General features: G+C 72.3%; 109 protein-coding genes and 1 pseudogene (2 of these 110 running past the window's edge). 59 read left to right on the top strand and 51 right to left on the bottom strand.

Annotation, left to right across the window (positions count from 1 at the left end):
• The 3 genes from OHA91_RS06550 to OHA91_RS06540 all read left to right on the top strand — a co-directional run.
• Positions 1–1,249, top strand: the 3' portion of a protein-coding gene (locus OHA91_RS06550) for an AfsR/SARP family transcriptional regulator (protein ID WP_328741093.1). Its footprint begins 1,865 nt before the window's first position; the window shows 1,249 of its 3,114 coding nt (coding positions 1,866–3,114); the start codon falls outside the window, past its left edge; its stop codon occupies positions 1,247–1,249.
• A gap of 130 nt (positions 1,250–1,379) precedes the next feature.
• Complete coding sequence (locus OHA91_RS06545; RefSeq protein WP_266493951.1) at positions 1,380–1,832, top strand: hypothetical protein; 453 nt, start codon at positions 1,380–1,382, stop codon at positions 1,830–1,832.
• A gap of 103 nt (positions 1,833–1,935) precedes the next feature.
• Positions 1,936–2,316: a hypothetical protein gene (locus OHA91_RS06540; protein ID WP_031146929.1), complete on the top strand. Its 381-nt coding sequence runs from the start codon at positions 1,936–1,938 to the stop codon at positions 2,314–2,316.
• A gap of 151 nt (positions 2,317–2,467) precedes the next feature.
• Here OHA91_RS06540 and OHA91_RS06535 read toward each other — a convergent pair whose 3' ends face one another.
• Positions 2,468–3,664, bottom strand: a complete 1,197-nt coding sequence (locus OHA91_RS06535) for an acyl-CoA dehydrogenase family protein (RefSeq protein WP_078959092.1) — start codon at positions 3,662–3,664, stop codon at positions 2,468–2,470.
• Positions 3,665–3,868: 204 nt separating this feature from the next.
• Between OHA91_RS06535 and OHA91_RS06530 the strand changes: the two genes are divergently transcribed.
• Both OHA91_RS06530 and OHA91_RS06525 read left to right on the top strand, forming a co-directional pair.
• Positions 3,869–5,665: a CoA transferase gene (locus tag OHA91_RS06530; RefSeq protein ID WP_328738807.1), complete on the top strand. Its 1,797-nt coding sequence runs from the start codon at positions 3,869–3,871 to the stop codon at positions 5,663–5,665.
• Positions 5,662–7,320 carry an AMP-binding protein gene (locus OHA91_RS06525; RefSeq protein WP_266493958.1) on the top strand — a complete coding sequence of 553 codons (1,659 nt, stop codon included), beginning with the start codon at positions 5,662–5,664 and terminating at the stop codon, positions 7,318–7,320. The genes OHA91_RS06530 and OHA91_RS06525 overlap by 4 nt, the downstream gene beginning before the upstream one ends.
• 89 nt (positions 7,321–7,409) lie before the next feature.
• Here OHA91_RS06525 and OHA91_RS06520 read toward each other — a convergent pair whose 3' ends face one another.
• The 3 genes from OHA91_RS06520 to OHA91_RS06510 are packed head-to-tail and all read right to left on the bottom strand — an operon-like array spanning position 7,410 to position 9,675.
• A complete protein-coding gene (locus OHA91_RS06520; RefSeq protein ID WP_266493960.1) occupies positions 7,410–8,216 on the bottom strand; it encodes a metal ABC transporter substrate-binding protein in 807 nt (268 codons plus the stop codon).
• Positions 8,174–9,043, bottom strand: coding sequence for a metal ABC transporter permease (locus OHA91_RS06515; RefSeq protein WP_031146938.1), 870 nt, complete (start codon positions 9,041–9,043; stop codon positions 8,174–8,176). The genes OHA91_RS06520 and OHA91_RS06515 overlap by 43 nt, the downstream gene beginning before the upstream one ends.
• Positions 9,040–9,675: a metal ABC transporter ATP-binding protein gene (locus OHA91_RS06510; RefSeq protein ID WP_266493963.1), complete on the bottom strand. Its 636-nt coding sequence runs from the start codon at positions 9,673–9,675 to the stop codon at positions 9,040–9,042. Before OHA91_RS06510 ends, OHA91_RS06515 begins: the two co-directional genes overlap by 4 nt.
• 283 nt (positions 9,676–9,958) lie before the next feature.
• Here OHA91_RS06510 and OHA91_RS06505 point away from each other — a divergent pair, with 283 nt between their 5' ends.
• Positions 9,959–11,371: a tyrosinase family protein gene (locus OHA91_RS06505; protein WP_328738806.1), complete on the top strand. Its 1,413-nt coding sequence runs from the start codon at positions 9,959–9,961 to the stop codon at positions 11,369–11,371.
• 47 nt (positions 11,372–11,418) lie between these two features.
• Positions 11,419–12,195, top strand: a complete 777-nt coding sequence (locus tag OHA91_RS06500) for a DUF2182 domain-containing protein (protein WP_328738805.1) — start codon at positions 11,419–11,421, stop codon at positions 12,193–12,195.
• A gap of 59 nt (positions 12,196–12,254) precedes the next feature.
• Here OHA91_RS06500 and OHA91_RS06495 read toward each other — a convergent pair whose 3' ends face one another.
• Positions 12,255–12,671 (bottom strand): VOC family protein, encoded by a 417-nt coding sequence (locus tag OHA91_RS06495; protein ID WP_031146946.1) that lies wholly within the window; start codon positions 12,669–12,671, stop codon positions 12,255–12,257.
• Between the two features lie 240 nt (positions 12,672–12,911).
• Here OHA91_RS06495 and OHA91_RS06490 point away from each other — a divergent pair, with 240 nt between their 5' ends.
• Together OHA91_RS06490 and OHA91_RS06485 are read left to right on the top strand one after the other, a co-directional pair.
• The gene (locus OHA91_RS06490) at positions 12,912–13,331 is read left to right on the top strand and encodes a TOBE domain-containing protein (RefSeq protein WP_031146949.1); all 420 of its coding nucleotides are present in this window, start codon (positions 12,912–12,914) and stop codon (positions 13,329–13,331) included.
• A 286-nt stretch (positions 13,332–13,617) separates the two neighbouring features.
• Positions 13,618–14,070: an iron chaperone gene (locus tag OHA91_RS06485; protein WP_031146951.1), complete on the top strand. Its 453-nt coding sequence runs from the start codon at positions 13,618–13,620 to the stop codon at positions 14,068–14,070.
• Between the two features lie 55 nt (positions 14,071–14,125).
• Here OHA91_RS06485 and OHA91_RS06480 read toward each other — a convergent pair whose 3' ends face one another.
• From OHA91_RS06480 to OHA91_RS06465, 4 genes are all read right to left on the bottom strand, one after another.
• Positions 14,126–14,446: a VOC family protein gene (locus OHA91_RS06480; protein WP_031146953.1), complete on the bottom strand. Its 321-nt coding sequence runs from the start codon at positions 14,444–14,446 to the stop codon at positions 14,126–14,128.
• Positions 14,425–14,982, bottom strand: a complete 558-nt coding sequence (locus tag OHA91_RS06475) for a hypothetical protein (RefSeq protein WP_158714709.1) — start codon at positions 14,980–14,982, stop codon at positions 14,425–14,427. Before OHA91_RS06475 ends, OHA91_RS06480 begins: the two co-directional genes overlap by 22 nt.
• A 443-nt stretch (positions 14,983–15,425) precedes the next feature.
• Positions 15,426–15,884, bottom strand: coding sequence for a GNAT family N-acetyltransferase (locus tag OHA91_RS06470; RefSeq protein WP_031146955.1), 459 nt, complete (start codon positions 15,882–15,884; stop codon positions 15,426–15,428).
• Positions 15,885–16,065: 181 nt separating this feature from the next.
• Positions 16,066–16,482, bottom strand: a complete 417-nt coding sequence (locus tag OHA91_RS06465) for a VOC family protein (RefSeq protein WP_328738804.1) — start codon at positions 16,480–16,482, stop codon at positions 16,066–16,068.
• 191 nt (positions 16,483–16,673) lie between these two features.
• On the opposite strand from OHA91_RS06465, the gene OHA91_RS06460 reads away from it, so the two are divergent.
• From OHA91_RS06460 to OHA91_RS06450, 3 genes are all read left to right on the top strand, one after another.
• Entirely contained in the window at positions 16,674–17,336 is a 663-nt protein-coding gene (locus OHA91_RS06460) for a DUF4232 domain-containing protein (RefSeq protein ID WP_158714710.1), read from the top strand.
• Positions 17,337–17,448: 112 nt separating this feature from the next.
• Positions 17,449–17,724, top strand: a complete 276-nt coding sequence (locus OHA91_RS06455) for an isoamylase early set domain-containing protein (RefSeq protein ID WP_031146961.1) — start codon at positions 17,449–17,451, stop codon at positions 17,722–17,724.
• A gap of 233 nt (positions 17,725–17,957) precedes the next feature.
• The gene (locus OHA91_RS06450) at positions 17,958–18,545 is read left to right on the top strand and encodes a DUF5133 domain-containing protein (protein WP_266493986.1); all 588 of its coding nucleotides are present in this window, start codon (positions 17,958–17,960) and stop codon (positions 18,543–18,545) included.
• Here OHA91_RS06450 and OHA91_RS06445 read toward each other — a convergent pair.
• Positions 18,512–19,543 (bottom strand): nucleoside hydrolase, encoded by a 1,032-nt coding sequence (locus OHA91_RS06445; protein WP_328738803.1) that lies wholly within the window; start codon positions 19,541–19,543, stop codon positions 18,512–18,514. The two genes, OHA91_RS06450 and OHA91_RS06445, sit on opposite strands and share 34 nt — an antisense overlap.
• A gap of 203 nt (positions 19,544–19,746) precedes the next feature.
• On the opposite strand from OHA91_RS06445, the gene OHA91_RS06440 reads away from it, so the two are divergent.
• Positions 19,747–20,526 carry a VOC family protein gene (locus tag OHA91_RS06440; RefSeq protein ID WP_037631568.1) on the top strand — a complete coding sequence of 260 codons (780 nt, stop codon included), beginning with the start codon at positions 19,747–19,749 and terminating at the stop codon, positions 20,524–20,526.
• 16 nt (positions 20,527–20,542) lie between these two features.
• Here the strand turns inward: OHA91_RS06440 and OHA91_RS06435 are convergent, their stop codons facing one another.
• Positions 20,543–20,965 carry a methyltransferase gene (locus tag OHA91_RS06435; protein WP_051892699.1) on the bottom strand — a complete coding sequence of 141 codons (423 nt, stop codon included), beginning with the start codon at positions 20,963–20,965 and terminating at the stop codon, positions 20,543–20,545.
• Between the two features lie 485 nt (positions 20,966–21,450).
• Between OHA91_RS06435 and OHA91_RS06430 the strand changes: the two genes are divergently transcribed.
• A complete protein-coding gene (locus OHA91_RS06430; protein WP_328738802.1) occupies positions 21,451–22,449 on the top strand; it encodes an ATP-binding cassette domain-containing protein in 999 nt (332 codons plus the stop codon).
• Positions 22,446–23,261 (top strand): ABC transporter permease, encoded by an 816-nt coding sequence (locus OHA91_RS06425; protein WP_031146971.1) that lies wholly within the window; start codon positions 22,446–22,448, stop codon positions 23,259–23,261. Before OHA91_RS06430 ends, OHA91_RS06425 begins: the two co-directional genes overlap by 4 nt.
• 41 nt (positions 23,262–23,302) lie before the next feature.
• On the opposite strand, the gene OHA91_RS06420 is transcribed toward OHA91_RS06425, so the two are convergent.
• The 6 genes from OHA91_RS06420 to OHA91_RS06395 all read right to left on the bottom strand — a co-directional run bounded on the left by OHA91_RS06420 (position 23,303) and on the right by OHA91_RS06395 (position 28,741).
• Positions 23,303–24,100, bottom strand: a complete 798-nt coding sequence (locus tag OHA91_RS06420; protein ID WP_031146973.1) for a VOC family protein — start codon at positions 24,098–24,100, stop codon at positions 23,303–23,305.
• Between the two features lie 23 nt (positions 24,101–24,123).
• On the bottom strand, positions 24,124–24,873 hold the full coding sequence (locus OHA91_RS06415; protein ID WP_158714711.1) for a hypothetical protein: 750 nt from the start codon (positions 24,871–24,873) through the stop codon (positions 24,124–24,126).
• Positions 24,874–25,042: 169 nt separating this feature from the next.
• Positions 25,043–26,056 (bottom strand): Gfo/Idh/MocA family protein, encoded by a 1,014-nt coding sequence (locus OHA91_RS06410; protein WP_245240007.1) that lies wholly within the window; start codon positions 26,054–26,056, stop codon positions 25,043–25,045.
• Positions 26,053–27,162, bottom strand: a complete 1,110-nt coding sequence (locus tag OHA91_RS06405) for a DegT/DnrJ/EryC1/StrS family aminotransferase (protein ID WP_031146979.1) — start codon at positions 27,160–27,162, stop codon at positions 26,053–26,055. Before OHA91_RS06405 ends, OHA91_RS06410 begins: the two co-directional genes overlap by 4 nt.
• Before the next feature lie 49 nt (positions 27,163–27,211).
• The gene (locus OHA91_RS06400; RefSeq protein ID WP_031146981.1) at positions 27,212–27,922 is read right to left on the bottom strand and encodes a class I SAM-dependent methyltransferase; all 711 of its coding nucleotides are present in this window, start codon (positions 27,920–27,922) and stop codon (positions 27,212–27,214) included.
• A gap of 39 nt (positions 27,923–27,961) precedes the next feature.
• Positions 27,962–28,741 (bottom strand): cyclase family protein, encoded by a 780-nt coding sequence (locus OHA91_RS06395; protein WP_031146983.1) that lies wholly within the window; start codon positions 28,739–28,741, stop codon positions 27,962–27,964.
• 188 nt (positions 28,742–28,929) lie between these two features.
• On the opposite strand from OHA91_RS06395, the gene OHA91_RS06390 reads away from it, so the two are divergent.
• The 3 genes from OHA91_RS06390 (at position 28,930) to OHA91_RS06380 (ending at position 30,701) form a co-directional block, all read left to right on the top strand.
• The gene (locus tag OHA91_RS06390) at positions 28,930–29,367 is read left to right on the top strand and encodes a nuclear transport factor 2 family protein (RefSeq protein WP_031146985.1); all 438 of its coding nucleotides are present in this window, start codon (positions 28,930–28,932) and stop codon (positions 29,365–29,367) included.
• Positions 29,368–29,425: 58 nt separating this feature from the next.
• Positions 29,426–30,373 carry an NAD-dependent epimerase/dehydratase family protein gene (locus tag OHA91_RS06385; RefSeq protein ID WP_328738800.1) on the top strand — a complete coding sequence of 316 codons (948 nt, stop codon included), beginning with the start codon at positions 29,426–29,428 and terminating at the stop codon, positions 30,371–30,373.
• Positions 30,374–30,443: 70 nt separating this feature from the next.
• Entirely contained in the window at positions 30,444–30,701 is a 258-nt protein-coding gene (locus tag OHA91_RS06380) for a phosphopantetheine-binding protein (RefSeq protein ID WP_031146990.1), read from the top strand.
• Between the two features lie 23 nt (positions 30,702–30,724).
• Here OHA91_RS06380 and OHA91_RS06375 read toward each other — a convergent pair whose 3' ends face one another.
• Complete coding sequence (locus OHA91_RS06375) at positions 30,725–31,444, bottom strand: class I SAM-dependent methyltransferase (RefSeq protein ID WP_031146991.1); 720 nt, start codon at positions 31,442–31,444, stop codon at positions 30,725–30,727.
• Between the two features lie 235 nt (positions 31,445–31,679).
• On the opposite strand from OHA91_RS06375, the gene OHA91_RS06370 reads away from it, so the two are divergent.
• The 4 genes from OHA91_RS06370 to OHA91_RS06355 all read left to right on the top strand — a co-directional run bounded on the left by OHA91_RS06370 (position 31,680) and on the right by OHA91_RS06355 (position 37,221).
• Positions 31,680–32,876 (top strand): aromatic ring-hydroxylating oxygenase subunit alpha, encoded by a 1,197-nt coding sequence (locus OHA91_RS06370; RefSeq protein ID WP_051892704.1) that lies wholly within the window; start codon positions 31,680–31,682, stop codon positions 32,874–32,876.
• A gap of 86 nt (positions 32,877–32,962) precedes the next feature.
• Entirely contained in the window at positions 32,963–34,180 is a 1,218-nt protein-coding gene (locus OHA91_RS06365) for a class I SAM-dependent methyltransferase (protein WP_031146993.1), read from the top strand.
• A gap of 51 nt (positions 34,181–34,231) precedes the next feature.
• The gene (locus tag OHA91_RS06360) at positions 34,232–35,605 is read left to right on the top strand and encodes an activator-dependent family glycosyltransferase (RefSeq protein ID WP_328738798.1); all 1,374 of its coding nucleotides are present in this window, start codon (positions 34,232–34,234) and stop codon (positions 35,603–35,605) included.
• Entirely contained in the window at positions 35,602–37,221 is a 1,620-nt protein-coding gene (locus OHA91_RS06355; protein WP_031146996.1) for an FAD-binding oxidoreductase, read from the top strand. The genes OHA91_RS06360 and OHA91_RS06355 overlap by 4 nt, the downstream gene beginning before the upstream one ends.
• Positions 37,222–37,260: 39 nt before the next feature.
• Here OHA91_RS06355 and OHA91_RS06350 read toward each other — a convergent pair whose 3' ends face one another.
• Positions 37,261–38,379 carry a nucleotide disphospho-sugar-binding domain-containing protein gene (locus tag OHA91_RS06350; RefSeq protein WP_328738797.1) on the bottom strand — a complete coding sequence of 373 codons (1,119 nt, stop codon included), beginning with the start codon at positions 38,377–38,379 and terminating at the stop codon, positions 37,261–37,263.
• A 160-nt stretch (positions 38,380–38,539) separates the two neighbouring features.
• Between OHA91_RS06350 and OHA91_RS06345 the strand changes: the two genes are divergently transcribed.
• The 4 genes from OHA91_RS06345 (at position 38,540) to OHA91_RS06330 (ending at position 42,579) form a co-directional block, all read left to right on the top strand.
• Positions 38,540–39,310, top strand: coding sequence for an NAD-dependent epimerase/dehydratase family protein (locus tag OHA91_RS06345; protein ID WP_031147000.1), 771 nt, complete (start codon positions 38,540–38,542; stop codon positions 39,308–39,310).
• Positions 39,307–40,512 (top strand): acyl-CoA dehydrogenase family protein, encoded by a 1,206-nt coding sequence (locus tag OHA91_RS06340; protein ID WP_031147003.1) that lies wholly within the window; start codon positions 39,307–39,309, stop codon positions 40,510–40,512. The genes OHA91_RS06345 and OHA91_RS06340 overlap by 4 nt, the downstream gene beginning before the upstream one ends.
• Positions 40,509–41,615 (top strand): methyltransferase, encoded by a 1,107-nt coding sequence (locus OHA91_RS06335; RefSeq protein ID WP_245240010.1) that lies wholly within the window; start codon positions 40,509–40,511, stop codon positions 41,613–41,615. Before OHA91_RS06340 ends, OHA91_RS06335 begins: the two co-directional genes overlap by 4 nt.
• Positions 41,616–41,685: 70 nt before the next feature.
• Positions 41,686–42,579: an alpha/beta fold hydrolase gene (locus OHA91_RS06330; RefSeq protein ID WP_031147007.1), complete on the top strand. Its 894-nt coding sequence runs from the start codon at positions 41,686–41,688 to the stop codon at positions 42,577–42,579.
• Positions 42,580–42,592: 13 nt separating this feature from the next.
• Here the strand turns inward: OHA91_RS06330 and OHA91_RS06325 are convergent, their stop codons facing one another.
• Positions 42,593–43,213 (bottom strand): mycothiol-dependent nitroreductase Rv2466c family protein, encoded by a 621-nt coding sequence (locus tag OHA91_RS06325; RefSeq protein WP_031147009.1) that lies wholly within the window; start codon positions 43,211–43,213, stop codon positions 42,593–42,595.
• 27 nt (positions 43,214–43,240) lie between these two features.
• Positions 43,241–43,675 (bottom strand): ester cyclase, encoded by a 435-nt coding sequence (locus OHA91_RS06320; protein ID WP_031147011.1) that lies wholly within the window; start codon positions 43,673–43,675, stop codon positions 43,241–43,243.
• 248 nt (positions 43,676–43,923) lie between these two features.
• Between OHA91_RS06320 and OHA91_RS06315 the strand changes: the two genes are divergently transcribed.
• The 11 genes from OHA91_RS06315 (at position 43,924) to OHA91_RS39835 (ending at position 54,331) form a co-directional block, all read left to right on the top strand.
• Positions 43,924–44,274: an antibiotic biosynthesis monooxygenase family protein gene (locus OHA91_RS06315; RefSeq protein WP_031147013.1), complete on the top strand. Its 351-nt coding sequence runs from the start codon at positions 43,924–43,926 to the stop codon at positions 44,272–44,274.
• Complete coding sequence (locus OHA91_RS06310) at positions 44,274–45,554, top strand: beta-ketoacyl-[acyl-carrier-protein] synthase family protein (protein WP_266494033.1); 1,281 nt, start codon at positions 44,274–44,276, stop codon at positions 45,552–45,554. Before OHA91_RS06315 ends, OHA91_RS06310 begins: the two co-directional genes overlap by 1 nt.
• Entirely contained in the window at positions 45,551–46,771 is a 1,221-nt protein-coding gene (locus tag OHA91_RS06305; RefSeq protein WP_031147017.1) for a ketosynthase chain-length factor, read from the top strand. The genes OHA91_RS06310 and OHA91_RS06305 overlap by 4 nt, the downstream gene beginning before the upstream one ends.
• 8 nt (positions 46,772–46,779) lie before the next feature.
• Positions 46,780–47,565, top strand: a complete 786-nt coding sequence (locus tag OHA91_RS06300; protein WP_031147019.1) for an SDR family NAD(P)-dependent oxidoreductase — start codon at positions 46,780–46,782, stop codon at positions 47,563–47,565.
• A gap of 30 nt (positions 47,566–47,595) precedes the next feature.
• A complete protein-coding gene (locus OHA91_RS06295) occupies positions 47,596–48,549 on the top strand; it encodes an aromatase/cyclase (protein ID WP_031147021.1) in 954 nt (317 codons plus the stop codon).
• Positions 48,549–49,865 carry an activator-dependent family glycosyltransferase gene (locus tag OHA91_RS06290; protein ID WP_031147023.1) on the top strand — a complete coding sequence of 439 codons (1,317 nt, stop codon included), beginning with the start codon at positions 48,549–48,551 and terminating at the stop codon, positions 49,863–49,865. Before OHA91_RS06295 ends, OHA91_RS06290 begins: the two co-directional genes overlap by 1 nt.
• Entirely contained in the window at positions 49,858–50,649 is a 792-nt protein-coding gene (locus OHA91_RS06285) for an SDR family NAD(P)-dependent oxidoreductase (protein WP_051892705.1), read from the top strand. Before OHA91_RS06290 ends, OHA91_RS06285 begins: the two co-directional genes overlap by 8 nt.
• A 64-nt stretch (positions 50,650–50,713) precedes the next feature.
• Entirely contained in the window at positions 50,714–52,000 is a 1,287-nt protein-coding gene (locus tag OHA91_RS06280) for a cytochrome P450 family protein (protein WP_328738795.1), read from the top strand.
• Between the two features lie 201 nt (positions 52,001–52,201).
• Positions 52,202–53,086: an ABC transporter ATP-binding protein gene (locus OHA91_RS06275; RefSeq protein WP_245240025.1), complete on the top strand. Its 885-nt coding sequence runs from the start codon at positions 52,202–52,204 to the stop codon at positions 53,084–53,086.
• Entirely contained in the window at positions 53,083–53,937 is an 855-nt protein-coding gene (locus OHA91_RS06270; RefSeq protein WP_030957368.1) for an ABC transporter permease, read from the top strand. The genes OHA91_RS06275 and OHA91_RS06270 overlap by 4 nt, the downstream gene beginning before the upstream one ends.
• The gene (locus OHA91_RS39835) at positions 53,930–54,331 is read left to right on the top strand and encodes a helix-turn-helix transcriptional regulator (protein WP_031147032.1); all 402 of its coding nucleotides are present in this window, start codon (positions 53,930–53,932) and stop codon (positions 54,329–54,331) included. The genes OHA91_RS06270 and OHA91_RS39835 overlap by 8 nt, the downstream gene beginning before the upstream one ends.
• Positions 54,332–54,395: 64 nt before the next feature.
• Here the strand turns inward: OHA91_RS39835 and OHA91_RS06260 are convergent, their stop codons facing one another.
• Positions 54,396–55,682 (bottom strand): activator-dependent family glycosyltransferase, encoded by a 1,287-nt coding sequence (locus tag OHA91_RS06260; protein ID WP_031147034.1) that lies wholly within the window; start codon positions 55,680–55,682, stop codon positions 54,396–54,398.
• Between the two features lie 167 nt (positions 55,683–55,849).
• On the opposite strand from OHA91_RS06260, the gene rdmE reads away from it, so the two are divergent.
• From rdmE to OHA91_RS06230, 6 genes are all read left to right on the top strand, one after another.
• Positions 55,850–57,457, top strand: a complete 1,608-nt coding sequence (rdmE, locus tag OHA91_RS06255) for an aklavinone 12-hydroxylase RdmE (protein ID WP_031147036.1) — start codon at positions 55,850–55,852, stop codon at positions 57,455–57,457.
• Positions 57,458–57,505: 48 nt separating this feature from the next.
• Positions 57,506–58,300 carry a phytanoyl-CoA dioxygenase family protein gene (locus OHA91_RS06250; RefSeq protein ID WP_266494050.1) on the top strand — a complete coding sequence of 265 codons (795 nt, stop codon included), beginning with the start codon at positions 57,506–57,508 and terminating at the stop codon, positions 58,298–58,300.
• Between the two features lie 24 nt (positions 58,301–58,324).
• Positions 58,325–59,488 (top strand): cytochrome P450 family protein, encoded by a 1,164-nt coding sequence (locus OHA91_RS06245; protein WP_051892707.1) that lies wholly within the window; start codon positions 58,325–58,327, stop codon positions 59,486–59,488.
• Between the two features lie 27 nt (positions 59,489–59,515).
• Positions 59,516–60,799, top strand: a complete 1,284-nt coding sequence (locus OHA91_RS06240; protein WP_266494055.1) for an activator-dependent family glycosyltransferase — start codon at positions 59,516–59,518, stop codon at positions 60,797–60,799.
• Between the two features lie 77 nt (positions 60,800–60,876).
• Positions 60,877–61,686 (top strand): FkbM family methyltransferase, encoded by an 810-nt coding sequence (locus tag OHA91_RS06235; RefSeq protein ID WP_031147044.1) that lies wholly within the window; start codon positions 60,877–60,879, stop codon positions 61,684–61,686.
• Between the two features lie 21 nt (positions 61,687–61,707).
• Entirely contained in the window at positions 61,708–62,952 is a 1,245-nt protein-coding gene (locus OHA91_RS06230; RefSeq protein ID WP_328738794.1) for a DUF418 domain-containing protein, read from the top strand.
• Here OHA91_RS06230 and OHA91_RS06225 read toward each other — a convergent pair.
• On the bottom strand, positions 62,930–63,790 hold the full coding sequence (locus tag OHA91_RS06225; RefSeq protein ID WP_031147048.1) for a class I SAM-dependent methyltransferase: 861 nt from the start codon (positions 63,788–63,790) through the stop codon (positions 62,930–62,932). The two genes, OHA91_RS06230 and OHA91_RS06225, sit on opposite strands and share 23 nt — an antisense overlap.
• Positions 63,791–64,084: 294 nt before the next feature.
• On the opposite strand from OHA91_RS06225, the gene OHA91_RS06220 reads away from it, so the two are divergent.
• Positions 64,085–64,693: a dTDP-4-dehydrorhamnose 3,5-epimerase family protein gene (locus OHA91_RS06220; RefSeq protein WP_158714712.1), complete on the top strand. Its 609-nt coding sequence runs from the start codon at positions 64,085–64,087 to the stop codon at positions 64,691–64,693.
• 84 nt (positions 64,694–64,777) lie between these two features.
• Here the strand turns inward: OHA91_RS06220 and OHA91_RS06215 are convergent, their stop codons facing one another.
• Entirely contained in the window at positions 64,778–66,250 is a 1,473-nt protein-coding gene (locus OHA91_RS06215) for an NDP-hexose 2,3-dehydratase family protein (RefSeq protein ID WP_266494063.1), read from the bottom strand.
• A gap of 749 nt (positions 66,251–66,999) precedes the next feature.
• Here OHA91_RS06215 and OHA91_RS06210 point away from each other — a divergent pair.
• The gene (locus OHA91_RS06210; protein ID WP_051892710.1) at positions 67,000–68,940 is read left to right on the top strand and encodes an AfsR/SARP family transcriptional regulator; all 1,941 of its coding nucleotides are present in this window, start codon (positions 67,000–67,002) and stop codon (positions 68,938–68,940) included.
• Positions 68,941–69,002: 62 nt separating this feature from the next.
• Here OHA91_RS06210 and OHA91_RS06205 read toward each other — a convergent pair whose 3' ends face one another.
• From OHA91_RS06205 to OHA91_RS06195, 3 genes are all read right to left on the bottom strand, one after another.
• On the bottom strand, positions 69,003–70,148 hold the full coding sequence (locus OHA91_RS06205; RefSeq protein ID WP_031147057.1) for an ABC transporter substrate-binding protein: 1,146 nt from the start codon (positions 70,146–70,148) through the stop codon (positions 69,003–69,005).
• 142 nt (positions 70,149–70,290) lie between these two features.
• A complete protein-coding gene (locus OHA91_RS06200) occupies positions 70,291–73,137 on the bottom strand; it encodes a SpoIIE family protein phosphatase (RefSeq protein WP_078959095.1) in 2,847 nt (948 codons plus the stop codon).
• A gap of 89 nt (positions 73,138–73,226) precedes the next feature.
• Complete coding sequence (locus OHA91_RS06195; RefSeq protein ID WP_031147062.1) at positions 73,227–74,204, bottom strand: helix-turn-helix transcriptional regulator; 978 nt, start codon at positions 74,202–74,204, stop codon at positions 73,227–73,229.
• Positions 74,205–74,266: 62 nt separating this feature from the next.
• Here OHA91_RS06195 and OHA91_RS06190 point away from each other — a divergent pair, with 62 nt between their 5' ends.
• Positions 74,267–75,454, top strand: coding sequence for an epoxide hydrolase family protein (locus OHA91_RS06190; protein WP_031147064.1), 1,188 nt, complete (start codon positions 74,267–74,269; stop codon positions 75,452–75,454).
• 7 nt (positions 75,455–75,461) lie between these two features.
• On the opposite strand, the gene OHA91_RS06185 is transcribed toward OHA91_RS06190, so the two are convergent.
• Together OHA91_RS06185 and OHA91_RS06180 are read right to left on the bottom strand one after the other, a co-directional pair.
• Positions 75,462–76,370, bottom strand: coding sequence for a phage repressor protein (locus tag OHA91_RS06185; protein ID WP_051892711.1), 909 nt, complete (start codon positions 76,368–76,370; stop codon positions 75,462–75,464).
• The gene (locus OHA91_RS06180; RefSeq protein WP_031147068.1) at positions 76,367–76,996 is read right to left on the bottom strand and encodes a GNAT family N-acetyltransferase; all 630 of its coding nucleotides are present in this window, start codon (positions 76,994–76,996) and stop codon (positions 76,367–76,369) included. Before OHA91_RS06180 ends, OHA91_RS06185 begins: the two co-directional genes overlap by 4 nt.
• Before the next feature lie 97 nt (positions 76,997–77,093).
• Between OHA91_RS06180 and OHA91_RS06175 the strand changes: the two genes are divergently transcribed.
• Complete coding sequence (locus tag OHA91_RS06175) at positions 77,094–78,164, top strand: alpha/beta hydrolase family protein (RefSeq protein WP_245240011.1); 1,071 nt, start codon at positions 77,094–77,096, stop codon at positions 78,162–78,164.
• Positions 78,165–78,232: 68 nt separating this feature from the next.
• Here the strand turns inward: OHA91_RS06175 and OHA91_RS06170 are convergent, their stop codons facing one another.
• Positions 78,233–78,628 carry a hypothetical protein gene (locus tag OHA91_RS06170; RefSeq protein WP_031147071.1) on the bottom strand — a complete coding sequence of 132 codons (396 nt, stop codon included), beginning with the start codon at positions 78,626–78,628 and terminating at the stop codon, positions 78,233–78,235.
• 162 nt (positions 78,629–78,790) lie between these two features.
• Positions 78,791–79,696 (bottom strand): NADP-dependent oxidoreductase, encoded by a 906-nt coding sequence (locus tag OHA91_RS06165; RefSeq protein ID WP_031147072.1) that lies wholly within the window; start codon positions 79,694–79,696, stop codon positions 78,791–78,793.
• Positions 79,697–79,891: 195 nt separating this feature from the next.
• On the opposite strand from OHA91_RS06165, the gene OHA91_RS06160 reads away from it, so the two are divergent.
• On the top strand, positions 79,892–80,899 hold the full coding sequence (locus OHA91_RS06160) for a helix-turn-helix domain-containing protein (protein ID WP_328738791.1): 1,008 nt from the start codon (positions 79,892–79,894) through the stop codon (positions 80,897–80,899).
• 38 nt (positions 80,900–80,937) lie between these two features.
• Here the strand turns inward: OHA91_RS06160 and OHA91_RS06155 are convergent, their stop codons facing one another.
• Positions 80,938–82,371 carry a pre-peptidase C-terminal domain-containing protein gene (locus tag OHA91_RS06155; protein ID WP_328738790.1) on the bottom strand — a complete coding sequence of 478 codons (1,434 nt, stop codon included), beginning with the start codon at positions 82,369–82,371 and terminating at the stop codon, positions 80,938–80,940.
• A 358-nt stretch (positions 82,372–82,729) separates the two neighbouring features.
• Between OHA91_RS06155 and OHA91_RS06150 the strand changes: the two genes are divergently transcribed.
• From OHA91_RS06150 to OHA91_RS06125, 6 genes are all read left to right on the top strand, one after another.
• Entirely contained in the window at positions 82,730–83,683 is a 954-nt protein-coding gene (locus OHA91_RS06150; RefSeq protein ID WP_031147080.1) for an ABC transporter substrate-binding protein, read from the top strand.
• A 2-nt stretch (positions 83,684–83,685) separates the two neighbouring features.
• Positions 83,686–84,648 carry an amino acid ABC transporter permease gene (locus tag OHA91_RS06145; protein WP_031147082.1) on the top strand — a complete coding sequence of 321 codons (963 nt, stop codon included), beginning with the start codon at positions 83,686–83,688 and terminating at the stop codon, positions 84,646–84,648.
• Between the two features lie 8 nt (positions 84,649–84,656).
• Positions 84,657–85,409, top strand: coding sequence for an amino acid ABC transporter ATP-binding protein (locus tag OHA91_RS06140; RefSeq protein ID WP_031147084.1), 753 nt, complete (start codon positions 84,657–84,659; stop codon positions 85,407–85,409).
• Entirely contained in the window at positions 85,406–86,620 is a 1,215-nt protein-coding gene (locus tag OHA91_RS06135) for a M20 family metallopeptidase (protein WP_031147086.1), read from the top strand. Before OHA91_RS06140 ends, OHA91_RS06135 begins: the two co-directional genes overlap by 4 nt.
• A 169-nt stretch (positions 86,621–86,789) precedes the next feature.
• Positions 86,790–88,079, top strand: a complete 1,290-nt coding sequence (locus OHA91_RS06130; protein ID WP_328738789.1) for a cyanophycinase — start codon at positions 86,790–86,792, stop codon at positions 88,077–88,079.
• Positions 88,080–88,217: 138 nt separating this feature from the next.
• The gene (locus tag OHA91_RS06125) at positions 88,218–89,087 is read left to right on the top strand and encodes a MurR/RpiR family transcriptional regulator (RefSeq protein WP_031147090.1); all 870 of its coding nucleotides are present in this window, start codon (positions 88,218–88,220) and stop codon (positions 89,085–89,087) included.
• Between the two features lie 1,109 nt (positions 89,088–90,196).
• Here the strand turns inward: OHA91_RS06125 and OHA91_RS06120 are convergent.
• The 6 genes from OHA91_RS06120 to OHA91_RS06095 all read right to left on the bottom strand — a co-directional run bounded on the left by OHA91_RS06120 (position 90,197) and on the right by OHA91_RS06095 (position 94,813).
• Positions 90,197–91,153: a sigma-70 family RNA polymerase sigma factor gene (locus tag OHA91_RS06120; RefSeq protein WP_031147093.1), complete on the bottom strand. Its 957-nt coding sequence runs from the start codon at positions 91,151–91,153 to the stop codon at positions 90,197–90,199.
• Positions 91,154–91,225: 72 nt separating this feature from the next.
• The gene (locus OHA91_RS06115; RefSeq protein WP_328738788.1) at positions 91,226–92,260 is read right to left on the bottom strand and encodes a hypothetical protein; all 1,035 of its coding nucleotides are present in this window, start codon (positions 92,258–92,260) and stop codon (positions 91,226–91,228) included.
• A gap of 23 nt (positions 92,261–92,283) precedes the next feature.
• Positions 92,284–92,493 carry a hypothetical protein gene (locus tag OHA91_RS06110; protein WP_328738787.1) on the bottom strand — a complete coding sequence of 70 codons (210 nt, stop codon included), beginning with the start codon at positions 92,491–92,493 and terminating at the stop codon, positions 92,284–92,286.
• Positions 92,494–92,529: 36 nt separating this feature from the next.
• Positions 92,530–93,735 (bottom strand): NAD(P)/FAD-dependent oxidoreductase, encoded by a 1,206-nt coding sequence (locus OHA91_RS06105; protein ID WP_328738786.1) that lies wholly within the window; start codon positions 93,733–93,735, stop codon positions 92,530–92,532.
• A 542-nt stretch (positions 93,736–94,277) separates the two neighbouring features.
• Positions 94,278–94,487, bottom strand: a complete 210-nt coding sequence (locus OHA91_RS06100; protein ID WP_266494101.1) for a hypothetical protein — start codon at positions 94,485–94,487, stop codon at positions 94,278–94,280.
• Positions 94,488–94,492: 5 nt separating this feature from the next.
• Positions 94,493–94,813, bottom strand: a complete 321-nt coding sequence (locus OHA91_RS06095; RefSeq protein WP_328738784.1) for a hypothetical protein — start codon at positions 94,811–94,813, stop codon at positions 94,493–94,495.
• A gap of 204 nt (positions 94,814–95,017) precedes the next feature.
• Between OHA91_RS06095 and OHA91_RS06090 the strand changes: the two are divergent.
• A pseudogene (locus OHA91_RS06090) lies at positions 95,018–95,490 on the top strand (cation:proton antiporter domain-containing protein); the annotation flags it as partial.
• A gap of 245 nt (positions 95,491–95,735) precedes the next feature.
• Here OHA91_RS06090 and OHA91_RS06085 read toward each other — a convergent pair.
• From OHA91_RS06085 to OHA91_RS06065, 5 genes are all read right to left on the bottom strand, one after another.
• Positions 95,736–96,818: an SPFH domain-containing protein gene (locus OHA91_RS06085; RefSeq protein WP_051892716.1), complete on the bottom strand. Its 1,083-nt coding sequence runs from the start codon at positions 96,816–96,818 to the stop codon at positions 95,736–95,738.
• A gap of 3 nt (positions 96,819–96,821) precedes the next feature.
• Positions 96,822–97,253, bottom strand: coding sequence for an NfeD family protein (locus OHA91_RS06080; RefSeq protein ID WP_031147106.1), 432 nt, complete (start codon positions 97,251–97,253; stop codon positions 96,822–96,824).
• Positions 97,254–97,537: 284 nt separating this feature from the next.
• Complete coding sequence (locus OHA91_RS06075; RefSeq protein ID WP_051892718.1) at positions 97,538–97,924, bottom strand: ATP-binding protein; 387 nt, start codon at positions 97,922–97,924, stop codon at positions 97,538–97,540.
• A gap of 149 nt (positions 97,925–98,073) precedes the next feature.
• A complete protein-coding gene (locus tag OHA91_RS06070) occupies positions 98,074–98,247 on the bottom strand; it encodes a hypothetical protein (protein WP_158714714.1) in 174 nt (57 codons plus the stop codon).
• Positions 98,248–98,969: 722 nt separating this feature from the next.
• The gene (locus tag OHA91_RS06065; RefSeq protein ID WP_328738783.1) at positions 98,970–100,385 is read right to left on the bottom strand and encodes a glycosyltransferase family 87 protein; all 1,416 of its coding nucleotides are present in this window, start codon (positions 100,383–100,385) and stop codon (positions 98,970–98,972) included.
• Between the two features lie 113 nt (positions 100,386–100,498).
• Here OHA91_RS06065 and OHA91_RS06060 point away from each other — a divergent pair, with 113 nt between their 5' ends.
• Positions 100,499–101,659, top strand: a complete 1,161-nt coding sequence (locus tag OHA91_RS06060) for a molybdopterin-dependent oxidoreductase (RefSeq protein WP_328738782.1) — start codon at positions 100,499–100,501, stop codon at positions 101,657–101,659.
• 490 nt (positions 101,660–102,149) lie between these two features.
• Here OHA91_RS06060 and OHA91_RS06055 read toward each other — a convergent pair whose 3' ends face one another.
• Genes OHA91_RS06055 through OHA91_RS06045 form a run of 3 tightly spaced genes read right to left on the bottom strand, consistent with a single transcriptional unit; the run spans position 102,150 to position 104,346 of the window.
• Positions 102,150–103,001, bottom strand: a complete 852-nt coding sequence (locus tag OHA91_RS06055) for a methyltransferase domain-containing protein (RefSeq protein ID WP_328738781.1) — start codon at positions 102,999–103,001, stop codon at positions 102,150–102,152.
• Positions 102,998–103,654, bottom strand: a complete 657-nt coding sequence (locus OHA91_RS06050) for a TIGR04282 family arsenosugar biosynthesis glycosyltransferase (RefSeq protein WP_037631572.1) — start codon at positions 103,652–103,654, stop codon at positions 102,998–103,000. Before OHA91_RS06050 ends, OHA91_RS06055 begins: the two co-directional genes overlap by 4 nt.
• Positions 103,651–104,346, bottom strand: coding sequence for a glycosyltransferase family 2 protein (locus OHA91_RS06045; protein ID WP_031147116.1), 696 nt, complete (start codon positions 104,344–104,346; stop codon positions 103,651–103,653). Before OHA91_RS06045 ends, OHA91_RS06050 begins: the two co-directional genes overlap by 4 nt.
• Positions 104,347–104,461: 115 nt before the next feature.
• Here OHA91_RS06045 and OHA91_RS06040 point away from each other — a divergent pair, with 115 nt between their 5' ends.
• The gene (locus OHA91_RS06040) at positions 104,462–105,199 is read left to right on the top strand and encodes a response regulator transcription factor (RefSeq protein WP_266494116.1); all 738 of its coding nucleotides are present in this window, start codon (positions 104,462–104,464) and stop codon (positions 105,197–105,199) included.
• Positions 105,196–106,308, top strand: a complete 1,113-nt coding sequence (locus OHA91_RS06035) for a sensor histidine kinase (protein ID WP_266494118.1) — start codon at positions 105,196–105,198, stop codon at positions 106,306–106,308. The genes OHA91_RS06040 and OHA91_RS06035 overlap by 4 nt, the downstream gene beginning before the upstream one ends.
• 312 nt (positions 106,309–106,620) lie before the next feature.
• Here the strand turns inward: OHA91_RS06035 and OHA91_RS06030 are convergent, their stop codons facing one another.
• The 3 genes from OHA91_RS06030 to OHA91_RS06015 form a co-directional block, all read right to left on the bottom strand.
• The gene (locus OHA91_RS06030) at positions 106,621–107,682 is read right to left on the bottom strand and encodes an NAD-dependent epimerase/dehydratase family protein (protein WP_266494121.1); all 1,062 of its coding nucleotides are present in this window, start codon (positions 107,680–107,682) and stop codon (positions 106,621–106,623) included.
• 514 nt (positions 107,683–108,196) lie between these two features.
• The gene (locus tag OHA91_RS06020; protein WP_266496976.1) at positions 108,197–108,394 is read right to left on the bottom strand and encodes a hypothetical protein; all 198 of its coding nucleotides are present in this window, start codon (positions 108,392–108,394) and stop codon (positions 108,197–108,199) included.
• The gene (locus OHA91_RS06015; protein WP_031147128.1) at positions 108,394–108,792 is read right to left on the bottom strand and encodes a carboxymuconolactone decarboxylase family protein; all 399 of its coding nucleotides are present in this window, start codon (positions 108,790–108,792) and stop codon (positions 108,394–108,396) included. The genes OHA91_RS06020 and OHA91_RS06015 overlap by 1 nt, the downstream gene beginning before the upstream one ends.
• A 318-nt stretch (positions 108,793–109,110) precedes the next feature.
• Here OHA91_RS06015 and OHA91_RS06010 point away from each other — a divergent pair, with 318 nt between their 5' ends.
• Positions 109,111–110,124, top strand: coding sequence for a PucR family transcriptional regulator (locus OHA91_RS06010; RefSeq protein WP_266496850.1), 1,014 nt, complete (start codon positions 109,111–109,113; stop codon positions 110,122–110,124).
• Between the two features lie 175 nt (positions 110,125–110,299).
• Here OHA91_RS06010 and OHA91_RS06005 read toward each other — a convergent pair whose 3' ends face one another.
• Together OHA91_RS06005 and nhaA are read right to left on the bottom strand one after the other, a co-directional pair.
• Entirely contained in the window at positions 110,300–110,488 is a 189-nt protein-coding gene (locus OHA91_RS06005) for a hypothetical protein (protein WP_245240012.1), read from the bottom strand.
• Between the two features lie 91 nt (positions 110,489–110,579).
• Positions 110,580–111,628, bottom strand: partial view of a Na+/H+ antiporter NhaA gene (nhaA, locus tag OHA91_RS06000; RefSeq protein ID WP_328738780.1) — the 3' portion only. It continues 253 nt past the right edge of the window; only the last 1,049 of its 1,302 coding nucleotides appear in the window; its start codon lies beyond the right edge, outside the window; the stop codon is at positions 110,580–110,582.

The raw sequence follows: 111,628 nt of genomic DNA, 5'->3' as shown, positions 1-111,628 counted from the left end.
GTCCCCGGAGGAACGGGAGACGGCGGTCCGCAGACTGGTCGACCGCTGGCTGGCCATGGCCCGCATCGCGGCGGCCCACGGCCCGGGCGGCGCTTCACGGCTCCTCCCCGTCACCGCTACGGGCGGGCCGACACGGGTAGCGGGCGAGCCGGTCCCGCCGACGGAGGCGTCGGCCCACCTGGCGGACGAGCCAGCCGCGTGGTTCGCCGCCGAGCAGCCGTGTCTGCTGGCCGCCGTCATCCACTGCGCGGACCACGGAATGTTCGACGCCGCCCGCGAACTCGCCGCCACCCTCATGGCCGCATCCGTGGCCCTCTACAACCAGTTCGACGCCTGGTCCCGTTCCCACGACGTGGCCCTGGCGGCGGTACGCCGGGGCGGGGACGTCGAGGGCGAGGCCTGGCTGCTGAACGGTCTGGGCCAACTCCGCCTGGAGCAGGACCGCTTCGACGAGGCGTACGCGTTCTTCGCCCTGGCGCTGCGTCTGTTCGAGGAGCGGTCCGTACGCACGGGCTGCGCGGGCGCGCGGGCCGGCATGGGCGCGGCCCGCCGCGAACAGGCCCGCTTCGACGAGGCGCTGGCCCTGCTGACCTCGGCGCTGGAACAGTACCGGGAGCCGGAGGACATCGCGTCCATGGCCCATGTGCTGTACGGCATCGGGTTCGTCCACCGGGAGCAGGGCCGCGACGACGAGGCGTGGGAGGCGATCTCCCGCGCCCACCGCCTGTACGTCACCGCCCGGGACCGGCACGGCGAGGCCCTAGCCCTGCGCTCACTGGGCCTGTGCCACCGGGCGCGGGGTGACCTGGCGGGTGCGGAGGCCCTGCTGCGGCAGTCCCTCGCCATCTTCGAGGAGACGGACGACTCCTACGGCGTCATGTACGCGAGCCTGTCGCTGGCCAAGGTCGAGTTCCGGCAGGGCCGGACGACCGAGCCCCGGCAGCGGCTCGACCGGTGTCTGGAGATCACCCGCAAGCGTCAGGACGTGTTCGGCGAAGCCCTCGTCCTGCGCACCTTGGGCGAGTGGCACCTCGCCGCGTCCGACTGGGACACGGCGACCGAGACCCTGCGACAGTCCCTCGTACTGTGGGACAAGCTGCAACTGCCGCTGTGGCGCGCGCGCACCCTGCGGGACCTGGCCCACGCCGCACTCGCCCAGGGCCGGACCGCAACGGCGCGCGAGTTCGAGCAGGAGGCGCACGAGGTCTTCCGCCGGCTCGGCACCCGCGAAGCGCTCCCGGGGCCCTGAGGCAGCCACCGTGGGACGAGGCACTCGGTCCGGCACGCCGCCACTCATACGAGAGGCGGCCACCCCCCGTCGCCGGTGTGCACGGGCCGGTACCCGCCGCCCGCGACCACTGCCGGAAGAGGCTTCCACCATGACGAACACGTCACCGCGCACGCTCCGAGGGCTGACCACGGCCCTCCTCGTCGCCGCCGCGGCGCTGGCCGTTCCCGCGACCGCGACCGCGTCGGCGACCGGGCAGCCGACGGCGACCCTGCGGCCCGCCGTGGCCGATGCCGCGGCGATGGACTTCACGGAGGTCCACGTGTGGGCGACCGGAGTCAACGTCCGCAACGCCGACTCGGGAATCCCCTTCGAAACGTGCAAGACCTTTCCCTCCCGGCAGAACTGCCACGCCGTGGCGACAGTGTCCCGGACCACCGTGACCGCCTACTGCCAGAAGCAGGGAGAGCTCATCAGCGACTCGGGTTACAGCAGCCGGTGGTGGACGTACGTGAAGTCACCGAGCGGACCGTGGGGCTGGGTCAACAACGTGTACATCACGGGGGACGAGCACCTGGCGCACGTCAGCGACTGCACGTTCTGACAGAAGACACCCGTGAAGGCGGCCCCGCGGCACGGTCATACGGACGTACCGGCCCTTCCGTCGTAGAGCCGGACAGCAAGCGTTGATGACAGAGGGGAAGACAATGGCGAAGCGATCCACGAGGTTTGCGGCGACAGGGCTCGCGCTCGGCGCGGCCCTCTCCCTGCTCGGCACCGCCGGGGCCGCCGAGGCCGCACCTTCCGGCACCAGCGGCTACGCGGCGACGGTGCAGGCCCACAGCAATCTGCGTGACGCCCCCAGGACCAACAGCCGGATCTGGGGCACCACGACGAAGGTGACCGAGGCCGGCGTCGCGTGCTACACCCGCGGTCAACGCGTCACCGCGGGCGGATACACCACGGACGTCTGGTACTTCGGCACCGTCATCGACTACGACATCGGCCACATCTACAGCAACGTGTGGATGTGGGGCGGCAACGTCAACGTGGGCGCCGACCCGGCCCCCGGCATCCCCGGCTGCTGACCGACCCACCCCGTCAGGTCCCCGCGCGATCCACGCCCCGAGGCCTCCGTCCTGTACGGACGCCCGGGGCGCGGCCGTGTCCGCGACGAGGCACTGCACTCCGTGTCCGCGCTTGCGCTCCGCGGGCCCGGCGAGTTCCGGAAGAGACGGCCTAGCCGGCGCGGCCGTAGGTGCGCAGTACGCGGCGGGCCACCGCGGTGATGTGGAGTTCGTCCGGGCCGTCGAGGATGCGGGCGGCGCGGCCGGTGCGGAAGAGGGCCGGGAGCGGGGTGTCCGGGCCGAGGCCGGCGGCGCCGTGGATCTGGATCGCGGAGTCGGCGACCTGCTGGAGCATGCGCGCGGCGGCGACCTTGGCCAGCCCCACCTCCGTACGCGCGTCCCGACCGGAGGCGATGAGCGCCACCGCCTCCCGGACGAGGGGCCGGGTGGTGCGCAGCGCGAGCAGGGCGTCGAAGACGTGCGCCTGCACCAGTTGCTGGTCGGCGAGCGGCCCGCGGGACCCGTCGTGCGTGGCGGCCCGTTCGCACATCAGGTCGAAGGCCCGCTGCGCCTGGCCGAGCCAGCGCAGGCAGCGCAGCGTACGGCCGAGCTGAAGCCGCTCCCCGGCGATCGCCAGGGCCTCGCCGGGCTCGCCGAGGAGGTGGTCGGCCGGCACCCGCACCCCGTCCAGGGCGATCTCGTACTGGCCCGGGGCGCCCAGCACGGGGAGTTCGCGCACCACGCGGAAGCCGGCCGAGCCGGTGGGCACGAGCAGCAGCGACAGCCCCTCCCGGTCTCCGGCGGCCCCGGAGGTCCGGGCCATGACGGTCACCAGGTCGGCGCCGGCGGCGCCCGAGGTGAACCACTTGCGGCCGGTGACCAGCCAGCCCCCGTCCGGGTGCCGTTCGGCGCGGGTGGCGGTCCGGAACGGGTCGGTGCCTGGCACCCCCGGCTCGGTCATGGCGTAGCAGGTGCGCACCTCTCCGGCGACCAGCCGCTTCAGGTACGCCTCGCGGACCTCGGGCCGCCCGAACCGCGCCAGCATCGTCACGTCGAGCAGCGGGGCGGATCCCAGCGCGGCGGGACCGTGGTCACTGGCCCCCTCCGCCTCGGCGAGCTCGGCGTAGGCGCCGAAGGACAGTCCGCCGCCGCCCAGTGCGGCGGGGAGCGGCAGGGCCCACAGCCCCTCGGCCCGGGCCTCGGCGCGCAGCGCGGCCAGGGCCTCGGCGGCCTCGGGACCGCCCCCGTCCAGTACGGACTCCCGGGGGAACACCCGGCCCCGGACGAACCGGGCGACCCGCTCCCCCCAAGCGGCTGCCTCCGGCTCCCGTCGTGCGGATCCGGCGCCGTCCGTACGGGGATCTTCCACTGTGTGCCTCCTCCTGCCCGGGAACTTCCGGGACTCGTGCGGACTTCCGGAAAGTTTCGGGAGCCCGGCGCGAACTCGCGGGAACTCGCACGAACGGCCGACCGACTGTCTGTTCGTGGAACTGGTCGGGCGCGGACGCTCCCGGGTTCCCGAATTCCGCAAGACCCGGGCCGCGGCCACCGCCGCGGCCAGGAGAGGAGAGGCATGGCGTCACCAGCAACCACGCAGACGGTCCGGCCGCTCGACACACTGCGCTTCGACACCTCGGGGCCGCCGCAGATCACGAGCGTCGTCGCCGATCACCTGCGGCTGCTCGGCGCACGGACGGACCGCCCCGGCCCGGCCGGTCACGGGGACGCGCCCGCCGCCGGCACCACGCTCACGGGCGCCGGCTTCGAACCGGCGCACGCCACCGCCGGCTGGGCGCACCCCGCGAGCGGACTCGCCGACGAGGCCACGGTGCAGGCCGCCACCGGCATGATGGCCGTGCACGGGCGGCGGGACGGCACCCCGCGCGGACTGGCCGTCGACTACGCCGCCACGGCCGCCGCCGTCCTCACGGTGCAGGGACTGCTCGCGAACCTGGTGGGCCAGGCCCGCGGCGGCGCCGCCGCCCAGGTCACCACCGGCGCGGACCGGGCCGGGCTGCTCGCCGTGTCCCAGTACCTCGCGGCCGCCGGCGCCGACGAGGGCGAGGCGGCCGAAATCGCCGCCGGCGGACCGCCGTTCACCTCCGCCGACGGGATCCTCTTCGAACTGGAGACGCTCGACCCGGGAGCCTGGGCCGCCTTCTGGAAGGCGCTGGAAGCACCGCAGGAAGCCCTCCGGACCGGCTGGCGGCCCTTCCAGTTCCGCTACGCCACCGCCTGCGCCCCCCTCCCGCCGGCCCTCCACACCACCGCGCGGTCCCACGGCTGGGACCGGATCCGCCTGGCCGCGGCCGCCTCCGGTGCCGAGGTGTGCGCGCTGCGCTCCCTCGCGGACCGGGCGGCGGAACACGACGGCGCCGCACCCTGGTTCCTGACCCCGGCGCCGCGCGGGGCACCGGCCGGCGCCCCGGGCCGCCCGTCGATCCCGGCGGCCGGCCGGCCGCTCGCCGGGCTGACCGTGCTGGAGGCCGGCCGCCGCATCCAGGCGCCGCTCGCCGCGCACCTGCTCGGCCTGCTCGGCGCCGACGTGATCCGCATCGAACCGCCGGGCGGCGACCCGCTGCGCGGCATGCCCCCCGCCTGTTCCGGGATCTCCGCCCGCTGGCTCGCCCTCAACCGCGGCAAGCGGGCCGTCGAGATCGACATCAAGGCGGAGGCGGACCGCGACCGGCTGCGGGAGATGGCGGCGCACGCCGACGTCTTCCTGCACAACTGGGCGCCGGGCAAGGCCGCCGCCCTCGGCCTCGACGCCGACGACCTCGCACGGGTCAACCCCGCGCTCGTCCACGCGTACACCAGCGGCTGGGCCGGCCGGCTCGACGACGCCCCCATGGGCACGGACTTCATGGTCCAGGCGCGTACGGGGGTCGGCGAGGCCGCCCGGCCCGAGGGCGAGACCCCCGCGCCCTCGCTGATGACCCTCCTCGACGTCCTCGGTGGACTGCTGGGAGCCGAAGCCGTTCTCGCCGGGCTGATGCTGCGCGAACGCACCGGCCGCGGCGTACGGGTCGACTCCTCCCTGCTCGGCGCGGCCGACACCCTCACCGGCCCCGCCCTGCGCCGGGCGGCCCGCGGGGAGAACCCCCGCCGCCCGGCCGGATTCCGCCACCCGCTGGCCACGGCCGACGGCTGGGTCGCCCCCGCCGACGCCGATGCCCGCGCCGCGGCCGGCCACGACCTGCGCGGCCTGCCCACGGGAGAGGCACTGTCCCAGCTGCGCGAGCACGGCCTGACCGCGGCCGCCGTCACCACCGAACTGTCCGACCTGCACCACGACCCGCGCTTCGCCGGCTCGATCGGCCGCGACGCGCACGGCGCCCCCGCAGTCCCCGACCCCTGGAGCTTCGTATGACCGCCGACAGGCTCGTACTGCGTGACCTGCTGCCCCCCGAACTCCGCCGTTCCTGGGTGGTCGACGGCACCTGCCCCGACCTCGACCTCTACAGCCTCTTCCGTGCCCGCCAGATCGCCGACCTGCACCGCACCGCCGTCATCGACGCCAAGGGCAAGCTCTGCTACACCGCCCTCGACCGCAAGGTCCGATGTCTGGCCACCGGCCTGAGGGACCTCGGGATCGGGCCGGGCGACGTGGTCGGCGTCCAACTGCCCGACGGCCGGAACGCCGTCATCGCCGACCTGGCGCTGGCCGCCCTCGGCGCGGTCTCGCTGCCCTTCCCCGTCGGCCGGGGCGTCCTGGAGGCCGAGTGCCTGCTGCGCCGCTCCGAGGCCGTCGCCGTCATCGCGGCGACCGAGCACCGCGCGTTCCGGCACGCGGCCGATCTGCGCACCCTGGCCGGGGCACTGCCACGCCTGCGCCACGTCATCGCCGCCGGGCGGCCGGGCACCATCCCTGACGGAACGATTCCGCTGGCGGAACTGCTGCGCCGCGACCCCGGCGGGTTCGTGCCCGCCCGCCCCGACCCCGACAGTGCCGCACGCATCCTCGTCTCCTCCGGCTCCGAGGCCGAGCCCAAGATGATCGCGTACTCCCACAACGCGCTGGCCGGCGGCCGCGGCAACTTCCTGGCCTCTCTCATCCCCGACGGGACCCCGCCGCGCTGTCTCTTCCTCGTCCCGCTGGCCTCCGCCTTCGGGTCCAACGGCACCGCGGTCACCCTCGCCCGGCACGGAGGCACCCTCGTGCTGCTCGACCACTTCACCGCGGACGCCGCGCTCGCCGCCGTGCGCGAACACCGGCCGACGCACGTCCTCGGCGTACCCACCATGGTCCGCATGATGCTCGAACGCCTCGACGGGACGGGCGAGGAGCTGCCGTCGCCCACCGCCCTGGTTCTCGGCGGGGCGCCGCTCGACGAGACCACGGCGGCCGCGGCGGCGCAGGCCTTCGGCTGCTCCGTGGTCAATCTCTACGGCTCCGCCGACGGGGTCAACTGCCATACGGGGCTCGGCAGTACGGTGCCGCCCACCGACGGCTCCGGCGTCGTCGCCGGCCACCCCGACCCCCGGGTCGCCGAGATCCGCATCGCCGACCCCGACACGCACCAGCCGCTCCCCGACGGCGCCGTCGGCGAGATCATCTCGCGCGGCCCGATGACGCCGCTGTGCTACGTCGGCGCCCCCGAGCTGGACGCCCGCTACCGCACGCCCGACGGCTGGGTCCGCACCGGCGACCTCGGCTACCTCGACGCCGAGAGCGTCCTGCACGTCGTCGGCCGCCTCAAGGACATCGTCATCCGCGGCGGAGCCAACATCAGCCCGGCCGAGGTGGAACGCGAACTCACCGCGCACCCCCAGGTCCGCGACGTGGCCTGCGTCGGAGTCCCCGACCCGCTGATGGGGGAGCGGCTCGCGGCCTGCGTCGTGGCCCGGGGGGCGCAGGCCCCCACCCTCGCCTCCCTCGGCGAACACCTGACGGGGCGCGGCCTGGAGCGGCGCAAGCACCCCGAGCAGCTCCTCGTCGTCGCGGAACTGCCCCTGACGGCGGCCGGCAAACCGGACCGCGCCGCCCTGCGCAAGCGCCTGACGGAGAGCAGCGCCCTGGTATAGACGGGCAGACGGGCCGTTGCCCGACCCGGGCGGCGGCCCGGAGAGGGCCCGGCGGGCGTCCCGCCGGGCCCTCTCCCGCCCCCCGAGGGTCAGGGGGTGCCCATGGCCTTCTTCAGCTCCGCCGCCGCGTTGCGGTAGACGGGCAGCAGATCGAGGTCGTCCCCCGGGTAGTTGACGATCTTCACCTGCTTGGCGCCGGAGTCCGGCAGGACCGCTCCGGTCGACATGTGTGCGTTGTCCAGCACCAGTGAGGGCTTCTTCGCGGCGAGCTCGGCGAGCTGCGCCGGGGTCACGGCCTCCGGCCCGTACGTACCCACCGTGGTGGCGCCGGCGAGCTTCGCCGACCACGCGGTGAAGACCTGGGTCACGACGGACGGGCTGCGGCCGCCGGGCCAGGCGGCCTGCAGGTCCTTGTTCAGCTTCGTGTACTCGGCGTCGAAGCCGGTCTTCCACTGCGCGGCGGCGTCCGCCGTGCCGAACAGCCCTGCCAGGCGGCCGACTTCGGCCGACACCTTGGCGGGGTCGTTGTCCAGCTCCACTTCGACGAGCTTCGCCTTGGACCCCGCGGCCTCCTTGATCTTCGCGGCGTACGGCTCGAAGGGCGCGTACAGCACGAAGTCGGCCTTGGCCACGGCGGCGAGGTCCGAGGGCTTGGGGTCGTAGTCGGGGGCGTGGTGGACGGACTGCGGCACGATGACCTTGATGTCCTCGGCGCCGGCGGCCTTCGCGAAGGCGCCCTCCCAGGTGGTCGTGACCACGACGGACGGCTTGCCGGTGCGCGGCTGCTCCTGGCCCTCGCCGGAGGTGGACGAGGCGTCGTTCCCGCAGCCGGCGGTCAGGAAGAGGGCCGCGCTCAGTGCGAGGACGGCAGGGATACGGACGCGGGTGCGCGCCATGAGCTGATTCTCCGTTCAGGTATGAAATGCACCGCGAGGACCAGCGCCCCCGCGGTCAGGACGAGGACCGGGCCGGGTGGCCAGTCCAGCCACAGGGCCAGCAGGAACCCCGTCAGGTTCACCGCGACGCCGATGCCGACCGCCCACAGGGTGATCGACTTCAGCGAGCTGCCCAGGCGGCGCGCGGCGAGCGCGGGCAGCAGGGTCAGCGCGTCGACGAGCAGCGCGCCGGTGAGTTTGATGGCCCCGGCGACCGCGACGGCGACCAGGACCAGGAGTGCGGCCGTCAGCGCCCGCACCGGGACACCGGAGCACTGGGCGAGCTCGCGGTCGTACAGCAGCAGCCCGATCTCGCGCCGCCGCCACCAGAACAGGCCGGGCACGGCGACGGCGAGGACCCCGAGGACGACGAGGTCGGGCGTGCCGACGGACAGGATCGACCCCCACAGCAGGGCGAAGGCGCCGGAGGCGTTGACGCCCGACACGGCCAGCAGCAGCAGCGCCGCCGCGATGGCCAGGCTCATCAGTAGCCCCATCGCCCCCGACAGGCCGTCGGGGGTGCGGGCGAGAGGCGCCACGCCCGCGCCGGCCAGCGCACACGCCACCAGCGCGCACAGCATGGGGTCGAGCCCGGTGAGCAGGCCCACGGCGATGCCCAGCAGGGCCACGTGCATCATCGCGAACCGGACCGGCATGATGTCGAGCCCGACGATGACGACGCCGATGACCGGCAGCCCGACCGCCGCCAGCAGCAGCGCCGCTCCCGCCCGCTGCACGGGCAGCAGCTGGAGGAGTTCGCCGAGGTCGGCGGTGGCCAGGGTGGTCACCGGACCTCCCGCAGCCGGCCCGCGGCCATCTCCAGTACGCGGTCGCACCGCTCCGCCAGGGTCCGGTCGTGCGTCACCACGATCAGGGTCACCGGCAGCGAGGTGAGGACGTCCGCGGCCTCCGCCTGCCCGTCGAAGTCGAGGGCGGCCGTCGGCTCGTCCGCCAGGAGCAGCTCGGCTCCCGCGGCCACGCATCCGATCGCCCGGGCCAGGTACATGCGCTGCAACTGGCCTCCGGAGAGGGTGTGCAGGGGCCGCCCGGTCAGCGCGCCCACCCCGAGCCGGTCCGCGGCCTCGGCCGCTTCCGTCGGGGCGTTGCTGCCGGCCAGCAGCTCGGTGCCGAGCAGCGGGAAGCGCCCGGCGGCCGGCTTCTGCGGGATCCAGGCACAGGCCCGGCGCCGCCACGCCCACTCGGCGGGGGAGCGGCCCTCCCGGCCGCCGACCAGGATCGAGCCCGCCGTCTGGCGGTGCAGGCCGAGGACGGCACGCAGGAGGGTGGATTTGCCCGAGCCGTTGGTACCGGTCAGCGCCACGCGCTCACCAGCGGCGATCTCCAGGTCCACGTCGGCGACGGCCTCCACCCGGCCGTGCCGGCAGACGACCCCCCGCATGCGCACGTCCAGTCCGCCCATCACACGCCTCTCGATCGTCCTCGCCCCGCGCGGGACGGCGCGGCTCCGCCTCCCACGTTCCAGTAGTCGGACGCGGGGCGTCCGGGGTTCCCGCCGATCTGCAACGGAATGCGCGGGTGCAGGCGCGGGCGCAGGCGCGGGAAGGGATCCGGGGGCTCGGGGATGCCCCCCTTTGGGCCTGCTGTCCGCGCGCCGGTTCGATCGCTGCATGCCTTTTCGGTAAGTTCCACCCGATTCCTGACGGAAGGCGGACTCGATGGGCAGCCCTGAGCAGGTGGCGCACGTGCGCAGGAACGTATGGACCCTCCCGGCCGGCGACCTGACACTCGCCCACTATGCGGCGGCCGTGGCCGAGATGAAGGCGCGGGACCCCGACGACCCCACCGGCTGGACCTACCAGGCGGCCGTCCACGGGACGGGCACGACGCCCCCGAGGCCGCTGTGGAACGGCTGCAAGCACGGCTCCTGGTACTTCCTCGCCTGGCACCGCATGTACCTCTGGTACTTCGAGCGGATCGTCCGTGCGACCGTCGTCCAGCTGGGCGGCCCGGCCGACTGGGCGCTGCCGTTCTGGGACTACGACGCCGACCGGGAGCAGGCCCGGATCCCGCCGGCCTTCCGCGACGAGGAGGGCGGCGCCAACCCGCTGTTCGCCGAGCGGGCGAACCTGATCAACGAGGGCGAACCCCTGCCCTTCGAGATCACCTCCCCGGCCTACGCGATGGGGCGCACCCAGTTCGTCGGCGAAGCCGAGTTCGGCGGGGGCATCACGCCGAACGGCAGCACCTTCTGGAACCGCAAGGGTGCTCTGGAAGACACGCCGCACAACGCCGTGCACAGCCACATCGGCCGCTTGATGGGCAGGACCACCACGGCCGCGCTGGATCCGGTCTTCTGGCTCCACCACGCGAACATCGACCGCCTGTGGTCCCTGTGGTCGAGCAGTACCGGGCACAGCAACCCGGACGACCCGCGCTGGATCACCCAGGAGTACAAGTTCTTCGACGCGGACGGGAGCCAGCAGAGCCTGGCGGCGTCCGACATCCTCGACACGGCCGGCCAACTCGGCTACACCTACGAGTCGCCCGTGCCGATCTCCCCACCGGTTCCGCTGCCGCCCTCCGCGACGAGGTTCCCCGTGCCCGAATCGACGAGCGGACCGAGCGCCTCGGCGCCGCCCCCGCCCCGACGCCGTGAGATGGCCGGCTCGTCGGAACAGCCCCTGCGCCTCGTCGGCCGCGCCGAGAGCATCGCCGTACCGATCGACCGGCGCACCACCAGGCCGCTGGGCGAGGCACTCGGCGTCGACGAACCCGAGGCCGACCGGCACGTCTACCTCAACGTCGAGGACATCGAGGGCGACACCAACCCCGACAAGGTCTACGGCATCTACGTGAACCTGCCCGAAGGGTCTTCCCGCGAACAGGCGGAGGGCCACCGGGTCGGCAACCTGTCGTTCTTCGGCATCGAGCGGGCCCAGGACCCCCGGGGCGACGAGCACCCGCACGGCCTGCGGGTGAGCGTCGAGATCACCCCGCTCGTGCGCAGGCTCCAGGCGGAAGGTGCCTGGGACGAAGCCCGGTTGAGCGTCACGTTCCGTCCGCTCGGAGCGGTGGCGGCGGCGGAGGAGGCTGCGGGCGAGGCGGACGAGGACCCTCCGGTCGAGATCGGGCGCGTCAGCCTCAGCTACTCCTGATGGTCCTGGCGGGCGGGGCGCGGGCGCGGTCCCCACGGACGGCGTCCGTGCCCCGACGGCCGTGGGCGCGTGTCACCTTCCCCTACGAACTGGTGGCCCTCGCCGCCTGGATCGCCGTGATCGCGCTGACCGTGACCGGGGCGGTGCACGGCGCCCACCCCGCGGGCCCCGCCCCCGCCGGTGAGTCGCCCCACCACCACGTGAGCCCGGCGCAGACGGCCCACGGCACATCCGGCTTCGGTGGCACCGCAGGCTTCGGCGGCCTCGCGACGTGGGCGCTGATGTGCGTCGCGATGATGGTGCCCGCCGCGCTCCCGGCGCTCGCGCACGTGGGAACGAACAGCCTGCGCCGGCGCCGGCAGCGCGCGATGGCCGGCTTCGCCGCCGTCTACCTGGCGGTGTGGACCGGCTACGGCGCACTGCTCGCCGCGTCGGCCCCGCTGTGGTCGCGGCTGCCGGGCGACGCCGTACTGGCCTGCGCGCTCGCACTGGCCGCCGCCTGGCAGTCGACGGTCCACAAGCGGCGCGCCCTGCGCGACTGCCACCGCTCCTCGCCGCTGCCGCAGAGCGGCCCGCGCGCCATGACGGGCACCGTCCGCTTCGGGCTGCGCCACGGAGGCGCCTGCCTGCGGTCGTGCTGGGCGCTGATGGCGGTGATGGCCGCGGCAGGCGGAGGTACGGGCATGCTCGCCTGGATGGCGCTGCTCACCGGGATCGTCACGGCGGAGCGGTTCACCCGCAGGCCGGGCCGCACCACGCGACTCGCCGCCGTGGCCCTCGCGGCGGCCGCCCTGGCGGCCGCCCTCGCACCTGCTCTGACCTGACCGGCCGGGCGTCGTACCGGGCTGTCGCCACCCCGTACGACCTCGCTCTGCACCAGCCTTCAGGAGGGCACGTCCTGGAGGTTCAGCTGCCAGGACACCCCGAAGCGGTCGTTCACCCAGCCGAAGCGGGCGCTGAAGCCGTACGAGCCCACCGGCATGAGCTCCTTGCCCCCGTCGGCGAGGGCCGCGTAGAGGCGGTCCAGCTCGGCGGCGGAATCGCACTCCACGAAGAGCGAGACCGCCGGGGTGAAGCCGAACTCGTGCTTGACGTAGCTGTCGATGCACATGAACCGCTGGCCGGCGAGCGAGAACGTGGCACGGAGCACGGTGCCCTCCTCGCCCGGGCCGTCGGGACCGTAGCGGGTGATGTCGACGACCTCGGAGTCGTCGAACAGGGAGGCGTAGAAGGTCAGCGCCTCCTCCGCCCGGCCCTCGAACATCAGGAACGTGGTGATCTTCTGCGGTGCCGAGGCCATCGAGCCGGTCCTCCGGGTGACGGGGCGGGAGCTTCCGGGCCGAGGCTAGAACACGCAACCGACAATCCGGCGAAGGCGGCCATCGCGACGCGCGTTCGCGGCAGGGGCGGCCAGCCAGGAGGGTGGTTCCGGTTGGCGGATGAGAGGTGCCCGGAGCGAACCCGGACGAACCCTCCTACTGTCGATCACGCACGGTCTGTTCGGCCCGTGCACCGTGTTCACACAAGAGGTCGAACCTTCATGAGTCTCAGCATCCGCAACCAGATCGCAGGCACCGTCACCGCCGTCACCGCCGGCGAGGCCATGGCGGCGGTCAAGGTCCGTCTGGAAGGGGGCCAGGACATCACGGCGGCCATCACCGCCGACGCCGTCAAGGACCTCGGCATCACCACGGGCTCCGCGGTCACGGCACTGGTCAAGGCCACCGAGGTGGCCCTGGCCACGGGCCCGGTCGAGAACATCTCCATCCGCAACCAGCTCGGCGGCACGGTCGTCGACGTGGCCGCCGGCCCGGCCATGGCGGCGGTACGCGTGGACGTGAACGGCGGCGGCCTCACCGCGGCCGTGACCGCCGACGCGGTCGAGGCGCTGGGCCTGGCCGCCGGCTCGCCCGTCGTGGCCCTGATCAAGTCGACCGAGATCTCCCTCGCCACCGCCTGATCCGCCTTCAGATGTCCGGCGCCCGCGCCGAACCACACGTGGGGGACCGTGCTGACGTAGCGCGCCCCGCACCGGTCCGACGGGACCACCAGCTGCAGGTGTGCGGGGTGCGCTTGCGGAATGTGTCAGTCAGATAAGCCGGCAAGTGCGTCGGATTCCAGGAATTCATCTGGCAACTGCGGTACTTGTCAGTAGCTTCAGGGATTTCCCGATGCCGATGCCGGTGGGGCGGGATAGGGTCCCCCCAAGTCCCGCACATGCGAGGTCCTCTAGGGGGAGATCAGCCATGAGCAGCACGGAAAGCGCCAAGCACGAGGGATTCACGGCCGAGGAGCGGGCCGCGATGAAGGACCACGCCCAGGAACTCAAGACGGCGGCGCGGCGCAGCTCGCGCGCGGACAAGGCGGCGGCGGCCGAGCAGGACGTGCTCGCGAAGATCGCCGAGATGCAGGACTCGGACCGGATCATGGCCGAGCGCGTGCACGCCGTCATCACGGCCAGTGCGCCGTCCCTCGCGCCGAAGCTCTGGTACGGGATGCCGTCCTACGCCCTGGACGGGAAGGTCGTCGTCTTCTTCCAGAGCGCGGAGAAGTTCAAGGCCCGTTACGCCACCCTCGGGTTCAGCGACGTTGCGAAGCTCGACGAGGGCACGATGTGGGCGGCCGGGTTCGCCCTGACCGAGGTGACGCCCGAGGCGGAGGAGAGGATCGCCGCGCTCGTGAAGCAGGCGGTGGGCTGAGGCGGGCCGCGGGGGCCGGCCCCGGCCCCCGCGGGGAGCGCGTTCGCCGCGCCGCTCAGGAGCCGGTCGTGGTGCCGCCCGGCTCCTGGACGGTCAGGACGACCGTCCGGCCGTCCGGGTCGGTCAGGGTGTGGCGGCCGGCGGGTCGACCCCCTGCGCGGTGCGCCGCGACCGTCAGCCCGAGGCGCACGTACCCGGTCGCCGGGCGGCGCGTGGCCGGGTACAGCTCCAGGACGCCGCCGTCGGCGAGGGTCGCGGCGTAGTGGTCCGGCCCGGTGCCGTGCCTCTCCGGTACGAGGTCGAGCCCGAGGCCGGCGTAGAAGCCTCGGCACTCCTCCAGCCGGGCCGTGTAGATCACGAGCAGGTCGATGCCCACATCCGTTCCTTCCCCTGCGGCCGGCCGGTGGCCTCCGTGCGAGGCGACCGGCGCGTCCGCCGGGTACTCCGGTAGTGGTCGTCCCGGACGACCACCACGAACCGTACAGCTGGGCCTGCCCCCGGGCCGGGCGAAGTACCGGATGCGCAGGCGGGCGGGCCCCGCCGCTCGCCGTCCGCGGCCGGTACCTGCGCGGTCGTAGAACTCGCCAGGTCGCAGGGCCGTGGTCGAGGGCTACTGCGGTCCGGTTCCGGGCGGGCGGGGCGTATCGGGGGACTCACGAACAGCGGTACGGGCGAGGCGAGGTGGTGCAGGCTCTCCAGCGCGACGACCGACCCCGGCGAATGGGCCACCACCACGGCCGGCCCGTCCCCGACCGCCTCGGCGACCCGGGCGCGGATGCGGCCGTCGAAGCTCGTGCCGTGCGCGTCGGGCTCCTTGCGCGCCAGATAGCGGGCCACCTGACTGAGGTGGCTGACCATCACCTCGGGAGTGACGTAACGGGCCGCGGCTCCCCAGGGCTTGAGGGAGAGCACGGTCGTCGCGACGTTGAGGGCCCTGCGGTCGACCGCCAGGCTGCCCTGTTCCTGGGGCCTCGATTCGGCCTGCGCCGGGCGTCTTCCAGGATCCTGCGGTCGTCCTCGCCGGTGTTCTCCTCGGACAGCCCCTCCACCCAGGCGACCAGCGGCCCGGCGAAGATCTCCGACTCCGCGTCACCGACGGTGTCCGGGGCGTCGCCGCCGTGCGCCTGCGCCCGCCCGAAGAGGTCGGTGTAGTGGACTAAGACGTGACGGTCCGGCGGCCCGTCCGAGAACAGCGCGCGGGCGGCGGCGGAGTGCCCGGCCTCCCGCATGCCGGCGGCCAGCGCCCCGGTCCAGGCGGTGAGTTCCCGGACGGGGTCGCGAGGACCGCCGATCCCGTGGACGAACACCAGACGCGACTGCCTCGACCGCCTCCCCGTGGCAAGCGCAGTGTCCAGTCAGGGGCGGGCCGGGGGCATGTCGTAGGTGACCCACAGGGTGCGCGTGGCCACCTGGTCGTACTTGGCCCGCGCGCGGTGGTTGTCGTCCGCGGTGATCCAGCGGACCACGCTCCAGCCCCGTTCGGCCGCGAGCTCGCGCAGCGCGCCGAGCAGCAGGTCCGCGGCGCCCGAGCCGCGGTGCTCCGGGGCCACGAACAGGTCGTCGAGGAAGCAGCCGACCGTCGCGGACAGGGGCCGGGCGAACGGACGGTAGTGCGCCAGGCCGAGGAGCCGGCCCGTGGTGTCCTCGGCCACCAGCGCGCCGACCTCGTGGCCGGGGTCGTTCACCCACGACCACACCGTGGCGGCCGCCTCCTCGGTCTGCTCCACCTCGTAGAAGTCGGCATAGCCGCGGTACAGGGCGCGCCACTGCGCGAAGTCCCCGGGGCGTACGGCGCGCACGGTGATGTCGGACATGGGGCTGGACTCCTGTGATCGAAGGCGGGGCGGGGCGGTCGCCCGTGCTCCCGCACGTGCGGAGCATCGATCATGCTGGAGTCCGGCCGGCGAGGCAGGTGCCGCGGTGTCGAAACGGGGACGGCCGCAGCTCCACCGTGGAGGTGGCGCGGGAGCGCCCGCCCCGTTCGACGGCGCCGGGTCAGCCCTCCGACGTGCTGATGTTGACGAGCCAGGTGATGCCGAAGCGGTCCGTGCACATGCCGAAGACGTCGCCCCACATCTGCTTCTCCAGCGGCACCGAGACCGTGCCGCTGCCGGAGAGCGCGTCCCAGTAGCCGCGCAGCTCGGCGGTGTCCTCCCCGCTGACGCTCACCGAGATGTTGTTGCCCGGGCTGTGCTGCGTACCCGGGGGGTTGTCGGCGCCCATGAGGGTGAAGCCGCTCGCGGTCTCCAGCATGCCGTGCATGATCCGGTCGGCGGCGTCGCCGGCCTCCTCCCCGCCGAAGTCGCCGTACGTGTTCAGCGCCAGGGTGCCGCCGAAGACCTCCTTGTAGAACTCCATGGCCTGCCGGGCGTCGCCGTCGAAGCTGATGTACGGGTTGAGGCGAGAAGGCATGGAACATTCCCTTCCTGATGGTCTGGTGCGATGTCAGGTTAGGCGAGGCGTGGGCGGCGCGCCGGGAACCGTGGTGGACTCGGCAACGGCCCGTCACCAAGCTGTGAAGCTTCGGCGGGATCCTGGTGCCAGGCCGCCGGAACCGGACCGGCCCTGCCCCGCGCGTGTCGCGCCTCATCTGGGGGAACACCATGAGCACCGTACGCAGAACCGCCGTCGCCCTCGCCGCCCTGTCCGCACTGGCGCTGACCGCTTGCGGGCCCACCGGGGACGACACGGCGGGCGGGACCGGCACGCCGTCCGCGGGCACGCCGACCGCCGGCTCGTCCCCGTCCGGATCCGCCGCGCCGTCGAAGTCCGCGACACCGACGGCGAAGCCGGCCAAGCCGACGAAGTCCGCCGGATCCCCCGGCTCCAAGGCACCGACCGACCCCGACTTCGACGTCTTCCCGTGCAGCACCCACGACGTGACGTTCACCGCGAGCCTGGCGGAGCCCACGACCAGCAGTTACCTGCTGAAGATCACCAACAAGGGAACGAAGGCGTGCAAGGTGCTCGGGCACCCGGTCGTGACCTTCGGCGCCCTCGACGGGCAGGCCACGGAACGGGGCACGGCCCCCGGCATCGAGGACGCGATCAGGCTCGCCCCGGGCAAGTCCGCCTACGCCGGCCTCATGGGCGGTGCCGTCGACGGCACCGGCAAGACCGTCGACTCGATCGCGATGACCATGAACACCGAGTCCGACCTGGTGCAGACACCGCTCAAGGCGTCGACCCCCGGCCTGTACGTCTCCTCCACCAAGAACTCCGTGACCCCGTGGGTGGACAACGCCGAGGACGCCCTGAGCCTGTAGCCCCGACGGGTGACCCTGACCGCGCTGCGGCGGGTCGCGGGTGGGCGCCGCGGGGGGCCGTCAGGATGACTCCGGAAGAGTGGGGCCGTCCATGACGCAGAAGGAGCACTTCATGCTGGAAAGACAGCGTCGCAAGAACACCACCGCCGTCACCTTCGTGCTGCCCGGGGGCGACCCGCCCGGCCCCGTCAGCGTCGTGGGGACGTTCAACGGCTGGCAGCCCGGCGCCCACGTACTCGAACCCCGTCCCGACGGCATGCGGGCGGTGACGGTCGCGCTGCCCGCCAAGTCCACGCACGCCTTCCGCTACCTCGCGGCCGGGGACTACTGGTTCAACGACGCGGGCGCCGACGGGCACGACGGCCCCAACAGCCGTCTGGACACGTGACGTCCGCCCGCTGAACCGCTGAACCGCTCAGCCGAACGCTCCGCACCGGCACCCGCCGCTGCGGAGCGTTCGCGCGTCACGAGCGGTGCGGAGCGCCGCGCAACGTCAACCCACGGCTCCGGGGTTCCCCACATCGGGCGATCCGCTCGCCGGCGCCCGCGTGGGTGCGCCGACCGCCCGTCCGGAGGTGCTACACAGCGGCATCCACCCGGACAGACCCGAGGAGCGGACGGATGATTCAGAGCCCGGCGGCCCGCGGCCGCACGGAAGGCGGCGCCGCCGTGACCGACGGGGAGGCCGGCGCGGACGGCCTAACGGACCGGGCCGCGCTCGCCGGCGCGACCGGGATGGTGATGGCCCTGGTGCCCTGCACCGCCGAGAGCGCCCGGCGCGTCCTCGGCAACGCGGCCCAGGCCGCGGGCGTCACGCTCCCGCTCATGGCGCGCACGGTCATCGCGACCCGCACCGCCCCCGGGGACGCCGACCCGGACTGCGAGCGGGCCCTGCGCGCGGAGATCGGGCACGCCCGGACCCCCTACCCCCCTGCTCCGCCCGCCTCCGGGACGCTCCTGCCGTCCCCGCACGTGCTGCGCCGGCACCTGAACCACCTGCGGGCCGTGCGCCGCCGTACGCTGGCCTCGCCGGGCGACCCGGCGCTGCGCGCCGCGATGGAGGACGCCGCGTACACGCTGTGCGTCCTGATGGGCCAGCGCAACGCCCACAGCGCGCTGCTCGCCGCCGAGGAACTGGTGGCAGCCCACCGGCTTCCCCCGTCCGAGGGGCCCGATCAGGTGCGGCCCTCCGCGGGCGGCGCCGACTGACCCGTACCGGAGCCGCCCAGTGCCGCCACGGCCGCCAGCAGCCGGTCCCAGAACAGGTCGGCCCGCAGCCCGACGGCGACCCGGGCGTTCGCCGACCGCCCCAGGGTGCCGTGCAGGTCCACCACGGTCGCCCCGCGCGTGTGCCTGCCGTGGAGTTCCACGGCCACGTGCGCGTCCACGCAGGTGACCATCCCGGGGTCGATGACCCGGGCCACCGCGACCGGGTCGTGCACCGGGGGAGCGCGAAACCCCCACAGCTGCCGGTAGGTGCCCGCGAAGAAGTCCAGCAGCTCGGCGCAGATCCGCCCGAGGTCCGTGTCCAGCGCCTCGAAGCGGGCGACGACCTCGGGCGTCGCGAGGGCCTGGTGGGTGACGTTGAGCCCGCACATGGTCACCGGTACGCCGCTGCGGAAGACGATGTCCGCGGCCTCCGGGTCGGTGTGGATGTTGAACTCGGCGGCCGGGGTCCGGTTCCCCCGGTCCGTGGACCCGCCCATCAGCACGATCTCCCTGATCCGGCCAGCCAGCTCGGGATACCGGGTCAGCAGCAGGGCGATGTTCGTCAGGGGCGCCGTCGGCACCAGCGTGACCGGCTCCGGATGCCCGGCCAGGATCCGCCGCAGCAGCTCCACCGCGTGCTCGGGCTCGGCCGCCAGGGACGGCTCGGGGAAGCGGGGGCCGTCCAGTCCCGACACTCCGTGGACGTCCTCGGCGACCCGCAGCGGTTCCACCAGCGGTGCCGCGCACCCGGCGGCGACCGGGACGCCGGTGATGCCGGCGACGGTGCACACCCGCAGGGCGTTCAGGGTGGTCTTCTCCAGGGTCTGGTTGCCCGCCACCGTGGTGACGGCCAGCAGGTCGACCCCCGGGTCGCCCGCCGCGAGCAGGATCGCGAGGGCGTCGTCATGCCCAGGATCGCAGTCGATGACGATCGGAACGGGAGCAGGAGCAGGAGCAGGAACAGGGACGGGAGCAGGAACGGGAACGGGAACGCTCAAGGCCGGACACCTCTCCTCGGTCCGCCGCCGCCGCGGCGCGGGCCACCTGGTCCAGTGTGCGCACCGGAGGGCCGGCGCACAGTGCTTCCGTCGGCCGACGCGGCGCGGATGGTCCGTTTCGTCCGTTTGTGTTAGGAGTGGGGCGGACGGGGCAGCCGCCCTGCGGCGGGACCGGATGCCGGGCGGCGATCGGAGGCGGTGCGATGACCACGAACAGCCGTGACGTGTTCGGCGTGCCCTGCTGGGTCAACCTCACGGCTCCGGGCCTCGCCGAGGCGGAGGAGTTCTACGCGGGGGTGCTGGGCTGGACGTTCCGGGCCACCCGGCTCGGCGAGAACTTCCGAGCGGCCCTGCTGGACGGCCGGCCCGTCGCCTCGGTCGGCGCACTCGCCCCGAGGCTCGGCGTGCCGACCGCGTGGACGCCGTACTTCGCCGTCGACGACGCGGAGGTGACCGCCGCCCGGGTCCGTGAGCGGGGCGCGACGATGGCGGTCGGACCGCTCGCCTTCGCCACCGGGAGGGCCGCGCTGGCCGCCGACCCGTCCGGGGCGGTCTTCGGCTTCTGGGAGGGCGAGGTCGTCCAGGAGTGGCACGCCGGGCAGGAGGACGCCGCGTCCTGGGTGGAGCTCCGCACCCGCGACGCGTTCGCCGCCGCGGTGTTCTACGGGGAGGTCCTCGACTGGGCCTGCGAGCGGCCCGGATGCTGCGACGTGGCCTACGAGCACGACCACGTCGTGGTGCGCCGCGGCAGCCAGACCGTCGCGCGGATCGACGCCGGAGCCGTGGAGAACGCCCCCGACCCGCAGGTCCGGCCCCGCTGGCACGTCCACTTCGCCGTGGCCGACCTGGACGGGGCGATCGACCGGGCGGTCCGGCACGGGGGCGCCGCCGTGACACCCGTACGGTCCTCCCCGACGGACCGCCGGGTCACCCTGCGCGACCGGAGCGGTGCCCTGTTCACCATCAGCGAGGGCGCCGTCTGAGCGGTCCCCGGAGGCGTCAGCGGGCGGGTGCCAGCTCCCACAGGCGGTGGTCCCAGCCGATGTCGCGGCGCGAGGCGACGCGGAGCCCGGCCAGTGCGGCGATGCGCTCGAAGTCCCGCTCCGTGCGCACGCCCGAGCCGAACGCCGCCTTCAGCCGCAGGTGGTGCAGGGCGGCCTCGGTGTCCAGCTCGATGCCGTCCGCCCCCTCGACCTGCTCGACCAGCAGCAGCGCGCCGCCCGCGGGCACCGCGGCGGCGTTCTCGCGGAGCGCGAGCACCGCGTCCTCGTCGGGGAGCTGCTCCAGCAGCCGGCACAGCAGGACGGTGCGGTCGCCCGCCGGGACCGGCCCGCTGGTGGGCACCAGCTGCACCCGGTCGAGCACCGCGGAGTCCAGCACCCGGTCGGCGACCGTGCGCAGCGCCGACGGCAGCGCGGCCACGCGGACCCGCAGGGTGGGGAAGGCCGCGGCGAGGGTGCCCGGTGCGCACCCCCGGGGCGATCCACGGGGCCTCGTCCTCCACGGCCTCCCGCGCGGACGCGCCCAGACGCTCGTCCGCGGCCAGGGCCACGGCGAGCGGGGCCCCGGACGCGGTACGGAAGCCGGCCCGGCCGGTGCGCAGCGTCTCGTGCAGACCGGACAGCGAGAGGTCCAGCGCGGCTTGCGCCCCGCGCAGGTCGTACTCCTCCAACGAGTGGTCGTCCTCGACGAGTTCCTCGCCGACCGGGGTCAGCCGGTAGCCGTCCGGGCCGGCCGGGAAGACCTCCCACTCGACGAGGTGGGCGAGGAGCGCGGTCAGTGTCCGCGGGTCGGCGCCGCACCGGCCCGCGCCGCCCGGGCCGTCCGCCCGGCCGGACAATGTCAATGGTGTGCGTCACAGTTGAGGGAAGTGGCAGCAGCACGTACTCCCGTCCGGGGTGATCTCCATGCAGTACGCGATCCGGGCCGAAGGCCTGGCGAAGCGGTTCAAGCAGACCCGTGCACTGGCCGGCGTGGACCTCCAGGTGCCCGCCGGCAGCGTCCTCGGCCTGCTCGGACCCAACGGCGCGGGCAAGACGACCGCCGTCCGCATCTTCGCCACCCTCCTCCAGCCGGACGACGGCCGCGCGGAGGTCGCCGGGTACGACGTGGTCCGGCAGGCGGGCCGGGTCCGTTCGGCGATCGGGCTCACCGGCCAGTACGCCGCGGTCGACGAGAACCTGACCGGCACGGAGAACCTGCTGATGATCGGGCGGCTGCTCGGCATGCCGCGCGGCGCGGCCCGGGCCCGGGCCGCCGAACTGCTCGACCGCTTCCAACTGGTCGAGGCGGCGGGACGGGCCACCAAGACGTACTCCGGCGGCATGCGGCGGCGTCTCGACCTCGCGGCGAGCCTGGTGGGGCGGCCGCAGATCCTCTTCCTGGACGAGCCGACCACCGGGCTCGACCCGCACAGCCGCGGCGAGGTGTGGGGCATGCTGCGCGGCCTCGTCGCCGAGGGGGTCACGGTGCTGCTGACCACGCAGTACCTGGACGAGGCGGACCGGCTGGCCGACAGCATCGTCGTGATCGACAAGGGCACGGTCATCGCCGACGGCACGCCCGACGAGCTGAAGGCGCAGGTCGGCGGCCAGGTGCTGCAGCTGCGGCCGGCCCGGGCCGCGGACCTCGCCCCGGCGCACGCCCTGCTCGCCGAGGCCGCGGGCCCCCTGGCCGAGATCGACGGCGAGGAGATCACCGTGCCGGTGAAGGACCCGGAGCTCATGCCGAGCGTGGTCCGTCGGCTGGACCACGCGGGCATCGCCGTGGCCGAGCTGACCCTGCGGCGCTCGTCGCTCGACGAGGTGTTCATGGTCCTGACCGGCCACCGGGCGCAGCCGCAGACGCCGGCGGCCGACGGTGACGGTGACGACGAGCAGTACGCGACCGCCGGGAGCCTGTCATGACCACCGCCTCCGCACCCGTGACCGGCACCCTGGGCGGCAGCGGCCGGGTACGCCCTCTGGCGGCGCTGCGGCAGACCGCGACGCTCGCCTGGCGCAGCCTGGTCTCCGTCAAGCACAACCCGCTGGAGCTCGTCGACTACAGCATCTCGCCGATCATGTTCGTCTTCCTGTTCACCTTCGTCTTCGGCGGACAGATGGCCGGATCCCCGCAGGCGTACCTCCAGTACGCGCTCGCCGGGATCATCGTCCAGAACACGCTCTTCATGAGCATGTACACGGCCATGGCGCTGAACACCGACCTCACCAAGGGCGTCTTCGACCGCCTCCGCAGCCTGCCCATCGCCCGCTCGGCGCCGCTCCTCGGGCGCATCACGGCCGACCTGGCCAAACAGCTCTGGGCGATGCTCCTGATGATCGCCCTGGGCACCCTGCTGGGCTTCGAGATCACCGGCGGCGTCGCCGGCTTGGTCGGCGGACTGCTGCTGCTCCTGGTGTTCGCCGCGGCCGTCTCGTGGACGGCCGTGCTGATCGGGATGCTGGCCGGCGACGCGGAGAAGGTGCAGGTCTTCGCCTTCACGCTGATCTTCCCGATCACCTTCACGAGCAGCGCGTTCGTGATGGTCGACACGATGCCCGGCTGGCTCCAGGCCTGGGTGGAGGTCAATCCCGTCACCCAGCTGTCGGACGCCTTCCGCGGACTGCTGCTCGGCACCCCCGCCGGCGAGCCGATCATGTGGTCCCTGATCTGGGCCGCGGGCATCGCGATCGTCTTCGTCCCGCTCGCGATGCGGGCATACCGCTCCCGGGTCTGACCTCTCCCGGTCCGGCCTTCGCGGGGCCGCCGGGATCCGGGTCAGTCCGGCGACGGAGCCAGCACCACGAAGTCGGCGCCCGCCGGGTCGAGGCAGACGGCCAGCCGTCCGACGCCCTCGGCGTCCTCCGGCCCCATCTGCACGCTGCCGCCGTTCCCGGTGACCGCGGCGACCGCCGCGTCGCAGTCGGTTACGGCGAAGACGGGGTGCCAGTACGGCCGCCCGCCCGCCGGGGCGAGGTGCTCGGCGGGCAGCTCCATCACGCCGCCGTGCATGCGCTCCGCAGGCTGTCCGGCGGGCGTGACCAGGGCGTACGTCCCTCCGCCGCCCGGCAGCTCCATGTCGCTGAACCACCAGCCGAAGACCCCGCCGTAGAAGTCCTTGGCCGCCGCCGCGTCGCTCGTGTACAGCTCCGTCCACGACAGCGACCCCGGCTCGTCGACCAGCTCGACGCCCTTGCTGGTCCCCGGCTGCCAGACGGCGAACTGGCCCCCCAGCGGGTCGCTGTACTGGGCCATCCGCCCCCACTCGTCGAGGTCCCTCGGCGGCACCCGCACCGTGCCCCCGCCGCGCTCGACGGCCTCGGTGACGGCATCCGCGTCGGGCACGCTGTAGTAGATCATCCAGGCCGGGCGGGCACCCTCCTCGGTGAGCTTGCCGAGCCCGGCGACGATCTTCCCGTCCTTCCGGAACATCCCGCCCTCCATGTCCTCCCCCTCGCCCATGGACTCGTAGTCCCAGCCGAGGACGGCGCCGTAGAACGCCGCCGCGGCGGGCACGTCGGGAGCGCCGAGGTCGATCCAGCAGGGGGCGCCCGCGGCGAAGTCAGTGGTGATCATGGTGGTCCCTTTCGCGCGGTGCGCTACTGGAGCTTGGACAGGTCGACCGAGTCCGCGGGCGCGGGCGGCTTGGGCCGGACCGGCTCGTCGAAGGCGGAGAAGGTGGCCTCCACACGTTCGCCGGAGGCCTTGGCGCCCTGGATGCGCAGGAGGTACGGCTCGTCCTGCGTGGACACCTGGTAAGTGCCGGTGTCCCCGCCGCGCTTGCCGGTGACCGTGATGGCCGGACGGCCGTCGACGGCGCTGCGCGCGCCCTTCTTCAGCTGCTCGTTCGCCGGCTTCGAGGAGAACTCCGACTTGAAGTAGTCGAGATCGCAGAACTGGGCGAAATCACGCAGCATGATGTTGTCCGTGGTGCCGTGCAGGTAGCGGCCGTCGATCAGCGCGATCGCGTCCTCGGCCGCGGCGGCCGGTACCTGGGCCCGCAGCAGCGCGTCGTCGAGCTTCATCCACACGTCGTTGCCGCGTTTGATCACGTCGGCCCTGCCGGAGCCGCCGGGCGGCCTGACGGTGCCGACGCAGTTGCCCGCCTCGTCGAAGCGGATGTCCAGCGCGGTGGTGCCCGACCCCTCGGTCACCTTGGCCACCATGCGCATGGACGTGACCTCCGACATGGCCTTGCGCGAGGCGTCGGCGATGGCCTGCGCGCTCTTGTCGGCCATCCCGTTGTCGTCGGCCAGGGCCGTGCCCGTGCCAACGCCCGCGAACACGATCAGAAAGACGGTTCCCGCGGCCGCGCTGCGGACCACGGCTGCTGCCCGGGGTGCGGACATCGGGCGTCACCTCCCTCGGACCGCCACCGGGTGGCGCCAGGTGACACCCTGCCTCCGGTGCGGCCGGTCACCGGATCAGCGTAGGTCCGCGCCGCGGACACCGCAGCCCGGGCACCCGCCGCCGCCGGGCGCCGGTGCGCGGCCCCGCCCCCGGCGCCGTTGTGCCGCCTCAGCCGCCGACGATCCTGGCGACCTTGCGGACGTCCTCGACCAGCCTGGCCTGCAGGAGCGACTCCGCTTCGCCGACCGGTCCGTCCCCGCCGGCCAGGACGGCGGCCGTGAACGCGGCCAGCGCGTTGCGCACCTGGTCGTCCGCGGGCATCGCCAGCTCGGTCAGCCGGTCCTGCTGCTGGAGCCGGACCACGGGCTTGAGCACCTCCGGCGGGGTGTACGCCCGCTCCACCGAGATCCGTCCCGCGCCGCCCCACAGCGCGTAGCGCGACCGGTAGGAGTGGCGGAAGCCGAACTCCAGCTGCGCCGCGACGCCGTCGGGGGCGCACAGCAGCGCCGTGCCCGCCACGTCCACGCCGGTCGCGTCGTCCACCCGCAGGGTGGCCGCCAGCACCTCCGGCTCACCGGACAGGTACATCTGCGCCGTGCGCAGCGGATAGACGCCGACGTCCAGCAGCGCGCCGCCGCCGAGCGAGGGGGCGTACCGGAACCCCGTGGGGTCCAGCGGCGGTACGCCGAAGGAACCGGAGAGCACCTCCAGCCCGCCGATGGCGCCCGACTCTACGAGCGAGCGGACCCCGGCGTGCTGGGAGTGGTGCAGGAACATGAAGTTCTCGGCGAGGATCCGGCGGTGCCGCCGAGCCAGCTCCATCAGCTCGGCGGCCTCCGCGTGGGTCGTGCACAGCGGCTTCTCGCACAGCACGTGCTTGCCGGCGAGCAACGCCTCGGCCACCTGCTCGAAGTGGAGCGCGGGCGGGAGCGGGACGTACACCGCGTCGATGTCGTCCCGCTCCAGCAGCGTCCGGTAGCCCTTGACCCCGGCGCACCCGAACCGGGCCGCCGCCCGCTGCGCCTTCGCGGCGTCCCGGCTGGCCACCGCGACGAGCTCGGCCGACTCGGCCGCCGCGATGGCCGGCAGCATCCGGCGCAGCGCGATGTCCGCGCAGCCGAGCACACCCATGCGGACCCGGCGGCCGCCGTCCCCGTCCCGCCCGGTGGGGACAGGGCTCACAGCGAGGCCAGTACGTCGTGGAGCGCGCCGATCACCTTGTCCTGCACCGCCGGGTCCAGCGAGGGGTACATGGGCAGCGAGAAGATCTCCTCGGCCGCCGACTCGGTGACGGGCAGGGACCCCTTGGCGTATCCGAGGTGGGCGAAGCCCGTCATGGTGTGGACCGGCCACGGGTAGCTGATGTTCAGCTGGATGTCGTAGGCCTTCAGCGCCTCGATGATCGCGTCGCGCCGCGGATGGCGGACCACGTAGACGTAGTGGACGTGGTCGTTGCCCGGCGCCGTCGACGGCAGGACCAGACCGGTGCCGGCGAGGCCCTCGGCGTACCGGCGGGCCACCGCGCGCCGGCCCTCGACGTAGGCGTCGAGCCGGCGCAGCTTGCGGCGCAGGATCTCCGCGTGCAGCTCGTCCAGGCGGCTGTTGTGCCCAGGGGTCTGGACGACGTAGTACCGCTCCTCCATGCCGTAGTACCGCAGCCGCCGCAGCGCGGCGTCCACGGCCGGGTCCGAGGTGATGACGGCGCCGCCGTCGCCGTAGGCCCCGAGCACCTTGGTGGGATAGAAGGAGAACCCGGCCGCGGCCCCCCAGGTGCCGGCGAGGCGTCCGCCCCGGCGGGCGCCGTGGGCCTGCGCGCAGTCCTCGAAGACCACCAGGCCGTGCTCGTCCGCCACGGCCTGGAGCGCGGTCATGTCCACGCACTGGCCGTACAGATGGACCGGCAGCAGACACCTGGTGCGCTCGGTGACGGCCGCGGACACCTGCTCGACGTCCATCAGATAGGTGTCGGGGTGGACGTCGACGAAGACGGGCGTCGCCCCCACGGAGTCGATGGCCACCACCGTGGGCGCGGCGGTGTTCGAGACCGTGATCACCTCGTCGCCGGGGCCCACGCCGATCGCCTGGAGGCCCAGCTTGATCGCGTTGGTGCCGTTGTCGACACCCACCGCGTGCCCGACCCCGTGGTAGGCGGCGAACTCCTCCTCGAAGCCGCGCCCGCTGGCGCCGAGCACGAGCTGCCCCGACCGCAGCACGGTCTCGACGGCGTCGTGGATGTCCTCCCGCTCGTTCTCGTACTCGCGCAGGTAGTCCCATACGTAAGTGGTCATGGCTGAGTCACTGTCTCCGCTCGTCTCCGGCACGTGCCTGGCTGGGGTCCTACTGCCGTACACCGACGAACAGACCGCGGCCGGTCGGGTCGCCGGGGAGGTACTCGACGGTGCACCCCGCGTCGGCGAACGCCGCGAGGTACTCGTCCTTGGTGAAGAGGGTGAGGACGTCGACCTCGGTGAACTCCCGGATGCCGGAGCTGTCGCCGACCAGGAACCGCACCTCCATCCGGGTCGCGCGGCCCTGGAGGGTCGAGTGCGAGATCCGCGCCACCGTGCGGCCGTTCTCCCGGCCGAGGTCGCCCGCGACGTAGCCCTCGACATGGTTCTCAGGGAACCACCACGGCTCGATGACGAGCACCCCGCCGGGGCGTACGTGCCGGGCCATCGACCGCACCGCGTCACGCATGTCGGCGACGGTGCCGAGGTAGCCGATGGCGCAGAACATGCACACGACCGCGTCGAAGGTGCGGCCGAGGCCGAAGGCGCGCATGTCGCCGGGGTGGACCGTCACCGCCGGCAGCCGCCGGTGGGCCAGCTCCCGCATCGGGGCGGCGATCTCCAGACCCTCGGTGTGCTTGAACAGCGTTCCGAAGGTCTCCAGATGGGCTCCCGTCCCGCAGGCCACGTCGAGCAGGGAGTCCGCCTCCGGGCACCGCGCCCGTACGAGGTCCGTGACGTGGGCCGCCTCGGCCGGCCAGTCCTTGCCCCGGCTGCGGTAGAAGATCTCGTAGACCTCCGCCAGCTCCTGTCCGTACATCTCTCTCCAGTCGGTGTCGGGTCGGGGTCGGTGCCGGGCTCACTCGTCGACCATGGCGACCGCCCTGGTCCAGCCGGCGCCCGCGCCCGCGATCTTCACGGGGAAGCAGACGACGGTGAACCCGTACGGGGCGGGCAGGGCGTCGAGGTTCGCCAGACGCTCGATCTGGCAGTACTCCCGGTCGCGGCCGGCGAAGTGGGCCGGCCACAGCACCGAACGGTCACCGGTGCGCCGGTAGCGCTCGATGATGTCGGTGAAGGGGGCGTCCAGGCTGAACGCGTCCGTCCCGATCACCCGCACCCCCAGGTCCAGCAGCAGGTGCACGGCCGGCCCGTCCAGCCCGGCGAACTCGGTGAAGTACTCCGGGGTGCCCGCCCGCGCCGAGGCCCCGGTGCGCAGCAGGACGATGTCCATCGGCGCCGGGGTGCGGCCGATCCGCTCGAACTCCTTCTCCAGCCGCGCGGCCCCGACGACACCGGTCGCCGCGTCGGTGAGGTCGAGCACGATCCCGGGCCTGCAGAACCAGTCCAGCGGCATCCGGTCGATGTGCCGGGGCACTCCGTCGCCGTACCCGGCCCTGGAGCCGTAGTGCGACGGCGCGTCGACGTGCGTGCCGGTGTGCGAGGTCAGGGTGATCCGGTCGAGCGAGAGGAACTCCCCGTCGGGCAGTTCCTCCGGGGAGAACTCCAGCCCGAAGTGCGTACGCATCTCCGCGCTCATGTGCTCCGCACCCTGACGGGGCGTCAACACCTCGTGCACCACCGGATCCGGCTCGTACGCCGTGGCGTCCACCGCCGACGACAGGTCGATCAACCGCACACGGACCTCCTACGCATCGAACCGCTCGCACCGACGAGCAGATCGTGCTCGGTGCCGACGGAGAAGCGCTCAAGCCTCACTCGGCTCCCGCGCGTCACGTTCGAGCCGATGTCGAAGGGCGTCGTGAATCGTTCGCGGGTGCGCCCGTTCGCCCCGAACGGGACCAGCGTGAGGAGGACGCGGTGGCAATGCGGACGGGAACCTCGTCGTCGTTCGATTCCCTCTATGCCGAAGTGCAACAGTTCTACGCCGATCACATGCACCTGCTCGACGCCGGGGACGGCGAGGGCTGGGCGCGGACCTTCACCGAGGACGGATCGTTCGCGCCGCCCTCGCTGCCCGAGCCCGTCGTCGGCCGGGCCGCCCTGGCCGAGGGGGTCGACAAGGCCGCCGCGGCGCTGGCCGAGGCCGGCGAGGTGCACCGGCACCTGCTCGGCATGGTGTCGGTCCGGCCGGGCGAGGACGGCTCCCTGAGCGTCCGTTCGTACGCGCAGATCATCGCCACGGCCCGGGGCGGCAGCCCCCGGCTGCACCTGATGTGCGTGTGCGACGACGTGCTCGTCCGGGTCGACGGCGAACTGAAGGTGCGCGAACGCCGCGTCACCCGTGACGACCGGCGCCCGTGACCGCGGCGCCGCCGGGACCCGCCATGACCACGGGAAACATCGAGGAAGGGAGGACGCGGTGGTGACCGCAGACGAGGTCGGCAGGGCGACCGGGCGCCGTACGGTCGCCGTACTGGGCGCGACCGGCACCATCGGACGGCAGGTGGCCGCGGCGTTCACGCGCGCGGGACACGAGGTGCTCGGCGTGGCCCGGCACCCCGCGCCGCACACCGCCCGGCATCCCTTCGTCCCGCTGGACGTGGCGGAGGCGGATCCCCGGGACATCGCCGACCTACTCGCCGAACGGAACGTGGACGTCGTCGTCAACGCGACGGGCGGATGGGTGGTGACCGAGGAGGCCATGCACCACGCCCACGTGCGGCTGGTGGAGCGGATGCTCGCCGGCGTCGCGAAGCTGCCCACCCGCCCCCGCGTCGTCCACGTCGGCAGCATCCACGAGTACGGATTCGTGTCCCCGGACCCCGACGGCATCGACGAGTCGGTGCCGCCGGAGCCGACCACCCCGTACGCCCGGACGAAACTGGCCGGGTCGCAGGCCGTACTGGAGGCGGCCCGGACCGGGGACGTCGACGGGGTCGTGCTGCGCCCGGTCAACGTGTGCGGTCCGCACCCGTCGGAGGCGAGCTTCCTGGGCACCGTGCTGAACCGACTGCGCGCACTGACGCCGGGGGAGCGGCTGGAGCTGGTCATCGCGGACGCGGCACGCGACTACGTCGACGTGCGCGACGTCGCCTCGGCGGTCCTGGTGGCCGCGGACGCGGCCGCCTCCGGCACCGTGTTCAACATCGGACGCGGTGAGGCGCCCACCATGCGCGAACTGGTCACCACCCTGGTCGAGGCGGCGGGATTCCCGCCCGGCACGGTCAAGGAGACCGGCGGGGCGGTGGAGAGCAAGGGCGGCGGCTGGACCAAGGCCGACATCCGGCGCGCGGAACGGGTACTGGGCTGGCGCCCGGCCATCGGGCTGCGCGCCTCCCTGCACGACATGTGGAAGGCGGCGGGCTGAGCCCCGGCCGCCACCCCGGGCGCCCGTCGGCGGGCGCCCGATTCCCCACGAGCGGAGAGAGGTACGAGTGATGAGCGAACTGACCCTGCCGGTACTGGTCGAGATCTTCCGGGAGTGCGCGGGCGAGGCGGACGGCGCCGATCTGGACGGCGAGGACGTCGGTGACGTCGAGCTGAACGTCCTCGGCTACGACTCGCTCGCCCTGCTGGAGGCGATCAGCCAGGTCGAGCGGAGGTACTCCATCGGCATGCCGGACGCGGAGACCCGCATCAAGACGCTGAACCAGTTCCTCGAGCAGGCCAACGAACAACTGGTGCAGCGGTCCTGAACCCCGCCGCCCCGTCCGCCGGATCAGCCGGCGGACGGGACGCCGACGAAGAGCCCGCGGCCGGCGGGCGCGACGGGGACGTAGTCGACGCGGAAACCGGCGGCCCCGAACGCCGCCTCGTACCGCTCCCGTGAGAACAGGCCGATCAGGTGCGTCTCGTGGAAGTGCCGGACGCCCGACGCCCCGTCCGCGACGAGATAGTGCACGTTCATCCGGGAAGCGTCCCCCTCCCGTACGGAGTGGGAGACCCGGGACACGGTCCGCCCCCCGACGGTCGCCGTGGCCCCGGCGACATGGCCGTGCAGGTACGTCTCGGGGAACCACCACGGGTCGACGGCCAGCACCCCGTCGGGCGCCAGGTGCCGCGCGAACCGGCGCAGCGCGCCGACCAGCGCGTCCTGCGTCAGCAGGTAGCCGATCGAGCCGAACATGCACGTGATGACGTCATAGGTGCGGCCCAGTTCGAAGTCCCGCATGTCGCCCACGTGCACGGGCACGTGCGGCAGCGCCGCCTGCGCGAAGCGGGCCATCGGCTCGGACAGCTCCAGCCCGGCCACCTCGTCGAACAGCTCGTCGAAGCGGCGCAGATGGGCCCCGGTGCCGCAGGCCACGTCGAGCAGGCTCGCCGCGTCCGGCTTGTGCGCCCGCACCTGCCGTTCCACTTCGGCCGCCTCCTCGAGGTAGTCCTTGCCGCGGCTGCGGTGGATGAGCTCGTAGATCTCGGCCAGTTCGGCTCCGTACACGGCGACCTCGTTCGACGGGCACCCGGCGGCGACAGCGCGACGGGTACGGCGGAAGGGACAGGGGTCCGGCGGGACCGATGGTCGGGCCGGCCGCTAGAGGAACGCCGGAGACCGGCTGGACGCACGGGCCCCCGGGGCCGCTCGCGGGGCCGGGCCCCGCTGTCGAGCAGGGTTCGAATCCCCCCTGCCAGGGTCGGGGCACCACGGACCCGCGGCACAGGTTGGAGTCCCCACCGTGAGCACAGGAACGAGCACAGACCGGACCGCCGACGCGCGCGCCGGCTCCCCGTCGGCAGAGGTCGCCGAGCTGCTGGACGTACTGCGCGGCTACCTGGACCTGGCACCCCAGCTCAGTCTGCCGCCCCGCGCGTTCACCTCGCCCGAGCTCTACGAGCTCGAACGCACCCGCGTCTTCGGACGCTCCTGGGTGCTCGTCGCGCACCGCGACGAACTCGCCGAGCCGAACAGCTACGTCTCGGTCGACATCGCGGGCGAGCAGATCCTGGTCACCCGCGACGCGGACGGCGCGCTCCACGGGATGTCACCGATCTGCCGGCACCGGATGATGCCGCTCGTCGAACCCGGCGCCACCGGACGGGCCGACTCCTTCACCTGTCCGTACCACCTGTGGCGGTACGGGCTCGACGGCCGCCTCATCGGCGCCACCCACATGCGGCGGAACCCGGACTTCGACCCGAAGGACTGCAGACTCCCCGCCTTCGCCGTCGAGGAGTGGCACGGCTTCGTGTACGTGAACCTCGACGCGGCCGCGGCCCCCCTCGCCCCCGAACTGAAGCGGATCTCCGGCGACCTGACCAACTACCGGCTCGACGAGATGGCGCAGCTCGGCTCCTGGAGCGAGGAGTGGGCGTGCAACTGGAAGGTCGCCGTCGAGAACGCCCACGAGAACTACCACGTCATGGGCTTCCACCCGGAGACCCTCCAGCAGTCGACGCCCGGCGGGTCCGACACGGACGTGCGGGTCGACTCCCCGTGGGCGCTGCGCCTGCTCGTCCCGTTCACCGAGCCGCAGGAGGCCTACGCCCTGCCGCTGACGGACACGGAGAAGGCCCACCTGTACGGCATCTTCGTCTTCCCCGCGGCGAGCCTGGCCGCGGCGGGCGAGATGGTCATCTGGCTCAGCCTCATCCCGCAGACGATCGACCGGACGCTGGTCCGCGGCGGCATCCTCGTGCCGCGCGCCGCGCTGGAGGGCGCCGACCTCGACGAGATGCGCCGGCAGGCCGAGACGTACGCGGGAATGATCAACAGCGAGGACCGCAACGGCCTGGAGGCCGTCCAGCGCGCGGTGGGGTCCCGCTTCGCCGCACGCGGCCACCTGAGCCCCAAGGAACCCGGCGTCGTGGCCTTCTACCAGAACCTGGCACGGGCCCTGCTGCGCGCCGACGACGACTGGCCGGGAGGCCTGTGAGCCCGCCCGCCGGGCCCGTCCGCCCGCGCACGCCGGGACGATTCGCCCCTTTGCCCATCCGCCACTCAAGGAAGAGGACACCCATCGTGCTCAGTTGTCGGATCTGCGGCGGTCGGCTGCACGAGTTCATCGACTTCGGACAGCAACCGCTCTCCAGCGGGCTCCTCGAGCCCGAATACCTCGGCGACGAGTTCTTCTTCCGGCTGGCCGTCGGCGTCTGCGGCGACTGCACCATGGTCCAGCTCACGGAGGAGGTGCCGCGCCACCTGATGTTCAACAGCCACTACCCGTACCTGTCGTCCGGATCCTCCGTCATGCGCGGGCACTTCGAGGAGACCGCCCGGCACTTCCTGGCGACCGAACTCACCGGGAAGGACGCCTTCCTCGTCGAACTGGGCTGCAACGACGGCGTCATGCTCCGCGCCCTGGCCGAGGCCGGGGTCCGCCACCTCGGCGTCGAACCCTCGCAGAGCGTGGCCGACATCGCGCGCCGCCAGGGCATCCGCGTCGCCACCGAGTTCTTCCAGGAGTCGACGGCCGCCGACATCCGCAAGGAGGAGGGCCACGCCCAGGTCATCTTCGCGGCCAACACCATCTGCCACATCCCCTACCTGGACTCCATCTTCCGGGGAGTGGACGAGCTGCTCGCACCGGACGGGGTGTTCGTCTTCGAGGACCCCTATCTCGCCGACATCGTCGACCTCGCCTCCTTCGACCAGATCTACGACGAGCACTACTACTTCTTCTCCGTCTCCTCCGTGAGCGCCATGGTCGAGCGGTTCGGCTTCGAACTGGTCGACGTGGAACGGCTCTCCGTGCACGGCGGCGAGGTCCGCTACACCATCGCCCGCGCCGGACGGCGCACCCCCGCGCCCGCGGTCGCCGAGCTGCTGGGGCAGGAACGCGCGCGCGGGCTGTCGGAGCTCGCCACCCTCCAGGGCTTCGTGGCCCGTGTGGAGCGGGCCCGGGACGAGCTGGTCGCGCTGCTGCGCAGGCTGCGCGACGAAGGCCGCACGGTCGTCGGGTACGGGGCCACGGCCAAGAGCGCCACCGTCGCCAACTACTGCGGCATCGGGCCCGACCTGATCTCCTTCATCTCCGACACCACCCCGAACAAGCAGGGACGGCTGACACCGGGCTCGCACATCCCGGTGCGGTCCCGGGCCGACTTCGAGAACCCCTACCCCGACTACGCCCTGCTGTTCGCCTGGAACCACGCCGAGGAGATCATCGCCAAGGAACAGCAGTTCCGGGCCTCGGGCGGCAAGTGGATCCGCTACGTGCCGGACGTCCGCGTGCTGTGAGCGCGCCCGCGCCCACAGCACGCGAACACGCCGGCCGAGGAAGGGTGCCCGATGCGGGTCCTGTTCACCACACACACAGCGAAGTCCCATCTGTTCGCACAGGTCTCGCTGGCCTGGGCACTGCGGGCGGCCGGCCACGAGGTCCACATGGCCGGCCAGCCCGACCTCGCCGACGACATCACCCGCACCGGCCTGACCGCCGTGACGGCCGGAGCCGCGCTCGACCTGGCGGCCCAGATGGAGTCGTACGAACATAACGAGCACGACGGGTCCGGCGACGGCACGGTGCAGGACCCGGGAGCCTGGGAGGGGACCGGCGGCGCGGACGACTACCGGGCGATCGCCGAGCGGTACGAGTACTGGACGGACATGACCGAGATCCGTCCACAGAAGCTGTCGTACGAGTACATGCACGGCGTCTTCACCGCCATGACCACCCAGGTGTTCCAGCAGTACTCCGCACCCGCGATGATCGACGACCTGGTGCGCCACGCCCGGTGGTGGCGGCCGGACCTGGTCGTCTGGGACCCGCTGACCTTCGCGGGTCCCGTCGCGGCCCGGGCCGTCGGCGCGGCCCACGTCCGGCTCCTGTTCGGCCTGGACCTCATCGGGCGGATGCGCCGCCCCTACCTCGACGCGCTGCGCCGGCTGCCGCCGGCGCAGCGCGAGGACCCCATGGAGGAGTGGCTGGGCGACACCGTGCGGCGCTACGGCGGGGAGTTCGGCGAGGACCTCGTCGTCGGGCAGCGCACCATCGACCCCCTCCCGCCCGCCCTGCGCTTCCTGGACGGGCCGGACCGCGTACCCATGCGCTGCGCGCCCCACAACGGCAGCTCCGTCCTCCCGGACTGGCTGCGCGAGCCGCAGGAGCGCAGGCGCGTCTGCCTCACGCTCGGCGTCTCGCACCGTGAGCTGCTCGGCGCCGACCGGCTCCCGCTCGGGGAGGTGCTCGCGGCCCTCGCCGGTGTCGACGCCGAGGTGGTGGCCACCCTGAACGCGGCCCAGCTCGCGTCCGTCACCGAAGTTCCGGACAACGTCCGCGTCGTGGACTTCGTACCCCTGGAGACCCTGCTCCCCAGCTGCTCCGCAGTGATCCACCACGGGGGAGCGGGCACCTTCAACACCGCGCTGAGCTGCGGAGTGCCCCAGCTGATCCTGCCCGACGGGGTGTGGGACACCGACCACAAGGCCCGCCTGCTGGAGGAGCGCGGAGCCGGGATCCGGGTCGCGCAGCCCGAGAAGGCCGACGCCGCAACGCTGCACGGCATGATCACGCGGCTGCTGGAGGAGCCCTCCTTCGGCCGGGCGGCCGCCCGGCTGCGCGACGAGTCGAGGGACATGCCCGCGCCCAGCGCCGTCGTACCCGTCCTCGAAGAGCTCGCCGCCGGGCGACGACCGCACCAACGACAGGGAGAGTGGCAGTGAAGGACCTATCGCGCCGCGGATTCATCGCGGGCGGCGTCGCGGCCGGAGGCGCCGCGGCGCTGACCGCCGCCGGCACGGGAACGGCCGCGGCGGACACGACGGCCGCCGGCTGCTTCCCGGCGCCCCCGGCCAAGGACATCCGCCCGGGCGACCCCCGCTACGCGGAGCTGACGGCCAGGGGTTACAACGGGCGGTTCTCCGGCCGCCCGGAGTCCGTACGCCTCGTCCACCGCGCCGACCAGGTGGTCGCCGCCGTGGACGACGCCCTGCGCACCGGCCGGCGGATCGCCGTCCGCAGCGGCGGACACTGCTTCGAGGGCTTCGTCGACGACCCGGCCGTCCAGGTCGTCGTCGACGTCTCCGAGATGAAGTCCGTCCACTACGACCCCCGCCACAAGGCCTTCGCCATCGAGTCCGGCGCGACGCTCGGTGAGGTCTACCGCACCCTCTACCTCGGCTGGGGAGTGACCGTCCCGGCGGGCGCCTGCCCCGGCGTCGGCGCCGGGGGCCACATCGCGGGCGGCGGGTACGGGGGGCTGTCGCGCCACCACGGCTTCGTCGCCGACCACCTGTACGGCGTCGAGGTCGTCGTGGCCGACCGCCCCGGCCGGGCCCGCCTGGTCACCGCCACCCGTGACCCCGCCGACCCCCACCACGACCTGTGGTGGGCCCACACCGGCGGCGGAGGCGGCAACTTCGGCGTCGTCACCCGCTATCTGATGCGCTCTCCCGGCGCGCGCGGCGACGACCCGACGACCCTGCTGCCCAAGCCCCCGGCGACGATCCGCTCCGTCACCATCGGCTGGTCGTGGGCGGACATGACCGAGGCGGCCTTCGTACGGATCCTGCGCAACCACGGCACCTGGCACGAGCGGGAGTCCGCCGCGGACTCCCGCTACGCACCCCTCAGCGCCTGGCTGATCCTCAACCACCGGGCGAACGGGCGGTTCACCCTCGTGGCCAACGTGGACGGCTCACTGCCGCACGGCGCGCAGCTGCTCGACGAGTACGTCGCGGCGATCACCGCCGGCACCGGAGTGCGCCACGAGGCCGAACAGGCCACCGCGCTGTGGATGAAGTCCACCCTGACCACCGACCCCTACGCCGGCGGCGGGTACCCCTTCAAGTCCAAGGCCGCGCTCCTGCGCAAGGCCTGGACGGAGACCCAGATCCGGACCCTGCACCGCTGTCTGACCAGCTCCGGCGGCGAGCACCAGGGCTCGGCCGTGTACCTGTCCACCCTAGGCGGCAGGATCAACACGGTCCCGGCGTCCGCGACGGCGATCCCGCACCGCGACAGCCTCTTCAGCGCCTCCTACGAGACCTCCTGGTGGCCCGGGATCTCCGGCGACGAGCAACTGGCCTGGGTGCGCGAGCTCTACCGGGACCTGTACGCGGACACCGGAGGCGTCCCCGTGCCCGACGCCGCGAACGGCGGGGCCTACATCAACTACCCGGACGTCGACCTCGCCGACCCCCGGTGGAACACCTCCGGCGTGCCCTGGCACACCTTCTACTACCGGGACAACTACCCCCGGCTCCAGCAGGTCAAGGCCCGCTGGGACCCGGCGGACGTGTTCCGCCACGCGCTGTCCGTCCGGCCGCCGGGCCGCTGACGCGCCGGCGGCGCCCGCGGCCAGCGCTCCCGCGGCCCCTCAGACGAGGGACTCCAGGCGCCCGACGAGCGCGGCGGGGGACGGCATCGCCGCCGCCTCGTCGCGTACCTCGGCCGCGGCCGCCCGCATCCCCTCGTCCTCCAGCAGGGCCCGGAACTCCGCCGTGCCGACGACTCCCGCCGACGTCCCGATCGCGATGCCCCGCTCGACGACCGCGCGCTCGTTGTCCTTCTGGTCCGGGCTGAGCGGCATCACGCACTGGGGCACGCCCAGGGCCACCGCGACCGCCGACGTACCCGACCCGCCGTGGTGGATCAGCCCGTGACAGGTCCGCAGCAGCGGACCCAGGGCGAGCCAGTCCACCGTCCTCACGTTCGGCGGCAGTTCGCCCAGCAGCGACGGATCACCGCCGCCGAGGGTGACGACGAACTCCGCGTCCGTGCCGGCCGCCGAGGCGACGAGCGGCGCCAGCACGGCGAGCCCGCCCCACAGGCCGGCGATCGACCCGAGCGTGACGGCGATCCTGGGCCGTCGCGGCGGCTCCAGGAGCCAGCCGGGCAGCTCGCCGTTGCCGTTGAAGGGCACGTACCGGAACGGGACGTCGTCCTCCGCCCGCACCCGCTCCGGAAGGAGCTCCAGCAGGCTCGGCGGTATCGAGTTGAGCCGGAAGCCGGGCGCCGGCACCGGTGCGACGTCGTGCCGCACGTAGTGCTCCTTCATGTGATCGCGCATCAGGCCGGCGATGAGCGGCGCGCTGTCGGCCGGACCGGTGACCACCGACACGGCGGGCACGCCGAGCGCCCCCGCCACCAGCGGTCCTGCGCCCTGGAGCGGCGAGTGGACGATCAGGTCCGGCGACCAGCCGCGGGCGACCTCCAGCAGCCGGTCCACGGTGACGCCCGAGACCCTGGCGAAGAGCGCGGCGACGAACTCGTCCCCGCCGTCGACGCTGAAGTCGATCTCCTCGGGCCGGAACACCGTCGCATAGTCGAGCCCGGGGGTCACATCGACGACGTGGACGCCCGCCGCGGCCACCGCGCCGACGTCACCGCCCTGGGCGAACAGCACGTCGTGACCTGCCGCGGTCAGCGCGTGCGCCAGGGGCACCGACGGGAAGATGTGCCCCAGCCCTGGGGAGTTGACGAACAGTACGCGCATGGGGACTCCTCGCCTCATGAAAGGGGTGGGGTGCTGGTGCCACGCTCCCCCCGCGTCCTTGAAGGCTCACGGAGCCTTGTTGAACACGCCCTTCGAGCGTCTTTCGACACCCGGCTGCCAGGGTCGGTGCCCCCAGCGAGCCGAAGGACTGCCTTGTCAGATGGAGATCATCGGGAACGGGTTCCTCGCACGACATCTCGCACCGCTCTCGGCCGGGCATCCCGGAGTGACGGTGCTGGCCGCGGGCGTGCCCACGCATCCGCTGCCCGACGCCGAGCACCGGCGTGAGGCCGCCCTCGTCGAAGACGCGATCCGGCACTGCCTGCGCAGGGACCGGATGCTCGTCTTCTTCTCCACCGTCAGCATGTACGGCGGTCCGGGAGGCCCCGGCGACGAGGACGGCCCGCAGGTCGCCTCCACCCGCTACGGGCAGCACAAGCTCGACCTCGAACGGCTGGTCAAGGCCTCCGGGGTGCGCCACCTCGTCCTGCGGCTCGGCTACGTACTGGGCCCGGACGAACCCGGCTTCCGCCTTCTGACGGCGCTCGTCACCCAGGTCCTGGCCGGCCGGGTGCGCGTCCAGCGCGGAGCCCGCCGGGACATGATCCACGTGGCCGACTTCACCACCGTGGTGGACGCCCTGCTCCGTACCGGGGTGTGCGACGAGACCGTGAACGTCGCGTCCGGGGACTGCGTCGAGGTCGCCGACGTCGTGCGCCACCTCGAACAGCGCCTCGGGGTCACGGCCCACTGGCAGGTCACCGACGACAGCATCGAGCACTGCCCCTCGGTACGGAAACTGCGGCGGCTGGTGCCCGGGCTCGAACGGCTGGGATTCGGGCCGGGATACCACCGGTCCGCCATCGACCGATATCTGGCGGCGACGCGTCCCGCGGACGTCATCCGGAGGGAAAGGACGGAAACGCCATGACGGCGGGAGACCTGACCGAACCGCGCACACCCGAGGGCCACGCACTGCTGGAGGTACTCGACCGGCACCTGCCGGACCTCGCGGCCGGCGCCGCGGAGCACGACCGCAACGCCGCCTTCCCGCTGGACGCGGTCCGCCGCATGGGCGCCGACGGCGTCCTCGGCGCGACCGTGCCACGGGAGTTCGGCGGACTGGGCGTCACCAGCGTCCACGACGTGTGCCTCGCCGTGAAGCGCATCGCCGAGGCCGACGCCGCCGTCGCCCTGTCGCTGCACATGCAGTTCAGCCGTGGGATCACCATGTCGTACGAGCGCGAGCACGCAGCCGGCACGGGGCGCGCCCTGGCCGAGCGGCTGCTCCGGCTCATGGGCACCGAACGGGCCCTGATCAGCGGCGCCCTCAAGGACGCCGGCGTCACCACCGAGCTGGTGCCCGCGGACGACGGCGGCTGGCGGCTCACCGGCCGCAAGATCCTGGTCAGCATGGCCCCGTTCGCCACCCACCTCGTCGTCGCGGCGCAGACCCGCCCCGCCTCGGGGCCCGCACGGATCGCCTCCGCGTTCCTGCCCGCCGACACCCCCGGCCTGAAGGCGCCGGACACCTGGGACGGCATGGGCATGCGGGCCTCCGCCAGCACCGAGGTCGTCTTCGAGGACTGCCCCGTCCCCGCGGCCGACGTCTTCCTGCGCGGACCGGTCGGCGTACGCAACGACGCCGCGATGGCGGGCCAGACCGTCAGCTCCATCGGACTGCTCGGCGTGTACGCCGGGATCGCGCAGGCGGCACGCGACTTCGCCGTCGCCGGCATCGCCCGGCGCGGCGGACAGCCGGCGGCCGCCGTCCGCACCCTGGTGGCGGAGCTCGACGTGAAGCTGTACACGCTCCGCACGGCGCTCGCGGCGGCCCTGACCAACGCCGACCACCACGCGCACCGCACGACGGTCGACCCCGACGAGCGCGGTCGGCTGATGATGGCGCCCTTCCAGTACGCGAAGCTCGTCGTCAACCGCACCGCGGCCGACATCGTCGAGGACAGCATGACCCTCATGGGCGGGGCGTCCTTCACCACGAGCCACCCCCTGTCGCGCCACTACCGCGACGTCCGCGCCGGCTGGTTCATGCAGCCCTTCACCTACGCCGACGCCGTCGACCACCTGAGCGCGCACGCGCTCGGCACCGACCTGGAGGGCAGCACGTCGTGAGCGGTACGAGGAACGGGACCGGCGGCGGCGCCGACCGGGAGCAGAGGCCGGCGGACGACGGGCCCGTGGAGGAACGGCCCGTCGACGCCCTCGTGCGGATGTCGAACCTGGTGACCCCCATGGCCCTGCGGGTCGCGGCCACCCTGCGCCTGGTGGACCACCTGCGCCGGGGCGTCACCAGCCCCGAGGCCCTCGCCCGGGCGACCGGAGCGGACGCCGACGCCCTGTCGCGGCTCATGCGGCACCTGGCCGCCGCCGGCGTGCTGGAGGAGACCGCACCGGGCCGCTACGCGCCGACCCGCCTCGGCGACCTGCTCGCCGAGGACGACCCGTCACGGCAGCGCTCCTGGCTCGACCTGGACCAGGCCGTCGGCCGCGCGGACCTGACCTTCCTCGACCTGCGCGAGGCCGTCCGCACCGGGCGGCCGCAGTACGAGGACCGCTACGGCAAACCGTTCTGGACGGACCTGTCGGAGGACGCGGAACTCGGAGCGTCCTTCGACACCCTGATGACGACCCGGGAGGACGCCGCCTTCGCCGCGCCCGTCTGCGCGTACGACTGGAGCCGGGCCCGGCACGTGCTCGACGTGGGCGGCGCACCGGGCGGACTGCTCAGCGCGATCGTGCGGGCCGCGCCCGGCGCGCGCGGCACCCTGCTGGACCTGCCGGGAGCGGCGCAGCGGACGCGCGAGCGCATCGCCGCGGCCGGTCTGGACGACCGCATCGACGTCGTCGCCGGCGACTTCTTCGACGAACTGCCCGTCTCCGCCGACGCCGTCGTGCTGTCGTTCGTCCTCCTCAACTGGTCGGACGCGGACGCCCTGCGGATCCTGGCGCGCTGCCGCGACGCCCTGCGGCCCGGAGGCCGGATCGTCCTGCTGGAGCGGGCCGAGGCGCCGTCCGGCGGCACGCGGACCTCCGACCTGTACTTCAGCGTGCTCGACATGCGCATGCTCGTGTTCCTCGGAGGCCGCGTCCGCACCGACCGCGAATGGGCCGCCCTGGCCGACGCCGCGGGTCTGCGCATCGTCTCCAGGTCCGGGCCGCTGGTCTCGCCGAGCGTGCCCCTGGACTCCTGCCTGTGGGAGCTGGCCCCGCACTGAGCCCGTACCCGACCACCAGCACCGCCCATCCACGGAACCAGGGGTTCCAGGAGCCGAGAGGGATACCGAAGTGGCAGAACGTATCGTCACGTCGAAGGACGTGCAGCTGTGGAGCGAGGACTTCGGCGACCCCGCCGACCCCACCGTGCTGCTGGTGACGGGCGGGAACCTCACCGCGATGAGCTGGCCCACCGAGTTCGTCGAACGGCTCGTCGCCGACGGGCTGCACGTGATCCGCTACGACCACTGGGGGGTGGGCCGCTCCACCGGCTGGGACCCGGCCGAGCGCCCGTACAGCTACCTCCGGCTGGCCGCCGACGCCGTCGCGGTGCTCGACGGCTGGGACGTCGAACGGGCCCACTTCGTCGGCATGTCGATGGGCACGGTCCTGTGCCAGCTGGTCGCGCTCGACCACCCGGGGAGGATGCTCAGCATGTCGATGATGCTCGGCGGCGCACTCGACGTGGACTTCCCCGGCAACATCCGCCGCGCCTTCGCCGGCGAGCCGTCCGCCGACGGACTGCCCCTGCCCCAGGAACGCTTCCTCGAGGCGCTCGCCGTCATGAACGAGGAAGTGGACGGCCCGGAGGCGGAACTGGAGCGGCGGGTGCGCCGGTGGAAGCTGTTCTCCGGAGACGAGACCGCCTTCGACGAGGCCGACTTCCGGCGGTGGGAACAGCAGGCCATCGACCACTCCGGCGCCCTCACCGAGCCCCAGGTGCACTACGCGGTGCAGCCGCCGCCCCGGGAGCGCGCGCCCGAGCTGCGCGACGTACGGGTCCCCACCCTGGTGATCCAGGCCATGCAGGACCCGATCGCGCCCCCGCCCCACGGACGCCACCTCGCCGGTCTGATCCCGGGCGCGGAACTGGTCGAGATCGAGGGCATGGGCCACGCGCTGCCGCGCTCGGTGCACCCGCCGCTCGCCGAGGCCGTGCTGAAGCACGTGCGCCGGGTCGGATGACCGGCCGTCCGCCTCAGTCGGCGAGCTCGAACCGGGGCTCCTCGGTCCGGGTGCGCTTGACCTCGTAGAAGCCCGGAACACCGGCCATCAGCAGCAGACCGTCCCACAACCGGCCGGCCGTCTCCCCCGTGGGCGCGGGGGAGACGACCGGACCGAAGAAGCCGACCCGTTCGCCGCCCGGCCGGACGACCGACACCACCGGGGTGCCGATGTCGCCGCCGGCCAGCGCGACGGCCTGCGCGTGCGAGGACCGGACGGCCCCGTCGTACTCCGTGGAACCGGCGACTTCCGCGATCTCCTCCGGCAGCCCGGCATCGGCCAGGGCCCCCGCCAGGTTCCCCCAGTCGCCCTGGAGGTGGAAGCGGTTGCCCATCGCCGTGAAGAGGTCACCGAGCGCCTGCTGGCCGAACCGCTCCTCGACCGCGGCGCAGACCCGCACCGGCGCCCACATGTAGTCCTCCCACTCGCCCTCGGGGTTGTCGTCCCGGTGCTCGTTGAGCACCGACAGGCTCATCACCCGCCAGTGCACGGTCACCGGCCGCACCTTGGTGACCTCCACCAGCCACCGCGAGGTGATCCACGTGTACGGGCAGACGGGGTCGAACCAGAAGTCCACGGTCCGCTGTTCGGTCATCGATCGGCGCTCCTCACACGGCTCTCTCTAGCGGCGCCAGCCGTCCGGCTCCGGCCACGGCTCGCCGAGCTGGCGGTACGTGCTCTGGTACTCCGGCCAGTCCCGGTGGTCCCTGATCCTGCCGTCGACGACGCGCAGCAAGTGGATCTGTTCCCCGGAGAAGCGGCGGCCGGTCGGCGCGATGCCGACCATGGGGCCGACCTGACGGCCGTAGAGCACCAGGTAGGCCCGCACCCAGTCGCCCCGCTCCTCGATCCTGACCTCCTCCAGATGCGCTTCCTCGGAGAAGGTCTTCCGCACCCAGGCTACCGCCATGGCGAACGCGTCGGGCCCTTCACCGAGCCCGTGCTCGATCGTGGCCGGATTCAGATACTCCGGGTGGATGAACTCGTGGACGTCGTCGGTCCTGCCGGTGTTGTACGCCGCGATCATCCGCCGCACGGCTTCGATGTTCCGACTCACTGGGTGCCTCCGGCTCTCGGTGTGCTCGTTGCCGACGAGCATCCCAACACCCTGATCGGCAGCGGATCGACGTTCGCTCGAGCCGGCCCTCCACGGCCCCTCCACGTCCCCTCCACGGCCGCTCGACCCCCGACCGGGCACGGCCGCCGCCGGTCCAGACGCTGTTGAGCGGGCTGCGAGACCCGACGCCCACGTTGGACGACGCCACATCGTCAGAGCCCGACGCCGGACCTGAAAAGAGGCGTGAGATGCAACCGAACGACCTTGATCCCAGCGGGAGCGGGGTGGTCACCTTCATCAACAGATTCACCGTGCACGCCTCGCCCGAGGAGTTCGAGAAGGCCTTCGCCGAGACCGGACGGCACCTGGCCGGCCGGGACGGATTCCTGCGGTACACGCTGCACCGCCACGCCGAGGACCCGACCCGCTGGGTCAACATCGCACACTGGCGCGACGCGCGGGCCTTCCGTGCCGCCGTGGGCGCACCCTCCTTCCCCCAGCACGTCGCCCGGCTTCGGGAACTGAGCACCAGCGAGCCCGGTCTGTACGTCCCCCGGCAGTACGTGCCGGCGGAGCGGGCGGCGACGGAGGGCCTCTGATGGACGCCTCCACGGGCCGCCGCGTCGTCATCACCGGCATCGGGGTCGTCGCCCCGGGAGCCGTGGGGCGCAAGCCCTTCTGGGACGCCCTGACCGCCGGGCGCACCGCCACCAGGAGGATCACCTTCTTCGACCCCGGCCCCTACCGCTCGCAGATCGCCGCCGAGGTCGACTTCGACCCGCTGGGCGAGGGACTGACCCCGCAGCAGGTCCGGCGGATGGACCGGGCCGCGCAGTTCGCCGTGGTGAGCGCCCGCGAGGGCGTCGCCGACAGCGGGCTGGACCCCGCGGGGCTCGACCCCGCGCGCACCGGTGTCGCCATCGGCAGCGCCGTCGGCTGCACCATGAGCCTGGAGGACGAGTACTCCGTCGTCAGCGACGGCGGCCGCCACTGGAACGTGGACGCCTCCTACGCCGGACGCCACCTCTTCGACTACTTCGTGCCGCACTCGATCGCGGCCGAGGTCGCCCGCGACGTCGGCGCCGAAGGACCCGTGTCGCTCATCTCGACCGGCTGCACCTCCGGACTGGACTCGGTCGGGCACGCGGTGGAGCTGATCCGGGAGGGCACGGTGGACGTCATGGTGGCCGGCGCCACCGACGCCCCGATCTCGCCCATCACCGTGGCCTGCTTCGACGCGATCAAGGCGACCACACCGCGCAACGACGAACCCGGCCTGGCCTCACGGCCCTTCGACCGGACCAGGAACGGCTTCGTCCTCGGCGAGGGCGCCGCGGTCTTCGTCCTGGAGGACGCCGAGCACGCCCGCCGGCGCGGCGCGTACGTGTACGCCGAGATCAGCGGCTTCGCCTCCCGCTCCAACGCCTTCCACATGACCGGACTGCGCCCGGACGGACGGGAGATGGCCGAGGCGATCCGCGTGGCGATGCTGCGGGCCGGGGTCGCCCCGGGGGACATCGACTACGTCAACGCGCACGGCTCGGGCACCCTCCAGAACGACCGGCACGAGACGGCGGCCTTCAAGAGGGCGCTGGGCGAGGACGCCTACCGGGTGCCCGTCAGCGGCATCAAATCGATGATCGGCCACTCGCTGGGGGCGATCGGCTCGCTGGAGATCGCGGCCTGCGCCCTCACCATCGAGCACGACACCATTCCGCCCACCGCCAACCTGCACGAGCCAGACCCCGAATGCGACCTGGACTACGTGCCGTTGACCGCGCGCCGACAGCCCGTGGACACCGTACTGACCGTGGGCAGCGGCTTCGGCGGCTTCCAGAGCGCCATGGTGCTGCGCAGCCCGGAGAGGGCGGCGTCATGACCTCCACCGCTGTGATCACGGGCATGGGCGTGATCGCGCCGACCGGCCTGGGCGCGGAGTCCCACTGGAGCCGCACGCTGGCCGGACGGGCCGCGATCGGCCGGATCAGCCACTTCGACGCCGAGCGCTACCCGAGCCGGCTGGCCGGCGAGATCGCCGGCTTCGATCCGCGCGAACACGGCATCCCCAGCCGGCTGCTGCCGCAGACCGACCACATGACCCGGCTGTCCCTGGTCGCCGCCGAATGGGCGATCAAGGACGCCGGGGTGGACCTCGCGGCGATGCCCGAGTACGGCGTGGGCGTGGTCACGGCCAGTTCGGCCGGCGGGTTCGCCTTCGGCCACCGGGAACTGCACAACCTCTGGAGCAAGGGACCGGAGCACGTCAGCGCCTACCAGTCCTTCGCCTGGTTCTACGCCGTCAACACCGGCCAGATCTCCATCCGGCACGGCCTGCGCGGCCCGGGCGGCGTGGTCGTCACCGAACAGGCCGGCGGCCTGGACGCCCTGGCCAAGGCCCGCCGCCAACTGCGCGACGGCGTCCCGATGGTGATCGCCGGCGGCGTCGACGGCTCCCCCTCGCCCTGGGGCTGGGTCGCCCAGCTGGCCGGCGGCCGCATCAGCACCGCCGACGATCCCGAGCGGGCGTACCTGCCCTTCGACCAGGACGCCGCCGGCCACGTACCGGGCGAGGGCGGCGCGCTGTTCGTCCTGGAGACCCCGGAGTCGGCACGCGCCCGGGGCGTGCGGTCCTGGTACGCGGAGATCGCCGGCCAGGCGTCCACCTTCGACCCGGCGCCCGGCAGCGGCCGCCCGTCCACCCTGCGGCGGGCCGCCGAACTCGCCCTCGACGAGGCGGGACTGGAACCGGGCGACATCGACGTGGTGTTCGCCGACGCCGCGGGCGTCCCCGACCTGGACCGCGCCGAGGCACAGGCCGTCCGCGAGCTCTTCGGCCCGCAGGGCGTCCCCGTGACCGCGCCCAAGACGATGACCGGACGGCTCGGCGCCGGCGGGGCGGCACTGGACCTGGCGACGGCCGTGCTGTCCATCCGGGACGGGGTGATCCCGCCGACGGCCAACGTGCGCCGCCCGGTCGCCGAGTACGGCATCGACCTGGTCAGCGCCCCCCGCCACGTACCGGTGTCCGCCGCGCTCGTGCTGGCCCGGGGACACGGCGGCTTCAACGCGGCCGCGGCCTTGACCCGACAACGATGAGGAGAGACATGCCCGCCCAAGACGACCGCCACGCCCTGGTCACCGGTGCCACCAGCGGCATCGGGCTCGCCATCACCACCCTGCTGTGCGAACTCGGCCAGCGCGTGTTCATCTGCGCCCGCGACGAGGAGAACGTCGCACTCACCGTCGAACGCCTCCGCGAGAAGGGGTACGAGGTCGCGGGCCTGGCGTGCGACGTACGCTCCACCGAACAGGTCGGCGCCCTCGTGCGGGCCGCCGTCGACCGGTACGGGCCCGTGGACGTGCTGGTGAACAACGCCGGCCGCAGCGGGGGAGGCCCCACCGCGCAGATCACCGACGAGCTGTGGCTCGACGTCATCGACACCAACCTCAACAGCGTCCTGCGGATGACCCGCGAGGCGCTCACCACCGGCGGCATGCTCGAACGGGGCACGGGCCGAGTTATCAACATCGCCTCGACCGGCGGCAAGCAGGGTGTGGTGCTGGGCGCCCCGTACTCCGCGTCCAAGCACGGCGTCGTCGGCTTCACCAAGGCGCTGGGCCTGGAACTGGCCCCCACCGGCATCACCGTCAACGCGGTCTGCCCGGGCTACGTGGAGACGCCGATGGCCCAGCGGGTCAGGCAGGGGTACGCCGCGGTCTGGGACACCACGGAAGAGGCCGTGCTGGAACGGTTCGAGGCGAAGATCCCGCTCGGCAGGTACACCACCCCGGAGGAGGTCGCCGGCCTCGTCGGCTACCTCGTCACCGACCGGGCCGCACCCGTCACTGCGCAGGCGATCAACGTCTGCGGCGGACTGGGCAACTACTGACGGCCGTCCGAGGACCAGGAGACCCGCACCATGACGAACAACCACCGAGCCGAGCACCGGATCACGGTGCAGGCACCCGCCCGCACCGTCTACGGCCTGATCGCGGACGTCGAATCGTGGCCGCGGGTCTTCCCCCCGACCGTGCACGTGGACGTCCTCGACCGGACCGCCGGCGAGGAGCGCATCCGCCTCTGGGCGACCGCCAACGACGCCGTCAAGACGTGGACCTCGCGCCGCGTCCTCGACCCCGGCGGACTGCGGGTGGGCTTCCGCCAGGAGGTGTCCCAGCCGCCCGTCGCCGCCATGGGCGGCGAATGGACCGTCGAACCGCTGTCGGACACCGTATCGCTGGTCCGCCTGACCCACGACTTCCGGGCCGTCGACGACGACCCGGAGGGCGTGGAGTGGATCACCCGCGCCATCGACCGCAACAGCGACGCGGAACTGGACGCGCTCCGGCGGGCCGCCGAGCAGGCCTCCGGCACCGGCGCCGACGACCTGTCGCTCGAGTTCGACGACGTGGTGGAGGTGGCCGGCGACCCCGCCGACGTGTACGACTTCCTCTACGACGCCCGGCGGTGGCAGGAGCGGCTGCCCCACGTGAACCGGGTCGAGCTGGAGGAGAGCACCCCGAACCTCCAACTGCTGGAGATGGACACGCTCACCCCGAACGGCGCCGTCCACACCACGAAGTCGGTCCGGGTCTGCTTCCCCTCGGCCGCCATCGTCTACAAGCAGCTCAGGACACCCGCCCTGATGACCGTCCACAACGGCCTCTGGCGGATCGCGAAGAGCACCTCCGGGTGCACCGTCACCTCGACGCACACGGTCGTCCTCAGCCGGGACGCCGTCGTCCCCGTCCTCGGCGAGGGCGCCACGGTCGGGGACGCGCGCACCTTCGTCCGCGACGCGCTCGGCCGCAACAGCACGGCGACGATGCTGCTCGCCAAGGAGCACGCCGAGCGAGCGGCACGGGAGCGCTGATGCGCGTCCTGTTCACCACCTTCGGCGCGCGCAACCACGTCCACGCCCAGGTCGCGCTCGCTTGGGCGCTGCGGGCCGCCGGGCACGAGGTCTGCGTGGCCAGCCACCCCGACCTCGCCGAGGTCATCGCCCGCACCGGACTGACCGCCGTCCCGGTCGGCCGCGAGCTGGGCGAGGAACGACTGATGGAGGAGCTGCGGGAACGCGAGGACGCCTCCCGCGAGACCTACGACGAGGACGCCCCGGACGCCCAGCTGCTGCTGGCGATGGACGAGCTGCGCCCGGAGAAGCTGACGTACGACCACATGCACGGCGTGTTCACCGCGATGACCTCGGCCGTCTTCCAGAACTACTCGTCGGCCGAGATGATCGACGACCTGGTCGGATTCGCCCGCGGCTGGCATCCCGACCTGGTGATCTGGGATCCGCTGACCTTCGCCGGAGCCGTCGCCGCCCGGGTCACCGGGGCGGCCCACGCCCGGCTGATGTTCGGGCTGGACCTGGTCGGGCGCATGCGCGAGAGCTATCTGGCGCAGGTGCGCCGACGGCCCGCCGCGCTGCGCGAGGATCCCCTGCGGGAGTGGCTGGGCACGGTGATGGAGCGCTACGGCGGAGAGTTCACCGAGGACCTGGTGACCGGCCAGTGGACCGTCGACCCCGTGCCGACCTCCCTGCGGCTGCCGGCGGACCTGCCCTACGTACCCGTGCGCTGCGTCGCCTACAACGGCAGGGGCAGCGTCCCGGACTGGCTGCGCGAGGCGCCCCGGCGCCCCCGGGTGTGCCTGACGCTGGGCGTCTCCCACCGCGAGGTGATGGGCGGCGACCAGGCGTCCGTCGGCGAGCTGATCGAGGCGGTGGCCGGACTGGACGTGGAGGTGGTCGCCACCCTGGACGCCCGCCAGCTGCGCGAGGTCGGCAGCCTTCCGCCCAACGTCCGCGCCGTCGACTTCGTCCCGATGGACGTGCTGCTGCCGACCTGCTCGGCGCTCGTCAGCCACGGCGGGTCCGGCACGGTGCACGCGGCGTTCCTGTACGGCGTCCCGCAGATCCTCGTGCCGGGCACCATGTGGGACAACGCGATCCGCGCGGACCTCGTGCAGCGGTCGGGCGCCGGACTGCGCCTGGACGCGCAGACCCTGACCGCCGCCGCCCTGCGCGACGCGCTCACCCGTGTCCTGACCGAGCCGTCCTTCACGGCCGGCGCCGAGCGGCTGCGCCGGGAGACCCTCGCCACCCCGTCCCCCCGGGACGTCGTCCCGCTGCTGGAGTCGCTCACCGCCGAACACCGCGACGACCTTGTGAGGAACCATGTCTGACGCAGCACCCCTGCCCCCGGTCACGGCTCCGCCCCCGGCCCCGCGGTCGGTCGTGGTCACCGGAGGCGGCTCCGGCATCGGCAGGGCGATCGCCCACGCCTTCGCCGACGAGGGCGCGGCCGTCCTCGTCGTCGGCCGCACCGCCGCCGACCTCGCCGGCACGGCGAAGGGGTACGACACGATCAGGACGCTCGCCGTCGACCTCACCGGGGCCGATGCGCCCCGGGAGGTCGTGGAGACCGCGGTGCGCGAACTGGGCGGGATCGACGTCCTGGTGAACAACGCCGCGGCCCTGGGCCACCGCGCCCTCGCCGACGTCGACCCCGAGCAGGTGGCCGCCCAGCTCGGCACCAACCTGGCGGTGCCCGTGCTGCTCACCCGGGCCGCGCTCGACGCCCTCGCCGCCGACGGCGGCGGCACCGTGGTCAACATCGGCTCGTCCGGTGCGCGCGGATCCAGGGCCTGGCCGGGCAACAGCGTGTACGGCGCCGCCAAGGCCGCCCTGGACTTCCTCACCCGCAGCTGGGCGGTCGAACTCGCGCCGCGCGGCATCCGGGCCGTCGGCGTCGCGCCCGGGCTGGTCGATTCCGGCTTCGCGGAGCGGGCGGGCATGTCGCCCGAACAGTACGACGGCATGCTCCACCACGTGGGCGCGCTGACGCCCCAGGGCCGTGTCGGCACCCCCCAGGAGATCGCCTGGTGGGTCACGCACCTCACTCGGCCCGAGGCCAGCCACCTGACCGGCGCCGTACTGCCGGTCGACGGCGGGCTCTCCCTGACATGAACCGGTACGACCCCCACAGCGGTACGGGACCACAGCAGGCCCCCGGAGAGGCGGAGTTCAGCACATGGTGACCATGAACGAGAGCGAACTGGGCCGTGTGCTGCTCACGCACCGCGGCGTCCAGTGGATCATCGGCACGAAGGACGACCCGTACGCCCTGCTCGTGCGGGCCGCCGGCGACGACCCGCACCGGCTCGGCGAACTGATCCGGGAACGGGGCCCGCTGTACCGGAGCAGCGCCGAGGCCTGGGTGACGGCGCACCACGAGGTCGCCGCGGCCGCGCTCGCCGACCCGCGGCTGAGCGTCCGGCACCCCGACGCGGACGCACCCGCCGCGCAGGACGGAGGGGAGCAGCGCGAGCCCATGCCCTGGGAAGTTCCCGCACTGCGCGAGGTCCTCCCCTTCGGCGGGGCCTTCCTGACCGCGGGCCGCGCCGACTGCGAGCGCGTGGGCGAGCTGCTCGAACCCCTGCTCGGCGCGAAGGCCCTGGAACGCCGGCGGCCCGTCGCCGAGCAGGCGCTGCGCCGCGCCCTCGCCGAAGCGGGCAGCGGCTTCGACCTCCGCACGGAGGTGGCCGACCCGTTCGCCGCCGGGATCGTGCGGGAGCTGCTCGGCGTACCGGAGGAGGACCACGACCGCTTCGCGGCGCTGTGCCGGGGCGCCGCGGGCCTCCTGGACGCCACGGTGTGCTCGCCGCACCTGCGCACGGCACGCGAGCTGATCGCTTCCGTCGAGGGCATGCGCTCCCTGCTCGCCGGAGTGATCGCGCAGCGGCGCGAGAAGCCCGGGGACGACCTCGTCAGCGCCCTGCTGGCGGCGACCCACGAGGACGAGGTGCGGTCGGTGTGCACACTGCTGGCCCTCGTCGGGACCGAGCTGTCCGCGACCCTGTTCTGCGACGCGGTGGCGGAGCTGCTCGACCACCCCGCGCAGTGGCGGGCGCTGTGCGAGGACCCCGGTCTCGCTCCGGCGGTCGTCGAGGAGACGCTGCGCCACGCCCCGCCCGTGCGGCTCGTCCCGCTGTACGCGCTCGAGGACCTCGAACTGGCCGGGACGCCCGTCCCGGCCGGCGGCCAGGTCGTCGTGGCGGTCGAGGCGGCCGGCCGGGACTCTGCCGTGCACCCGGAGCCGGCCGCCTTCGACCCGGCCCGGGAACGGGCCGCGGAGCCCCTGGCGTTCGCCGAGGGCCTGCCCACGTCGCTGCCGGCCCCGACGGCGCGGTTCCTCGCGGAGGCCGGGCTCCGCGCGCTCGCGGCCGAGGTCCCGGGCCTGCGTCCGGTCGGGCCCGTCCTGCGGCGCCTGCGCTCCGGTGTCACCGGAGCGGTGATCGAGATGCCCGTCGCCCGCTAGCTGATTCTCACGGTGCGTGACGATCCCTTTGGTCGTGCGACTTGTACGGGTCGTAGTAGAGATACTATCTTTGATCTAACAGGTCTGATCGAAAGGTAGGGGCCTATGGCGGAGTTAAGTGATCTGCGCGAGGCGAACCGGGCTGCGGGAGCACCGGACGGCTCGGCAGGCGAACGAGTGATCGACATCCGCGGACTGCGTATGCGGTACGGGTCCAAAGACGTGCTGAACGGGGTCGACTTCAGTGTCCGCCGGGGCGAGGTGCTCGCTCTGCTCGGGCCGAACGGCGCCGGGAAGACGACGACCATCGAGATCATGGAGGGGTTCCGGACGCGCTCGGCGGGCGAGGTCAGCGTGCTCGGCGTCGATCCGGCCAAGGGCGACGAGGAGTGGCGCGCCAGGCTGGGCGTCGTACTCCAGTCGTGGCGCGACCACGGCAAGTGGAAGGTCCGGGAGCTGCTGGCCCAGCTGGGGGACTTCTACCGGCCCTACTCCACGCCCGAGCGGCCGCGTCCGCGCGACGTGGACGAGCTGATCTCCATGGTCAGCCTGGAGGAGCAGGCGGACCAGAAGATCGGGTCCCTGTCGGGCGGCCAGCGCCGCCGGCTCGACGTCGCGATCGGCATCGTGGGCCGCCCGGAGGTGCTGTTCCTGGACGAGCCCACCGTCGGGTTCGACCCCAAGGCGCGCCGCGACTTCCACGACGTGGTGCACCGGCTCTCCGACCTGGAGGACACCACGATCCTGCTCACCACGCACGACCTGGACGAGGCCGAGAAGCTGTCCGACCGCATCCTGATCCTCGCCGGGGGCCAGATCGTCGCGGACGGCAGCGCCGACCAGCTCGCCCGGCAGACGTCGGGCAAGGCGGAGGTCCGCTGGAGCCTGAGCGGCGAACAGTTCGTCCACGCCACGCCCGACGCCAGCACGTTCGTCCACGAGCTGTTCAAGCAGCACGGCGACCGGGTCCGCGACCTGGAGGTGCGCCGGGCCAGCCTGGAGGACACGTACATGACCATGGTCCGCCAGCACGAGGCCGGCCGGTCCGAAGAGGCGATCGCCGCGTTCCGGGAGGCAGGCCGATGAATCCCACCCTGTACGCCGTGCGACTCGGTCTGCGCCGCGGCTGGACCGAGTTCAGGCAGAGCGTGACGTCGCCGGGCGACATCATCTACTACCTCTTCCTCGGGGGCGTCTTCCTCGGGGTGCTGTTCTTCATGCGGAACTCGACCGTGGAGGGCACCGACCTGTCGCTGGCGACGCTGACCATGCCGAGCATGATCGGCGGCCTGCTTGCCTTCCAGGCCCTGGGCGGAGCGGCGTTCGCGCTGGCGGCCGAGCGGGAGGACGGCACGCTGCTGCGGGCCAGGACCGTCCCGCAGGGGCTCGTCGGCTACATCGCCGGCCGCGTGCTGGGCATCGCGCTGAGCACCCTGCTCACCCTGGTCATCATCCTGGTGCCCAGCGTGTTCCTCTTCGACGACCTGATGACCGGGGACCTCGCCAAGTGGCTGAACCTGGTGTGGGTGCTGGCCCTCGGACTCCTCGCCACCCTGCCGATCGGCCTGATCATCGGCGCCATGGTGAAGAACCCGCGCGGCGCCAACACGTGGGGGATCTTCCCGACGATGGGCCTGATGGCGATCTCGGGTATTTTCTACCCGATCACCTCGCTCGCGGGCTGGCTCCAGGGCATTGCGCAGCTGTTCCCCGTGTACTGGGTGGGCCTGGGCACCCGTGCCGCGCTGCTGCCCGACGCGGCGGTCGCGGTCGAGCTCGGCGACTCCTGGCGCAGGCCCATGACCGCGGTCGTGCTGCTCGCCTGGGCCGTCGTCGCGCTGGTGATCGCACCGAGGGTCCTGGGCCGTACGGTGCGCGGCGAGACGGGTTCGAAGGTCGAGGCCCGACAACAGGAGGCATTGAAGCGCGTTGGGTGACAAGGAAACCGGCGGCAAGCGCGCGTCGGCCCGCCGGGGCACGTCGGCGGCGGAGCCGGAGACCGGGGCGGTGGCCCCGCGGTCCGGCTCCGGCACCGACACGCCCGCGGCGGGCTGGCGTTCGACCGGCGAGCAGGGCCGTCCGCGCGGCGGCGCAGCGAACGAGACGGTGCACAACCGCATCGCCGTGCTGCGGGTCGAGCGCGCCATCACGCGCAGGCAGCTCGCCGACGCCCTCGGGGTGCACTACCAGACGGTGGGCTACCTGGAGCGCGGCGAGTACAGCCCCAGCCTGCACCTCGCCCTGAGGATCGCGGAATACTTCGAGGTACCGGTCGAGGTGATCTTCTCGACCACCCCGTTCCCCCGGATCGGGAGCACTCCGCCCGCGTAGGCGGCAGCACACCGCGGCCGTCGGGGCACAGACACCCCGACGGCCGCGGCGCACCGGACCCGTTCTAGCGCGACCGGTGTTCGGCGGTGAGCCGCTCCAGGACCGGGACGACATCGGCGGGCGACGGCGTGGCGAGGACCTCCCGGCGGAGCCGGTCGGCGCCGGCACGGAACGACGGCTCCTGCAGCACCCGGACCAGCGCGGCGCGCAGCCCCTGCGGCGTCAGCGCCTCCGGATCGATGCACAGCCCGGCGCCCGCGTCGCGCACCCGGTGCGCCTTGGGGACGTTGCACCACATCTTGGCCGGCACGATCACCTGGGGCACGCCGTGCGCCAGCGCGGTCTGGAGGGTGCCCGAACCCCCGTGGTGCACGATCGCCGCGCTGGTCGGCAGCAGCGCGTCCAGCGGTGCGAAGTCGACGACCCGCACGTTGTCCGGTACGCGCCGGCCCGGATCGAGCTGGTCCGCGGTGAACGTCGCGACCACGTCGACGTCCAGGTCCGCCACCGCCTCCAGCAGGTCGCCGACCGACGTCCGGTCGGCGCCGACCACCTCGCGGAACGACCTGCCGAGGGTCAGGCAGACACGGGGCCGGCGGGGCGGCGGCTCCCGCAGCCAGTCCGGGACCTGCGCCTCGCCGTTGTACGGTACGTAGCGCACCGGCACGGACGGCAGGTCGACCGGCAGCCGCAGCGACGGCGGAACGGGATCGATGGTCCACTGGCCCACGACCAGGTCCTCGGTGAACTCCCGGCCGTACCGCCGCAGGATCCGGTCCATCCACTCCTCCAGCGGATCCTCCCGCAGCGCCGGCGGCAGTCCGGCCAGCCCCCGCAGGTAGTGCTGGCGCATCAGCCCGACCAGGTCCAGGCCGAACATCAGCCGCGCGTGCGCCGCGCCGCTGATCCGCGCCGCGAGCGCGCCGGGGTAGTACATGGTGTCCCAGACGACCAGGTCGGGCCGCCAGGAACGGGCGAAGTCGATCAGCTCCCCGGTGGTGTCGTCCGGCAGGGTGTTCTGGTAGACGAACGAGGTCCACGCGGTCAGTACCCCGTGGACATAGGGAAGGGTCAGCTTCTCCGGCCGCGTCTCGCTGATGTCGAGGACGTCCAGCCAGGCTTCGTCACGTATCTCGTCGGGCTCGTCGGTGTACTCCGGATTCATCGTGGCCGCGACGTCGAGGACCCCGCCGACCGCGACCGCGGTCAGGCCGGCGTTGTTGATGTCCTCGACCACGTCCGGCCGGGTGGCGACACGGACCTCGTGTCCCGCGGCCCGCATCGCCCACGCCAGGGGTACCTGGGTGTGGACGTGGGTGCTCGCCGGGAACGGCGTGAACAGCACTCGCATGGGAGGTCACCCTGCCGGTGCCCGTTCGCACGGCACTCGAGGATTCCCGCAGCCGCGCACGAGCCCGCGTCGACGGGCCTCCAGCGAACTTCGAAGCCCACCGGCGAGTCTCGGCCCCGGGCAACGGAGGTCCGACAGGACGGCCGCCACCGAAGCGGGAGAAGACGATGGCCACAGCTGACAAGGAAGTCGACGTACTGGTAGTGGGCGCGGGCCTGGGAGGCCTGTCCACGACGATGTTCCTCGCCCGCCTGGGCGTGCCGGTGCTCATGGCCGAGAAGCATCCGACGACGTCGATCCACCCCAGAGCGATCGGCCAGAACCCGCGCACCATGGAGCTGCTGCGGCTCGGCGGGATCGCCGAGCAGGTGCAGGACGCCACCGACCACCGCGGTGCCAAGGGCCACTTCACGACCCGGGTCGCCGAGACCGTACGGGGCGAGGTGCTCGGCACCTTCGAAGAGGGCTTCGACAACCTCGTCGCCACGACCGCGCCCTGTTCCCCCATGGCGTGGGCGCTGGCCTGGCAGGACCAGCTGGAGCCCCTGATGCTGGACCGGGCCCGCCGGGACGGGGCGCAGATCCGGTTCGCCGCCGCGCTCGTCTCCTACGAACAGGACGCGGACGGGGTGAGCGCGCTGCTCCGCGACCGCGAGAGCGGCGCGGAGACCACCGTACGGGCGCGCTACCTGGTGGCCGCGGACGGCGACCGCAGCCCCATCAGGGAAGGGCTCGGCATCGCCCGCCGGGGCCACGGCTCGCTGTCCCACGTGGTCGGCATGATCTTCGAAGCCGACCTGTCCGGGGTGCTCACCTCGGACGCGTCCGGGCTGTACTACCTGCGCAACCCCGCCTTCAGCGGCATCTTCATCGGCAGCGACCGACCCGAGCGGCACACCTTCCTGGTCGAGTACGACCCCGAACGCGGAGAGTCCGCCGAGGACTTCACTCCCGACCGCTGCCTCGAACTGATCCGCACCGGCCTGGACGCACCGGACCTGGAGCCCAAGGTGCTGGACGTCCAGCGCTGGGAGATGGCGGCCCGCATCGCCGAACGCTGGCGCGCCGGAAGGGTGTTCCTGGTCGGCGACTCGGCGAAGGTCGTGCCCCCCACCGGCGGGCTCGGCGGCAACACGGCCATCGGCGACGGGTACGACCTGGCTTGGAAGCTGTCCGCCGTACTCACCGGCCAGGCCGGCCCCGGCCTGCTGGACAGCTACGAGCCCGAGCGCGGCCTCGTGGCCCGGCTCGTGATGGACGAGTCCATGGCCCTCTACGCTTCCCGGCTCGCCCCGCACCTGCAGGACCGGATGGCGGAGCCCGTCGGCTATGCCGAGGTGATCCTCGGCTTCCGCTACCGCTCGGACGCCGTCCTCATCGACGACGACGACCCCGCCCGGGTCGAGTCCCCGGCCCGGCCCACCGGAAGGCCCGGCTTCCGGATGCCGCACGTGTGGGTGCTCAGGGCGGGCGAGCGGATCTCCACCGTGGACCTCTTCGGTTCCGGCTGGCTGCTCATGACCGGTGCGGACGGCGCCGGCTGGACCGGCTGGGCCCGCAGCGCGAGCAGGGAACTCGGCGTCCCCGTCGAGGTCCACGGTCCGGCCACCGGTCTCGAGGACCCCGACGGCGAACTCGCAGAACGGTTCGGCATCGGCACCGGCGGCGCCAGCCTCGTCCGGCCCGACGGCATCGTCGCATGGCGCACCGCCACCCGGCCGGACGACCCCGCCGCCGCCCTGCGCGACGCCCTCACCCGGGTCCTGTCCCGCTGAACGGGACCACCCCGTACCCCACCACCACGACGAAGGAGCGAACACGCCATGACGGCCCGAAGCGCCCCGGTCACGGCCGACGTCCTCACCGACGAGGCCCGCCGCCATTACCAGGAGAACGGTTTCGTCCGCATTCCCGAAGTCCTCACCCCCTCCGAGGTCGAGCGGTTCAGGGCCGCCTCCGAGGAAGTGGTCGCCCAGCACGGGCCGGAGATCTGGGGCGCCGGCGAGGACGAGGTGCAGGTGCACTTCGTCGCCCAGGCCTGGCTCAAGCACGAGGCGCTGCGCGACCTCGCGCTGCACCCGGCGATCACCGGCATGGCCAAGCGGCTCGCCGGCGGCCCCTTGCGCCTCTACAGCACCGACATCCTCCTCAAGTCCGGCCGGGAGACCCTGAACACGCTGCCCACGCTCGTCCACGACGACGAGACGGGCCTCCCGCTGCACGGCATCGAGCGGACGCTCACGGCGTGGGTCGCGCTGGTCGACGTACCGGCCGAGAGCGGCTGCCTCAGCTACGTGCCCGGGTCCCACCTGCGCGACGCCGCCCACCGGCAGGTCCACATGACCAGCTTCGCCGAGTACCGGCCCATCGCCGACATCTGGCCGGACTACGACTGGCAGCCGCGGATCACCGTGCCGCTGAAGGCCGGTGACGTCGCCTTCCACCACTGCCGCACCGTCCACATGGCCGGGGCGAACCTGACCGACAACCCCCGGATGGGCCACGGCATCGTCTACATGGACGACGGCAGCACCTACTGGCCCGGCACCGAGGACGCCCACATCTCCCACATGGCCCCCGGGGACCCGCTGGACAACGAGAAGTTCCCCCTCATCTAGAGGAGACCGTCGAAGGTGAGCGTCATGCACGGCACATGGAACCGCACGGACATCGGAGAGCTGGGCAGACGGCTCCAGCGCGCCCACGGGGAGGTGTGGCTGCACCAGGTGAAGGGCGATCCGTACGCCGACCTCCTGCGCGGCCACGCCGAGGACCCCCGTCCGGGCCAGGAGCGGATCCGCGCGCTCGGCCCGCTGTGGCGCAGCACCACGGGCGCCTGGGTGACGGCGGACCACCGGCTCGCCGGGGAACTCCTGGGCGCGGGGTGGCCGCACCGCCCCCTGGCGGACGACGAGGCCCACGTACCGGTGGACGACGCCGGGCTCGGCGGGGACGCCGCGCACTACGAGCGGCTGCACGGGTACGCGCGGGACGCCGTGCCCCCGGCCGCCGTGCAGGCGGTGTCCGAGCGGGTGGTCGGCGCCCTGGCCGCGGACTTCGACCTGGTCACCGACCTCGCGGAGGCCGTTCCCACGAACCTGCTCGCCGCGACCCTCGGGCCGGCCGGCGCGGACCGCCGGGAACTGGCCCGGGCCTGCACCGCCGCCGGGGTCGTCCTCGACGGCCTGCTGTGCCCGCAGCGGCTGGACGTCACCCGGCGGGCGGTGGCCGCCGTCGGCCGGCTGCGCGAGCTCCTCGCCGACCCCGCCGCCGACCCCGAAGCCGGACCGGGGGCCGGCCCGCACGAGGCCGCGGTCCTGCTGGCCACCGCCGGGGTGCGCACCGCGGCGAGCCTGATCGCCGGCTCCGTGCTGGCGGTGGCGGACCACCCCGAGGAGTGGTCGCGCGTCGCCGAAGACCCAGGGCACGCCGCCCTCGTCGTGGCCGAGGTCCTGCGCCACGACCCCCCGGTACGTATCCATCCGGCGGTCGCCCTCGCCGACGTCGAATTCGCCGGACAGCACGTGCGGGCGGGCGAGCGCGTGGTGGTGCTCGTCGCCGCGGCGAACCGCGACCCCGAAGTCTTCGACGATCCCGACCGGTTCGTCACCGGCCGCCCGGTCGAGGCACTGGTCCCGGCCCTCCACCACCGGGTGACCCTGCCGTTCGCCCGCGCCCAGGCCGAAGCGGTCCTGCGCGCACTGGTGGCCGCCCGCCCGCGCCCGCGCCGCTCGGCCGGCCACCTGCGCAGCCGCCGCTCACCCGTCACGGGACACCTGCTCGGCTGCCCGCTCACCACCGGCTGACCGGCGCCCACAGAAAGGAACCCCGCGATGAGAGTCCTGTTCACGTCGATCGAGGGCAACCACTTCCAGCAGATGGTCCCGCTGGCCTGGGCCCTGCGCACCGCGGGCCACGAGGTGCGGGCGGCCTGCAACGAAAGCCTCGTCGACACCGTCACCCAGACCGGCCTGACCGCCGTGCCGATCCAGTCGCCCACCCTCTGGGAGCAGCTCGACGGCTTCCAGAAGGAGGCGATCTCCCTCTTCAACGAGATCGGCACCAGCAAGCAGGACCCCTCCAAAGCGACCTGGGAGGACCACCTCTCCTACGAGAACATGGTCGTCCCCGCGCTCTACCAACCGCTCAACAACGACGCGCAGATCGACCAGCTCGTCGCGGCCGCCCGCAGCTGGCAGCCCGACCTGGTCGTGTGGGAGAGCTTCTCGATCGCCGGGGCCGTCGTCGCCGTCGCGACCGGCGCCGCCCACGCCCGCCTGGTGTCCGGGCCCGAGCTCGCCCTCCAGATGGTCACCCGCGGACACTTCGTACGCCACCGCGACCGGCAGCCCGAGCCGCTGCGCGAGGACCCGACGGCCGAGTGGCTCGACTGGACCCTCGAACGCCTCGGCAGCGAACGGCGGTTCGACGAGACCATGCTGACGGGCCAGTGGGTCGTCGACACCCGGCCCGCGAGCCTGCGCCAGGAGCTCGACCTGCCGACCGTCCCGATGCGCTACGTCCCCTACAACGGGCGCTGCGTGGTGCCCGGCTGGCTCAACGAACCGGTGGAGCGACGCCGGGTGTGCATCACCCTCGGCACGTCCATCACCAGCGAGGAGTCCGAGCGGTTCCGGCTGGGCGAGACCCTCGCGGCCCTCTTCAGGAGCCTGGCCGGACTAGACGTCGAGATCATCGCCGCCCTCGACCCGGCCCAGCGCGGCGCCCTGCCCGACCTGCCGGACAACATCCGCACCACCGACTTCGTCCCGCTCAACGAACTGGCGCCGTCGTGCTCGGTCATCGTGCACCACGCCGGCTACCAGACCAAGGCCACCGCGGACCTGCACGGCGTTCCCCAGGTCGTCATCGTCGGCTACGAGTGGGTGAGCGAGGACATGGGCGAGGAATACGAGAAGTCCGGCACCACCCTGGCCGTCTCCGCCCGCGACCTGACCGCCGAGGTGCTCCGCGAGAAGATCCTGCGGCTGCTCGACGAGCCCTCCTACACCGAACGGGCCGGCGCGCTCCGTGACGAGATCCGCGCCATGCCGACGCCCAACGAGGTCGTGCCGGTCCTCGAGGAGATGACCAGGGAGCACCGGCGCCGCGGATGACCGGTCCACCGGCCCGGCGGCCGGTGGACCAGTGCTCCTCGTGCGCTCCTCGAGACCGGTCCCGCAGATTCGATGCCATGCCGAATCCGTGGGATCTCCCCGATGAACTGCCCACCGACCTTCCCGTCTCCCGCTGCGAACTGCCCGACGGCCGCGTGCTGTCGGCGGTGCAGGAAGCGGAGGCGCACACCCTCTGGGAGGAGATCAGCAGCGCCGCCCCCTACCGCAAGGCGGCCGAGGGCCTCCGCCCCGGCGAGGCCGTCATCGACGTCGGCGCCCACATCGGGCTGGCGTCCCTGCTCTTCGGCGGGCTGGCCCCCGAGAGCCGCGTGCTCGCCTTCGAACCCGCCCCGAAGGCCTACACCTGTCTGGAGGACAACCTCGCCCGCCTCCTGCCGGGGGCGACCGCGTTCCGGCAGGCGCTGGGGGCCGCGTCGGGTACGTCCGAACTGACCTACCGGCCCTACGTGGCCTCCGCCTCGACCCTGTACGACGACGCCGAGGACGACGCCCGCAACCTCGAAGCGCACCTCGACAACATCGGCGCCGACGAGCGGACCAGGGAGGTCGTGCGGCGCACCTTCAACGTGAGCCAGCGGGTCACGGTCGAGGTGACCACGCTCGCCTCCGTGATGGCGGAGCACGACGTCGACCGGGTGGGCCTGCTCAAGATCGACGTCGAACGCGGTGAACTCGACGTCCTCGACGGCATCGACCCGGCCTGCTGGCCCCGCATCCGGCGGGTCCTCCTCGAGGTCCACGACATCGACGGCCGGCTCGGCCGGGTCGTCTCCCGGCTGTCCGGACTCGGTTTCCACGCCACGGTCTCCCAGTGGGGGGTCTACGTCGGCGGCAGCGTCCACCTGGTGCTGGCGGAGCGGGACTGACATGCCGAGGAGGAAGGGCCGATGAGCGACGGCGCTCCGCGTCCGTCCGGATCGGGGGCGACGGCGGACCGCGCCCTCGCCCCCGATCTCGCCCGGGGCCTGATGCTGCTGATCGTCGCCCTGGTGCACGCGCACATGTTCGTCAGTGGGAGCGCCGCCGTGATCCGGGGGTATCCGCCGGTCGCCGGCTCGCCCGCGGACGCAGCCACGGCGGGGGTGCTCACGGTGCTGGCCGACAGCCGCAGCTTCCCCATGTTCGCCCTGCTGTTCGGCTACGGCACGGGCCGGATCCTCGCAAGCGAGAGGGAACGGGGACGGGACGGACCCGGTGCGCGCGCGGTGCTGCGGCGCCGCGCCCGCCTGCTGCTGCTGTTCGGGGCCGTCCACGCGCTGCTGCTGTTCGCCGGGGACGTACTGGGCGCCTACGGACTGCTCGCCCTGGTCGCCGTCGGCCTGACCGGCGCCCGTGACCGCATCCTGTTCACGGTGGCGGGCGCCGGTGTCGCCGTGGGGACGGTGCTGTACGCGAGCATGCTGGCCGCGGGCGTCTCCGGCGACCCGGACGACACCGCGGCGGCGATGTTCCTCGCCGCCGACCCGGTCTCCGACGCGGCGTACCGCATCGGCACCTGGGTGGTCACCACACCGCTGTTCGCCGTCATGTCGCTCGGCCCGTTCCTCATCGGTGCGCACGCCGCCCGGCAGCGGGTCCTGGAGGAGCCGGGCCGCCACCGGGTCCTGCTGCGCCGGGTGGCGGTGACGGGCACCGCCCTGAGCGTCGCCGGAGGCCTACCGCTGGCGCTGGTCACCTCCGGGGTGTGGACCACCGCACCCTCCGACGTGGCCTGGGGGCTCAGCGCGCTGCACGTGCTGACGGGGTACGCGGGAGGCTGCGGCCTCGCCGCGGCGGTGGCCCTGCTCGCGCTGCGCCTGGAGGGCCGGCGGAGCAGGGCCGTGACCGCCGTCGCCGCGTGCGGCCGGCGGTCGATGAGCGCCTACGTCTGGCAGTCGGTCGTCTGGCTCGTGCTGTTCGCCCCGTACACCTTCGGGCTCGGCGACCGCGTGGGCGTCCTCGGCTCCGCGCTCGTCGCCCTCGGCGCGTGGGGCGCCGGTGTGCTGCTCGCCGACCTGCTGCGCCGAAGGGGGCGGCGCGGGCCCGCCGAGGCGCTGCTGGCCAGGGTCACCCGGCGGGCCCCTCCGGCGGCGGCTGCCGCTCCGGAGCGCGAGGACGCGGTACGCGAGGTCAACGGGCCACCGTCGCCGTGACGTAGCGCACCGGCGTCTCGATCGACAGGGGTCCGCCGTCGTGGCGCATCTCGTCCAGCGCCCCGGTGAGCCGGACCCGCAGCCGCTCCCGGTCGTCGTCGGGCAGGTGCTCCCACAGCAGGCGCATGCCCTGGGTGTGGGACCACGCCACCCACGCCTCGCCGGACGGGGCCACGAGGTCGACCGGTTCGTCGGTGATCTCCACCTCGTGGAACCCCGCGGACTCCAGGGCCCGGCGCAGGTCCGCCTCCTGCGCCAGCCAGCTGTTGAAGCGCTTCTGGAGTTCCTCCGGCCGCCACTGCGGCGGCAGGTTCTCCAGGAGCGAGCGCGGGATGAGCTCGGTGAAGACGGGCGGGAGGAAGGGGAAGGCGTCGTCGTCGAACACCGGGCTCGTGAAGGCGATGCGCCCGCCGTCGGCGAGCAGTTCGGCGTAGCGCGGCAGGGCGGCCCGGGCCTCCGGGAAGAAGATCAGGCTGTAGCTGCCGGTGACGACGTCGAAGGAGCGGGCCGGCAGATCGGGGAACTCCCCGTCCATCACGCGCAGTTCGACGTTGGCGATGCCCAGGTCGGCCGCCTCCTTTCGCGCCTCCTCGATCATGGCCGGCGCGATGTCGATGCCGAGGACGCGGCCCTGGTCGCCGACGAGCGCGGCGGCGTGGAAGAGGCACGCCCCCCGCCCGCAGCCGACGTCCAGCACGCGCTGCCCGGGCTGCGGCGCGGCCCGTTCGACGAGGCGCCGCCCCATGGGGGTGAAGAAGGTGACCCCCATCCGGTCGTAGGACCCGGCGGCGCGGTCGAAGGCGGCCGTGACATGGGCCTTGTAGGTTGTCTTGTCCATGTGCGTCGCTCCCAGGAATGGTCGGCGTGTCCGGCCCACCATCGTCCGGCCGGCACCTGCGAAAGCACTCGAGGGCAGATGGACCGGGCCCGGTCGCGGTCCGGGCCGGGGCTCCTGGCGTCCAGCCGTCGTTGAGGCGCGTACGAGACCCCGCGGCCATCATCGTCACCAGCACGAGGGCCCGGTGGAGACCCCCGATCCTGGCACGCCGGACACGGGACCAAGGCGCTGACGGGCCACGGACCACAGACCGCACATCACTGCATTGAATGGGAGTCCGGCATGGTTTCCTCCATGGAGTCGCGGAAACTCTCCGTCGAGGGCGCAATCGAATTCACCCCGCGCGTGTTCGACGACGAGCGTGGCATATTCCTGTCGCCCTACCAGGAGTCGGCGTTCTCCGACGCCACCGGCGGGCACACGCTCTTCCGCGTGGCCCAGACCAATCACAGTAGGTCACGAAAGGGCGTGGTGCGCGGGCTGCACTACACCCTGACACCGCCGGGCTGTGCCAAGTACGTGTACTGCGCGCGCGGCAAGACGCTCGACATAGCGGTGGACGTCCGGGTCGGCTCGCCCACCTTCGGGAAGTGGGACGCCGTACTGCTGGACACCGAGGTCTTCCGCTCCGTGTACTTCCCGGTCGGCGTGGCCCACGGCTTCGTCGCGCTGGAGGACGACACCGTGGTGTCCTACCTGCTCTCCGGGGAGTACGTCCCGGAGCACGAGCTGGCACTGTCGATCCTCGACCCGGACCTCGCCCTGCCCATTCCCGGCGACATCGAGCCCGTCCTGTCCGAGCGCGACCTCGCGGCGCCCACCCTGGAGAAGGCCGCTTCGGACGGCCTGCTGCCCGACTACGCCGAGTGCCTGGCGATCGACCGCGCCCTGCGCCCGGCCTGATCGGCGGCGGTACGACGCGCGGGGGCGGCCCACCGGGATCCGGTGGGCCGCCCCCACGCGTCGCTGTCCGGCCGGCTCACCCGCTCACAGGCCCAGCGCCTCGCCGCCGGGCCGCCGAGGCGCCAGCAGGCTGTGCAGACAGGCCACCAGGGTGCGGGCCTGCACGTTGAGGTAGTGGCTGTGCCGCAACAGGGTGCTGAGCTGGTCCAGGGTCACCCAGCGGAAGTCCCGGTCCTCCATGGACTCGGCGTCGCCCTCGGCCTCGACGACGAGGTACCGGTTCAGGGCGTGGTGGAAACGGCCGCCCTCCTCGGACAGCAGGCAGGCGAACCTGGTCCGCTCCGGCGGGGCCGACAGCACGTCGTCGACGAAGCGGGGCAGGGCCGCGCCCGGCGGGACGCTCTCGGGGGTGAACTGGACGGTGGGTGAGAGCTCGACCCCGTCCACGTAGCCCGGCTCCACGCTGGCCCGCAGCAGAATGTGGAGCACCCCGTCGATCTGCTTGACCAGCACGGCGATCACGCCGGTGCCGTGCGGCTCCAGCATGGGCTGGGACCAGCCCCGGACCTCGCGCGTGCCCGCGGAGACGTTCACCCCGATCACGGAGAAGAACCGCCCGCTGGTGTGGGAGACCCGCTCCGGCGAGCTGTGCCAGTCGCGCAGCTCGACCAGCGGTACCGGGCGGGTGGTGAGGTCGTTCTGGGCGCGGTGCTCGGTGATCCAGCTCTGGAGCTCGTCCACGTCGTGCACCCCGCCCGGCTCCCCGGCGCACGAGCGGGCCAGGGCGTCCCGGAAGCCGTCGCCGGTGTCCAGCAGGACGTCGAGGCCTCCGCCGGCCAGGGGCAGGCAGGACAGCGTGGTGCGCGTGTCCATGTTGACGATGTCCTCGACGGCCAGCAGCCGGTGGATCTCGCCGAGGGTCATCCAGCGGAAGTCCTCCTCGACGGCGATGTCCTCGGTGACCTCGATGACGATGTTCCGGTTGCGCTTGCGGTAGAACCAGGCGCCCTGTTCCGACTGGAGCACGTCGGCGACGACGCGGTGCCGCGTCCTTTCCTGGAAGTACCCCAGATAGGGGACGGCGCGCCCTTTGTGCAGCCGCAGGTAATTGCTGCGGGTGGCCTGCACGGTGGGGGAGAGCTGCAGATGGTTCCTGTTCCCCGGCTCGACCTTGGCCTGCATGAGGAAATGCAGCACCCCGTCGAACTCCTTGGCCAGCAGGCCGAGTACGCCGACCTCCGGCTGGTGGATGATCGGCTGCTGCCAGTGGGGTACGGGACCCGAGGGGAAGCGCACGTCCAGCCCGTCGATGGCGAAGAAGCCGCCGCTGGAGTGCCGCAGCGCCCCGGTGCGCGGATCCCGCTCCCAGTTCTCGAGGCCGTCGAGGTCCACGCGGTCGACCCGGAGGCCCGACCGTTCGCGGGCGTCGGCGAACCACGTGACGAACGGGGCCGGTTGGCGGACCCGGCTCTCCTCGGCGAGGGCCGACCGTGCGAGCCGGTCCTGGAGCGTGCGGAGGGCGGTCGGGGAAGGGTGCGGGAGGGCGATTCTGTTCACCAGGGATTCCTTTGCGCCGGGAGGACAGGGTCGTGCTGCGTACTCGGCGGTCTTCCGCGTCCGCGGCGTCGAGGAGAGTGGCCGTACCGGTGTCCGCGGATGCTCCCGTGGAGGTGGGGCCGTCGACGGCGCGCAGGGCCCAGTACAGTGCGCGCTGCCAGCAACGACCTCGAATCTCCCTGAACCTGCGCGGGGGGCACGGCCGGGAGTTCGATCGTTCTTCGAGGGTGACGCCCGATGGTTGTCGTCATGACGCCCCCCACGCGCCCGTATCCGTTCGCAGAGCGGACCCCTCCCCCCGGGGTCGAGCCAGGATCGTGGCGGCCTCCAGAGGGGGGCGGGGCGCCGGTGCGACGAGGCTCCGGAGCCGGCACCGGCCGCGTCCTGCCACCGCCGCACCCCGACGGTTGTGCGCACCGAAAGGAACAGGCGCATTTCCGTGGTTTATTGGCGCGAATTCGAAGCGGAATCAAGACGGCGTCATGGTGCCCGAGGGCGAGCGCATCCCGGAAGATCCTATTCCGTTTAATCCTCGACTGTTTCGGGTCAACGGGTGTGCAGGTCGCCGGTGTTGCCGGGGCGAGATGAACCCAGGACGGTGGCATATGGCCTTGCCCCGCCTTAAGGGAAGAGTTAACTTAGTGCAAAGTCAGGGGAGAAGTAGCTTCGTGACCCTTACCTCGACCAGGGGGCGCTCGAACCTCTTGTGACTACGCAGTGTCACAGCATCACTGAACGGGGGACGTGAGATGGACTTCCGGATGCTCGGCCCGTTGGAGATTCTCGATGGTCCGTGCAATGTAGTGCCCACCGCACCCAAGCCGCGCCAGGTGATAGCCCTTCTCCTCATGAGGAGAAACACCCTGGTGCAGACCTCTGAACTTATCGATGAACTATGGGAGAGCGATCCTCCCGCAAGTGCGATGACCACACTGCAAACGTATATATACAAACTCCGGAAGATTCTCACCGCGCGGAATTCGGAGGAAATTCTCTTCACCCGGCCCGGGGGATACACGCTGGCCATTCCCGACCGGTCCGTCGACCTGCACCGATTCGAAACGGAAGCCGGCGAGGGCAAGTCGCTGTTGAAGAACGGAGACGCGGCGGGAGCGGCGGAGGCGCTCCGCCGGTCACTCGCGCTCTGGCGCGGCTCCGCGCTGGTCGACGTCGTGCCGGGCGGTCTGCTGTCCTCGTACGTGACACGACTCGAGGAGTTCCGGGAGCGCACCCTCGACCTGAGGATCGAGGCCGATCTCCAGCTGGGTCGCCACCAGGAGCTGATCAGCGAGCTCAAGTCGCTCGTGCTCAGCCGACCGCTCCACGAGAACGTGCACGCCTCCCTGATGATCGCCCTCCACCGCTCCGGCCGGCGCCACGAGGCGCTCGAGGTCTATCAGGTGCTGCGCCGCAGCATGATCGACAACCTCGGCCTCGAACCGGGCAAGGAGCTCCGGGCGCTCCACCAGGCGCTGTTGTCCGAGGCCACGGGGGGCGTGCTGTACGAACGCCACCAGCAGCCCGTCCTGGTCGAGCCCGACCGGGGTCCGGTCGGGCATCCCGAGCCGGAAGAGCCGCCGGTGGCCGCCGCGCCCCGGCCCGCCGCCGCACCCGGAGTCCCCGCACCCGCCCAGCTCCCGCCGGACATCGCCGACTTCACCGGCAGGGAGTCCATCGTCGACCAGGCCCCCGCCCTCCTGGCCGGGGTGGGGGAGCGAGACCGTCCCCCCACGGCCCCGGCCGTCGCGGTCATCAGCGGCATGCCGGGCGTGGGCAAGAGCGCGCTCGCCGTGCACATGTCCCACACCGTCCGGCCGTTCTTCGAAGGCGGACAGCTCTACGCGGATCTGCGCGGCTCCACCGGCAGGGGCACGGACCCCACGGAAGTGCTCCACGGATTCCTGCGCGCCCTGGGCGTCGCGGAATCCGAGATCCCCGCGGACCTGGAGGAACGGTCCAAGCTGTTCCGCTCCACCACGGTCGGCCGGCGCCTGCTGATCCTGCTGGACGACGTGTCCTCGCTGGCCGACGTACGCTCGCTGCTCCCCGGCGACCCGGAGTGCTCCGTCGTCATCACGAGCCGCAGGCGCCTGCACGGCCTGGGCGGCGCCTGGAACGTCAACCTCGACGCCATGGACACCGCCGAGGGCCGCGAGCTGCTCGCCCGCATCATCGGATCCGCCCGGGTCAGGCGGGAGCGCAACGCCGCCAACCAGCTGATGGAGACCGTCGGCGGACATCCCCTGGCCGTGCGGTGCATCGGGGGGCGCCTCAGCGGCAGTCCGGGGCTCACCCTGTCCGGCTTAGCCACCCAACTGAACTGTTCCGAGAAGCTGCTGGACGAGCTCCGCCTCGGGGAGCTCGACGTGCGCTCCCGGTACGACTTCAGCTACGAGGGGCTCGGCCGCGTCGAGCAGAGCGTCTTCCGGCTGCTGAGCATCCTCCCGCCCAGGCGGTTCACCGCCGATTCCGTCGTCGAGCTCCTCGGCAGCGACAGCCGCAGCGTGGAGCACCTGCTCCAGCGCTTCGTCGACAGCCACCTGATCAACATCGTCCGGTGGGAGGACGGCGGGGCCCACTACGAGTTCCCGGAACTCACCCGCGTGTACGCCCGCGAGCGGCTGCTCGACACCCTCTCGGGCGATGGACCGGAACACGAGGGCATCTGGCCGGACCGCCGCCGGTGCTGACCCCCGTTCCCTCTTCCGCAACCACACCCGCCCGTTCGGTTCGTTCGGTTCGTTTCCGACCCTCAGCCCCAGACGGCCTCGGCCCACGTCCGGTTGACGGTCCTGCCCGCCTTCGCCTGCTGCTTCTCCGTCGGGAAGGTCGGTGTGCCCTCGACCGTGGGCAGCTTCTCCGCCAGGCTCTTGTCGAGGGTGCCGTTCTCCTCCATGGACTCCATGAGGACGGGGCGCGCGTATGCCCCGAGCCGGAGGTTCTGGCCCTCCGGGCTGAAGAGGTACTCCTGCCACAGCCGCGCCGCCGCGGGGTGCGGGGCGTCCTTGTTGATCCCCTGCGCGTAGTACTGGGCGAAACTGCCGTCGAAGGGGATGGAGGTCCGCCAGTCCACGTCCGCGCCCTTCCTGCGGAACTCGTCGGCGTAGGCGAGGTTGAGGAAGTCCCAGTCGATGCTGATCGGGGTCCGCCCGCTCTCGATCGTGGCCGGGGTCGATTCGAGCGGGATGAAGTTGCCGCTCCGGCTGAGCTCGGCGAAGAAGTCGATGCCGGGCTGGATGTTGTCGAAGGAGCCCCCGTTCGCCAGGGCCGCCGCGTACACCCCGGCGAAGGCGGAGCCCGACTTGGTGGGATTGCCGTTGAGCGAGACCTGGCCCTTGTACTCGGGCCTGCGCAGGTCGGCGAAGGTCGCGGGGCAGGTCTTGACGCGCTTGGCGTCGCAGCCGATCGAGACGTAGCCGCCGTAGTTGTTGTACCAGCGGGCCCGCTCGTCCTTCTGCTCGTCGGGGATGTCGTCCCACGGAGCGACCTCGTACGGAGTGAGCAGACCCTGGCGGGCCGCGGCCGGCGCGAAGGTGCCGCCCACGTCGATCACGTCGGGGGCGGTCCCGTCGCGCCGGTGCTCCTTGAGGGCGTCGATCTCGTCCTGGCTGGAACCCTCCGGGTTCTCCACGGCGACCTCGATCCCGTACTTCTTCTCGAAGCCGTCGATCAGCGCCCCGTAATTGGCCCAGTCCCTCGGGAGCGCGATGGTGTTGAGGGCCCCCTCCTTCCTGGCCGCCGCGGTCAGCGCCGCCATACCGCCCGCGTCCGCGGCGGAGGTGGCCACCGCCGGCGCCCTGGGCGGTTCGGGGGGCCTGTCTCCGCAGGCGCCGAGGGGCCCCGCGGCGAGGGCGAGGCCGGCGGCGACGGCGGCTGTCCGGAGACGAGGTGCGGGCACAAAGGCTCCATAACGGGCGGCACGTACTGATCCAGGCCAGCGTACGTGCGTCTGCCGCGACAGCGCAGTCCCGGCGGGTCGCGCCGCCGCCCGTCCTCCGGCCGACGTACCGGAGCGGCCCCGGACCGGTCCCGGAACGGGCTCAGAAGGGTTCGTCGTCCCAGGCCGCGAGCAGCGCCGCACCCAGGTCCTCCCCGTCCGCGGAGGACTCCGCGTGCAGGGCCTGCTCACTCCAGATGATCTTGCCGCGGGCGGTGTAGCGGGTGCCCCACCGCTCGGCGAACTGGGCGACCAGGAACAGGCCGCGCCCGCCCTCGTCGGTGGCCTCGGCCCGGCGCAGGTGCGGGGAGGTGCTGGACCCGTCGGACACCTCGCAGACCAGGCTGCGGTCGTACAGCAGCCTCACCCGGATGGGCTGCGATCCGTAGCGGACGGCGTTGGTGATCAGCTCGCTGAGGATGAGCTCCGTGGTGAAGGCGATGTCCTCCAGGCCCCACTCCGCCAGCCGGCGGGCGCAGGCGTTGCGCACCGGGGACACCGCCGCCGGATCGGACCGCACCTCCCACTCGGCGATCCGTTCCGGATCCAGCCGGCGGGTGCGGGCCACCAGCAGCGCGATGTCGTCGCTCTGCCCGCTGGGCAGCATCGCGCCGATCACCGCGGCGCAGGTCTCCTCCGGGGTCCTCGCGGGCCCGGACAGGGCCGCGCCCAGCACCGCCAGGCCGGCGTCGACGTCCCGGTCGCGGTTCTCCAGCAGCCCGTCGGTGAAGAGCACCAGCTGGGCCCCCTCGGGCACGGTCAGCGTCGCGGTCTCCATGGGCATGCCGGCGCCCAGGCCCAGCGGCGGCGAGACCGGAAGCTCGGGGAAGGACACCGTTCCGTCGGGGTGGACGACGGCGGGACCCGGGTGGCCTGCGGTCGCGGCGGTCACCTGCCCGGAGACGGAGTCGTAGACGGCGCACAGGCAGGTGGCGCCGGTCAGGCCCTGCCACTCCTGCTCACCCGCGCCCTCGTCGGTGTCGATGTGGGCGACCAGCTCGTCCAGGTGGCTCAGGAGCTCGTCCGCGGGCAGGTCGAGCGTCGAGAAGTTGTGCATAGCGGTGCGCAGCCGGCCCATGGTGGCGGCGGCGTGCAGACCGTGCCCGACGACGTCGCCGACCACCAGGGCCACCCGGGCACCGGGCAGCGGGATGACGTCGAACCAGTCCCCGCCCACCCCCGCCTGGGCGGGCAGGTAGCGGTGGGCGACCTCGACCGCGGACTGGTCCGGTACGCCCCGGGGCAGCAGGCTGCGCTGCAGCGTCACGGCCATGGTGTGCTCGCGGGTGAAGCGGCGGGCGTTGTCGATGGACAGCGCCGCCCGGGCGGTCAGCTCCTCGGCGAAGGACACGTCCTCCTCCTCGAACGCCGGGGAGGGTCCCACCCGCCAGTAGCCGGCCATCCCCAGCAGCACCCCGCGGGCCCGCAGCGGGACGGCGATCACGGAGTGGACGCCCTGGTCCAGCATGCGCTGGGAACGGGCGGGGTCCTGCGCCATCCAGTCGCGGGTGTCCCGCAGGTCGGCCACCCGCACCGCGTGCTCTCCGGCCACCCCGATCGCCATGGGGCTGGTGGGGACGAACCGGATCAGCTCGCCGACGGGATAGAGGGGATGCGGGTCCTGCACGGCGACCACGGCGGTGCGGCGCATCTCGGTGCCCGGCTCGGGCGGCTCGTCGCCGTGCAGTACCGGGTCCAGCAGGTCGACCGAGGCGATGTCGGCGAACCGGGGGACCGCCACCTCCGCCAGCTCCCCGGCGGTGCGCTCCACGTCCAGGGTCGTACCGATGCGCACCCCCGCGTCGTAGAGCAGCTTCAGCCGCTCGTGGGCAACCTCGGCCCGGCCGGAGAGCGCCCGCAGCTCGGTGGTGTCCCTCAGGGTGACCACGGTCCCCGCCTGCCCGAAGGGCGCGGTGGGCCGGATGTTGACCGCCAGCAGCCGATCGGCCGCCATGTGCAGCTCGTCGGTGGCGGAACGGCCCGAAGCGATCGAGGTGGCGATCCCCTCCTCCAGGCCCAGCTCCGTGACGGGGCGCCCCTCCGCGTCGGCCGGCAGCTCCAGGAGCCGCCGCGCCTCGTCGTTGGCCAGCAGCAGGCGCCCGCCGCCGCCGATGATCAGCACGCCCTCCCGCACCGCGTGCAGCACCGCGTCGTGGTGCTCGTACATCCTCGTCATCTCCGCCGGCCCCAGGCCGTGGGTCCGGCGCAGCAGCCGACGGCTCACCAGGGCGGTCCCGCCCGCGGACAGGGCGAGCACGAGGGCGGCGGTGCCGATGACGACCGGCAGCTGCCGGTTCACCATGCTCTGCACGTTCGAGACGGTGACGGGGGAGGCCACGACGGCGATGACCCGGTCCTCGGCGTCCTTGACGGGGACCGCCGAGACCACGGACCGCCCCAGGGAGCCCTGGAACGTCTCGGTGAAGGACTTGCCGGCCGCCGCCCTGGAGAAGGGGCCGACCACGCGCTTGCCGATCTGCCGCGGGTCGCTGTGGGTGAGGGTGACCCCGTCGAGCGTGTACACGTTGATGCCGTCCACCCCGGCGATCTTCCGCGCCGCCTGCGCGCTCGGCTGCAGCACGGCGCTCGGGTGGGGACTGCGCAGGGCGGCGACGATGCCGGGGGACTCCGCGAACGTGCCGGCGGCGGCGAGCGTACGGTGCCGGGCGTCCAGCATGGCGTCACTGCGGGCCTGCACCACGAGCGCCACCACCGCCGCGGCGACCAGGAGCACCACGACGACGAGCTGGAGGAGGAACACCTCGCCGGCCACGCTGCGCGCGCTCAGGAGGGAGGACAGCCGCTGCGGCTTGCGGACCCTGCTCGCCCAGGCCTGGGTGGGCTCCTGGGGCTCGTGGCGATCTTCGGAGCGGGGACCTCGGGAGGCGGCGGAGGCGCGCTTGGCCGAGCCGGGCAGCACACGCCGGAGATGTCCCAGGAAGACGCTCATAATCCATCTTCTAACCTCTCCGGCCCGTCGGCAGCGGGGAGCGGCGCCCACCCGTCGGCGCGTGCCGGTGATCCCGGAGGATTTCCACCCTATGGAGGAGGCGTCCGCGTCGGGTCCACGGCGGCGAGGCAGCGGGTGGCCTGGGCGCGAAGGGCCCCGGCGAGTCCGGGTGGGGCGTCGACGAGGGTGAAGTCGGCGTCGACCGAGGTGATCATCCAGGCGAGATCGCGGAAGGTGTCGGCTCCCAGGTGCAGCAGACAGCTGTGCTCGTCCACGGGTTCGACGACCCCCATCCCGGGCCAGACGCGGTCGGCGACCGCAGTGGCGGATTCATGCAGGATGACGGTCGCCCGGACCGGCCATGTCTGTGCCGACAGGCGGCGGGCCACGTAGGCGGCCGCGTCGTTGCCGGGAAGTGCGCGCGGCGTGAACCGCGGGCCGGCCGGCGTGCGTGGGACGAGCCGGTCGACGCGGAAGGTGCGCCAGTCGCCCCGGTCGGTGTCCCAGGCGACCAGGTACCAGTGGCGGCCGAAGCTGACCAGGCTGTGGGGCTCGGCCGAGCGGATGCCGGGGCCGCGGCGGGGGCTGGTGTATTCGAAGCGCAGCTGCTCGTGTCGGCGGCATGCCTCGGCGATGGCCATCAGAGTGCCGGCGGAAACCGCGGGGGCCGGGACGGCGCCGGCCCGGACGGTGGCGGTGTGCAGGGTGTTGACCCGGTGCCGCAACCGCGAGGGCAGGACCTGCTCCAGCTTGGTCAGGGCGCGCAGACCGGCCTCCTCGACCCCGACGACCGAGCCGTCGGCCCCGGTGCGCAGGCTGATGGCGACGGCCACGGCCTCCTCGTCGTCGAGCAGCAGTGGAGGCAGCTTGCCACCGGGCCCGAGCCGGTAGCCGGCGGTGCCCCGGGTCGCATGGACCGGGTAGCCGAGGTCGCGCAGCCGCTGTACGTCACGGCGCAGCGTGCGGGGGCTGACGGCGAGGCGTTCGGCGAGATCCGTGCCGGACCGTTCGCCGGGGGTCTGCAGCAGGGACAGCAGTTTCAGCAGCCGCCCGGAGGTTTCCAACATGGCACCAGGGTGCCGCAGGCTTAGGAATGGAACTGTCCTAAGTGATCCCTAGCCTCACGGCCATGACGAACACGATCCCCGGCATGTTCCCGTTCCGTGTCGATGTCCCCCAGAGCCGGCTCGACGACCTCCGCTCCCGCCTCGCCGCCACCCGCTGGCCGGACGAGCTGCCCGGTGTCGGCTGGAGCCGCGGTGTTCCGGTGGCCTATCTGAAGGGCCTGGTCGGTCACTGGCTCACCGCCTACGACTGGCGGACGCACGAGGCCGCGCTGAACACGTACCCCCAGTACCTGACCGACGTCGAGGGGCAGAACATCCACTTCCTGCACGTACGGTCCCCCGAGCCCGGTGCCGTGCCGCTGGTGTTGTTGCACGGCTGGCCGGGCTCGGTGGCCGACTTCCTCGACGTCATCGGCCCGCTGTCCGACCCCCGGGCACACGGCGGCCGCCCGGCCGACGCCTTCCACCTGGTCATTCCCTCACTGCCGGGCTTCGGCTTCTCCACCCCGCTCGCAGGGCCCGGAATGGGCGCGGCCCGCATGGCCGCGGTGCTCACCCGGCTGATGTCCCGCCTCGGCTACGCGCGCTACGGCGTGCACGGCTACGACACCGGCTCCTGGGTTGCGCCCCGGATGGGCGAGCAGGCCCCGGAGCACGTGATCGGCGTCCACGTCAACGCCCTGCTCGCGTTCCCGGTGGGGGCGGAGGGCGAGACGGACGGCCTCACCGAGGCCGAGCAACGGCGCTGGCAGGCCATGCAGGACTTCAACGACGGCTATCTGCAGTGCAACTCCAAGCGGCCGCAGACGGTCGGCTACGCGCTCACGGACTCCCCGGTCGGCCAACTCGCCTGGATGGTCGAGAAGTACAAGGAGCTGACCGCCCCGGTGGACGGGCTGCCCGAGGACAGCATCGACCGGGACCGCATGCTGACCGCGGTCTCGCTGTACTGGCTGACCGGTACCGCCGCCTCGGCCGCCCAGATCTACTACGAGGAGGTTTCCGCCGGCGCGTGGGGTGAGGAGGAGAGCGCGTACGACGAACCGGGCGCCGGGGCAGCCGGTGGGCGCGGGACCGTCCCGACCGCCGTCCTGCTCTCCACCCACGACGTGACCATCCGCCGCTGGGCCGAGCGGGACCACAACGTCGTGCGGTGGACCGAACTCGACCGCGGGGGCCATTTCCTCGCGATGGAGGAACCGGAAGCGCTCGTGGACGACGTACGCCGGTTCTTCGGCACGCTCCTCTGACAGCGGCTCATCCGGCCGGCCGGGCCGGGTCCGCGTCCGGGGCGGCGAGGGCTTCGTCGTAGAGGCGGAACAGGCGCAGGCGGCCGGCGCCCTGGTCGTCGCCGCCGCTCAGGGCTTCCCAGCACCGGGCGGCCAGGGCGCGGGCGCGGGTGCCGGGCCAGGGCTGGGGCAGCAGCTCGGGAGGCAGCAGGGGATCGGGCTCCATGGCGGTGGTGAATGCCGCCGCGAGCTCGATGGCGCAGGTCAGCCTTTCGGTGCCGGTGGGACGGTCGGGGGCGGACAGGCGGGCCGTGCGGGCCGTTGCGAGGGCGGCCAGTGCCTCGTGGCGTTCGGCGATCGAGTCGAGCGGCCACAGGAGGGCGGCCAGCCGCGCCGGGTCCTCCTCCTCGCCGACTCTGAGGTCGCGGCTGGTGAGGCGGGTGAGCGAGGGCAGGACCCCGAGGTGGCGGGCGTGGGCCTCCACGATGCCGCCGATCGCGTTCGCGGCGACGTACAGGCCGCCTTGGAGCGGGGCGGCGCCCAGGTGCAGGAGCGTGTCGCGCAGGGCGTCGCGGGACTGCCGGGCCGTCTCGGGGATGGCGAAGGCGAACAGGTGCCACGTTCCGTCCCAGGGGGCGAGTCCCCGGTCCTGCCGGTAGGCGTGGCGGACGTACTCGGCGTCCGGCGCGACGGCACCCGTCGCGTCGGCGGTGGCGACCAGGCGGGCCTTGCGGCCGCGGCCCTCCTGGGTGAACCGGCCCTCGGCGACGAGCCGTTTGAGGCACAGCCGGACCTGCTGATCGGTCATGCCGAGCGCTTCGGCGACGGCGTACAGCTCGCCCGCGTCCACGGTGCCGTCCTCGCGGACGAGCGCGAACACCAGAGTCCGGGTCCCGATGCCGGGGGCGGCGGGCTCTGCCGCGGGTCGGCTGGTCATCGCTGCTGCTCCAAGGTGTGGCCGGGGCGGGCCTCGACGGCCCGGTGCATCGTAGTCACCGAGCCGAAGCCCATGAGGCGCTCGAGATACGGGGTCTGCTCGGTCCGTACGGCGCTGAAGCCGTGCCGCTCGTACAGGGCGCGGGCCCTGGGGTTGACGTCGATGACGTCGAGCCTGACCCGGGAGCACCCGTGTTCGGCCGCGACGGCCGCGATCTGGGCCAGCAGCAGGCTGCCGATGCCCGCGCCGCGGTGTGCGGGGTCGACGGCGATGCCGTCCATGACCAGTTCGCCCGGCTCCGGGGTGCGTTCGAGCAGCGCCAGTAAGGCGATCCGGGGCAGGCCGCGGAAGAGCCCGTAGGCGCGGAGCACGTCGCGCGCGCCGCCGCCGGTCAGCGCGCGTCCGCCGAGCCGGTAGCCGGCCACGCCCACGACGCGGTCGCCGCCGGGGGTGAGGGCGACGGCGGCGCGGTCGTGGTGGAGATGGCCGGCGATGAAGGCCCGGCCGCGCTCCGGCGGGCCCAGGGCGGCGCCGAGCTTTCGGCCGAAGGCCTCCCAGTACAGCTCGGCGACCTGCTCCTCGGCCCCGCGCGGCACGCCGCGTCCGATGACGACTGCTGCGTCCATGCTTCCTCCTCGCCTTCTCCGTATGAACATAGTACGGTCGAATTGAAAACGAGCGTTATGGGAACAGTAGTTTTTTGGGAGGGGTCGGATGAAAGCGGTGCGCGCGACACGTACGACAAGCACGCCGCGCCGTCGCCGAGTGGTGCGGGCCGCGCTCGCGGCGCTGGCCGCGCTGGTGGTCGTGGCGGCGGGCCTGGGCGGACTGGCGGTGTGGCAGAACACCTACGAGCTGCGCGAGGAACCGGTGGCGATACGCCAGGCAGGGCGCGCCCTGGACGGCGTCCTGGCTTTGCCCGAGCGGGGGAAGGGGCCGTTCCCGCTGGTGGTGTTCGTGCACGGGGACGGGCCGGTGGACGCCACCCACGACACCTTCTACCGTCCGATGTGGGAGGCTTTCGCCCGTTCCGGGTACGCCTCGCTGTCCTGGAACAAACCCGGCGTCGGCGGCGCCCCGGGCGACTGGCTCGACCAGAGCATGGCCGACCGGGCCGGCGAAGCCGCCGACGCCATCGCCTGGGCCCGGCAGCGCCCGGACATCGACGGCGGCAGGATCGGATTGTGGGGCGCCAGCCAGGCCGGCTGGGTCCTGCCCAAGATCGCCGCCGAGGACCGCGGCATCCGGTTCGTCATCGCCGTCTCGCCCGCCGTCAACTGGCACCGGCAGGGCCGCTACAACCTCCTCGCCGAGCTGAGCCGGGACGGCGCCTCCGACGCGGAGGTCGCGACCGCCCTGGGCCGCCGCGAGACCGGCCTGGAACTCCTCGGGCGCGGTGCCTCCTACGAGGAGTACGTCCGCGCCGTCGGCGACCCCAAGGGCATGACCGCCGCCCGCTGGCGGTTCGTCTCCAAGAACCACACAGCCGACGCGAGCGCGGACCTGCCGGCCCTGCGCGGCACACCCGTCCTCCTGGTGCTCGCCGGACACGACGTCAACGTGGACACCGCCGACACCGAGGCCGCGTACCGCAGCCTGCTACCGGGGCCGGCGCTGCGCGTCGCCCACTACCCCGATGCCACCCACGGCCTGGTCGAACACGCCGTCGAGGAATCTCCGCTGCGCCTGACCCTGACCGCGCTGTTCGCGCCCAGAGCCCTGTTCGCCGAGGGATTCCTCACCGACCAGCAGCGGTTCCTGACCTCCGTCGGCGCCGAAGGAGCCGAACGGTGACCACCGGCCCCGTCACCAACCCCGCCGAGCCGGAGCACGCGGGCGACGGCTGCCCCAGATCCGGCGGCCTACGGCGTCAGACGGTGGTAGGCGGATCGGGCGTGGGCGAGCCGGGCGAGGACGGTCCCCGTGCCGGCGGCCGCGAGGAGGCATACGATCCGGCCGAGGTCGTACGGGGCCTCCCAGGTGAGAGCCCCTATGGGGGCCGTGGCGAAGGCGTTGAGCACGAGCCAGCAGAGCAGGGCGGTTCCCGGTGCGGCGGTGAGGCGCGCTCCCGTGCTGACCAGGGCCACGGTGAGGGAGATCGCGACCAGGTCGAGGGTGGGGTCACCCTGTCCGTCGAGGAAATTGAAGACGGCGACCAAGGCGAAGGCGGTGGCGGCCGCGACGGCCCAGACCATCGACGTCGCGGCCGGATCGGGCACGGGACGGATGCCGGAGCGGACCTGCTTCCATTCGAGCATGCAAAGCCTCCTTCACGCGGTTCCCGCTCCCTCGCGGCCGAACCGACTGACGCCGTCGCTACTGTAACGGCGCACAGAAGGTGAGGAGTTCATGGTGTTCCCGCCGTATTTGTCCCGGGCTCAGGTCCGTCCTCTCCGGCTCGTCCGCCGCCCCGCCGCCGCTCAGAGGCTGAGAACCAGCTTCCCGCGGACCCGGCCCTCCTTGCTGAGGCGGTGCGCCTCGGCCGCCGCGTGCAGGGGCAGGACCGACTGCACCTCGACACGGACCGTGCCGTCGTCGACGAGCGCGCCGATCCGGCGCAGTGCCTCGCCGTCGGGGGCGACGATGACACGGCGGGCGTCGATGCCGGGCAGCCGGTGCGCCTCGTCCACGGGTTCGGGGAGGGTGACGAGGGTGCCGCCGGGACGCAGCAGGTGCCACGAGGCGCGCTGCACCTCGCCCCCCACGGTGTCGAGGACCATGTCGAAGGGCTCGGCCGCGGTCAGGTCCGCCGTCCCCCGGTCGACGGGTTCGTCGACGCCGAGGCCGCGCAGGAAATCGAGGTTGCGGGCGGAGGCGGTGGCGGTGACGTGTGCTCCCCGGTGCCGGGCGAACTGCACGGCGAAATGTCCGACGCCGCCGGCGCCCGCGTGCACCAGGACGCGGTGCCCCGCGGTCACGCCTGCCGCCTCCAGCGCCTGCCAGGCCGTCAGCGCGGCCAGCGGGACCGCGGCCGCCTCGGCGTGGGACAGCCTGGCGGGCATGGGAGCCACGGCGGAGGCCGGCAGAGCGGCGAACTGCTGATAGGCGCCGCCGTACGGCAGCGGCAGCATCCCGTACACGGACTCGCCGACCGCCGGGCCGCCCGGCACCGTACGGCGCACCACACCCGCCACGTCCCAGCCCATCCCGAGCGGGAAGGGCCGGTCGCTGCGTACCGCTCCTTCGCGGTGCTTCCAGTCGACCGGGTTGACCCCGGCGGCCAAGACCTCGACCAGGATCTCTCCCTCCGCCGGACTCGGCACCGGCCGGTCGGTGAATGCGAGGACGCTCTCGTCTCCGTACTCGGAGAAGACCACTGCGCGCATCGGGATGCCCCTGTCGTTTCGAACGTCCGCCCCCACGGGGCGGTGGTGCGCTCGCACCTCCTTCACCCTGGCGAAGGCCCCTGCGGGCAACCACTACCCCGCGAGTACCAGGCGGCGAGGGCTATCCGCAGGCCGGCGAAGGGGGTACCGGCAGGGACAGGCAGCCGCGGATCACCCCCGCGCATACTGACGCGCATGAACCCAGCCAACGAGCTCGGCCCCTTCCTGAAGTCGCGGCGCTCCCGCATCACTCCGCAGGCAGCCGGACTCCACCCGCACGGACGGCGCCGCGTCCCGGGGCTGCGCCGCGAGGAGGTGGCGGACCTCGCGGGCGTCAGCGACGTCTACTACACGCGTCTGGAACAAGGCCGCGCGCGCAACCCCTCCGATGCCGTGCTCGACGCCCTCGCCCGCGCCCTGCGACTCGATCCGACCGAGCGCGCCCACCTCCACGACCTCGCCCACCGGGCCCCCGGCGCAAGGTTCTCGGGAGTCCCGACCTCCGCCGAGCCTGCGGACGAGGAACAGGACGTACCCGTACGGGACGGGCTGGGGCGCCTGCTGTCCGCGGTGGGAGCCGTCCCGGCGTACGTCCTCAGCCCCGCCATGGACGTCCTCGACGCCAACGGCCTCGCCCGCGCCCTCCTCGGCGAACCGATCGGCAGGGTCCCCGGGCGGCTGAACCTCGCCCGGCACGTGTTCCTCGACGACGCCGCCCGCCGGCTCTACCCGAGGTGGGCGGACGTGGCCCGTCAGACCATCGGCTTCCTGCGCTTCTCCGCGGGCCGCCGCCCCGCAGACAGGCCCCTCGCCGCGCGCATCGCCGAACTGAGCGCACACAGCGCGGAGTTCCGCCACCGGTGGGCGGCGCAGGAGGTGCAGCAGAAGACACACGGCACCAAGAGCTTCCGGCACCCCGTCGTCGGCGGCTTCGACCTCGCCTTCGAGACCCTCGCCCTGCCGGGCGACGACGGGGCGTCCCTCGTCGTCTTCACCGCCCCCGACACCCGCGCCAGCGACGCGCTGCGGCTGCTCGGCAGTTGGAGCGCGCCGTCCCCCGCCCCCGCGGCCGGCGACACGCGGCATGCCCCTGGTTCACTGCCGGGCCATGTGCATGCGCATCTCGCTGTCCGCATCGGTGATGAGTTCGCCCGACAGGTCGATGGTCACGGTGTGGAGTTCGCCGGTGAACCGGAAGGGTGACGGGTAGTCGGAGGTCACGGTCCGGCATGCGTCGCAACTCAGCCTTTGGTCAGGGTGCACGTATAGGCGGAGCTGCCCGACCCCTGGTAGGCGTCGAGCTCCAGGTAGTAGGTGCTGCTTCCCGTGGCGGTCCTGGTGAAGGTCAGGCTCTCGTCGGTACCTGCTCCGTCGTTCACCGAACGGGCGAGGGTGCTGCCGCTGGAGTCCAGGAGGTAAAGGTCGGCGTCATAGGCTCCGTCGGGAATGGCGCAGACGATGGTGACGCGCTCACCGGCTGCGAAGGCGACGCGGAAGTAGTCCCGGTCGCTGGTCGACTTCATGCTGCCCGTGAGTGTGGCGGGGTAGGTGAGGGCGGTGGCGTCGTCGGCGGTGGCGCGCGTGTCGTTCGCTTCGGTTTCGGCCAGGGTGGACGTGCCGCCGGTCGGTGAGCAGGTGCTCTGCAGAGTGCCGGTGTACAGGTTGGGGTCGGCGACTCCGTTTGTGACGCTGCGGTGGTAGTAGCCGCAGGTGGGGCGGTTCTTGAAGTCGTAGGTCTGTCCGGGGCCCAGGCGCCAGATCTTGTAGTCGGAGAAGGTCAGGGGCTTGCCGGACGATGCCTGCTCCGGCTGGTGGTCGCCCAGGACCACGAAGGCCTCCTTTCCGTAGAGGGTGGCTGTTCCGTTCTTGTCGAGGAGCAGCGAGCTGCCTTCCTCGACTCCTACGCCCCAGGCCTTGCCTCCGGAGGTCCGGCCGTCCTTGATGGCGCGGGCGACGAAGGCCATGGTGCGGCCCATCCGGTCGCGGGTGGTGAAGTGGGAGTCGTTGATGACTCCGCTGTAGTTCGCCCAGTCGAACATGCCGGTGGTGAAGGTGATGTAGCTGTCGTACGGGTTCGCGAGGGCTTCGGCGCTGGTGACGCTCCCCTTGCAGGCGTCGTAGACGACGGGGCTGTTGATGTGGTGGCCGGCGCTGCCGCCGCCCGAGCCGCCGCCCTTGGCTGCGACGGACTCGACGGATGCCTCCAGTGCGCTGCCCTTCCAGGCGGCGTAGCGGCATTGGTCACCGCCGGCGAAGTAGACGAATTCAGCGTTGCGGATGTCGGAATTGACCTGGCTGTTGTTGCCGTCCGCGGCGGCGGTCAGAGTCCAGGTGGTACAGGAGTTGACGCCGGGCAGCGCCATGGCGGCGTCGCATTCGGGCGTGGTGCTGCCTGAGGTGGGGGCGGAGCCGGCCAGTACGACGACGTCCAGGCTGCCGGTCCCGCCGCGTATGGCGTCGATGGCGGCCGACATCGATCCGGGGATGATCTTGCCGTCGCCGTTCATGGTGAAGGCGGGGCCCTGCCATGACGTGCGGCTGACGTCCGAGCTGCTGCCCGAGCGGACCCGCGTGGCGGCCGCCTGCGCGCTGCCGGTCGAAGTGAGCGTGGCGGCAAGTGTGAGCAGCGCTACGGCAGTCGAGACCGGCGAGACATGCCTGAACCGTGTGCCCATGGCTTCTCCAAGGGGTGGGGGGGAGGAGGAGTGGCGAATCCACAGGAGGCAGGGCGTGGCAACGCCCTGAGCGGCGCTTGTGGGAGGTGCGCCGTCCGGTGGGTGACGCAGTAGCGGAACTTACAAGCCAGATCGAATGAACGGTAGATGTAGAGCGCGAATCGCTCTGCTCTTCAGGTAGGCGGGCGATCCTGTCAGCTCAGGGGCCGCCTCAAGGCAGCATCGCGGTCGGCGTAGCGCTCGTTACCTCAATGTAACGAGTGATACATCTAGCCATCGGTCGGAGTGTTCTGTAATTTTCGGGTTGCAGTCGACGGCGAACACCCGTCGACCCGAAGACCGGAGAGGCATACGCCTGATGAACACCCGTCTGTCACGAAACCTGATCACGGCGCTGACGGCCGCGACCGCGCTGGCCACGCTCACTTCTTGTTCGGACTCCGCTGCCGAAACAGCCAAGGCCACCGGCGGACAGCCGGCCACCGTCGCGGGGGTAGCGGTCACGAAGGACGCCGCGCTGCACGACGCACTGCCCGACACGATCAAGAAGGCGGGCACCGTGCGAGTGGCCACGGACGTGCCTTACGCGCCGTTCGAGATGTTCGTGGCCGAGGGAAAGCCGGAACTCACCGGCCTCGACTACGACCTGGGGCAGGCGCTGGGGGCCAAGCTGGGCGTGAAGTTCGAGTTCACGCCTCAGAAGTTCGACGGCATAGTGCCGGCCATTCAGGCCGGGAAGTTCGACGCGGCGATGTCGGCGATGACGGACAACAAGGAGCGCCAGGCGGTCGTCGACTTCGTCGACTACTCCGTCTCCGGTTCCGGGATCATGGTGGTCAAGGGCAACCCCGAGAGGATCACCACTCTCGATGACCTGTGCGCCAAGAAGGTCGCGGTGCAGGCGGCCACCAACCAGCTGGACCTCCTCAAGGAACACCAGGCGAAGTGCAAGGCCGCCGGGAAGAGCGAGATCGACATCCAGACGTTCCCCAAGGACTCCGACGCGCAGCTCGCCCTGCGCTCCGGCAAGGTCGTCGCCCAGGTGCAGACGAAACCCGCCGCGGGCTGGACCGCCAAGACCGCCGACGGTGGCGCCGCCTTCCAGGTCGTCGACGATCCGGCTGCCGCGGGCGGCTACGGGGCCTCGCCGAACGGGATCGCGGTCTCCAAGAAGCTGCCCCAGCTCAGCGACGCGATCCACAAGGCCCTGCAGGCTCTGATCGACGACGGAACCGTGACAAAGATCTTCGACAAGTACGGTGTCGCCTCGATCGCCGTCAAGGAGGCCACCAAGAACGCGGCGGTGGACTAGAAATGACCACCACCACAGCTCCCGCGGACCTCGACCGCCGGGCCCCCGAGCAACTCACCGTCGTGCCGCTGCGCCACTACGGCCGTTGGATCGCCGCTGTCGCGGCCATTACCGCACTCATCGGTGTGGCCGGATCGCTGGCGAAGAACGGCAATCTCCACTGGGAGATCATCGGCCGCTTCCTCTTCGCCGACCTGATCTTCTCCGGACTCGTCACGACCCTGTGGCTCACCGTGGCGGCGATGGCCCTCGGACTCCTTCTGGGCACGCTGGTCGCAGTGATGCGGCTGTCGTCCAACCCGGTTCTCTACGGCATGTCCTCACTGTTCGTGTGGTTCTTCCGCGGGACCCCTCTGCTGGTCCAGATCATCTTCTGGGGATACGCCGCCGCCCTCTACCAGTACGTGAAGATCGGCATCCCCTTCACCAGCGTCACCTTCTTCCAGGTCGAGACGAACTCCCTCCTTACCCCGGCCGTCGCAGCGCTGTTGGCCCTCGGACTCAACGAAGCCGCGTACGCTTCGGAGATCGTCCGGGCCGGCATCCAGTCGGTGGACCCCGGCCAGAGCGAAGCCGCGCATTCCCTCGGCATGCGGCCCGCCCAGACGATGCGCAGGATCGTGCTGCCCCAGGCCATGCGGGTGATCATCCCGCCGATGGGCAACGAGACGATCAACATGCTGAAGATGACCGCCCTGGTATCGATCATCTCGGCGCACGACCTGATGTCCAACATCCAGGACGTGTACGCGCAGAACTACCAGGTCATCCCCATGCTCGTCGTCGCCAGCCTCTGGTACCTGGCTCTGGTCACCCTGCTCAGCGTCCCGCAGGCATGGCTGGAGCGCCGCTACGGCCGCGGCTCGGACCGCGGCGGCCACATCTCACCGCTCCGCCGCATGCTCACCGGCGCACTGGTCCGGCCCGCGCGCACGAAGAAGAACACCAAGGAGGCGGCAGCGTGAACGTCCCCATGGTCCACGCCCAGGGCGTGCGCAAGCACTTCGGGAAGCTCGAAGTCCTCAAGGGAATCGACCTGACCGTCGAACGCGGACAGGTGTGCTGTCTGCTGGGTCCCTCCGGCTCGGGCAAGTCGACCTTCCTGCGCTGCATCAACCACCTCGACAGGGTCGACGGCGGCAAGCTCGCGGTCGACGGCGACCTGGTCGGCTACCGCCAGAACGGATCGCGGCTCCACGAACTGCGCGAGAAGGAAGTCGCCGCGCGACGACGCGACATCGGCATGGTCTTCCAGCGCTTCAACCTCTTCCCCCACATGACCGCACTGGACAACGTCATGGAAGCCCCCGTCAACGTCTGCAAGACCGACAAGTCGCAGGCCAGGGACGAGGCCCGGCATCTGCTGGAACGGGTGGGCCTCGGGGATCGGGCGGGCCACTACCCGGCCCAGCTCTCAGGCGGGCAGCAGCAGCGCGTCGCCATCGCGCGAGCCCTGGCGATGAAACCCAAACTCATGCTCTTCGACGAACCCACCTCCGCGCTCGACCCGGAACTGGTCGGAGACGTTCTCGACGTGATGCGCCGGCTCGCGGCGGACGGCATGACGATGGTCGTGGTCACCCACGAGATCGGCTTTGCCCGCGAAGTGGGTGACACCGCCGTCTTCATGGACGATGGCGTCGTCGTCGAATCCGGGGACCCGCGCCAGGTCCTTGTCGAACCCCGGCAGGAACGCACCCGCGCGTTCCTCTCGAAGGTCCTGTGACCGCCCCCTCGCGGGAGCAGCTGCACACCAACGAGCTGCTTCCGTATGCCGAAGCGCGCCTGGAGGGCTACCTCGCCGACCTCGCCGGCCTGGTCGCCATCGACTCGGGCTCCTACAGCCCCGCCGGCGTGAACCGGATGGCCGACTGGACCCAGAGCCGGCTGCTGCGGCTCGGATTCGATGTCGAGCGCTTCGCTCCCGACCCTCCTCACGGGCACCCTGTCGGCGATGTGATCCTCGCCCGCAAGCTGGGCGACCTTCCGGTCGAGCAGGGCGGACGACGCCTCCTGCTCGTCGCTCATCTCGACACCGTCTTCGACGACGGAACCGCCGCGGCGACGCCCTTCCACCTCGACGGCCACACGGCGCGAGGCCCCGGAGTCAGCGATGACAAGGCCGGCCTGCTGGCCGGTATCACCGCTCTGGAGATCCTGGAGGAGGCTCGGGCAGGGCAGTACGCCGAACTCGTCTTCCTCGCCACGCCGGACGAGGAGATCGGCTCACCGGCGAGCCGCCCGGTGACCGAAGCAGCAGCCCGTGGAGTCCACTTCGCTCTGGCCCTGGAGTGTGCCCGGGAGAACGGCGACCTGGTCGTCGCCCGGAAGGGTGTCGCCGACTTCCGTGTGAGCGTCACCGGCCGGGCAGCGCACGCCGGCATCGAGCCGGAGCGCGGAGCGAACGCGGCTCTGACCGCCGCCCACCTGGTCGTGGCTCTGCAGTCCCTCAACGGCCACTGGGACGATGTCACCGTCAACGTCGGTGTCGTAAGGGCCGGCAGCCGCACCAATATCGTCTGCCCGGAAGCCGAGCTGCGCGTCGAGGTGCGCTCGGCCACCGCCGCCGGACTCGCAGCGGCCCACCGTGCGATCGAGTCAGCCGTGGCACGACCCGCCGTCTCCGGCACCACGGCGACCGTCGAGCAGCTGGACCTGTGCCCGCCCATGGAGGACACACCCGCCTCGCGCCGCGTGTTCGACCGGGCCAGGCGCATCGCCGCCGGCCTGGGGATCAACCTGGGAGGCGCGGCGACCGGCGGCGTCGGGGACGCCAACTTCATCGCGGGCCTGGGCGTGCCCACCCTGGACGGCCTCGGCCCGGTCGGCGGCGCCGACCACACCCCGGAGGAATGGCTGGACACCTCGACCGTCCCGGCCCGCGTCGCGCTCCTGGCCTCACTCATCGCCGATCTCGGCGACAGCCGCACCGGCTGACCTCCCCCAGACGTCCCGTACCGGTTTGATCGCGCCATTGCCCGGTACGGGACCCCACTCCGGCAGCCCCTCCCACCACGCACCGGGCTACCGGCCCGCGCCGGGACCGCAGCCGCCACCCGCGCTGCGGTTCCGGCCACCACCCGACCCCACCCACAGGAGGCATCCCGTGCCCGTCCCCACCGGAGCCCGCCGTACCGCACTGACCGGCAGCACCGTCCTCGTCCTCGCCCTCACCCTCGCCCCGGCCGCCCAAGCGAACGGCGCCACATCGACCGGCGGCCGCGGCTCGCTCGTCTTGATCGGCGGCGGCCTGAAAGCCGACAACACGCAGGTCTACGGCGAGATCATCAAGCGTGCGGGTGGATCGAAAGCGCGCATCGGCGTCCTCACGGCCGCCTCTGTCCCCGCCAGCCAGGATCCCGACGCAGGCGACCCGGAGAGCTGCAGCAACTCCGCCTGCAACGGCGCCTACTACGCCGGACTCTTCAAGCAGCACGGCGCCGCCGACGCCCAGTGGATCCCCATCGACCTCGACCACATCACCAATGCCGACTCCGACGACGTCGTGCGGCAGGTCAACTCCATGACCGGCTTCTTCTTCGGCGGCGGCGACCAGTACCGCTACGTCACCACCCTGCTCCACGGCACCGCCCACACCGACTCCAAGGTTCTCGCCGCCATCCGGGCCAAGCTCGCCGCCGGGGCAGTCGTATCCGGATCCAGCGCCGGAGCGCAGATCACAGCCGGAGCCGACATGGTCACCGGAGGCGACTCCTACGAAGGACTGCGCGACGGCAGCAGCCCGGGCTACTTCGACGACCCCTCTCGGCTCGGGTACCTCCCCGAAGGCGGCTTCGGCTTCCTCCGCTCAGGACTGATCGACACCCACACCGGCACGAACGGACGCGAAGGCAGGGCCCTGCGACTCGCCGCCGACACGGGACACGACCGCGTGTACGCACTGGAAGAGAACACCGCGCTCATCGTCGACGCTCCCAACACCCCCCGCGAGCGACTGCGCGTCCTCGGCCCGCAAGGCGTCGCCATCCTCGACCTCCGGCAAGCCCGAACCGGCAAGCACCCACAGGCCGGATGGACACTGACCGGCGCCCGCTACAACTACCTCTCCAACGGCGACCGCTACGACCCCAACCGCTGGCAGATCCGGCCCGCCGGCGGCAAGCGGCCCCTGATCCCCCTGTCAGCCTCACCGATACCCGCCAACTCCGACGTCTTCTCCTCCCCGGCCAACCCCGCAGGCGTCCCCTACTCCTTCCTGAACACCGCCCGTGCCCTGGCCGCCGGCACCCAGCGCACCACCAAGGCCGGCACCTTCGAGAGCGGCCCCCGGTTCACCGTCACCTTCAGCAAGCAACCCGGATTCACCGCCTGGACCAGCGACGACGCCACCGCGCACACCGTCACCGGACTGCGGATAGCCGTCGCCCCGGAGTGACTCTGCCCTGACACACTCCGGGCGACAGGGCCGGCCGGAACCCATGAGGTTCCGGCCGGCCGCACCCGCCCACGATCGACACTAAGCTCGACCTCGGACCCGCCCCAGCCCCCACGCATACGAAGGAAGAACCAGCGCATGGCCCCTGGCACGCTCGCCGACGAGATTCGCCTCAAGCTGGGCGACGCCAGCCCCGCCGAACGCAAGGTCGCACGCGTGCTACTCGCCGGTTACCCCTCAGCCGGTTTCGAAACCATGGCCGTCCTCGCGGAACGCGCCGCCGTCAGCACCCCGACCGTCCTGCGCTTCATCAACCGGATCGGCTACCGCGGCTTCCCCGACTTCCAGGCCGCGCTCCGCACAGAGCTCGACGAACGCAACGCCTCCCCCCTCTCCCTCTACGAGGCAACCGACTACGGCCGCAGCCACGAAGGAGTCGAGGACCTTTCCCTCCTCCAGCGCGGCAGCAACCTCTTCAGCGCCGCTGTGGCCCAGACCCTCGCCGAACTACCCCCGCACGATCTCGAACACGCGATCGCGCTGCTCTCCGACGGCAAACGCCGCATCACCCTGGCCGGCGGCCGGTTCACGAACCTCTTCGCCCAATACCTCGGCCTGCACCTCATGCAGGTACGCGACGACGTACGGTTCCTGCCGGACCGGGACGTCGAACGGACCGCGCAGCTCGCAGCGGTGAACCGACGTGACGTCTTCGTACTGTTCGACTACCGGCGCTACGAGCCGGACAAGGTCTCCATGGCCGAACTCGTCCAGGAACAGGGCGGCAAGGTCGTCCTCTTCACCGATGTATGGCTTTCACCTGCTGCCGCGCACGCGCAAGTGGTCCTGCCGAGCCAGGTCGCCGCACCCTCCCCCTACGACAGCCTCGTTCCCACCCTCGCGATCATCGAAACTGTTGTTGCCGGAGTCCTGACCGCACTCGGCGAAGGGGCCCACCAGCGGATGAAACACGGCGAGGAAACGGCCCGCCGCATGGGCCTCTACTGACTTCCGCAACCCTCGGGCCGGCTCCCCGCAGCGACACTGCCCTCCGTTGTCGTGCGCGGCATCGCATGCGGGCGAACTCCAGGACCCGCCCGGGCGGCCGCGGCGCTAGAGACGTGAGCGCAGGCCAGTGCACCCCCCATGCGTGCGCGATGAGTACGCGGGCCTGCTGGCACTGGATGGCCCGGAGCGCATCAGGGGACATCCTGCAGTGGTCCGAGCAGGCGCCAGAGCCTCCGTCCGGTCCTCCGGACGGGCACACTGCGTCGTTCCGTGACGTCCGGTGTCCCTCGTCGCCGCATCCGTCACGGCGGTCGCCGCGGCGGGCGCGGGCGCCCTGGGCCGTACCCTGACCGGCCGGCGCGCCCAGGGCGCCGTAGCGGTCCGCCGTCCAGCCGCCGTCAAAGGGCGGCAAGGCCGATCAGCTGATCGCCCGCTCGGTGGACGGCATGACGCTCGGCTCACCCGTCGAGGACGTCATGGTCGGCCAGCCGCTTCATCTTCGACCGAACTCCTTCCACACTTGCCGGAACCGGCTCCAGGCCAGGCCGAGTACGGCAGTGATCTCCTGACAGGACATCACTGGCTTCCCGCCGGATGCTTGTTCGGTGAGCGTGGCAAGGATGCGCTGGTAGTGGGGAGCGAGCGCGTCCATGGAAAGCGCGGGACGCCACACCGGGACGATCGAGCCCCATCGTGCGGCCCTCGGTAGGGGAACCTCGGCGGGCGCGTTCGTCGCGGGCTCCGACCCGGAAGACTCACCGGCTCCCGGGCCAGCTTCACCTGCCTGTCCGGGCCGCGGTCCGGACCGACCTCGCCAACGCGCTGCCGGGCAATCAGCCACTCGTGCCAGGCCGTCTCCGCTTCGGCGAGCTCAGCGAGTACCCGGTCCGCCACCTCCCGAAGCTCCTCCGCGCGCTCATGTGCGGCCAGCTCCCGCTCCTCCAGGAGACCCACCACCGACGCCGTCCCGGCACCTCCACCAACGAGACAACCCAACGGCCCGAGCATGCCTCGCCATGCCGGCATCATGCCTGAACTGCGGAAACCCGCCGATCAAGTTCGTTACGACAACGGCTTCTTAGACCGTGTCCTATGAGGATGTCGTGGGGTCACCACTGGGCGATGAGCGGGGCGTCCGGTTCGTGCTGCCGCCAGGCTTCGCTGAGGCGGGCGAGGCGGTGGGGGGCGGCGATGCCGTGCATGGTTGCGATCTTGCCGTTGATGATGTCGAACATCGTGGAGCCGACGACCTGGTCGCCGACCACGAAGAGGATGGCGGGGACGCCGTTGACGAGTGCGTAGTGGATGGCGGGCGTGCCACCGGCAAGTCGCCGCTTCGCGTCCGTGGGTTTGAAGCCGGCCCGTACGACGGCGGCGATGCGCTGCGGAGTGTCGTAGCGCAGCAGCTTCTCGGCCAGGCCGCCGGCGCCGTCGGAGATCGCGGTCGCGTCGTCGGTGAGCAGCGCCACCAGCCGTTCGGTGCGGCCCGAGGCGGCGGCGGCGAGGAACTCCTCGACGATCCTGCGGGCGGATGCGGCGTCGACTTCGGCGCCACCGCTGCGGGCGGCGGTGATGCGGCGGCGAGCCCGGTGGAGGTGCTGCTGGCTCGCGGACTCGGTGATGTCGAGGATCTCGGCGATCTCGGCGTGGCTGTAGGAGAACGCTTCGCGCAGGACGTAGACGGCCCGTTCGGCGGGGGACAGGCGCTCCATGAGCGTCAGCAGGGCCAGGGAGACCGATTCGCGCTGTTCGAAGGTGTCGGCCGGGCCGAGCATCGGGTCGCCGTCGAGGAGCGGTTCGGGCAGCCAGGCGCCGGCGGTGCGTTCGCGGCGGGCTTGCGCCGAGCGGAGCCGGTCGACGCACAGGTTGGTGACGACCTTGGTCAGCCATGCTTCCGGCACCTTGATCCGCTGCCGGTCGGCGGCCTGCCAGCGCAGGAACGCGTCCTGCACGGCGTCTTCGGCGTCGGTGGCGGAGCCCAGGAGCCGGTACGCCAGCGAGGCCAGCCTGTTCCGGCTGGCCTCGAACCGACTGGTGTCGAAATGATCAGTGGCGGCGCTGTCCATGTGAACCACCTTAAGAACGCCGCTTTCTGTGCCGCTGGGCGGGGGCGTCCCAGGCCGGTGGGTGCTGTGGTGTCAGACCGTCGCGTGCAGGGCCGGCTGTGCGTCCCTGTCTTCGACGGTGGCGGTAGGACGGCGGCGCAGGTTGCCGGCCAGGCACAGCACCACGCCGAGCGTGAGCCACGCCACCAGGACGGTGGCGGAGCGGGTGGCGCCGTGGCCGTCGAAGAAGGCGGTGGAGCGCAGCAGTTGGCCTCCGGCCCCGGGGGGTAGCAGTTGGCCGAGGGCGCCGGACCAGCCGGGCAGCATCTCGGGTGCGGTCGCTGTGCCCGACAGGGGGTTGCCGATGAGCATCATCGTGGCGGCGCCGAGCCCGAAGCCGACGTACCCGAGCAGTGACTCGAGGCCGAGGATGCTCAGGGAGGTGGCTGCGATGGTCACGGCGATGGCGCCGCTGTTGGCCCAGTAGGAGCCGTCGAGTGAGCCGAGCCAGAACTGCAGGATCGCTGCCACGGCAAGTCCGCCGGTGATGGCGAAGGCGAACGCTCCGGTGACGCGGCGGAGGTTGCCGCGGACGAGCCTGGTCAAGAGCAGGGCGGCGAGTAGGCCGCCCATGACCAGTGGCAGAGCTCCGGCGGACAGTCCGGCACCGCGCGGGTCACCGGCCGGCAGCGGGATGAGGTCGCGGACGGTGACCGCTGTGTTGCTTCCCTGTCCCTGGCTGAGACCGGTCGCGATGCTGTTCAGGGCCTGCGCGACTGCGGTGCTTGCGGCGGATGCGGTGATGACCTGTGGGGTGCCAGAGCTCAGATCGATCGCCCCGTACACCTTGCGGTCGCGGATCAGTTGTTCGGCGGCGGCCGTGTCGGCGACCTCTGTGACCTCGAAACCGTCGGGAAGCCGTTGGTCGAGTAAGGGCGTGATCTGCTTGACGGCGGGTGCGGGCCCGGCCACGGCGATCGGCACATCATGCACCGATGAGCGTACTGACGGCCAGGCGAAGGCGGTGAGCAGCAGGCTGATGCTCACCGTGAGCAAGGCGACTGCCCTGGCCACGCTCGGCCAGGGTGAGGGCGACGCGTTGGCGGGGGCCGCGGCTTGAGTGGACATGCTTCTCCTTCAGAGGAGGGGGTTCATCGCCGGGCGAGGGGGGCTTCGGTCTCGGCGCGGGTCAGCTCTTCCGGATTGCGGTCGCAGCAGCAGCCGCTGATGCGGGCCTTCTCGAGACGGACTGTCAGGACGCCGTCGAGTTCACCGGTCAGGCAGGGGATGAGAGCCGGGTTCACCACGGTGATTTCGCTGGATGGGCACGCCGCGTCGAGTGGCTCAAGGTTTTGGAACAAGGCCGGGATGTATGCCCAGTGAGCCTGGGGACGCAGCTACGCGACCGACTTCTCGGCGAAGGACACATCCGAGGCGGCAGCGGCCAGGCGGTGCTTGCGCTTGGGCAGGCCGAAAGTCGGGTGCGAGGTGGCCCACAGCGACATCCAGAGGATGCCCGCCTTGATCCGGGCAGCCTTGCGGCCGCCCATGTACTTCGACTTTGCCTGCCCTTCGTGGTCGACCATCTGCAGGATTCCGTCCCGCCGCCCGAGGCTGATGTGGTTGCCCGGGTACTCCAGCCTGGTGTTCGCGATCTTGCTGCCGGTCAGGCGTCCCACGATCGCGTCCACCGCCTGCCGGCCGGTGTAGCCGGCCGAAGCGCAGGACATCGGCAGTGGCCGGCCGTTGTCGCCGATGGCGTAGGCGCTGTCACCGGCGGCGTAGACGTTCGGGTGCGAGATCGACCGCATGGTGCGATCCACCACGATCCGGCCGTCCTCGGTGACCTCCAGCCCGCTTACGGCGGCGATGGGGCTGACCGCGAACCCGGCCGTCCACACGGTCGCGTCGGCCGCCAGGGCGGTTCCGTCGGCGCACAGCACCCGCGTCGCTTCGACGGCTTCGACGCTGGTGTGCTCCAGGACGATGATGCCCAGCCGGTCGCAGGTCTGGCGCAAGTGGGTGCGGGCTCCGGGGGAGAGCGGGGCGCCCAGCTCTCCGCGGGCGACCAGCGTCACCGACAGGCCGGGCCGGGATTCGGCGATCTCGGTGGCGGTCTCGATGCCGGTCAACCCGTCGCCGACGACCAGGACATGCCGGCCTTCATCCCGCTTGCTCAGGCTGTCCAGGCGCTCGCGCAGGCGCAGCGCGGAGGGCCGTGCGGCGACATCGAAGGCGTGCTCGGCCACGCCGGGGACGCCGTGGTCGGCGCCGTGGCTGCCGAGTGCGTAGAGAAGCGTGTCGTAGCCGAGCTCGCCGCCGCCGTCGGCATCGGCCAAGGCGACGACCTGGCGCTCGGGGTCGACGGTGGTGACACGGGCCCGGCGCAGCCGTATCGCCGTGCCCGCGAAGACCTCGGCGAGCTGTGGAGCCTCGATCTCCTGGCCGGCCGCGAGCTGGTGCAGCCGCAGCCGCTGGACGAAGTCCGGCTCGGCGTTGACCACGGTGATCTCGGTGTCCGCCGGGGACAGCCGGCGGGCCAGGGTTCCGGCCACGTACGCCCCGGCGTAGCCGGCACCGAGGACGACGATGCGGTGCTTCATGTCTCGCTCCTGTCGGTTCGCTTGCTTCCGGTGACTTGAGCGGAACAACGACCCGATTCCTGACAAGAACTGGATGTGATGTGATGCGGGTCACGGGTCGACAGGGCTATGGCCAGGCCGCTTCGGGGGCGGGGCACGAGGGCAACCGGCCCCAGGTCGATCCGGGCGTCCATGTCCAGGCGGAGGGTGCCGTACGGGCTGACGTTGGACCAGAACGGCGCGGTCAGGCCCCTCCGATCCTCGTCTCTGAGCGTCTTCGTTCATGCCGGTTCGGCCAGAACTTGCCGGACCAGCAGTGTGTGGATGTGGACGAGTGCGTACTGAAGCATGTGCAGGGCGAGCATCGAGGTCTCGGCGTGCTGTTTGTCCGGGCCGGTAGGGCGTCGTCCTTGCCGTAGGGGAGCACGGTGGTGGAGCTGTTCCCGTTCTCCATGACCTGGAGCCCCCACCATGGACCTCGAAGGCCGACACGCGAAGCGCGGGCGGAGTGCCGGAGGCCCGCAGGTGACGGACCGGAGAACCGAGAGCCTCGCCCTGTCCGCTCAGCCGCGGCCGGCCCGTGAGCCGAGCATGGCCAGGCCCGTGATGAGCGCGGCGAGGCCGATGACCAGCACCGGAAACCCGGGGCCCGGCAGGACGTACAGCCAGGCGCCGGCCAGTGTTGCAGGTGCGCCGACGATCACGAGCGCGACCGCGATACGGGGCTCCGTGAGGTTGCGCCGCGCCCATCCGAGGAGTCCGCCTCCCGGCATCGCGATCAACTCTCCGCTCGCGGGTTCACGCGGCGGGAGGCCCGTTCGGCATGCAGGAAGCACGTCGCGGCCACCACCACGAATCCGAAGCCCAGACCCGTGCAGGCCATGACGACGCCCGAGGGCGCGTCGATCATGCGGGGGACGGCGTTCAGTGGCATCACGGCATAGAGGCTGAGCAGGGCCCATGCGTAAGGACGGACGGCCGGCCGCGGCCCTCGAAGCCCGCGCGGGGTCCAGCCGTTGAGCACCGCCAACGCCAGGGGGAGTACGAGCAGTGTGCCTGCCGCCAGGGCGATGCCGTGGTAGAGCGGATCTCCGTTCATGGACACCTCTCTGATGCGTAGGCCCACGATAGACGGCCGAAAAGTGACGCATTCATGCCGGAGTCCGGCAATGTACGGCCGTCCGGACTGCCGTCAGGGGCCCTTCGAGAGGACGTAAGGGATACGTAAAGTGGCCGGTGGAGTGCCGGGAAGCCCGGTCGGCGATCACGAAACACATCTCTTCTCGAATCGGGGGATCCTGCCATGGTGCTCGTCGCTGTCTTCGGTGTGGCCCTGCTGTCGCAGTCCTTCTCTCCGGGCTCGCCGCCCGCACCGTGCTGTCGGCCTCGCTGCTGTTCCTCGTGGGCGGAGCTGTGGTCAGTGACGGGTTCCTCGGGCTGATCCACATCACCGCTGACAGCCCGATCGTGGCCGTCACCGCCGATCTGGCCCTGTTCGCCGTGCTGTTCACCGACGGCATGCACGTCTCCTTCCCGAAGCTGCGGGAGAACTGGAAGAACCCGGCCCGCGCCCTGGGGCTCGGCATGCCACTGGCCGTGGCCGGCATGGCGCTGATCACCCACTATCTCGTCGGGTTGGACTGGACGACGTCCTTCCTGGTCGGCGCCGTGCTGGCACCGACGGACCCGGTGTTCGCCTCCGCCATCGTCGGCCGCAAGGAGGTTCCGGCGAAGCTGCGCCAGCTGCTGAACGTGGAGAGCGGCATCAACGAGGGGCGGCCTGAACGCCGCGCTGCGGACCCTTCCCCCCCGAGCAGGTTCTGCTGGCCGACCATCCACGCATGATCGACCCCGCGTGCGGTCACTGATCGCTGGGATCGGGCGGCGGCCCGCTGCCGGCGGCAGACGGTAGCGAGGCGGCCGAACTGTTCGAGCGGCGGCCGTGCCCGTCCGCTCCCGTGGGGTGAGGCCGGCGTCGGCGCACCCCGAGCGGGCCACGTCGTGATCGACGTGAAGGGGAGTCAGTTCTGCGGACCGGGCGCCGGCGCTGCCTCGTCGCCGCGTCCTCCGGCCTCGCGCCGTGCTGCGAGCGCGCCGCCCGCCGTGCTGTCGGCTTCCGCGGCATCGGCGAGGGCCTCCGCCGCGGCTTCCGCCGCCTGTGCCGCGTCGTTCGCCGCCTGGACGGCCAGGTCGTCGGACGACGCCTCGCGGGTGGCGGCGGACTGGGGAAGGACTTCGGTGAAGGCGCGGGTGACGTTCTGGAGGGCGGAGGTGACCTCGCCGGGTATCACCCAGAACGTGCTGCCGGGGCCTTGCGCGATCTGGGGGAGCATCTGGAGGTACTGGTAGGCGAGCAGTTTGGGGTCGGGGTCGTTGCGGTGGACGGCTTGGAACACCTCGTCTATGGCGCGGGACTGACCTTCGGCCCTGAGGATCTCCGCGGTCCGGTTGCCCTCCGCCCGGAGGACGGCGGACTGCTTGTCGCCTTCCGCGGTGAGGATCTGGGACTGGCGCTGCCCCTCGGCTCCGAGGATGGCGGCCCGCTTGTCCCGCTCGGCCCGCATCTGCTTCTCCATCGCGTCCTTGATGGACTGCGGCGGGTCGATGGCCTTGATCTCGACCCGGTTGACCCTGAGCCCCCACTTGCCGGTGGCCTCGTCGAGCACGCCGCGGAGCTGGTTGTTGATGGTGTCCCGTGAGGTCAGGGTCTTCTCCAGGTCCATGGACCCGACGACGTTGCGCAGCGTGGTGACCGTCAGCTGTTCCACCGCCTGGAGGAAGTTGGCGATCTCGTACGCTGCCGCGCGCGGGTCGGTGACCTGGAAGTACAGCACGGTGTCGATCTCGACGACCAGGTTGTCCTCCGTGATGACCGGCTGCGGTTTGAAAGAGACGACCTGCTCGCGCAGGTCGATCACCGGATAGACGCGGTCGATGTACGGGATGACGACGTTGAGCCCGGGCTTCAGGGTGCGGTGGTAGCGGCCGAGCCGTTCGACGTTGCGGGCGCGGGCCTGGGGCACGATCCGCACCGCCCGCAGCACGGTGAAGACGGCGAGCGCCGCGACGAGCAGGCCTGCTATGAGGAACGCGGAGATCTCCATGGCTCACTCCCGGGGATAGACGAGCGCGGTGGTGCCTTTGATCTCGATGACGTCGACGGTCGTGCCGGGAGGGATCACCAGCGTCTCGTCATAGGCGCGCGCCGTCCATTCCTCACCGCCTATACGGACTCTGCCACCCAGCTTTGACACCTCCGATGTCACGTAGGCGACCCCGCCGACCAGGGCGTCCACGCCGAAGCGCCCGCCCGGCGGCGGAGACAGGCGGCGGAGCACAACCGGGCGGACGAAGGCCAAGCTGACCGTCGACACGACCGCGAACACCAGAAACTGCAGGGGGAGGGGCAAACCGACAGCGGCGAATACGGCTGTGACCAGCGCAGCGCCGCCCAGCAAACCGAGCGCGGCGGTGAGAGTGAAGATTTCCACGGCGCCCAGGACCAGAGCGACAATCAGCCAGATCAGCCAGGGATCCATGCCTTACGCCTCCACGCGAGGGAAGGAAGAATACATTGATACCTTTTGTGAAGTTTTACCCGTAAGTTCTGTAGGGAATCAGGCGGATCTCTTTGCTGAAGGTGAGTGGCCCCGGGGCCTGGCCGGGGCCGCGTCACCGGTGCAGCGCGCCCGGACGACGGATACACGCCCCGACCGGGAACGACACCCCGGCCGTCCACCGCTTCTCGTGGACACAACCGACGGACCTGACCGGAGGGGGGCCGGATCTCCCGTCTCCAGCGGCCTGCGGGCGTCGGTGCCCGTCAGGGAGCGAGCGCGATGGAGGCCGTGACCCGCTTGCCGACGGGCTCGCGGTGAATCTGAAAGGCCAGCGCCACAGCCATGATGATCTCCAGCCCGTGCTGTCCCACCCGGGTGGGATCGGGAGGCAGGATCGCTGGTGGGTCCGGATTGCTGTCCCAGACGGCCACATCCACGCACCCCTCCCGGACTTCGAGATTCAGCAGGCTGGGGCCGGGTGCGTATTTACGAGTGTTGGTGACCAGCTCACTGACGACCAGCTCCACCAGATCCAGGGCGCGGTCGGAGACGTGCACGCCGTGGGCGGCCTGCACCTCGGCCAGGAAGGAGCGGGTCAGCTGTCGGGCCTCGGCGATCGGCTCGCTGCCCTCGAATCCCGCGGAGAACACTATGGGGTGAGGGAGCCGCGACGCATCAGGATCTGGTCTCCCTGCCGACTCGTCCGGCAGGCGCCGCCCCACTCTCGGGAGGTCACGCCGCCGAAGCCGTTCCCCACTCACGCCGTCGCATTCCTGTTCATTGTCGGGCGCCGACACTGCTACGAGCGGGCGGCTGCGGCAGACATGACGACGCCCGTCATGAGCAGTGCCAAGCCAAGGACGAGGACGAGGACGGACGAGCCGCGCCCGGGCAACACCTGCATCGCCAGTCCGGCCAGAGCGAGCGGTGCGCCGACGGCGGCCAGCGCCTTTCCGATCGTTCGTTCCGGCATGGGCTGCTCATTCCTGGGCTGTGGAAACGGTCCATGGGGACTGATCCGGCCTGCGAGATCTGGCTCACTTCGGGGGCGTGAGCCGCCGATCCGCTTCCTGGGCGCGACGCGACGGCTGTCCGTACGACGGCCATGCGAGGGGCGGATGAGGAATGCCTGCCAGTCAGGGGCGCGGCGGTGGCGGGACGCGGCGGACCGACCCCCGACGGTCTCGGTCCGCGGCGCGACCGCGACGGCGGTCCGCTCGGGCCGTGGGAGGAGCCCGCACAGCGGAGATGGTGAAGAGGCAGAGTAGCGCGGGGCGGCGGGCACGGCGGTGGCCTTCGGTGTCGGCGGTGATGAGGGCGCACTGCCCCCCGGACGCCGACCAGACTTCCCGGCACACCGCGCGCCGAACTCCTGACGCGTTCCTTGCACCGTATCCAGCGGAGGGGCGGATGTCTGCCCCGAGTCCCCGGCATCGTCATATCGGTGCCTGGTTGTGATCAGCCCTGGCGAGATGCGCACCACCAGGCGGCAACGGCCGCCAGGACCAGGGATCCGGCGGCGATGGGCCCGGCCGCTGCCCGGCACCGTGTAGAGGGCGGTGTCGGTAGCGGTGAGGATCACGCCCACCGCCGACAGTGGCGAGCGGGGGCAGCGGACGGCCCGGCGGGAGCCCGCAGCGCACCCATTCCTTGGCGCGCCCGGGTGGTGGCTGACGGACGCCCTCGAGGCAGGCTTCAGGAAGTACGGGGCTCGCCAGCGGGGGCAGCCGGCTCGCTCGGCGAATGGTCGTCCGCCGCACGCGAATCGGCTGTCGTCGTGTGTCGACGGCGCAGGGCCCAACCGGCCAGGACTGCGGCTCCGGCGAGTGCGTAGGCAACCGTGCCGGTCGCGCCGCCGAGGGACCGGCCGGCGATGTAGACGGCCGCGCCCGCGAGGGCGACGCCGAGCCATTCCCAGCGGCCGTCGAGCGCGACCAGGGCGATCAGCAGGAGCGCGTACCAGGAGTAGCCGGGGGTCATGAGCAGGAAGGCCGTTCCGGTGACCAGCAGGGCCCCGCTCCAGGGGCGTGCAGGGTCCCCCCGGCGCAGGACGTGGGCGACCACGGCGAGCATGCCGACGACGACCAGAGGCAGTGCCCAGGCGTCCGGGAAGAGGAGACGGAGCAGGGCGTAGCGCCCGCCCGCGGTGGCGTCCTCGTAGCCCTCTTCCTCGGCGTAGCCGCCGAGATAGCCGAACACGGACGATCGGGAGCCCAGGACGTACGGCAGGTAGGCGAGTGCGACGACCACGGCGGCGGGCACCAGCACGCCGACCACGTCTCGTGTACGCCGTACCCCGGACAGGGCACCAGGCAGCAGGACCGCGGGCAGCATTTTGGTGGCGATCGCCAGGCCGAGCAGCGCGCCGCCGGTCACCTTGTGCCGGGCCACCACCCCGAGGGCGGCGACGGAAAGGAGCACGGCGAGGACGTCCACGTGTGCGTTGTTCACGGCCTCGATCGGCACTGCGGGGCACCACGCCCAGTAGACGGCGTGACGGGGATCGCCCCGGCGGCGCAGGATGAGCACCAGCGCACAGGCCGTCGCGACGGACAGCAGGGCCGCGCCGGTCTGCAGTGCCTTGTGCCGGACGTCCGGTGGCGAGAGGGCATGGACCAGCAGGAAGTAGCCCTCGGCGACGGGCGGGTAGATCGTGTGTACCTGGGGGCGGTTGATGCGGGTACACGTCCCGTCGACCACGGGAGCCCGGTCCGGCCCCGCGCAGGCGGCGGAGCCCTGGGGGAAGAGCCAGTCGTCGCGCAGCCGGGCGAGCGCCGGGTCCGCGGGAGGATGGTCGTACGGGGAGATCCCGGCGGCCTGCACCCTGCCGTCCCAGGCGTAGCGGAAGGAGTCGGTGCTCGTACGGGGAGCCGCGACCAGCCCGGTGGCGGCGACCGCCACGGCGCCTGCGAGTACCAGGGGGACGACGTGCCGGGCCGGTACCCGGCGCAGGGCCCACGCCGCAGCGGCGAACAGCGCCCACGTGGCCGCGTACCACCAGAAGAGTCCGACAGGGTCCGCGAAATAGCCGTCCTTGCGTACGGTCGGCACGAGGATGGCGGTCAGCGCCGCCATCAGCAGGGCGGCGACGGCGGTGTGGCGGCTGTTCATGGCGACAGCCTGGCAGCGCAAGGGTGCCGGGCGTGCCCCGCCCGGCCCGACGTACGCGTTTCGTAAGGTGTCTAAGGCACCGCCGGACGACCGCGGGCGCTGTGATGGGAGGCATGACTCCCCGAACGCGTCGGCGCCCCCTCCTCCCGTCCGTGCGACCGCCCACATTCTCGGGACGCCTGCACGACGCCCGTACCGCCACGTCCGTCGGACGGTGGCTGGGCCTCGCTTTCGCCGTGTGCTTCGTGACGGGGCTGATCAGCCACTACCTCCAGCATCCGCCGGGCTGGTCGGCTGGCCAACTGCCGAGCCGGCCGGTCTGGGGGTACCGGCTCACGCAAGGACTCCACATCGCCTCCGGACTCGCGGCGATCGTGCTGCTGCTCGCGAAGCTGTGGGCGGTCTACCCCCGCTTGTTCGTCCGGCCGCCGTTCCGGTCGGTCCGGCACGCCCTGGAGCGGCTCTCGGTGGCGGTACTGGTGGCGACCGCGGTCTTCCAGGTCTTCACCGGACTCCTCAACGTCGCCGAGTGGTACCCGTGGCCGTTCTCCTTCGTTCCCGTGCACTTCGCCGTGGCCTGGGTGGTGGCGGGCTCGATCCTGTTGCACGTTGCTGTGAAGTCGCCGGAGATCAAGGCCCATTGGGCGCGACGATCGGCGGGGACGTCGGAGCTTGCGGCCGAGGACTCCAGGGACCGGCGCTCGCTCCTGCTGGGTGTCGGCGCGGCGGTCGGGGTGGTGACACTGACCACGGTCGGACAGTCCTTCACCCCGCTCAAGCGGCTCGACCTCTTGGCTCCGCGGCATCCCGACCACGGACCGCAGGGGCTTCCGGTGAACCGTACGGCTGCCGCGGCCGGCGTGACGGAAGCGGCCCTGCGCGACTGGCGGCTGGAGGTGAAGGGGCCGGTGCCGTACAGCCTGACCCTCGACGAACTGTGGTCGCTGCCCCGGACACAGGTGCGGTTGCCGATCGCATGTGTCGAAGGCTGGAGCGTGGAGGCCCGCTGGAGCGGCCTGCGGGTGCGTGACCTGGTGGCGCGGGCCGGCGGGCGGCCGGGCGCCGGCGTGCGCGTGGTCTCTCTCGAAGCGCAGGGTGCCTACCGGGTGATGGAAATGGGCCGGGAGTACGTGCAGGATCCGCTGACCCTGCTCGCTCTCACCCTGAACGGCGAGACCCTGTCGCCGGATCACGGCTACCCGGCGCGGATCATCGCGCCGAACCGGCCGGGCGTGCTGCAGACCAAGTGGGTCACCCGCCTGGAGGTGTTGTGAACAACGAGGACGCCGGTGCGCATGCGGTGGGAGCGGTCCGCTACGGCGTGGGCTCCCTCGGCCTGCTGCTGATGGGAATCGGAGCGTGGCAGCTGTCCGTGGTGCCGGATCCCTGGGAGGTGGGCGTCTGGCTCGTCGGTGCGCTGGTCCTGCACGACGCGCTGATCGCGCCCCTCGTCCTGGTCCTCGGCTTCCTCGTCGCAGCTGTCCCGGCCAGGGGAGTGGTACGGGGTGCCCTGATCACAGGCGGCGCGACGGTGCTGATCACGCTCCCGCTGCTGCTCCGACCGGGCTCCCCGCCCAACCCGTCCGCGCTGCCCCTTCCTTACGGGCGGAACCTGCTGCTGGTCCTCGGAGCGGTGGTGATCTCGGCCGTCGTGGTGGCGGTGGCGGGGCGCCACCTCCCACGGCGCCCTCGCGGCGGGGGCGGTCCCGCCGCCCGGCCACAGCCGGACACCGGGAGCCGGGCTGCGCCGGACACCGGGTCCCGTCAGCCGCCGGAGCCGGGCTCCGGACCGCAGCCCTCGCCTCGGCGCGGGCCCGGGGACCAGGCACCAGGAACCGGAAACACTGCCGAGCCCGGGCCCGATCCAGGGGCCCGGCCCGGGTCGGGGCAGCAACCCGGGCCCCGGGCTCCTGACGACGGGGTCTGAGGACGCCGTGAGAGCTCCGCGAACACGCGCCCCGCGACCGACCATTCCTCCGTGACGTGCCAGCCGGTGACGCGGGCGTGCTCGTGGAGGGCCCGGGCGCCGAGCCGGGCCCATGTGAAGGGCTCGCCGAGCGCGCCGCTGCCGTTGTCGAGCCGGACCTCGCAGCACTCGTCCACGTCCACCGGTACGCATTCCGCGATGACCCGTGCTGCCGGGCCGGTGACCGACCCGAGTCGGCCCAGCAGCGCCGTGGGGTCCCCGCCGATGCCTATGTTGCCGTCGATGAGCAGGGCCGTGTCCCAGCGGCCCTCCCCGGGCAGCGGTTCGAAGACCGACCGGCACAGTGCGAGTCCGCCCAGCCGTTCGGTACGGGCCACCGCGGCCGGGCTCACGTCGATGCCCAGCGCCCGACGGCCCCGAGCCGCGAGGGCTGCGGCGAGGCGTCCGGGGCCGCATCCGATGTCGAGGACGGCCCCTCTGCAGCGGGCCAGGACGCTCTGGTCCGCGGCGTCAGGAGCGGCGCACCAGCGCTCCACATCCAGGGGCAGCAGCCAGCCGTCGCTGCGACGCAGGAACAGAGGGCCCTGCCCGCTGTCGAGCGCGTCGGCGTACGGGTCCTCGCGCCAGGCTGCCGGCCGGGGCAGGCAACCGGGGGCGACTGCCTCGGCGGGAGCCCCGTGTCGCCTCATGGGCGCACCGGGCGAGAGGCGGAAGCTGCCGAGGCCGACGCGAACCGGGCGTATCGGGCGGCGAATCGGGTGCCGGCGGCCTCGCCGGCGACCAGCTGTGCGTCCTCGGCGGTGTCCACGTCCCGCAGCCGGGGCAGCCGTCCGACCCGCAGGCCTGCCGCGAGGAGCCGGCCGTACTGCACCGCGCCCGTCTCGCTCACCGACATCGGAACCCCGCGCAGCAGCGCGGGGTCGGGTGCGGCCAGCCCGAGCGCCCAGAATCCCCCGTCGAGGGCGGGGCCGAACCAGGCGTCGTGCTCCTGCCAGGCGTCCGGCCCGGTCGCGGGCGCCAACAGGGCGGGTGTGACCTGAGGGGTGTCCATGCCGATCAACAGGGCCGGCCCGGGGCAGCAGGCGAAGGCTGCGGCGAGCCGCTCGTCCAGCCCTCCGGAGCACTGCGGGACGACCTCGATACCGGGTGGAAGCCAAGGCCCGGTGCGGCCGTCCAGGACGAGCACCCGGCGTTCGGCGGGGGCCGCGGCGACGGCTTCCAGGGTGTCCGCGAGGGCGGCTTCCGCGAGCAGGGACGCCTGGGCCGGAGTGAAGGCGGGCGTGAGTCGCGTCTTGACCCGCCCCGGCACGGGCTCCTTCGCGATCACCAGAAGAGTGGTCACCTCCGGCCCCCCGTCACGGCCGCGGAACCCACCGGCTCGGCGAGTACGCGGCTCATGTCGCGTACGGCCTGGTAGGTGCCGCGCCATGTGCCCGTGACCTTGGACTTCCCGGCACGGGGCAGGTACGGCACGTCCACCTCCCGTACCTTCCAGCCGCCGTCGGCGGCGCGGACCACCATCTGGAGCGGGTAGCCGCTGCGCCGGTCGGTGAGCTCCAGGCCGAGGAGGGCCTCACGCCGAGCGGCCCGCATCGGGCCGAGGTCGTGCAGGCGCAGGCCGGTGCGGCGGCGCAGCATTCGGGACAGGGCCAGGTTCCCCGCCCGGGCGTGGAGGGGCCAGGCACCGCGGCCCTGGGGCCGGCGCCGACCGAGTACGAGGTCGGCCTCACGGTTCTCGACCGAGCGGACGAAGCCGGTCAGGAGTCCCGGATCGAGCGAGGCGTCACAGTCGCAGAAACAGACGACATCGGCCTCGGCGGCCATCAACCCGGCGTGACAGGCGGCCCCGAAGCCACGGCGCGACTCATGGACCACGGTGGCGCCGAGGCCGCGTGCGATCTCGGCGGAACCGTCGTCGGAGCCGTTGTCGACGACGACGGCCCGCCAGCCGGCGGGGATGCGGGCGAGTACCCAGGGCAGCGCCTCGGCCTCGTTCAGACAGGGAAGTACGACATCTACGGTCACGGATTTCACCGTAGGGATGACGGGCCGCTCAAGGAGCCATCGACTCCTTACGAAACGCGGACGTCACCCCGGGCGCCGCCGCAGCGGGGTCGGGGCCGGGCCGGACGGTGCGACCCTGGACCGCATGAGCATCGAGAACACGTCCGCCCGGGTCCTCGTCGTGGACGACGATCCGACGGTCGCCGAGGTCGTGACCGGCTACCTGGCGCGCGCCGGATTCGCCGTGGAGCACGCCGCCGATGGGACCACGGCCCTCGCCAGCGCCGGACGGGCCCGGCCCGACCTCGTGGTCCTGGACCTCATGCTGCCCGGGATGGACGGGCTGGAGGTGTGCCGCAGGCTTCGTGCCTCCGGACCTGTACCGGTGGTGATGCTCACCGCACGGGGCGACGAGGAGCACCGCATCGAGGGACTGGAGCTCGGCGCCGACGACTACGTCACCAAACCGTTCAGCCCGCGCGAACTCGTCCTGCGGGTCGAGTCCGTCCTGCGCCGCAGCCGGGGCCGCGGCACCGAGGGAACGGCGGCACCGGAGCCGGCGCTGGGCGGCGGGGGCCTGATCCTCGACCCCGGCACCCGACGGGCCTCCAAGAACGGGACGGAACTCGCCCTCACCCTCAGGGAGTTCGACCTCCTCGCCTACTTCCTGCGGCGCCCCGGCCGGGCGCACGGCCGGGAGGACCTGATGCGGGAGGTGTGGGGGTGGGACTTCGGCGACCTGTCCACCGTCACCGTCCACGTCCGCCGGCTGCGCGCCAAGATCGAGGACGACCCCGCCCGGCCGTGCTTCATCCAGACCGTGTGGGGCGTCGGATACCGCTTCGAGATTCCGGCCGGGACCGGGGAGGCGGGGTCGCTGTGAAGGACCTGCTGCTGATCGCGGTCTTCGCCCTGGGCGGGGCCACCTGCGCGGGAGCGCTCGGCGCGGTCGTGCTGCGTCTGTTGCGCCACCGTTCGGTCGCCGTTTCCCTGACCGTGGTGGCCGCGGTGACGGTCACCGCGATGCTCGCGGGAACCCTTGCCGTCGCGCAGGCGATGTTCCTCTCCTCGCACGACCTGACCGTCGTCACACTGGTGGTCGCGATGGCTGCCGCCGTCTCCCTGGCGACCGCCCTGCTCCTCGGCCGCTGGGTCGTCGCCCGCAGCCACGACCTCACGCTCGCCGCACGCGACTTCGGCGACGGCGGCAGCTTCGCCGTTCCGGCCGTCCCGGCCACCGCGGAACTGGCCCTCCTCTCGCGTGAACTGGCCGCCACCAGTGCGAAGCTGGCCGCGTCACGCGAGCGGGAACGTGCCCTGGAGACCTCGCGCCGCGAACTCGTCGCGTGGATCTCGCACGACCTGCGTACCCCACTGGCAGGCCTGCGGGCCATGTCGGAGGCGCTGGAGGACGGCGTGGCCGCCGACCCGGCCCGCTACCACCGGCAGATCGGCGCCGAGGTCGAACGCCTCAACTCCATGGTCGGCGACCTCTTCGAACTGTCCCGGATCCACGCCGGGGCCCTGACCCTCACCCCCACCAGGATGTCGGTCTACGACCTGGTGGGCGACGCGCTCTCCGGCGCCGACCCGCTCGCCCACGCGCACGGCGTACGGCTCGTGGGAGACGACGTCGAACCGGTGCCGGTGGAAGTGGACGGCAAGGAGATGACCCGCGTGCTGGCCAACCTGCTGGTCAACGCCATCCGCCACACGCCCGCCGACGGCACGGTCGCCATCGCAGCCGAACGCCGTGCCCACGCCGTGGTCCTGTCGGTGACCGACGGCTGTGGCGGGATCCCCGACGAGGAACTGCCCCGGGTCTTCGACACCGGCTGGCGCGGCACCGCTGCCCGGACCCCGCCCGCCGGCGCGGGCCTCGGCCTCGCCATCGTGCGCGGCATCGTCGAAGCCCACGACGGTCGCGCCGACGTGCGGAACGTGCCGGGCGGCTGCCGCTTCGAGGTGACCCTGCCCGCCCCGACCGGCTGAGCCGGATCGGGCCGGGCAGGGGGATGGCCAGTCGGCCTCGCCGTAGCGGAGCACCCCGTCCAGGCCGAGCGTGCGCAAGGTGGCCCGTGCCTGGGGACGGGCGTGGCTGACGATCACGGGGATGCCCTGGGAGTGGGCCGTACGCAGCGCGTCGAGACGGAACGGCCACGGGCAACCACGCGCACAACAAGCCTCCGGACGGCCCGACGGGCACGGCGGTCCCGTACCGCCGACCAGACTGCCCGGCGCGCATCGCGGCGCTCGCCGCAGGCCAGGGAGCTCCGGCCGGCCCCTGTTCCGCTCAGGACGTCTCTACCGGACACCGGACGAGGCCCGCTGCTGCGCCCGTGCGAACTCTGCCATCCCCTCGGCGAAACCCACCCGGGGCAGCCACCCCAGCTCGCGCCGCAGCCGTGCCGAATCGGCGGTGACGTGCCGGACGTCACCGAGCCGGAACTCCCCGGTGACCACCGGCTCGGGGCCGCTGCGGGCAGCGGACAGTGCCGAGGCCATCTCACCGATCGTGTGCGGTTCGCCCGAGCCCGTGTTGTACGCGGTGAACGAGCCTGCCGCGCGGCCACCCGCCGCCTCCAGAGCCACCGCATTGGCCGCCGCCACGTCCCGTACGTGCACGAAGTCCCGTCGCTGGGCGCCGTCCTCGAAGACCCGAGGTGCCTCACCCCTGGCGAGCGAAGACCGGAAGAAGGACGCCACCCCGGCGTAGGGGGTGTCCCGGGGCATGCCGGGCCCGTACACGTTGTGATAGCGCAGCGACACGGCGTGCCCGCCGGTGGAGCGTGCCCAGGCAGCCGCCAGGTGCTCCTGCGTCAGCTTCGTCGTGGCGTACACGTTGCGCGGTTCCACCGGGGCGTCCTCGTCCACCAGGCCGGGGACCAGTTCCGCCCCGCACACCGGGCAGAGCGGTTCGAACCGCCCCGCTTCCAGATCCGCGACCGCCCGCGGACCGGGCCGGACGACGCCGTCCCGCGGACAGTCGTAACGGCCCTCCCCGTAGACCACCATCGACCCCGCCAGCACCAGCCGGTTCACGCCGGCCTTCGCCATCCCGGCCAGCAGCACGGCCGTCCCCAGGTCGTTGCAGCCGACGTAGGCGGGCGCGTCCGCGAAGTCCTTTCCCAGCCCGACCATCGCCGCCTGATGGCACACCGCGTCCACGCCCCGCAGCGCCGCGCGCACCGCTTCCGCGTCCCGGACGTCCGCCAGGACCATCTCTGCACCCGGCAGGTCGGGCGGCCCGGGGTGAGCGGTCGGCAGCAGCGCGTCCAGGACCACGGGCTCGTGGCCGCGCTCGGTCAATGCCGTGACGATGTGCGCGCCGATGAACCCGGCGCCTCCGGTGACAAGTACTCGCATGCCCTGGACGCTACGGAACCCGACCGTCGGAACGCCCGCTCCACGCCCGGACGTAAGACTTCCGTCATCGGATGGTGCAGGAGCCCGCTCCCCGCGCTGCCCCGCCGGCTGACCGCCGCGGCCGCGCTCACCGCCCTGGAGGGCCTGGCGCTCGCGGACGTCAGGGTTTCGTCATCACCTCGCGCATAGCGCCCCCACCCCGCTGCGGCGTTGAACGGCCGTGACACACCAGTCAGGGGAAGGAACGGTCGTGACAGGAACGGGACGGCGCGGCGGGCTCCTGGCCACGGCTCTGATCGCTGCGCTTGTGCTGCAGGGCGCGGGCCTGTACTGGTTCCAGCCCTGGAAGCCGTGGCAGGACGAGACGGTCCGTGAGGCCCTGCCGGCGGCCGGGCCCGCCACCCCGGCGCCCGGCTTCGGTAGATCGGCTACGCCCTCGCCGTCCTCGGCCGCCGGCAGGGCGACGTCTCCTTCGGTGCGGCGCAACTGCAGACCGCCTGATCCTGTGCCCGGATCACGTGCCGGGCGCGCTGAGCTTGCGGACCTGCTCGTCGTAGTCGGCGAGCAGATGGGTCAGCTGGCCGATGGATTCCTCGGGTACGTCGGCAGGGGAGGACTCCACGACGTACCGCGCCGCGGCGGTGAGCGCGGCCAGCTCGTAGGCGTGGAAAGTGCCGCGCAACACCGTGGGCCGGAGTCTCTCCAGCTCCATCACGAAGCCTTGGACCGCACGTACTCGGTGACCTGCGTCAGCTCCTCGGCGAACTGGTCGTAGTCCTCCTGCATGCCGTTGATGTAGGCGCTCCACCCCAGGCTGGCCTTGGCGTAGTGGACGGCCTCCTGGATCTCCTCGTCCGTGGCCCCGAAGAGTTTCGCCGCCTCTGTGTGGAAGAGGCTGCAGTAGTGGCACTTGGTCTCGGAGTGCAGCCCCACGCCGATGAGTTCCTTGTACTTGTTCGGGATGAGGGTTTCCCCGAGTTCGATCCGCTTGAAGATCTCCCACTCCGGACCGAGCAACTCGGTCGGTATCCGGGAGAAGAAGTGCGGAACCAGACCGAGCGTTTCCTTGATGTCGGCTTCGATCTCAGCACGGTTGACGGTGGCAGCCATGGTCTTGCCCTTCTCCGCATGACGATCCGGTGGGCGTGCTCGCCGGATCAGGCAGCGGGAGTCAGGCGTGCGCCGTGACGTCGGCGTCGAAGCGCCTGAATCTCGTTCCTGCAACCGGACACCGGACCCTGTACCCAGCTTAGGCCCGCGTGCTGAGCCCTGTCCGCTCGGCGGAACGGACGCCGTCCCGGTGTCTCAGGGTTCCTCTTCCCGTGGCACCCTGGTCCCCGCGTCAAGAAGGCGTCATGAGCGCCGGGATCAGGGGGAACGGTGGCGGGAGCGGAAGCTGCGGAAGTGGAGCTGGCGGAGTACGCCCGGATGTTGAGGGACGCCTGTGCCACGGGACGCCTGCTCACCCGCGCCGAGCGTGACGCGCGCAGGGCCGAGGGAGAGCGGGCCGCGGGGACGGGAACAGGGCTCCGCGGTCTGATACGCGAGCACCTGGTCGCCGCCCGGGAGGTCTTGGCGCAGTTGCCCACCGACAGGGCCGAGCCCCTGTTGGCCGCTGTCGAACAGGCGGTGGACGCGTTCGCCGATGGCTACGAGCGTGCCCAGCAGCAGGCAGTACGGCAGGAAGAGGCCGCGCGCCGGGAGTTCATCGACGACCTCCTCTACGGGGGTAGCGACCTGGGGCGGCTCGTGGAGCGGGCCGAGCGGTTCGGGCTGCGCCTGTCGCAGGCTCACGCGGTGGCCGTCGCCACCGGCCCGGAGCCCTACGGCGACGGATACCCCGTCGCCCGCGGCATCGAGGAAGCCATGCTGGCGAGGTTCGGCAACCGCAGGATCCTCCTCGCCACGAAGGACGGCCGACTGATCTGTGTGGCTCCCGGCGACCAGCCCGACGTCCTGGCGTACTTCGCCAAGCAGGCATACGGAGCCACCGACGGAGGTCAGGTGGCCATCGGCCGCTCCCACCAGGGGGCCGGCGGAGTGGTCCACTCGTACGAGGAGGCCCTCAACGCCCTCGACCTCGCCGCGCGCCTGGAGATCGACAGTCCGGTGCTGTACGCGGCCGACCTCCTCGTCTACCCCGTACTGACCCGGGACCGGCAGGCCATGGCCGACCTGGTCGAGAGCGTACTCGGCCCGCTCCAGCAGGCCCGCGGCGGTGCACAGCCCCTGATCGAAACCCTCCACGCCTACTTCGACAGCGGCTGCGTAGCGACCGAAGCAGCCCGTCGGCTTTCGCTCAGCGTGCGCGCGTTCACCTATCGGCTGGAACGGATCCACACTCTCACCCAGGCCGACCCGACCGACCCGCAGCACCGCTACACGCTGCAGACCGCTGCCATCGGTGCCCGTCTGCTCCCTTGGCCGGGTATCCCGGGCTGAGCGGTGGCGGGGGACCGGTGAATGCGAATCCGAAGTCCCGCGGAATCGCTCTCGCTGTGGTCAGCCCACCGCGGCCGACCTGCCCGCCGGGCACAGGCGCTGCGGCGCGAGCTCCTGCCCGCTTCTGCGCACGTCGGGCAGGTCGGCCGCGGTCTCGTTCGTGCTCATCGCCCTTTCAGCCGTTCGGCTCGTCCGTTGCGGTGAGGGAGGCGATGAGGAGGCCTGCGAGTACGGCCCACGCTGCGGCGGCGGGCCCAGTCGTGGCGCAGCCGATGAGCCCGAGCAACAGGGCGGCAAGGGCTCCGGCGGCGAGCGCGCGCCGGTCGGTCGGAAAGGCCCACTGCCGACGTCCGCTCCCGGGCACGCGGAGCTCCGCGACAGCCGTCCTGATCACCCAGGCGGCCAGGATGACCGTGATGCTGAGCAGGGCGACCGCCTTGCCGCCTCCGGCGTGATCAGTTGTCGTTCGCCCCGGCCGGTGCCGCCGGGGTGCGCTGGTAGATGTCGGGGATGCCGTCGGCGTCGTCGTCGGCGTTCTCCTCTTCGTACAGGCGCCGGTAGAGGGTGTTCCGGCGGCGCAGGAGTACGCCCGCGAGTACGGCGGCGGTGACGGACGCGATGAGGACGGCTGCCTTGACGTGCTCGCCGACGGCTGCGCCCGGGAAGGCGAGTTCACCGATGAGCAGGGCGACGGTGAAGCCGATTCCGGCGAGGACGGACAGCCCCAGGACGTCGGCCCAGGCGAGGTCGGGGTTGAGCTCGGCCTTGGTGAAGCGGGCGGCGAGGTAGGTGCCGACGAAGATGCCGAGGACCTTGCCGACGACGAGTCCGATGACGACTCCGAGCGGTTCGGGGCTGGTGAACACCTCGGCCAGGGCGGGGCCGGAGATGCTGACGCCGGCGGCGAAGAGGGCGAAGAGGGGGACCGCGACCCCGGCGGAGAAGGGGTGCATGACGTGCGAGACCCGGGAGGCGGGGGAGACCTCTTCACCCTTGTCGCGGGTGGTGCGCAGGATCAGGCCCATGGCGACGCCGGCGACAGTGGCGTGGACGCCCCCGTTGTACATCAGCGCCCAGATCGCGATGCCGAGCGGCACGTACCACCACCAGCCGCGGATCCGGTAGCGCTGGAGAAGGTAGAAGACGGCGAGTCCGGCGAACGCTCCGCCGAGCGCCCAGAGGTTCAGGTCGCTGGTGAAGAAGATCGCGATGATCAGGATGGCGCCGAGGTCGTCGACGACGGCGAGGGTGAGGAGGAACGCGCGCAGGGCGGCCGGCAGGTGCGTGGAGATGACGGCGAGGACCGCGAGGGCGAAGGCGATGTCGGTTGCCATGGGCACGGCCCAGCCGTCGAGGCTGCCGCCCCCTGCCCAGGCGGTGGCGGCGTACAGAGCGGCGGGCACGGCCATGCCGCAGACCGCGGCGATCACGGGCAGGGCCGCGGTGGCGGGGGTACGCAGCTCACCGACGACGAGCTCGCGTTTGAGCTCGATGCCCGCGACGA

This window comes from Streptomyces erythrochromogenes, from assembly GCF_036170895.1.
Taxonomy (GTDB): domain Bacteria; phylum Actinomycetota; class Actinomycetes; order Streptomycetales; family Streptomycetaceae; genus Streptomyces; species Streptomyces erythrochromogenes.
The sequence above is the reverse complement of the archived record's forward strand: the minus strand, read 5'-3'. Positions and strand labels throughout refer to the sequence as shown.

Excerpts from the sequence above, each read along its gene's own strand:
- OHA91_RS06340 (WP_031147003.1), top strand. The coding sequence starts at position 39,307 with ATGACGGCGGGAGACCTGACCGAACCGCGCACACCCGAGGGCCACGCA.
- OHA91_RS06280 (WP_328738795.1), top strand. The coding sequence starts at position 50,714 with ATGGTGACCATGAACGAGAGCGAACTGGGCCGTGTGCTGCTCACGCAC.
- OHA91_RS06390 (WP_031146985.1), top strand. The coding sequence starts at position 28,930 with ATGCGGACGGGAACCTCGTCGTCGTTCGATTCCCTCTATGCCGAAGTG.
- OHA91_RS06160 (WP_328738791.1), top strand. The coding sequence starts at position 79,892 with ATGAACCCAGCCAACGAGCTCGGCCCCTTCCTGAAGTCGCGGCGCTCC.
- OHA91_RS06490 (WP_031146949.1), top strand. The coding sequence starts at position 12,912 with ATGAGTCTCAGCATCCGCAACCAGATCGCAGGCACCGTCACCGCCGTC.
- OHA91_RS06460 (WP_158714710.1), top strand. The coding sequence starts at position 16,674 with ATGAGCACCGTACGCAGAACCGCCGTCGCCCTCGCCGCCCTGTCCGCA.
- OHA91_RS06430 (WP_328738802.1), top strand. The coding sequence starts at position 21,451 with ATGCAGTACGCGATCCGGGCCGAAGGCCTGGCGAAGCGGTTCAAGCAG.
- OHA91_RS06155 (WP_328738790.1), bottom strand. The coding sequence starts at position 82,371 with ATGGGCACACGGTTCAGGCATGTCTCGCCGGTCTCGACTGCCGTAGCG.
- OHA91_RS06315 (WP_031147013.1), top strand. The coding sequence starts at position 43,924 with ATGCAACCGAACGACCTTGATCCCAGCGGGAGCGGGGTGGTCACCTTC.
- OHA91_RS06305 (WP_031147017.1), top strand. The coding sequence starts at position 45,551 with ATGACCTCCACCGCTGTGATCACGGGCATGGGCGTGATCGCGCCGACC.
- OHA91_RS06420 (WP_031146973.1), bottom strand. The coding sequence starts at position 24,100 with ATGATCACCACTGACTTCGCCGCGGGCGCCCCCTGCTGGATCGACCTC.
- OHA91_RS06150 (WP_031147080.1), top strand. The coding sequence starts at position 82,730 with ATGAACACCCGTCTGTCACGAAACCTGATCACGGCGCTGACGGCCGCG.
- OHA91_RS06105 (WP_328738786.1), bottom strand. The coding sequence starts at position 93,735 with ATGAAGCACCGCATCGTCGTCCTCGGTGCCGGCTACGCCGGGGCGTAC.
- OHA91_RS06545 (WP_266493951.1), top strand. The coding sequence starts at position 1,380 with ATGACGAACACGTCACCGCGCACGCTCCGAGGGCTGACCACGGCCCTC.
- OHA91_RS06300 (WP_031147019.1), top strand. The coding sequence starts at position 46,780 with ATGCCCGCCCAAGACGACCGCCACGCCCTGGTCACCGGTGCCACCAGC.
- OHA91_RS06325 (WP_031147009.1), bottom strand. The coding sequence starts at position 43,213 with ATGACCGAACAGCGGACCGTGGACTTCTGGTTCGACCCCGTCTGCCCG.
- OHA91_RS06145 (WP_031147082.1), top strand. The coding sequence starts at position 83,686 with ATGACCACCACCACAGCTCCCGCGGACCTCGACCGCCGGGCCCCCGAG.
- OHA91_RS06465 (WP_328738804.1), bottom strand. The coding sequence starts at position 16,482 with ATGCCTTCTCGCCTCAACCCGTACATCAGCTTCGACGGCGACGCCCGG.
- OHA91_RS06115 (WP_328738788.1), bottom strand. The coding sequence starts at position 92,260 with ATGTCCACTCAAGCCGCGGCCCCCGCCAACGCGTCGCCCTCACCCTGG.
- OHA91_RS06070 (WP_158714714.1), bottom strand. The coding sequence starts at position 98,247 with ATGCCGGAACGAACGATCGGAAAGGCGCTGGCCGCCGTCGGCGCACCG.
- OHA91_RS06345 (WP_031147000.1), top strand. The coding sequence starts at position 38,540 with ATGGAGATCATCGGGAACGGGTTCCTCGCACGACATCTCGCACCGCTC.
- OHA91_RS06285 (WP_051892705.1), top strand. The coding sequence starts at position 49,858 with ATGTCTGACGCAGCACCCCTGCCCCCGGTCACGGCTCCGCCCCCGGCC.
- OHA91_RS06260 (WP_031147034.1), bottom strand. The coding sequence starts at position 55,682 with ATGCGAGTGCTGTTCACGCCGTTCCCGGCGAGCACCCACGTCCACACC.
- OHA91_RS06015 (WP_031147128.1), bottom strand. The coding sequence starts at position 108,792 with ATGGCTGCCACCGTCAACCGTGCTGAGATCGAAGCCGACATCAAGGAA.
- rdmE (WP_031147036.1), top strand. The coding sequence starts at position 55,850 with ATGGCCACAGCTGACAAGGAAGTCGACGTACTGGTAGTGGGCGCGGGC.
- OHA91_RS06240 (WP_266494055.1), top strand. The coding sequence starts at position 59,516 with ATGAGAGTCCTGTTCACGTCGATCGAGGGCAACCACTTCCAGCAGATG.
- OHA91_RS06290 (WP_031147023.1), top strand. The coding sequence starts at position 48,549 with ATGCGCGTCCTGTTCACCACCTTCGGCGCGCGCAACCACGTCCACGCC.
- OHA91_RS06230 (WP_328738794.1), top strand. The coding sequence starts at position 61,708 with ATGAGCGACGGCGCTCCGCGTCCGTCCGGATCGGGGGCGACGGCGGAC.
- OHA91_RS06020 (WP_266496976.1), bottom strand. The coding sequence starts at position 108,394 with ATGGAGCTGGAGAGACTCCGGCCCACGGTGTTGCGCGGCACTTTCCAC.
- OHA91_RS06085 (WP_051892716.1), bottom strand. The coding sequence starts at position 96,818 with ATGGAGATCTCCGCGTTCCTCATAGCAGGCCTGCTCGTCGCGGCGCTC.
- OHA91_RS06125 (WP_031147090.1), top strand. The coding sequence starts at position 88,218 with ATGGCCCCTGGCACGCTCGCCGACGAGATTCGCCTCAAGCTGGGCGAC.
- OHA91_RS06495 (WP_031146946.1), bottom strand. The coding sequence starts at position 12,671 with ATGGCCTCGGCACCGCAGAAGATCACCACGTTCCTGATGTTCGAGGGC.
- OHA91_RS06065 (WP_328738783.1), bottom strand. The coding sequence starts at position 100,385 with ATGAACAGCCGCCACACCGCCGTCGCCGCCCTGCTGATGGCGGCGCTG.
- OHA91_RS06185 (WP_051892711.1), bottom strand. The coding sequence starts at position 76,370 with ATGACCAGCCGACCCGCGGCAGAGCCCGCCGCCCCCGGCATCGGGACC.
- OHA91_RS06310 (WP_266494033.1), top strand. The coding sequence starts at position 44,274 with ATGGACGCCTCCACGGGCCGCCGCGTCGTCATCACCGGCATCGGGGTC.
- OHA91_RS06140 (WP_031147084.1), top strand. The coding sequence starts at position 84,657 with ATGGTCCACGCCCAGGGCGTGCGCAAGCACTTCGGGAAGCTCGAAGTC.
- OHA91_RS06235 (WP_031147044.1), top strand. The coding sequence starts at position 60,877 with ATGCCGAATCCGTGGGATCTCCCCGATGAACTGCCCACCGACCTTCCC.
- OHA91_RS06100 (WP_266494101.1), bottom strand. The coding sequence starts at position 94,487 with ATGCCGGGAGGCGGACTCCTCGGATGGGCGCGGCGCAACCTCACGGAG.
- OHA91_RS06180 (WP_031147068.1), bottom strand. The coding sequence starts at position 76,996 with ATGGACGCAGCAGTCGTCATCGGACGCGGCGTGCCGCGCGGGGCCGAG.
- OHA91_RS06520 (WP_266493960.1), bottom strand. The coding sequence starts at position 8,216 with ATGGCGCGCACCCGCGTCCGTATCCCTGCCGTCCTCGCACTGAGCGCG.
- OHA91_RS06400 (WP_031146981.1), bottom strand. The coding sequence starts at position 27,922 with ATGTACGGACAGGAGCTGGCGGAGGTCTACGAGATCTTCTACCGCAGC.
- OHA91_RS06060 (WP_328738782.1), top strand. The coding sequence starts at position 100,499 with ATGACTCCCCGAACGCGTCGGCGCCCCCTCCTCCCGTCCGTGCGACCG.
- OHA91_RS06055 (WP_328738781.1), bottom strand. The coding sequence starts at position 103,001 with ATGAGGCGACACGGGGCTCCCGCCGAGGCAGTCGCCCCCGGTTGCCTG.
- OHA91_RS06360 (WP_328738798.1), top strand. The coding sequence starts at position 34,232 with ATGCGGGTCCTGTTCACCACACACACAGCGAAGTCCCATCTGTTCGCA.
- OHA91_RS06405 (WP_031146979.1), bottom strand. The coding sequence starts at position 27,162 with ATGACCACTTACGTATGGGACTACCTGCGCGAGTACGAGAACGAGCGG.
- OHA91_RS06350 (WP_328738797.1), bottom strand. The coding sequence starts at position 38,379 with ATGCGCGTACTGTTCGTCAACTCCCCAGGGCTGGGGCACATCTTCCCG.
- OHA91_RS06195 (WP_031147062.1), bottom strand. The coding sequence starts at position 74,204 with ATGTTGGAAACCTCCGGGCGGCTGCTGAAACTGCTGTCCCTGCTGCAG.
- OHA91_RS06450 (WP_266493986.1), top strand. The coding sequence starts at position 17,958 with ATGATTCAGAGCCCGGCGGCCCGCGGCCGCACGGAAGGCGGCGCCGCC.
- OHA91_RS06275 (WP_245240025.1), top strand. The coding sequence starts at position 52,202 with ATGCGGTACGGGTCCAAAGACGTGCTGAACGGGGTCGACTTCAGTGTC.
- OHA91_RS06425 (WP_031146971.1), top strand. The coding sequence starts at position 22,446 with ATGACCACCGCCTCCGCACCCGTGACCGGCACCCTGGGCGGCAGCGGC.
- OHA91_RS06415 (WP_158714711.1), bottom strand. The coding sequence starts at position 24,873 with ATGTCCGCACCCCGGGCAGCAGCCGTGGTCCGCAGCGCGGCCGCGGGA.
- OHA91_RS06170 (WP_031147071.1), bottom strand. The coding sequence starts at position 78,628 with ATGCTCGAATGGAAGCAGGTCCGCTCCGGCATCCGTCCCGTGCCCGAT.
- OHA91_RS06250 (WP_266494050.1), top strand. The coding sequence starts at position 57,506 with ATGACGGCCCGAAGCGCCCCGGTCACGGCCGACGTCCTCACCGACGAG.
- OHA91_RS06095 (WP_328738784.1), bottom strand. The coding sequence starts at position 94,813 with ATGAACGGAGATCCGCTCTACCACGGCATCGCCCTGGCGGCAGGCACA.
- OHA91_RS06200 (WP_078959095.1), bottom strand. The coding sequence starts at position 73,137 with ATGAGCGTCTTCCTGGGACATCTCCGGCGTGTGCTGCCCGGCTCGGCC.
- OHA91_RS06455 (WP_031146961.1), top strand. The coding sequence starts at position 17,449 with ATGCTGGAAAGACAGCGTCGCAAGAACACCACCGCCGTCACCTTCGTG.
- OHA91_RS06510 (WP_266493963.1), bottom strand. The coding sequence starts at position 9,675 with ATGGGCGGACTGGACGTGCGCATGCGGGGGGTCGTCTGCCGGCACGGC.
- OHA91_RS06030 (WP_266494121.1), bottom strand. The coding sequence starts at position 107,682 with ATGCGAGTACTTGTCACCGGAGGCGCCGGGTTCATCGGCGCGCACATC.
- OHA91_RS06210 (WP_051892710.1), top strand. The coding sequence starts at position 67,000 with ATGGACTTCCGGATGCTCGGCCCGTTGGAGATTCTCGATGGTCCGTGC.
- OHA91_RS06245 (WP_051892707.1), top strand. The coding sequence starts at position 58,325 with ATGCACGGCACATGGAACCGCACGGACATCGGAGAGCTGGGCAGACGG.
- OHA91_RS06380 (WP_031146990.1), top strand. The coding sequence starts at position 30,444 with ATGAGCGAACTGACCCTGCCGGTACTGGTCGAGATCTTCCGGGAGTGC.
- OHA91_RS06225 (WP_031147048.1), bottom strand. The coding sequence starts at position 63,790 with ATGGACAAGACAACCTACAAGGCCCATGTCACGGCCGCCTTCGACCGC.
- OHA91_RS06295 (WP_031147021.1), top strand. The coding sequence starts at position 47,596 with ATGACGAACAACCACCGAGCCGAGCACCGGATCACGGTGCAGGCACCC.
- OHA91_RS06080 (WP_031147106.1), bottom strand. The coding sequence starts at position 97,253 with ATGGATCCCTGGCTGATCTGGCTGATTGTCGCTCTGGTCCTGGGCGCC.
- OHA91_RS06040 (WP_266494116.1), top strand. The coding sequence starts at position 104,462 with ATGAGCATCGAGAACACGTCCGCCCGGGTCCTCGTCGTGGACGACGAT.
- OHA91_RS06485 (WP_031146951.1), top strand. The coding sequence starts at position 13,618 with ATGAGCAGCACGGAAAGCGCCAAGCACGAGGGATTCACGGCCGAGGAG.
- OHA91_RS06120 (WP_031147093.1), bottom strand. The coding sequence starts at position 91,153 with ATGGACAGCGCCGCCACTGATCATTTCGACACCAGTCGGTTCGAGGCC.
- OHA91_RS06165 (WP_031147072.1), bottom strand. The coding sequence starts at position 79,696 with ATGCGCGCAGTGGTCTTCTCCGAGTACGGAGACGAGAGCGTCCTCGCA.
- OHA91_RS06010 (WP_266496850.1), top strand. The coding sequence starts at position 109,111 with ATGTTGAGGGACGCCTGTGCCACGGGACGCCTGCTCACCCGCGCCGAG.
- OHA91_RS06220 (WP_158714712.1), top strand. The coding sequence starts at position 64,085 with ATGGAGTCGCGGAAACTCTCCGTCGAGGGCGCAATCGAATTCACCCCG.
- OHA91_RS06190 (WP_031147064.1), top strand. The coding sequence starts at position 74,267 with ATGACGAACACGATCCCCGGCATGTTCCCGTTCCGTGTCGATGTCCCC.
- OHA91_RS06540 (WP_031146929.1), top strand. The coding sequence starts at position 1,936 with ATGGCGAAGCGATCCACGAGGTTTGCGGCGACAGGGCTCGCGCTCGGC.
- OHA91_RS06530 (WP_328738807.1), top strand. The coding sequence starts at position 3,869 with ATGGCGTCACCAGCAACCACGCAGACGGTCCGGCCGCTCGACACACTG.
- OHA91_RS06440 (WP_037631568.1), top strand. The coding sequence starts at position 19,747 with ATGACCACGAACAGCCGTGACGTGTTCGGCGTGCCCTGCTGGGTCAAC.
- OHA91_RS06270 (WP_030957368.1), top strand. The coding sequence starts at position 53,083 with ATGAATCCCACCCTGTACGCCGTGCGACTCGGTCTGCGCCGCGGCTGG.
- OHA91_RS06470 (WP_031146955.1), bottom strand. The coding sequence starts at position 15,884 with ATGTCCGACATCACCGTGCGCGCCGTACGCCCCGGGGACTTCGCGCAG.
- OHA91_RS06525 (WP_266493958.1), top strand. The coding sequence starts at position 5,662 with ATGACCGCCGACAGGCTCGTACTGCGTGACCTGCTGCCCCCCGAACTC.